Genomic DNA, 111578 nt, shown 5'->3' with positions numbered 1-111578 from the left:
TGCCACCCATGCCGTCCAGGGGCTTGAGGATGATGTCGCGGTGCTCGGCATGGAAGGCGCGGATGGCGTCGGCCGAACGCGTCACCAGCGTGGGGGGAGCGAACTGCCCGAACTCCATGAGCGCGAGTTTTTCGGGGTGGTCGCGCAGCGCGCGCGGGCTGTTGAACACCCGGGCGCCTTCGCGCTCGGCCTGCTCCAGCAGGTGGGTGGCGTAGAAGAACTCGCTGTCGAAGGGCGGGTCCTTGCGCATGAGGATGGCGGCGAAATCGCGCAGTGCCCGGCGGCCGGTGGCCTTGACCTCGAACCAGTCGTCTGCACGACCGGTGAGCGCGATCTCGCGCACCTCGGCGCTCACCACCCCGCCGGTCTGCCACTGCAGGTGCTGCGGCTCGCAGGCCGCCAGGGCAAAGCCCCGGCGCTGGAGCTCGCGCATCATGGCAAAGGTGGTGTCCTTGTAGGTCTTGAAGGATTCGAGCGGGTCGGCAACGACGAGGATGGTCTTCATGCGGTTCAGGCTTTCTTGGGCAGGCCGTACTGTTGCACAAACAGCGCGAGCGCGCCGGCCACCACGCCCCAGAAGGCCGAGCCGATGCCGGCAATCACCACGCCGCTGAGCGTGACCAGAAAGGTGATGAGGGCCGCCTCGCGGTGGCGCTCGTCCTGCAGCGCGGCCTGCAGGCCACCGCCGATGGTGCCCAGCAGGGCCAGCCCGGCAATGGCCAGCACCAGCTCGCGCGGGAAGGCGATCAGCAACCCGGTGACCAGCGCCCCCACCAGGCCGATGGCCAGGTACAGCGCACCACACACCACGGCGGCGGTGTAGCGGCGCTTGGGGTCGGGGTGGGCCTCCGGCCCCATGCAGATGGCCGCCGTGATGGCGCTCAGGTTGAGGGCAAAGGCGCCGAAGGGGGCCAGCACCAGGGTCACCACACCGGTCAGGGTGATGATGCGCGAGAGGGGCATGGCGTAACCGGCGGCGCGGATGGCGGCCACGCCCGGCAGGTTCTGCGAGGCCATGGTGACGATGAACAGCGGCAGCGCCAGGCTGACGAAGGCCTGCAGGGTGAACTCGGGTGCGGTGAACACCGGCCGCGCCCAGTCCAGCGTGACCGCACCGGCCTTGAACTGGCCCTGCCCCACCACCCACACCACGGCCACCAGCAGCGTCAAGGGCACCGCGTAACGCGGCAGCCAGCGACGCCCCAGCAGATACGTGAGCAGCATCAGCACCACCAGCACCAGCGCGGTCTGGGCCGCGGCAAAGGCCTGCAGGCCGAAGCGGGCCAGCACCCCGGCCAGCAGGGCCGAGGCAATGGCCATGGGAATGCGGTTCATGAGCCGCTCGAACAGCCCGGTGGCACCGGCCAGCACGATGAGCACGGCGCACATCATGAAGGCGCCCACCGCCTGGCCCATGGAGAACCCGCCGGCCAGACCGGCCGTGGCCAGCACCGCCGCACCCGGCGTGCTCCAGGCCACCATGACCGGCTGGCGCAGCACCAGCGAGGGCAGGGCCGAACACAGTCCCATGCCCAGCCCGAGGGCCCACATCCACGAGGTGATGACCTCGGGCGTGGCGCCGAAGGCCTGGGCGGCCTGAAAGACGATGGCCACCGAACTGGTGAAGCCCACCAGCACGGCCACGAAGCCGGCGGTGGCGGAAGACAGGCTCAGGTCACGGAAGAAACGCATGCGGCGATTGTCGCCCGCATGGCGTGGCCTGCCGTGTCAGATCTCGACCTTGGAGCCCAGCTCGATCACCGCGTTGGCCGGCAGGTTCAGGAAGGCCGCCGCCGCACCGGCGTTGTGGTGCATCTGGGCAAACAGCTTCTCGCGCCAGGGCGCCATGCCGCTGCCCAGCGTGGGCGTGACCACATCGCGCGAGAGGAAGTAGCTGGTGGTCATGGGCTCCAGGTCGCAGCCGCGGCCGCGCAGGCCCTGCAGCGCCTTGGGGATGTCGGGGTCGTTCTTGAAGCCGTAGTTCACCGTCACGGCCCAGCAGTCGCGGCCCAGCGACTCCACCTGCACCCGCTCGTCCAGACCGATCCAGGGCACCTCGTGGCTGCGCACCGTGACGAACAGGTTCTGCGCATGCAGCACCTTGTTGTGCTTGAGGTTGTGCAGCAAGGCATTGGGCACGATGCCGCTTTCGGCCGACAGGAACACCGCGGTGCCCTCGACCCGTTGCGGGGGGCTCACGAACACGGCCTCCAGGAAGGACGAGAGCTCGATGGCGTCGGCCTCGTGGGCCTTGCGCATGAGCGCGCGGCCCTGCTTCCAGGTCATCATGAGCATGAACACCACACCGCCGATGACCAGCGGGAACCAGCCGCCGTCGAACAGCTTGAGCAGGTTGGAGCTGAAGAAGGCCAGGTCGATGACGAAGAACACGCCGGTGGCGGCCAGGCACAGCCACAGCGGGTACTTCCAGCCGTAGCGGATGACGAAGAAGGTCAGCACCGTGGTGATGAGCATGTCCAGCGTGACCGCGATGCCGTAGGCCGCTGCCAGGTTGGACGAGGACTTGAACATGACCACCGCCAGCGCAATGGCCGCAAACAGCGCCCAGTTGACGAAGGGAATGTAGATCTGCCCGGTGTCGCGCACGCTGGTGTGGCGCAGGTTCAGGCGCGGCAGGAAGCCCAGCTGCACCGCCTGCTTGGTGACGCTGAAGGCGCCCGAGATCAGGGCCTGGGAGGCGATCACCGTGGCCATGGTGGCGAGCATCACCAGCGGCAGCAGCACCCACTCCGGCGCCATGTTGAAGAAAGGGTTCTTCACCGCGGCCGGGTCTTCCAGCAGCAGCGCGCCCTGGCCGAAATAGTTCAGCGTGAGGGCCGGCATGACGATGCTGAACCAGGCCACACGGATCGGCTGCTTGCCGAAGTGGCCCATGTCGGCATACAGCGCCTCGCCGCCGGTCACGCACAGCACCACCGCACCCAGAATGATGAAGGTGGTGCCGGGCTGCTCGATCATGAAGCGCAGCGCATGGTGCGGGCTGATGGCGCCCAGGATTTCGGGGTGGTGCACGATGTGGCTGATGCCCAGCAGGGCAATGGCCGCGAACCACACCAGCGTGATCGGCCCGAAGAACTTGCCGATGCCGCCGGTGCCGCGCTTCTGGACTGCAAACAGCGCAAACAGCACCAGCAGGGTGATGGGCAGCACGTAGCGCTTGAAGTGCGGCGACACCACCTCCAGGCCTTCCACCGCCGACAGCACCGAGATGGCCGGGGTGATGACCCCGTCACCGTAGAACAGCGAGGTGCCGAAGATGCCGATGACCACCAGCGTGGAACGCAGGCGGGGCTTGTCCTTCACCGCCGTGGAGGCCAGCGCCAGCATGGCGATCAGCCCGCCCTCGCCACCGTTGTCGGCCCGCAGCACCAGCACCACGTACTTCAGCGAGACGATGGTGGTGAGCGTCCAGAAGATGATGGACAGCACGCCATAGACGTTGGCGTGGGTGAACGGCACATGGCCGGAACCGAAGATTTCCTTGACGGCATACAGCACACTGGTGCCGATGTCGCCATAGACCACGCCGATGGCGCCCAGGGTGAGCGCGGCCAGGGATGACTGGGAACGGGACACGGACGGGCCCCGCAGCAGGGCGGGGTGTTTGTCGGGAAGCCGCCATTCTGCGCCCGGTTGCTGCATTGCAGCAACCGGGAGGACGGCCTAATCCGGCCGGCGGATCAGTCGTAGTTCTCGGCGTCGGGGTCGGTGGCCTCGAGCTCGTAGCTCGCGGCCAGCATGGCCAGGCGGCCGATCACGCCGTACATGTAGAAGCGGTTGGGCACGCTGGCACCCGGCTTGGCACCGGGTTGCGGCAGCTGGGCGCTCTGCTCGAAGGCCAGCGGCACGAAGCTCGACCCGGGGGCATTGAGGTTCTCGTCCACGCCCCGGTCGGCATGGATGCGGTAGAAACCGCCCACCACATAGCGGTCCATCATGTAGACCACCGGCTCGGCCACGGCGCTGTTGATGCGCTCGTGGGTGAGCACGCCTTCCTGGATGATCACCTCGCTCACCGCCCGGCCGCCCTGCGTGGTGGCCATGCGGGCGCGCGCCTGCGGCGACAGCGAGTCGATGTCCTTGGCGTCGCGCACCGTCATGATGCCCATGCCGCCGGTGCCGTTGTCGGCCTTCACCACCACGAACGGCTTCTCGTTGATGCCGTATTCCTTGTACTTGCGCCGCACCTTGGTCAGCAGCGCGTCGGCATGGCTGCGCACGCATTCCAGGCCCTGGGCCTCGTTGAAGTCGACCTCGCCGCACTGGCTGAACATGGGGTGGATCAGCCAGTGGTCCATGCCCAGCAGCTTGCCGAAGCGCTTGGCCACCTCTTCATAGGCCTTGAAGTGGGTGCTCTTGCGGCGGGTGGCCCAGCCGGCGTGCAGCGGCGGCAGCAGGTACTGCTCGTGCAGGTCTTCGAGGATGCCCGGCACCCCGGCCGACAGGTCGTTGTTGAGCAGGATGGTGCAGGGATCGAAATTCTTCAGGCCCAGGCGGCGCTTGCTGCGCAGCAGCGGCTCCAGCACGATGGTGCCGCCACCGGGCAGCTCCTTGGTGGTGGGCTCGGTGATGTCGTTGGACAGCGACCCCACCCGCACGTTCAGGCCGGCCATGTAGAAGATCTGCTGCAGCGTGGCCAGGTTGCTCAGGTAGAAGCTGTCGGTGGTGTTCTCGGGCACCAGCAGCAGGTTCTTGGCCTCGGGGCAGATCTTCTCGATGGCCGCCATGGCGGCCTGCACCGCCAGCGGAATCATCTCGGGCGTGAGGTGGTTCCAGCCGCCGGGGAACAGGTTGGTGTCCACCGGCGCCAGCTTGAAACCGGCGTTGCGCACGTCCACCGAGGTATAGAACGGTGGCGTGTGCTCCATCCACTCCAGCCGGAACCAGCGCTCGATGACGGGCGTGGATTCGAGGATGCGCTGCTCGAGTTCGTTGATGGGGCCGGTCAGGGCGGTGACGAGGTGAGGGACCATGATCGGTGCTACGTGGGGCCTGCGGCCGTGCTTGCAAGGGCCTGAGCGCGCTCAGGTGCGGATTTCGCCTTCGCCCAGCACCACGTACTTGAGCGAAGTGAGTCCCTCCACACCCACCGGGCCCCGGGCGTGGAACTTGTCGGTGCTGATGCCGATTTCGGCACCCAGGCCGTACTCGAAGCCATCCGCGAACCGGGTGCTGGCGTTGACCATCACGCTGGACGAATCCACCTCGCGCAGGAAACGCTGCGCATGCACATGGTTGGTGGTCAGGATGGACTCGGTGTGGTGGCTGCCGTAACGGTTGATGTGGGCGATGGCCTCGTCCAGACCCTCCACCACCTTGATGCTGATGACCGGCGCCAGGTACTCCTCGCCCCAGTCCTGCTCGGTGGCGGCCGTCAGGCGCGCGCCGGGCACGGCCGAGAGCAGCGCCAGCGACTCGGGACAGCCACGCATCTCCACCCCCTTGGCGGCGTACACCGCGCCGATGCGGGGCAGGAAGGCTGCCGCCACGCCGCGTGCCACCAGCAGGCTCTCGGTGGCGTTGCAGGGGCTGTACTTCTGGGTCTTGGCGTTGTCGGCCACGCGCACCGCCATGTCGAGGTCGCACGGGTCGTCCACATAGGTGTGGCAGTTGCCGTCCAGGTGCTTGATGACCGGCACCTTGGCCTCGGCGCTGATGCGCTCGATCAGGCCCTTGCCACCGCGCGGGATGATCACGTCCACGTACTGCGGCATGGCGATCAGGTGGCCCACGGCCGCGCGGTCGGTGGTGTGCACCAGCTGCACCGCCTCAAGCGGCAGGCCGGCGTCGGTGAGGGCCTGCTGCACCAGGGCGGCGAGCGCCCGGTTGGAATCGATGGCCTCCGAGCCGCCGCGCAGGATGCAGGCGTTGCCGCTCTTGATGGACAGGCTGGCCGCCTCGATGGTCACGTTGGGCCGGCTCTCGTAGATCATGCCGAACACCCCGATGGGCACCCGCATCTGGCCCACGCGGATGCCGCTGGGCATCTGCCGCAGGCCGGAGATCTCGCCAATGATGTCGGGCATGGCGGCCAGCTGCTCGCAGCCCAGGGCGCAGGTCTCGATGACCTTGGGCGTGAGCTTGAGGCGGTCGACCATGGGCTCGGCCAGGCCGGCGGCCCGGGCACGGGTCAGATCGAGTTCGTTGGCGGCCTGCAGGCTGGCGACATTGGCCCGCAGCAGCCGCGCCAGGCCCTGCAGCGCCGCCACCTTGGTGGCCGCACCGGCCCGGGCCATGTGCCGCGAGGCGGCCTGGGCCTGCTGGCCCAGGGTGTGCATGAGTTCGGTGGTGTTGCTGGCGTTCATGCCCTCGATTGTCTCACCGGGGCATCACGGAGCAGACCGGGCCTGGTGGTCGCGCTCCAGGCGTCAGGCATACCCCATGGCGGTAGTGCCGGAGCGATCGCACAAAAATCGTATCCCATGAGATACACTCACTTCGAGCGCGCCGAGCAGACCGTCGAGTTCCGGCAGTGGCCACGGCGCTGGCCCGACAACTCAGGACCTGACCATGCCATCCACACAGCCCCCCAGATCCCGCGCTGCCCGGCCTGCAATGCAGGCCTTCGAGGTGGCCGAGTACCTGGACTCGCCCGAGGCCACGGCCGCCTACCTGGACGCCTGGCTGGCCGATGCACCCGACGATGTGGCCGGGATATCCCGGGCGCTGGGCGACATCGCCCGAGCCAAAGGCATGAGCCAGGTGGCCCGCGACGCCGGGCTCAGCCGCGAGAGCCTCTACAAGGCGCTGAGCCCGACCGGCAACCCCAGCTTTCTGACCGTGCTCAAGGTGGCTCGGGCGCTGGGGGTACGGCTGCACGTGACCGCCGCCCCCTGAAGTCCGTTCAGAACGGGTAGTGCCGTGGCGTGGTCTGGATGGTGATCCAGCGCAGCTCGGTGAACTCGGCCACGCCGGCCTTGCCGCCGAAGCGGCCGAAGCCGCTGCCCTTGACGCCACCGAACGGCATCTGGGCTTCGTCGTGCACGGTGGGGCCGTTGACGTGGCAGATGCCGCTGTCGATCTTGCGGGCCACGTTGTAGGCGCGGGCGATGTCGCGGCCGAACACCGAGGCCGACAGGCCGTACTCGTTGTCGTTGGCGCAGGCGATCGCCTCTTCGGTGTTCTTGACCCGCACGATGCACTTGAGCGGCGCGAAGGTTTCCTCGCGGTAGACACGCATGGCCGGGGTCACGTGGTCGAGCACGGTGGCCGGCATGAGGGTGTCCTGGCTCTTGCCGCCACACACCAGCTTGGCGCCCTTGGCCAGGGCGTCGTCGATGAGTTCGTTGCAGAAGTTGACCGTGGCCATGCCGATGACCGAACCCAGCACCACCGGGTCGGGCTTGCGCGGGTCGCCCACCGGCAGGTTGCGGGCCTTGTCGCCGAACTTCTTCACGAAGTCGTCGGCGATCTTCTGGTCCACGATGATGCGTTCGGTGCTCATGCAGATCTGGCCGCTGTTGGCAAAGCTGCCGAAGGCCGCGCCATTGACGGCGTCGTCCAGGTCGGCGTCGTCCAGCACCACCATGGGCGCCTTGCCGCCCAGCTCCAGCACCACCGGCTTGAGGTAGCGGGCGCAGGTGCCGGCAATGATCTTGCCCACCTTGGTGGAGCCGGTGAAGTTGACGCGGCGCACCGCCGGGTGCGACACCATGGCCTCCACCACGGCACCGGCGTCGGCCGGGGCGTTGGTGATGTAGTTCACCACGCCGGGCGGGAAGCCGGCGTCTTCGAACGATTCGATGATGAGCTGGTGGGTGCGCGGGCAGTTCTCGCTGCCCTTGAGCACCACGGTGTTGCCGCAGGCCAGCGGCACGCAGATGGCGCGCACGCCCAGGATGACCGGGGCGTTCCAGGGCGCGATGCCCAGCACCACGCCGGCCGGCTGGCGCACGGCCATGGCCATGGAGCCGGGCACGTCGGAGGGGATCAGCTCGCCGCTGATCTGGGTGGTCAGGCCGGCGGCCTCTCGGATCATGCCGGCGGCCAGCATGCAGTTGAAACCGGCCCACATGGCGGTGGCACCGGTCTCGGCGGCCATGGCCTCGATGAAGCGCGGGGTCTTGGATTCGAGCGCGTCGGCGGCCTTGAGCAGCAGCGCACGGCGGGTGCCGGGGCCGGTCTCGCTCCAGGTCTTGAAGGCTTCGGCGGCGGCTTCCACCGCCATCACGGCGTCGGCCGCGCTGGCGGCCGGGGCGCGGGTGGCCACCGAGCCGTCGAGCGGGTTGCGGCGCTCGAAGGTGGCGCCTTTCTCGGCCGTCACTTTCAGGCCGTTGATGAGCATGGACAGATCGGACATGTTGTTCTCCTGAGGGATGCGTGTGGGTGTACGGGTGGCGTTCAGGCGGTGGCGGCGGCCGGCTTGGCAGCGGACTTGCTGGCGGGCTCGCTGCCGGCGCCCAGGTAGGCCTCGCGGATGACGCTGGAGCGGGCCAGCAGCCGGGCCGGCCCGCTGGCCACCAGGGTGCCGCGCTCCAGCACATAGCCGCGGTCGGCCACGGCCAGGGCCTTGCGCACGTTCTGCTCGACCATCAGCACCGTGGTGCCCGCATCGGCAATGCGGCGTGCGATGGCCAGCAGCTCGTCCACCATGCGAGGGGCCAGGCCGAGCGAGGGTTCGTCGAGCATGAGCAGGCGCGGGGCGGACATCATGGCGCGGGCCACAGCCACCATCTGCTGCTCACCGCCGCTCATGGTGCCGGCCAGCTGCTGGGCGCGTTCGCGCAGCTTGGGGAAGTCGGCAAAGGCCTGCTCCAGGCGGCGGGCGCGCTCGGCCTTGGGGCAGAGCCAGCCACCCAGCTCCAGGTTCTCGGTGACGGTGAGCTGCGGGAACAGCTGCCGGCCCTCGGGCACCAGGGCCACGCCGGCCTGCACGATCTCGTGGGTCTTCTCGGGCAGGTCGGCGCCGTTCAGGCGCACATCGCCCTGGCGGCGGATCAGGCCGTTCAGCGCCTTGAGCAGCGTGGTCTTGCCGGCGCCATTGGGGCCCAGCACCACGGTCAGGCCGGGGCGGATGTCGAGCTCGATGTCGCGCAGCACCAGGAAGGCGCCATAACCGGCGCTCAGGCCCTGCACTTTCAGGTGGGCACGGTCCGAGCCGCCGAGCTCGAAAGGTTGTTGGCGATACCACATCATGCGGCGGCTCCTGCGGCGGCTTCGGTGGGGTCGGTGGCCATCTCGTCGCCCAGGTAGGCCTCGATGACCTCGGGGTCGCGCACCACGTCGGCGGGTTTGCCGTCGGCGATCTTGCGGCCCTGGTGCAGCACGATGACGCGCTCCACATGGCGCAGCAGCGTGGTCACGGCGTGCTCGATCCAGACCACGGTGAGGTCGAGCTCGTCGCGCAGGCGGCGGATCAGGCGGGCCATGTCCTCCACCTCGCTCTCGGTCAGGCCGGCGGCCACCTCATCGAGCAGCAGCATGCGCGGACGCGTGGCCAGGGCCATGCCGATCTCCAGCAGGCGCTGCTGCGACGGCGTGATGGCGGCAGCCGGCAGATCGGCCTGGGCCGACAGGCCGATGAGGTGGAGGATGCTGTCGGCCGTGCGCAGCGCCCATGGCACCGAGGCCTCCTCGCCCCACAGCCAGTAGCGGCGCGGGCGGCGACCGGCGAACTTCAGGCCGAATTCGATGTTCTCGCGCACCGCCATGTCGGCGAAGGTGCGCGGCGTCTGGAAGGTGCGGGCCAGGCCGTTGGCCGCAAAGCGGTGCGGCCCGCGCCCGCTCAGGTCGCGGCCGGCCACCACCAGGCGGCCGCTGGTGGGCCGGGTGACGCCGGAGATGGCATTGAAGAAGGTGGTCTTGCCGGCGCCGTTGGGCCCGATGATGCCCACCAGCTCGCCGGGCATGAAGGTGGCCGACACGGCGTCGACCGCCGTGAGTCCGCCAAAGCGCACCGTCACCTCGGCCGCCTGCAGCAGGGGTTCAGTAGCCATGGCGACGCTCCCGCAGTTGCTTCTCGCGCGCCTCGCGCCGGCGCCTCTCGCCGCTGAGCTCGTCGCGCAGATCGGCCCAGCCGGACTTGATGTCGCGGCCCCAGGCGCGGAAGGTCTCGGCCCGCACCGAGGCGAGGCCGCCCGGCAGGTACAGCACCGAGAGGATCAGCAGCAGGCCCAGCGACATCATGTAGACCTGCGGCACCTGCAGGCGCAAGGTTTCGGCCAGCACGCTGAACACGATGGCCGCGATCAGCGGGCCCCACAGCGTCATGGCGCCACCGATGAGTGCGATCAGCACCGTCTGGAAACCGATGAAGGGGTTGAACACGGTGTGCGGGTCGATGTAGGTCCAGCGCACGCTCATGGCCGCACCCACCGCGCCGGCCACGGCGGCGGTCAGCGCAAAGCCGGCGATCTTGATCAGGCGGGTGTTCACGCCCAGGGTCTGGGCGCGCTGCTCGTCGGCGCCGATGCCCAGCATGGCCAGGCCGAAGCGGGTGCGGCGGATCACGATGGACAGCGCCACCGCCAGCACCGCCAGCAGCAGCACGGTGTAGTACACGGTGCTGGCCTCGGGCACCACCATCAGCACCCGGCCCACGGTGCCGGTCACGCTCTTCTCGAAATAGCTGATGGCATGGCGGATGAGTTCGGTCATGCCGAAAGTGAGCACCGCGAAGTAGGTGCCGCGCAGGTGCAGCACCGCCGCGCCCATGACGATGGCCACCGCCGCAGCGATGAGTGCACCCAGCATGACCGCCTGCGCCCAGGGCATGTGCTCCAGGGACAGCGCGCTGGTGTACGCACCGATGCCGAAGAAGGCCGAAGTGGCCAGCGACAGGTAGCGGGTGGTGCCGCAGAACAGCGCCCAACTCGACGACAGCGCCACGTACATCAGGCAGGTGAGCGCCATGGAGGTGACGAACTCGCTGGCAAAACCGGGCAGCGCCACGGCCCAGCCGGTCAGGCCGAACAGGACCAGCAGGTCGCGGATGAGGATCTGGCGGGCGTTCATGCTTTGCGGGTCTTTCGGGCGAACAGTCCCTCGGGGCGCAGCAGCAGCACGCCGATGAACACCACGTAGCTCAGCAGGGCCTTGAGCGACGGGTTGGTGAAGTGCATGCCGAGCGCCTCGATCACGCCCAGCAGCAGGCCGCCGGCCAGCGCACCGCCCATGCTGCCGAAGCCGCCCAGGGTGATGACGATGAGCGCGGTCACGGTGTAGGGCTCGCCCATGGACGGGCTGATGGTGTAGGCCATGGACAGCAGGCAGCCGGCCACGCCCGACAGGCCCAGGCCGATGCCGAACATGAGCGGATGCAGACGACGGGTGTCGATGCCCACCAGCTGCGCGCCCACCGGCGACTGCATCAGCGCCCGCACGCCCTTGCCCAGCAGGGTCATGCGCAGCAGCACGATGAGCGCGCCGGCAAACAGCAGGGCCAGCGCAAACACCAGCAGCTTGTTGACCGCGAACTGCGCCTGGCCCCCCGGCAGCGGGATGGCCAGGGGCTGGGTCAGGAAGTCGTATCCGCGCAGATCACCGCCCCAGATCCACGAGATGGCGTTCTGCACCAGGAACATCAGGCCGAAGGCCACCATCAGGCCCCGCGCCTCGAACACGTCGAGGTTGGGCGAGGTGGCGGTGAGCCGGCGGAAGCACAGCCAGTGCACCGCCACGCCGATGCCCATGAGCAGGGCGAACGACACCGGAATCATCCACAGCGGCGACAGTCCGAACGAGGTCTGCACCATCCAGGTGACGAAGGCGCCCACCATCAGGAACTCGCCGTGCGCGATGTTGAGGATGCGCATCAGCCCGTACTGCAGGTTCAGCCCGAGCGCCACCAGGGCATAGATGCCCCCGGTGATGAGCCCGGAGGCGATCAGCTCGATCCACGCGGAGAACGACATCACTTCCAGGCGGGCTTGTTGGGGTTGAGCTTGGCGGTGGCGATCCTGGCCGGCCACACCACCTCGAACTCGCCGTTCTGCCACTGGCCGACGCTGCCCGGGGTGCCCACGTTCTCGCTGCCCTGGAAGCGGATGTCGCCCAGGATGGTCTTGTGCGTGGTGTTGGCCACATAGTCACGGATGGCCTTGCGGTCCAGGCCCTGCGCCTTGACGGCGGCGGTCAGGATCTCCAGGCCGGCCCAGCAGGCGCCGCTGGCCCAGCGATCCGGTTCCTTCTTCTGGCTGGCCACGTGGGCATCGAAGTAGGCCTTGGCACCGGCGCTGGTCTTGCTGTTCCAGCTGCCCATGCCCAGCACGCCCTCGGCGCCGGCGGCGGTGATGACGTTCTTGTACAGCGGGAAGGCGGTGCCCACCGAGGCGTAGAAGAACTTCGGGTTGAAGCCGATCTCCTTGGCCTGGCGGCTGGCCAGGATGGTGTCGGGCGGGTAGGTGAAGCCGATGAAGGCGTCGGGGTTCTTGTCCTTGATGGAGCGCAGCGTGGGCGAGAGGTCCTTCACGCCGCCGGGGTAGCTCTTGTCTTCCACCAGCTGGATGCCGGTGCCCTGCAGTGCCACCTTCAGCGCAGCGTAGTTCTCCAGACCGAACAGGTCGTCCACGTAGATGCAGGCCACGGTCTTCACGCCGTTGGCCTTGAGCATGTCGACCACGGCATCGCACATGGGCTTGGGCTGCTGCAGCAGCGAGAAGAAGAAGGGCAGCTTCATCTCGATGAGGCGGCGCGACAGCGCGGTGGGCGCCAGGAAGGGGTAACCGAAGCGGTTGGCCAGCGGGGCGGTGGCGAAGTTGGCGTTGCTGCCCCAGGGCGGCAGCACCAGGTCGACCTTGTCGCTGCCCATGAGTTTTTCGTAGGTGCGCACCACGGTTTCCACGTCGCTGCGGTCGTCGCTGCTGACCAGCTCGATGCGGCGGCGCACGCCCTTCACGTCCAGACCGCCGGCCGCGTTCTGCTGCTCGGCCCACAGCAGGTAGTTGGGTTCCTGGCTGGTCTGGGCACCCCCGGTCCAGGGACCGGTGCGGGACATGGAGTAGCCCACCCGCACCGGGGCGGACTGGGCCAGCAGCTGCGGTGCGACGGACAGGGCGCCCACCGTGGCGGCGGTGCGCTGGATCATGACTCGGCGGTTCGTGTTCACCATGGTGTTGTCTCCGGTTGTGGGTTGACTGACCTTGTCATGGTAGGTGGCCGACCCGCTTTGCGCTTGGCTGGCGGCGCACTACCTGTTTGATCAATCGTGCATGGGCCTCAGGGTTTACCCGGCATGCCGCCCCCGCGTGCCGCAGGGCGGCGGCGCATCCGGATAATCCGACCGCCATGTCCCACGCACCCGCCATGAACACCGACCAGGTCGCGCCCGCCGAGCGCGCCGCGGTGTGGCGCGACTGGATCTGGACCCACTTCGGCGGGCTCGAATCCGACCTGTACGGCGACGACAGCTTCGACGGCCGCATGGCGGCGTCGAAGGCGGGCGACGTCATCCTCACCCGGCTGGAGGCCAACCGCCACCGTGTCATCAAGAGCCCGCGCATGGCCCAGGCGGCCGACCGGGCCTACCTCAAGATCGTGGCACCCTGGCAGGGCAGCGCCGGCGTGCAGCAGATGGGCCGGCAGGCCTGGGTGCGGCCCGGCGGCTGGGCCATCTACGACACCTCGGGCGACTACGAGGTGGCCAACCCGGAGCGGGTGGAGCACCTGATCGTCATGCTGCCCAAGGACGAGCTGTCCGAACGCGGCCTGCGCCTGGAGCCGCTGATGGCGCGGCACGTGGGCGGGGTCAGCGGCATCGCCCGCGTGGCGCTGGAGACCATGCGCACCACCTACCAGGAGCTGCCGGGCATGAGCGAAGCCGCCGCGCGCGGCGCGGGCGAACTCATCCTGCAGCTGGTGCGGCTGTCGCTGCAGGAGCTGGCCGGCCGGGCCGACGCCACCACCCAGCTGCAGGCCTTCCGCGACCGCATCCGGCTGCACATCGGCCAGCACCTGCGCGACCCGGCGCTCACACTCGACCACATCGCCAGCTCGCTAAACTGCAGCAAGCGGCACCTGCACAACGCCTTCCAGGACGAGGAAGACACGCTGGCCCACTACATCCAGCGCCAGCGCATCCAGGGCTGCATGCGCGAGCTGGCCGACCCCGGCCGGGCGCAGCGCACCATCACCGAGATCGCGATGTCCTGGGGGTTCAACAGCACCGCGCACTTCAGCCGGGTGTTCCGCGAACACACCGGCCGTTCGCCCAGCGAGTGGCGCGCCAGCGCCATGAGCCACCTGGCCTGAACGGCCGGCAGCCAGTCAGCGCAGGGCGCAGCCCTGGGCCACCTTCATGGCCAGCTGGTGCAGCGCCAGCCAGGGGTCGGCCGGCCAGCCCGGCGACTTCAGGCCCTTGGCAATGCCGTCCACCACATGGGCGTCGTCGAGCCAGCGCGCCAGCGTGGCGGGGGGCAGCAGCGGCAGCAGCCGCTCCATGAGCTTTTCGCGCACGCCCCACACGCGGCTCTCGCGCAGGGCCACCGGCAAGGGCCGGCCGTCGTCCATGGCGGCGCGCACCCGGTTGAGGGTGCGGATGTCTTCGGCCAGCGCGTAGTGCACCAGCACCGGCGTCTCGCCCTCGGCCCGCAGGCCGTCCAGCATGCGCTGCACGCGGTGCACCTGCCCGCCCAGCACCGACTCGGCCAGCTTGAAGGCGTCGTACCGGGCCACATTCAGCACCGCCGCTTCCACCTGCGCAAAGCCCAGTTCGCCCGGCGGGTGCAGCAGGGCGAGCTTCTGGATCTCCTGGTGCGCAGCCAGCAGGTTGCCCTCCACCCGGTCGGCAAAGAACTGCAGGGTGCGCTGGCCCTCGTCGCCGGCCACCACCCGCTGGCCCTGGGCCTGCAGGCGCTGCGCAATCCAGGCCGGCAGTGCCTTGCGGTCCACCGGGTCGATCTTCACCGTCACGCCATGGGCATCGAGCGCAGCGAACCAGGCCGATTTCTGGGTGGCCATGTCCAGCCGGGGCAGCAGCACCAGCAGCAGCGTGCTGTCGTTGCCATCGGCCGACTCGGCCAGCTGCTGCAGGGCCTGCGAGCCATCCTTGCCCGGCTTGCCGGAGGGAATGCGCACCTCGATGAGCTGGCGGTCGGCAAACAGGCTGAGCGAGGCGCCGCTGGCCAGCACGCCGCTCCAGTCGAAGTGCGCGCCGGCCACGGTGTGCACCGTGCGTTCGGTATGGCCCTGGGCCCGGGCCGCAGCGCGGATGGCATCGGCCGCTTCCTGCACCAGCAGCGGGTCGTCGCCGTGCAGGGTGTAGAGGCTGCGCAGGCCGCGCTGCAGCTGGGCGGCCAACTGGGGCGCCGCCACCTGCATCAGCGCACCTTCACCGTGGTCAGCCGCCGCACCACCTGCTGCACGATGTCGGTGGTCATGTCCTCGTACAGCCGGGTCTCTTCGGCCGCCTTGGACAAGGCCACGGTCTCGTTGAAGCTGAGTTCGCGCTCGATCAGGATCTCGGTGTCGTCGATCAGGTCACGGCCGTCGGCGCTGCGCAGGCGGAAGCGGAAACGCACCCGCAGCTGAAGCTCGCGGATCTGGCCGGCCGCCGTCTGGCCCACTGCGGCGCGTTCGCGCTGGTCGGTGAGCACGGTGAGCACCACGTCGGGCCCGGGCGCGGGCACGCCATTGACCGGCGGCGGCACCGGGTCGGCCCCGTTGACCGCCGGCAGGCCGTTCAGCCGCAGCTCGCGCCGCAGCTCCAGGGCCACGGTGTTGTTCTCCAGCCCGGCGATGCGCAGCGAGGCGAAGTCGAACTTCGGCGCCTGCCGCAGGCGAAAGCCACAGCCGGCCAGCAGCAGTGCGGGCGCGGCCAGCAGCAGGGAGCGGCGGGAGGACGGCGCGGCCATGTCAGACCACCACGTTGACCAGCCGGCCCGGCACCACCACCACCTTCTTGGGCGCAGCGCCGGCAGCGGCTTTCTGGAACGCCTCGCTGGCCAGGGCGGCGGCCTCGATGGCGGCCTTGTCGGCACCGGCCGGCACGGTCACGCTGCCGCGCAGCTTGCCGTTGACCTGCAGCACCAGCTCCACCTCGTCCTGCACCAGGGCCGCCTCATCCACCACCGGCCACGGCGCATCCAGCAGGTCACCCACGGCGCGGGCGTAGCCCAGCTCGGTCCACAGCGCATGGGTGATGTGGGGGCAGGCCGGGTAGAGCATGCGCACCAGCAGCGACATGCCTTCGCAGCGCACGGCGGCGTCACCGGGGCTGTCGTCGAAGGCAAAGTCGTCCAGGGCATTGAGCAGCTTCATGCAGCCCGACACCACGGTGTTGTATTGCATGCGCTCGTAGTCGTAGCTGACCTGCTTGAGCACCAGGTGCATCTCGCGGCGCAGCTTGCGGGCCTCGGGGCGCAGGGTGGCGCCACTCAGGTCGGCGGCGGTGGCGGCACGCAGCGCATCGGCATGGCGGTGGCCGAAGGCCCAGACGCGGCGCAGGAAGCGGTAGCTGCCCTCCACCGCCGCATCGTTCCACTCCAGCGTGGCCTCGGGCGGCGCGGTGAACATGGTGTAGAGGCGGGCCGTGTCGGCGCCGTACTTCTCGATCAGGTCCTGCGGATCGACGCCGTTGTTCTTGGACTTGGACATGGTGCCCACGCCCTCGTAGTCGATGGGCGTGCCCACCGGCAACGCGCCCACCGGATTCTTGAGCTTCGCGCCGACGATCTTGCCGCCCTCGTCCAGCACATGCTCCACGTCGTGCGGCCAGAAGTACTCCTTGCCGCCCTTCTCGGTGCGGCGGGAGTAGATGTGGTTGAGCACCATGCCCTGGGTGAGCAGGCGGGTGAAGGGTTCGTCCACCTTCACCAGACCGAGGTCACGCATCACCTTGGTCCAGAAGCGCGCATACAGCAGGTGCAGGATGGCGTGCTCGATGCCGCCGATGTACTGGTCCATCGGCATCCAGTAGTCCGCGCCCTCGGCCACCATCTTGTTGCTGTTGGTGGGGTCGCAGTAGCGCATGAAGTACCAGGACGAATCCACGAAGGTGTCCATGGTGTCGGTCTCGCGCCGCGCGGGCTTGCCGCAGCAGGGGCAGTCCACCTTCAGGAAGGCGTCGCACTTGTTGAGCGGGTTGCCGCTGCCGTCCGGCACCAGGTCTTCGGGCAGGCGCACCGGCAGGTCCTTCTCGGGCACCGGCACCGGGCCGCAGGCCTCGCAGTGGATGATGGGGATCGGTGTGCCCCAGTAGCGCTGGCGGCTGATGCCCCAGTCGCGCAGGCGGAAGGTGGTCTTCTTCTCGCCCAGGCCCTGCTCGGCCAGCAGAGCAGCCACCTTGTCCACGGCGGCCTTCTGGTTCAGGCCGTCCAAAAATTCGAATCCGGCGCCGGAGTTCACGCACACGCCGCGCTGCTTGTCGCCGTACCACTCGGCCCAGGCGTCGGTGCTGAAGGTCTCGCCCTCCACCGCCACCACCTGGCGGATGGCGATGCCGTATTTCCTGGCAAAGGCAAAGTCGCGCTCGTCGTGCGCGGGCACGCCCATCACCGCGCCGTCGCCGTAGGTCATGAGCACATAGTTGCCCACCCACACGTCCACCGCAGCGCCGGTGAGCGGGTGCGTGACGGTCAGGCCGGTGGGCATGCCCAGCTTGTCCTGCGTGGCCAGCTCGGCCTCGGTGGTGCCGCCCTTCTTGCATTCCTCGATGAAGGTGGCCAATGCCGGGTTCGTGGCGGCCGCATGCTGGGCCAGCGGATGCTCCGGCGCCACGGCGCAGAAGGTCACGCCCATGATGGTGTCGGCGCGGGTGGTGAAGACGTACAGGCGCCCGTCGTTGATGAGCGCGCCGTCGGCACCACGGATGCCGTGCGGGAAGGCGAAGCGCACGCCCTCGCTCTTGCCGATCCAGTTCTCCTGCATCAGCCGCACCTTGTCGGGCCAGCCATTGAGCGTGGCCTTCTCGTTGCCCAGCTGCACATGGTCGAGCAGCTCGTCGGCGTAGGCGGTGATGTTGAGGTAGTAGCCCGGAATCTCGCGCTTCTCGACCACCGCGCCGGTGCGCCAGCCCTTGCCGTCAATGACCTGTTCGTTGGCCAGCACCGTCTGGTCCACCGGATCCCAGTTCACGATCTGGGTCTTGCGGTAGGCGATGCCCTTCTCCAGCATCTTCAGGAACAGCCACTGGTTCCAGCGGTAGTAGTCGGGCGAGCAGGTGGCCACCTCGCGGCTCCAGTCGATGGCCAGCCCCATCGCCTGCATCTGCTTCTTCATGTAGGCGATGTTCTCGTAGGTCCACTTCGCCGGCGGCACGCCGTTCTTGAGGGCTGCGTTCTCGGCCGGCAGGCCGAAGGCGTCCCAGCCCATGGGCATGAGCACGTTGTAGCCGCTCATGCGCAGGTGGCGCGTGAGCATGTCGTTGATGGTGTAGTTGCGCACATGGCCCATGTGCAGCTTGCCGCTGGGGTAGGGCAGCATGGAGCAGGCATAGAACTTCTTCTTGCCGGCCTCCTCGGTCACGCGGTAGGCGTCGTTGGCGGTCCAGTGCGCGTGCGCCGCACGCTCCACCTCTTGTGGGCTGTATTTGTCTTGCATGGGAACTATGGAGGGGGGTGGCAGTCGCACGACTGCAAGCCTTCGATTTTAGGCGCTCACCCCCACCACACGACCCAAGGACCTCCATCGTTGACACCTGAGCTGCTCCCCACCCTCGACCCCTGGGCCCGAACCGCCCTGGGACTGGCCAGCCTGGCCCTGGCCGCCCTGACCGCACGCGTGCTGGCGCAATGGCTGCTGCAGCGGGGACTCAGCGAGGTGCGCGAACGGCTGCAGACCCGCTGGGCGAAGGTGATGCTGGACACCGTGGTGCTGCGCCGGCTGGCGCAGGTGGTGCCGTCGCTGGTGGTGCAGCTGGGTGTGGGCCTGGTGCCCGATCTGGCCACCGGCGCGGCCACCGTCATCGGCAATGTGGCCGTGGCCCTCACCGTGGTGCACGGCGTGCGGGTGCTCATGGCCCTGCTCGACGCGGTGCAGGCCGGCCACGACGGCGACACCGCGCCTGCCGCCGTGCAGACCCGCTCCATCAAGGGCTATGTGCAGCTGGGCAAGCTGGTGCTGTTCCTGCTGGGCGCCATCGTTGCGGTGGCGGCACTCATCGACCGCTCGCCGCTGATCCTGCTGTCCGGCCTGGGCGCCATGTCGGCGGTGCTGATGCTGGTGTTCAAGGACACCATCCTGTCGTTCACCGCCGGCGTGCAGCTGGCCTCCAACAACATGCTGCGGGTCGGCGACTGGATCGAGATGCCGCAGGTGGGCGCCGACGGGGCGGTCATCGACATCGCACTGCACACGGTGAAGGTGCAGAACTGGGACAAGACCATCACCACCATCCCCACCTGGCGGCTCATGTCGGAGAGCTACCGCAACTGGCGCGGCATGTCGGAGTCGGGGGGGCGGCGCATCAAGCGCACCCTGCGGCTGGACACGCCCTCGGTGCGGTTCCTGGAGCCGCACGAGATCGAACGGCTGGGTCGCATCGCCCTGCTGAGGCCCTACCTGGAAGACAAGCGCCGCGCCATCCAGGCCACCAACGACAGCCTGCGACAACAGCTCGGCGAGGTGGCGGTGCACCCCGCCAACCAGCGGCGGCTGACCAATCTGGGCACCTTCCGCGCCTATGTGGAGGCCTACCTGCGGGCCCACCCCGGCATCCATCCCGGCATGACGCTGATGGTGCGCACGCTGGAGCCCACCTCCGAAGGCGTGCCGGTGGAGCTGTACTGCTTCACCGCCACCACCGTGTGGGCCGAGTACGAACGCATCCAGGGTGATGTGTTCGACCACCTGCTGGCCATGCTGCCGGAGTTCGACCTGGAGCCCTTCCAGGCCCCCACCGGCAAGGACCTGCGCATGGGCCTGCAGGAGCGCCTGCGGCGGGCCTGACCAGGGCAGCAGCCGCTCAACGCGGCTCGGCGGCGGGCTGCCCTACAAAACCGATGCGCGACAGCCCGGCCGCCTGGGCCATGCCGATGAAGGCCGCCACCCGCCCGTAAGGCACGGTGGCGTCGGCCAGCAGCAGCACCTCGGTGTCGGGCCGGCTGGCGCCGGTGGCCTGCAGCTGCTGGCGCAGCTCAAGATCGGTGACCGGCTGGTCGTTGAGCGTGACGGCACCACGGGCGTCCATGGCCACCCGCAGCGCGGTCGCCGGCAGGCCGCTCACCGTGGCCTGGGCCTGCGGCAGCTGCAACGCCAGGCGGCCGGCCATCAGGGGTGCCGCCACGATGAAGATCACCAGCAGCACCAGCATCACGTCCACCAGCGGCGTGACATTGATCTCGCTCATGGGCTCGGCCCTGCGTGCGCCGGAGAGCCGACCGAAGCTCATGCGCGTGGGCCGGCAGGCGCCAGCAGTTCGCGCAGGTCGTGGGCGAAGCCCTCCAGATCGGCCTCCAGGCGGGCGATGCGCCGCCCCATCAGGTTGTAGGCCAGCACCGCCGGCAGGGCCACGGCCAGGCCGGCGGCGGTCATGACCAGGGCCTCGCCCACCGGGCCGGCCACCAGCTCGATGCGCATGGCCCCTTCGGACCCGATGGCAGACAGCGCCTGGTGAATGCCCCACACCGTGCCCAGCAGACCCACGAAGGGCGCGGTCGCCCCCACCGTGGCCAGCCACACCTGACCGGTCTGGAGCCGGCGGACCACGTCGGTCAGCGCGTCGCGCAGCAGGCGGGTGAGCCGGCCGGTGCGCTCGCCGGTGGCCGCCAGGGTGGATCCGGCCTCGGCGTCCAGGCGCAGGGCGGCGTCCACCAGCGGGCGCAGCAGGCCGAGCGAATCCAGCGTGCCCAGACGGCCCGGCGCTGCAGACCAGTCGGGCGACTGCCAGAAGGCCACCAGCGCCAGCGGCAGATCCCGCGACGCCCGCTGCAGCAGCCAGCCCTTGCGCAGGATCAGCACCCAGCTGACCACCGACATGAGCAGCAGCAGCAGGGCCACCGCCCGGCCCACCATGTCGGCTCGGGCGAACAGCTCCAGCATGCGGATCGGGAGGGTTCGGCTCAGCGCAGGCCGAGCACGTCGAACATGTCGTGCAGACCGGCCGTGCGGCCCGCCAGATAACGCACCGCCCGCAGGCTGCCCTGGGCATAGGTGGCCCGGCTGCTGGACTTGTGCGTGATCTCGATGCGCTCGCCGGTGCCGGCAAACAGCACCGTGTGGTCGCCCACGATGTCGCCACCACGGATGGTGGCAAAACCGATGCTGGACGGGTCGCGCTCGCCGGTCACGCCTTCGCGGGCATACACCGCGCAATCCTTGAGGTCGCGCCCCAGGGCATCGGCGATCACCTCGCCCATCTTGAGCGCGGTGCCGCTGGGCGCGTCCACCTTGTGGCGGTGGTGGGCTTCGATGATCTCGATGTCGTAGCCGGTGGCCATGGCCTTGGCCGCCATCTCCAGCAGCTTGAGCGTGACGTTCACGCCCACGCTCATGTTGGGCGCCATGACGATGGCGATGTGCTTCGCCGCATCAGTGATCTCGGCCTTCTGGGCGTCGGTGAAGCCGGTGGTGCCGATCACCAGGTTGACCCGCTGCTTCACGCATTCGCGCAGGTGCTGCAAGGTGCCCTCGGGGCGGGTGAAATCGATCAGGACCTGACTGCCCTGCAGGCCGGCGGCCACGTCGGCCGTGATGGCCACGCCCAGCGGCTGCCCGGCATAGGCACCGGCGTCCTGGCCGATGGCGGGACTGGCCGGGATGTCGAGCGCGCCGGACAGCACGCAGTCGTCGGCGGCGCGCACGGCATCGATCAGCATCTGGCCCATGCGCCCGCTGGCGCCGGCCACACAAATGCGGTGGCTCATCGGGCGGCTCCGGCGTCCAGCGGCGGGAAGCTGGAGGTGGTGGGTGCCGGTTCGGCCGTGGGTGCCGGCGCCGGGTTGCGCGGCTTGTTGGCTTCCTCGAACTTCTTCAGCTGCTCCTCGGTGGCTTCCAGCACCGGGGTCTTGCCGCTGCCTCGCTTGACGTCCAGCGAGGCCACGAATTCCAGCTCGCTGGGCAGCTCGTCGGCCTCGAAGCGCTCCAGCACATCGTTCCTGAAGAACACCGCCACCTTGCGCTGCTGCCGCTCCTGCCCCTGGCGGGAGAAGCTGAACACATAGTCCCAGCGATCGGCATGGAAGACGCTGGCCACCAGGGGCGAGCCCAGGATGCCGCGCACCTGATCACGCGACATGCCGGTGCGCAGCGCCTGGACCTGTTCGCGGGTGACCACGTTGCCCTGCACGATGTCGATGCGGTAGGGCGTGACCAGGCTGGTCACCGAGGGCAGGCGGTCGGTCAGGCTGGAGCAGGCGCTCAGGGCAGCGACCGAAGCCAGCAGCGCCAGACGGGTGCCCGCTCGGGCCACGGCAGACCGGACGCGCGACGATGGGTGGAGCAGGAACACGGGTGGCGATATCATCCAGCCATTGTAGCCATCGGGGTGGTTTCGCCGCCCCGCATCAGCGCCCGCGCACCGACCATGACCAACATCGAAGAACTCAAGAGCACGGGCCTGAAGGCCACGCTGCCGCGCCTGAAGATCCTCGAAGTCTTCCAGTCGGCCAAGCAGCGCCACATGACCGCCGAAGACGTGTTCCGGGTGCTGCTGGAAGAGCGCTCCGACATCGGCCTGGCCACGGTGTACCGGGTGCTCATGCAGTTCGAGCAGGCCGGTCTGCTCACCCGCAGCAATTTCGAGTCGGGCAAGGCGGTCTACGAGCTCAACGAAGGTCAGCACCACGATCACCTGGTGTGCCTGGACTGCGGCCGGGTGGAGGAGTTTTTCGACGCCGAGATCGAGAGCCGGCAGCAGATGGTCGCCCAGACCCGGGGCTTCAAGCTGCAGGAGCATGCGCTCTCGCTCTACGCCAACTGCACCAAGACCGACTGCGAGCACCGCCAGAAAAGCGGGCAACGCTGAGGCGCACGCCGGTCACTCGCCCCGGCTCATGGCGGCCCGGTGACGGGCCACGAACTCCTGGTAGGTGTCGATGCCGCGCAGCTGCAGGATGGTGTTGCGCACCGCCGCCTCCACCAGCACGGCGATGTTGCGACCGGCCACCACCTGGATCACCGCCTTGCGCACCGGCACGCCCAGCACGTCCTGGTACAGCGGCTCGTGCGGCATGCGCTCGTAGTCGCGCTCCATGGTCTCGCGGCGCACCAGGTGCACGATGAGCTGCAGCCGCATCTTGCGGCGCACCGCCGTCTCGCCAAAGATGGCCTTGATGTCCAGCAGGCCGATGCCGCGCACCTCCAGCAGGTTCTGCAGCAGCTCGGGGCAGCGGCCCTCGATGCTGGTCTGGTTGATGCGGTACAGGTCGACCGCATCGTCGGCCACCAGGCCGTGACCGCGCGAGATCAGCTCCAGGCCCAGCTCGCTCTTGCCCAGGCCGGACTCGCCAGTGATCATGACCCCCATGCCCAGGATGTCCATGAACACGCCGTGCATGGTGGAGCGGTCGGCGAAGTGGCGCGACAGGTAGGCGCGCAGCACGTCGATCACGAAAGCCGCCGACTCCTGGGTGGCGAACATGGGAATCTGGGCGCGCTCGCACATGGCCAGCAGCTCGTCGGGCGCGGTCTGGCCGTCGGCCACCACCAGCACCGGGGGCTCCAGCGTCACGATGCGGGCCACGCGGCGGCGGTTGTCGTCGGCGTTCGGGCTGGTGAGGTAGGCCACCTCGCGCTCGCCGATGACCTGCAGCCGGTAGGGATGGATGTAGTTCAGGTAACCCACCAGGTCGGCACCCGACCGGGCGGCACGCACCGCCACCTCGTCGAACCGGCGCTCGGACGCTCCCAGCCCGGCGATCCATTGCCACTTGAGCGGCTCGCGGTGGTCCTCGAACAGGACGTCGGCGCTGACGACGGTGGGCTTCAAGCCGGTGCGCCGGTGGCCGGCATCAGGCGGCCGCGTGGGCCGATTGCCAGCCGGAGATCAGCGCATGCAGGGCGGCTGCATCGCTGGACACCTTCATCTGCTCGCGCAGGGCGCTGTCGCTGAGCAGCTCGGCGATCTCGGACAGGATCTCCAGGTGTTTCTGGGTGGCGGCCTCGGGAACCAGCAGGAAGATCATCAGCTGGACCGGCTGCTCGTCCGGAGCGTCGAAACCGATGGCCTGACCGAGCTGGAACACGGCCGCCAGCGGCTGCTTGAGGCCCTTGATGCGGCCATGCGGAATGGCCACGCCATGACCCAGGCCGGTGGAGCCCAGGCGCTCGCGGGCGAACAGGCTGTCGGTGATGAGGGCGCGGTTGAGGCCATGCAGGCTCTCGAACAGCAGACCGGCTTCTTCGAACGCGCGTTTCTTGCTGGTCGCTTCGACGCTGACCAGCACCTGTGCGGCAGGCAATATGGCGGATAGACGGTTCATGCGGGCCCTTTCGGACCGCGAATTATGCCGAGTTGGTCCCCCATGGCTAGGCATGGGAGACAAAAAAGCCGCTTGACAAAGCGGCTGATTGCTGCGGCGCAACACACGGGGCCGCCGGGGGCGGCTCGCCGTGCGAAGCATCACGAACCGGCATCACATGAGGCGCTTGGCCGCCTCGTGGTGATGGTCCTGCGCCTTGTCCTTGTAGCGCAGCACCTGGCGGTCCAGCTTGTCGGCCAGGTCGTCGACGGCGGCATACAGGTCGGCATGGGCACTTTCGGCGAACAGATCGCGACCCTTGACGTGGATGTTGCACTCGGCGCGCTGGCGCAGGTCCTTTTCCTTGAGGTTGTCCACTGTCAGCAGGACCTTGATGTCGACCACCTGATCGAAATGTCGCGATATCCGTTCGAGCTTGCTGGTGACGTAGCCGCGCAGGGCGGGCGTGACTTCCAGATGGTGACCGCTGATCGTCAGGTTCATGGATGAGCCTCCTATTGCTCCGGGTTGACACAGGCCGCCGGCCCAGGGCTGCGGCCACGGGGATGGCTTGGATTCACTATGCCCCCGATGCCGCCGGCTGGCAAGTCGATCACGCGAATGAAGCCTTTCGGGTTAGCCCGATCCTCCCCATGGCCGCCTCATGCTGCGCACCGGATTGACGACAATGCAGAACACCCTGCGGAGTCCTCGATGTCCCTCGACACACTGATCAGCCACAACCTGGGCCATGCCAGCCGCCCCATCCACGACGGTGGCTGCGCGCTGGTGCTCATGGGCGGCGGGGCGCGCACCGCCTACCAGGCCGGCGTGCTCAAGGCCGTGGCAGCGATGCGCCGGCCCGGCGGCAGCGGCTTCCCGTTCCGCTGGCTGTTCGGCACGTCGGCCGGCGCACTCAATGCCACCTACCTGGCCAGCCAGTCGGCCCGGGGGCTGGACGCCCTGGACGGCATGGCGGCCTTCTGGTCGCAGCTGCGCTCCGAACGGGTGTACCGGCTGGAGGCGCCGTCCTGGGTGCGCGCCAGCCGCCTGTTCGCCGGCTGGACCCTGGCCCGTCAGGTGCGCCGCCATCGGGCCCTGCTCGACACGCTGCCGCTGGTGGACACGCTGCACAAGGCCATCGACCTGCGCCAGCTGGAGTCGGCGCTGGAATCGGGCGTGATCGACGGGCTGGGCGTGACCGCGTCGAGCTACACCACCGGCGAGCACTGGACCTTCTGCCAGACCGCCAGCCGCTGCGAGCTGCGGCCCTGGCGCCGACCCGGCCGGCGCGCCGAGTTCCAGCCCATCACCATCGAACACCTCATGGCCTCCAGCGCCATTCCCTTCCTGTTCCCCTCGGTGCCGCTGTGGGTGGAAGGCCACCTGGAGCATTTCGGCGACGGATCCATGCGGCAGCTATCGCCGCTGTCACCGGCGATCCAGGCCGGCGCCCGGCGGGTGCTGGTCATCGGCGTGGGACAACCCCAGCGCGCCGGCCTGGCGCCGGCCCATGCCGGCGAGCCCACGGCCGGCACCATCGCCGGCCATGCCATGGCCAGCGTGTTCCACGACACGCTGCAGGCCGATGTGGAGCAGACCACCCGGGTCAGCCAGACGCTGGCCCGGCTGCCGGCCGATCTGGCCGCGGCACTGCCCTACCGGCCGGTGGAGGTGCTGGCCATCCAGCCCAGCCTGTCGCTGGACGAGCTGGCCATGAAGCACCTCAACGAGCTGCCGACCTCCACCCGCAACACGCTGGTGGGACTGGGCGCGCTGGACGATGCGCGGGGCGCGGCCGGCAGCGCCGCCGCGCTGGCCAGCTACCTGCTGTTCGAGCCCGGTTTCGTGCAGGCCCTCATCCAGCTGGGTGAACACGATGCCTGGCGACGCAAGGACGAACTGACGGCTTTTCTGGCCGATGACGCGGCGATGGCCCGTCATGGGCCGGTGACATAATCCGCCCATTCCCCCACATGGAGATCCGCATGGACAGCACGCCACCCAGTTGCGTGCTTTCAGCCCGCCCCGCCGCCGTCTGACGTGACCAGCGGCCTCGCTGGCTGAAAGCAGCCCCGAACCGCCCCACCCAGACCGAAAACCCGCCGGGAGCCATCCATGCTCAACGTCTTCACCCTGGCCAACGGCCGCCTCTTCCAGGAAGAGATCGAGTCGCTGGAAGAACTCGCCAGGTTCAAACCCATCTGGGTCGACCTGGAAGACCCCACGCCCGAAGAGCGGCGCTGGGTCAAGCAGCACTTCGGCCTGTCCATCCCCGAGGACGCGATGGACGAGGACATCGAGGAATCCGCCCGCTTCTTCGAGGAAGACAACGGCGAGCTGCATGTGCGCAGCGACTTCCTGATCGACGACGAGGACAACCCCCGCGCCGTGCGGGTGGCCTTCATCCTCAACGAGAACAACGACCAGCTCAAGAGCCGGGGCGTGCTGTTCTCCATCCACGACGAGGACGTGCCGGTGTTCCGCCTGCTGCGCATGCGCGCGCGCCGCATGCCCGGCCTGATCGAGAACGCCAAGGACGTGCTGCTGATGCTGTTCGACGCCGACGCCGAGTACTGCGCCGACACGCTGGAGGACATCTACGACGACCTCGAAAAAGTCAGCCGTCAGGTGCTGGCCGGCGAGGTGACCGACAACAAGGCCGGTGAAGCCCTGGCCGCCATCGCCCGCCACGAGGACATGTCGGGCCGTATCCGCCGCAACGTGATGGACACCCGCCGCGCGGTCAGCTTCATGATGCGCAGCCGGCTGCTGAGCGCCGAGCAGTTCGAGGATGCGCGCCAGATCCTGCGCGACCTGGATTCGCTCGACGGCCACACCGCCTTCCTGTTCGACAAGATCAACTTCCTGATGGACGCCACGGTCGGCTTCATCAACATCAACCAGAACAAGATCATCAAGATCTTCTCGGTGGCCAGCGTGGCGCTGCTGCCGCCCACGCTGATCGCCAGCGTGTACGGCATGAACTTCCAGTACATGCCCGAGCTGGCGCAGGAGTGGGGCTACCCCTACGCGCTGGCGCTCATGGTGCTGTCTGCCCTGGGGCCGATGCTGTACTTCCGCAAGCGGGGCTGGCTGAAGTGAACAGCGCCTCGATGGTGGCCGCGCTGTAACGGCTGGCCACCTCGCGCAGGAAGCGCGGGAAGTCCACATGCGCGCTGTCGTCGGCGCGGTCCGAGATGGTGCGCACCACGGCCAGCGGCACACCCAGGTCGTGGCAGACCTGAGCCATGGCCGCCCCTTCCATTTCCACCGCCAGGGCATCGGGCAGCTCGGCCTGCAGCGCGCGGCTCTCGGCCGTGGTGGCCACGAAGCGGTCGCCGCTGAGCAGCAGGCCCTGGTGCAGGCGCGGGGCCTGCAGGCCGAAGGCCTGCACCGTGGCCGGCGGCAGCTGCGTGGGCAGCACGGACAGCATGCGTTCGCAGGCCAGCTCCAGGCCGTCGGTGAGCAGGGGGTCGGCGTCGAAACGGGAACGCCCGTGCCCGGGCACCTCGTGGCGGGGGAACAGCGGCGAGGCGTCCATGTCGTGCTGCAGGAACTGCCGGGCCAGCACCACATCGCCCACCCGCACGCCCGGCCCCAGGCCGCCGGCCACGCCGGTGAACACGATGCGACCCACCCGGTACCGCTCCACCAGCAGCGCGGCGGTGGTGGCCGCCGCCACCTTGCCGATGCCGCACAGCACCAGCACCACCGGCTGACCGTGCAGTTGGCCGCACCAGAAATCGCGGCCGGCATGGCGCTCGCGCTGCTCGTCGGGCATGCGGTCGATCAGACCGGCGATCTCTTCGTGCAGGGCGGCCACGATGGCCAGCGGCGATTCGATCGTTGAACGGGTACGGGCATGGGTATCCATGCCCCGGATTGGACCAGAAGCGGCCCCGTTCCCCGGAGGCCGCGCGCGATCAACCCCGCAGTTCGCGGCGCAGGATCTTGCCCACCGGCGTCTTGGGCAGCTCGGTGCGGAACTCCACCACCTTGGGCTGCTTGTAGCCGGTGAGGTTGGCGCGGCAGTGGGCCCGCACCTGGTCTTCGGTGAGGCCCTCACCCTTGCGCACGATGACCAGCTTGATGGCCTCGCCGGCCTTCTCGTCGGGCACGCCCACCGCCGCGCACTCCAGCACGCCCGGCAGCTGCGAGACCACGTCTTCGATCTCGTTCGGGTACACGTTGAAGCCGGCGCACAGGATCATGTCCTTCTTGCGGTCGACGATGCGGAAGAAGCCGCGTTCGTCCATGATGCCCACGTCGCCGGTCTTGAAGTAACCGTCGGCGGTCATGACCTTGGCGGTCTCGTCGGGCCGCTGCCAGTAGCCGGCCATGACCTGCGGCCCCTTGATGGCGATCTCGCCGGCCTCGCCGGGCGGCACCGGCTGGCCGTCATCGTCCAGGCAGACCATCCAGGTGCCGGGCAACGGCACGCCGATGGTGCCGGTGAACTCGGTGCTGGTGGTCGGGTTGCAGCTGGCCGACGGGCTGGTCTCGGACAGGCCGTAACCCTCGCAGATGGGGCAGCCGGTCTTCTCCAGCCAGAGTTTGGCGGTGCCGCTCTGCACCGCCATGCCGCCGCCCACCGACACCTTGAGGTTGCTCCAGTTCACGGTGCCGAAGTCGGGGTGATTGGCCAGGCCGCCGAACAGGGTGCTGACCGCCGGGAAGCTGTGGAAGGTGTGCTTCGACAGCTCCTTGAGCACCGCCGGCAGGTCGCGCGGGTTGGGTATCAGGATGGCTTTGCCGCCGGTGCGCATGCCCAGCATCATGTTCACGGTGAACGCGAAGATGTGGTACAGCGGCAGCGCGCACACCGCCGTGGGCTGCTCGCCCGCCGGCACGCGCGACATGACCGGCTGGTTCCAGGCCTCGGACTGCAGCACGTTGGCCAGGATGTTCCGGTGCAGCAGCACGGCACCCTTGCTCACGCCGGTGGTGCCGCCGGTGTACTGCAGCACCGCCATGTCGTCGGGCTGCAGCTCGGGCCGTTTGAGCGTGCCCCGGGTGCCGCGGGCGATCGCCTCGTTGAAACGCACCGCGCCCGGCAGCTGGTAGGGCGGCACCATCTTGCGGGCATGGCGCACCACGTAGTTCACCAGCGCGCCCTTCACCAGCCCCAGCAGGTCGCCCATGGCGGTCAGCACCACATGCTTGACCGGCGTCTGCGCGATGCACTGCTGCAGCGTGGTGGCGAAGTTCTCGATGATGACGATGGCCTTGGCACCGGAATCCTTGAGCTGGTGCTCCAGCTCGCGGGCGGTGTAGAGCGGGTTGACGTTCACCACCACGAAGCCGGCGCGCAGGATGCCGGCCACCGCCACCGGGTACTGGGGCATGTTGGGCATCATGATGGCGACCCGGTCGCCCTTGACCAGACCCAGCCCCTGCAGGTACGCGGCGAAGGCCTGCGACAGGCTGTCGACCTGGGCAAAGCTCACGTCCTTGTCCATGAAGCTGTAGGCCGGCTTCGACGCGTGGCGCTCGAAGCTCTCCTCCATGAGGTGCACCAGGGAGCGGTACTGGCTGACGTCGATATCGGCCGGCACGCCCTGCGGATAGGCGGCCAGCCAAGGCCGGTCGGCGGTGGCTGGGATCATGGCTTCGGTCTCCTCGCGGGCGGGATCACTCGATGGCTTTGGTCATGTCCTCGACCACCTTCTTGGCGTCGCCGAACACCATCATGGTCTTGTCCATGTAGAACAGCTCGTTGTCCAGACCGGCATAACCGGCGGCCATGGAGCGCTTGTTGACGATCACGGTCTTGGCCTTGTAGGCCTCCAGGATGGGCATGCCGTAGATGGGCGAGCCCTTCTGCAGCGCGGCCGGGTTCACCACGTCGTTGGCGCCCAGGATGATGGCCACGTCGGCCTGACCGAACTCGCCGTTGATGTCTTCCATCTCGAACACCTGGTCGTAGGGCACCTCGGCCTCGGCCAGCAGCACGTTCATGTGACCGGGCATGCGGCCGGCCACCGGGTGGATGGCGTACTTGACGGTGATGCCCTTCTCGGTGAGCTTGTGGGCCAGTTCCTTGACTGCGTGCTGGGCACGGGCCACGGCCAGACCGTAGCCGGGCACGATGACCACGGTCTCGGCATTGCCCAGGATGAAGGCGGCGTCGTCGGCACTGCCGCTCTTGGCGGTGCGCTGCACGCCGCCGCCGGCAGCGGCCGTGCCGGCCTCGCCGCCGAAGCCGCCCAGGATCACGCTGATGAACGAGCGGTTCATGGCCTTGCACATGATGTAGCTCAGGATGGCGCCCGAACTGCCCACCAGCGAGCCGGCAATGATCAGCATCGAGTTGTTCAGCGAGAAGCCGATGCCGGCCGCCGCCCAGCCCGAATAGCTGTTGAGCATGGACACCACCACCGGCATGTCGGCACCACCGATGGGGATGATGATGAGCACGCCCAGCACGAAGGACAGGGCCACCATCACGAAGAAGGCGGTCCAGTTCTCGGTGAAGGCGAAGAACACGCCCAGGCCGATGGTCACGATGCCCAGCACCAGGTTGAGCAGGTGCTGGCCACCGAAGGTGACCGGCGCGCCCTGGAACAGGCGGAACTTGTACTTGCCCGAGAGCTTGCCGAAGGCAATGACCGAGCCGCTGAAGGTGATGGCACCGATGGCCGCGCCCAGGAACAGCTCGATCTTGTTGCCGAACGGGATCTGGGTGCCCTTGGCGGCGATGCCGAAGGCCCAGGGTTCGGCCACGGCGGCCACGGCGATGAACACCGCCGCCAGACCGATCATGCTGTGCATGAAGGCCACCAGCTCGGGCATCTTGGTCATTTCCACGCGCTGGGCCATGACGGCACCGGCACCACCACCGATCACCAGGCCCACCAGCACCCAGACCATGCCTTCGGCCTGGCCGCTGGAGAGCTCGACGATGAGCGCGGCCGTGGTCAGGATGGCAATGGCCATGCCGGTCATGCCGAACATGTTGCCGCGGATGGAGGTGGTGGGATGCGACAGCCCCTTGAGCGCCTGGATGAAGAACACCGAGGCAACCAGGTACAGCAGGACAACCAGGTTCATGCTCATGCTTTGTCCCCTGCGGCCGGGGCCTTGCGTTCTTTCTTCTTGAACATCTCGAGCATGCGGCGGGTCACCAGGAAGCCGCCGAACACGTTGACCGCCGCCAGCGCCACCGCCAGCACGCCCATGGTCTTGCCCAGGGGCGTCTCGGTGAGGGCAGCGGCCAGCATGGCGCCGACGATGACGATGGCGGACACCGCGTTGGTCACGGCCATCAGCGGCGTGTGCAATGCGGGCGTGACGTTCCAGACCACGTGGTAGCCCACATAGATGGCCAGCACGAAGATGATGAGGTTGATGAGGGTCGGGGATACGGCGTCCATGTCACTTCCTTTTGAGTTCACCGGCCTGGGTCATGAGACAGGCTGCGACGATGTCGTCGTCCATCGGCACCTGGACCGACGTGGCGTCCTTGGGCAGCACGAGCTTGAGAAAGTCGAGCACGTTGCGGGCGTACAGGGCGGAGGCGTCAGCGCCCACCATGGCCGGCAGGTTGGTCTCGCCGATGATGGACACGCCGTGGCGCACCACCGTCTGGTCGGCCACGGTCAGCGGGCAGTTGCCGCCCACGCCGTCGGCCCCCTTGCCGGCGGCCAGGTCGACGATGACCGAGCCCGGCTTCATGCTGCGCACCATGTCCTCGGTGATGAGGGTGGGCGCGGCGCGGCCGGGGATGAGGGCGGTGGAGATGACCACGTCGGCCTGGGCTACGCGCTTGGCCACCTCGGCCTTCTGGCGGTCGAGCCAGCTCTGCGGCATGGGGCGGGCATAGCCGCCCACGCCTTCGGCGGCTTCCTTCTCTTCGGCGGTCTCGTAGGGCACGTCGATGAACTTGGCGCCCAGCGACTCCACCTGCTCCTTCACCGAGGGGCGCACGTCGCTGGCCTCGATGACGGCGCCCAGGCGCTTGGCCGTGGCAATGGCCTGCAGGCCGGCCACGCCCACGCCCAGGATCACGACGCGGGCCGCCTTCACGGTGCCGGCAGCCGTCATGAGCATGGGGAAGAAGCGCTGGTAGCGGTTGGCCGCCAGCATCACGGCCTTGTAGCCGGCGATGTTGGCCTGGGACGAGAGCACGTCCATGCTCTGGGCCCGCGTGGTGCGCGGCGCGGCCTCCAGCGCAAAGCTGGTCAGGCCGGCGGCGGCCAGCTTCTGCAGGCCGGCACCATCGAACGGGTTGAGCATGCCCACCAGGGTGGCGCCGGACTTCATGTGGGCCAGTTCGGCATCGGACGGGCTGCGCACCTTGAGCACCAGCTCGGCGCCCAGGGCACCGGCCGCATCGGTGATGGTGGCTCCCACGGCCGTGTAGGCCTCGTCGGTGGCGCTGGCGGCCACGCCGGCTCCGGACTGCACCTGCACGGTGTGGCCCTGGGCCACCAGTTTCTTGGCCGTCTCGGGGGTGACGGCAACGCGGGTCTCGCCCACCGCGGTCTCAGTGGGTACGCCTATCAGCATCGGAGGTCTCCTCGCTCTGTGTGATCGATCGCGCGGGAGCTTACCCGAAAGCCAGCTGTCAGCTTCGTCGCCCGGGCGGCAACCGCATCCCGCGTGCTGATAATGCGCCGATGGACACCCGATGGAAACCCAGCGTCACCGTGGCCGCCATCATCGAACGCGATGGCCGCTACCTGCTGGTCGAAGAGCACACGCCCGAAGGCCTGCGGCTGAACAACCCGGCCGGCCACCTGGACCCGGGCGAAAGCCCGCAGCAGGGCGTGGAGCGCGAGGCCGTGGAGGAAACCACCTGCACCTTCCGGGCCGAGGCCCTGGTGGGCATCTACCTCTCGCGCTTCCAGCGCGGGGAACAGGACATCACCTACCTGCGGTTCGCCTACTGCGGCTCGGTCGGCGACCCGGACCCCGGCCGCCAGCTCGACCACGGCATCGTGCGCACCCTGTGGATGACGCCCGAGGAGGTGCGCGCCAGCGCAGACCGCCACCGCAGTCCGCTGGTGCTGCGCTGCATCGAGGACCACCTGGCGGGCCGCCGGTGGCCGCTGGATGCGGTGTTCACCGATGCGTCCGTGCTGCAAGGTCCGGCGCAGCCGCCGGCCTGACCGGCGCCAGCGGCACCCGCAGCCAGAAACACGAACCGCGACCGGGCTGGCTTCGCAGACCCAGGGTGATGCCCAGCAGGGCTGCCGTGTGGCGGACGATGAACAGGCCCAGCCCGACGCCGCTGTCGGTCGCGGTCTCGGGCACGCCCCGGAAGTAGGCGCCGAAGATCGTCTCCAGGTTCTCCGGGGGCACCCCGATGCCGGTGTCCCAGACCTGCAGCAACAGGCCGTCGCGGCGGGGCCGACACGCAATCACCACGCCGCCGCGCAGGGTGTAGCGGACCGCATTGGAGGCCAGATTGCCCAGGATGCGCTCCAGCAGGACCGGATCGCTGCGGACCCGGGTGACGCCCGGGGTCACGGTCCAGCGCAGTCCCTTGGTACGGGCCTGCAGGCCGTGGATGACGTCGATGCGCTCCAGCAGCGGCTGGATCGAGAAGTCCGCCATCTGCGGTCGCAGCGCACCCACCTCCAGGCGGGACATGGTGTGCAGCGAGTCGAGCATGTGATCGGCCGACGCGATGGCCTCGCGCATCTGCATCAGGGTGAGCGCCGAGACCGGTCGGTCGGTCTGCTGCGCCAGGCTCTGCGTGGCCAGCGTGATGGCGTAGACCGGCTGGCGCAGGTCGTGGGTGACGGCAGCGAGCAGCCGCGACTTCTCGGCCGATGTCCGGCGCACCTCCTGCAGGCGCGCGGCCTCGCGGATCTGGAGCGCCTGGGCACGCCGCTTGGCACTGCGCTCGGCGCGGATGCGTTCGCCCAGCGCGAAGGCCATCAACACCATCTCCACCGTGGAGCCGATCACCAGCGGCTGGCTGATGGCGTCCGGCCGGGTCCAGTAGCCCATGCGGATCGCGATCTCGGCCATGGAGCCCACCAGCGAGACCGACCAGGCCATGCAGAAATACTCGGCGCCGATGCGGCGGTACCGGATGGCATGCAGTCCCACGACCGCCAGCACCGCGGTGGTCAGCAGGAAGAGCAGCATCAGGAACGGGATGAACCGGTGCTGCGGCCACAGGCTGGTGAGCAGGAAGATCACCAGCCAGAGGGTGCCCAGCATGCGCAGGACACGGTCCAGCCGTGGCACGTGCTGCCGGGTGTCCAGAAAGCGCCGCGTGAACTGCACCGCCAGCACGCCGGCCAGGGTCAGGCCCACCTGCTGCAGCACCCGGTTCCAGGGCCCTCCATCGGTCCAGACGAACTCGGCCCCCAGACCCGACAGGGCCAGCAGCCCCAGACCGATGGTCGAGCGCACGCCGGCGTACAGCAGATAGACCCGGTCGCGCATGGCGGCGTAGAGCACCAGGGCGTGGCCCATCAGACCGGCCGTGATGCCGAAGTACAGGCCCAGCAGCAGGTAGATGGCGTGATCGCGCCGGATCAGCGACTCGGGCAACCAGAGCTGGATCGGGGCGTCGAGCGAGCTGCTGGACCAGACGCGCAGGTGCAGGTCGATCTCCTCGCCCGGCAGCATGTCGACGGGGAACACATGCTGCCGGTGCGGCACGGCGCGGCGATCGAACGGCAGCAGGTCGCCCCCCTGGGCATGGGCGATGAGCTGCCCCCTGTGCCCGACGAGCAGATCGATCCGGTCGAGGTGCGGATTGCCCACGACCAGCCAGCGGCGCTGGGGCGAGCTTTCGATGTGCCGCAGCCGGATGTGGAACCACTGGGGATGGGTGCTGAAGCCGGGCACGGAAGACGATGCCGGGTCGGACACCGAGGCAAAGACCGGCCCGTCTTCCGGCGGAAGCAGGCGGCACTGCTCGTCGTAGGGCCACCAGCCGTCGGTGGGGTCTTCGGCGTGCTGCAGGAAGGGAACGAGGTCGTAACGCGACCCGCCGTCGATGGCCAGCCCCGACGGCTGCCCGGCAGAGGCCGGGCACGCCAGCACCAGGGCCAGCAGCAGTGTCAGCCAGGTCGTTGGCAGCCGGAACATCCCATGCACCCTTTCTCGTCCCTTCTCCACCCGTTTGCCCGGAGCACCACAGTCCGGGGAGTATCGAAACCGACGCGCCGGCCTGGACATACTGCGATCGCAGTATTCGGGTGCAGCGACCCGGCCGCTTTCGCATACAGTGAGGGGCATACCCCCGCTGCCCCGACCATGTCCGACCCCACTGCCCACGCTGCCGGCGGCCTTCCACCGGACGACCCGCTGCGCCACGAGCTGCACAACGAGGTGCATGCCCGCCCCCCGGCACGCATCCACCTGCCGGCGCTGGTGGTGTTCGTGGCGGTGCTCAACGAAGGCGTCAGCCGCCATGCCGAATGGGAGCACCTGCGACAGCTGCCTGGCCAGCACGATCTGCCCCTGGACGAACTGGCCGGCAACTTCGTGCGGCTGCAACTGGGCAGCAGCACCCTGAAATGGGAGCGACACACCGAATTCACCCGCTATTCCGTCGTGCTGCCGCTGCCGCCGGGTACCAGCCTGGCCGACACCGGCGCGTTGCACCTCGATCCGGCCGAGGTGCCGGCCGACTGGTTGCAGCATATCCCGGGTCGCACGGTGGCCGCCATACGGCTGGCCATGGTGCAGGCCCCCCTGCCGGATGGCACCCCGGCAGCGCAGGCCGCCCTGATGGAGCCGGCCAGCCGCTGGTTCGAGGGCCGCACCGTGGTGGCCTCGCAGCTCGGCGGGGGCCACTCGTGGGCAGTGACCGATTTCCACCTGCGGCCCTCCGGCTTCGAACACATGCTGGTGATCGCCCCGCCCGGCACCACGGCCACCCGGGCCGGCCGCATCTCGCAGCGCCTGCTCGAGCTGGAGACCTACCGGCTGATGGCGCTGCGCGGCCTGCCGGTGGCCAAGGCGCTCGGACCCACCCTGGCCCAGGCCGAGCAGCAGCTCTCGGTCATCACCGCGCAGCTCGAGGGCAAGGCCACGTCGGAGCAGGCGCTGCTGGATGCGCTGGTGGCGCTGGCCGCCAGCGTGGAGCGGGCCACGGCCGAGAACGTGTACCGCTTTGCGGCCACCCGGGCCTACGACGCGCTGGTGTCGCAGCGCATCCACGAACTGCGCGAGAAGCCGATTCCCGGCACCCAGACCATCGGCGAGTTCATGCAGCGCCGGCTCTCGCCGGCCATGGCCACGGTGGCGGCGTCGGAGCGGCGGCTGACCTCGTTGTCGGAGCGCATCTCGCGCACCAGCGCCCTGCTGCGCACCCGGGTCGACATCGTCACCGAAGCGCAGAACCAGCAGCTGCTGGCCAAGCTCACGCGCGGCCAGGAACTGCAGCTGCAGCTGCAGACCACGGTGGAAGGCCTGTCGATTGCGGCCATCTCGTACTACGTGATCAGCCTGCTGCTGTATGTGGGCAAGGGCGCCAAGGCGGCCGGCCTGCCGATCCAGCCGGAGATCGCGGCCGGGGCCCTGGTGCCGCTGGTGCTGTGGAGCGTGTGGCGCACCACGCGCCGCATCCACGAACGGCTCAACCGGACAACGCCGGACTGAGCATCAGGCCGGTCAGGCCGTCTCGGCCGAGGTGGTGATCACGCCCCCGCCCAGGCACACCTCGCCGTCGTAGAGCACGGCGCTCTGCCCCGGCGTCACGGCCCACTGCGGCGCATCGAATTCGAGCGTGAAGCCGCCCTGCGCATCGGCCTGCACCGCGCAGGCGGCATCGCTCTGGCGGTAGCGGGTCTTGGCGCCCAGACGGCCTGCGGCGGGTGGCTCACCCGCCACCCAGCTGGCGTCCTGCGCGGCCAGCCGTGGCGACAGCAGCCAGGGATGGTCGTGACCCTGCACCACCCACAGCGTGTTGGCCGCCATGTCCTTGCGCGCCACGAACCAAGGCTCGTGCTCGCTGCCGCCCTTCTGCGCGCCCTTGGCCTTCACGCCGCCGATGCCCAGGCCCTGGCGCTGACCCAGCGTGTAGAAGCTCAGGCCCACGTGCTGGCCGATGGTGCGGCCGCGCTCGTCCTTGATGGGTCCGGGCTCCTTGGCGATGTAGCGGTTGAGGAAGTCGCGGAACGGGCGTTCGCCGATGAAGCAGATGCCGGTGCTGTCCTTCTTGCGGGCATTGGGCAGACCGATCTCGGCCGCGATGCGGCGCACCTCGGTCTTGGGCAGTTCGCCCACCGGGAACAGCGTGCGGGCCAGTTGCGCCTGGGTCAGGCGGTGCAGGAAGTAGCTCTGGTCCTTCAGCGGGTCCAGGCCCTTGAGCAGCTGCACCCGGCCGCCCTGCTCGCGCACGCGGGCGTAGTGCCCGGTGGCGATCTTCTCGGCGCCCAGCCGCATGGCATGGTCGAGGAAGGCCTTGAACTTGATCTCGGCGTTGCACAGGATGTCCGGGTTGGGCGTGCGCCCGGCCTGGTACTCGCGCAGGAATTCGGCGAACACGCGGTCCTTGTACTCGGCCGCGAAGTTGACGTGCTCCACGTCGATGCCGATCACGTCGGCCACGCTGGCCGCGTCGATCCAGTCCTGCCGGCTGGTGCAGTGCTCGCTGTCATCGTCATCTTCCCAGTTCTTCATGAAGATGCCGACCACCTCATGCCCCTGCTGCTTGAGCAGCCAGGCGCTGACGGCGGAATCCACACCGCCGCTGAGGCCGACCACCACACGCTGGCGGACATGCTGTTTGTTACTCATGTCGCAATTATCCGCAGTGCGGGTTAAGGCTCGGATCACGCGAGGACTTTGCAATACGGGTACCGGTTCACAGAAACCGGCCTTGCAATCCCTCACCCACGAAAGACCCGCTCATGAAACACATCATCACCGCCGCCGCCCTGGCCCTGACCGCCGTCGCCGCCTCCGCCGGCCCGACCTGCACCGCACCCAAGGACAGCTGGAAGCCCGAAGCCCAGTTCCAGCAGGAGCTCAAGGACCAGGGTTACAGCATCCGCAACTTCAAGGTCACCAAGGGACAGTGCTACGAGATCTACGGCACCGACAAGACCGGCAAGAAAGTGGAGATCTACTTCGACCCGGCCACCGGCCGCGCGATCGAGAGCAAATGAACACCACAGCCGCCTCGCGCCCACCTGATCGGGTGCGGGTCTGGGACCCGCTGGTGCGGGTTTTCCACTGGTCACTGGTGAGCTGTGTGGTGCTCAACAGCTGGGTGGTGGAAGAAGGCGAAACCATCCACCAGTGGCTGGGCTATGCCGCAGCCGCCCTGGTGGGCCTGCGCCTGATCTGGGCCCTGATCGGCAGCCGGCATGCCCGTTTCACTGACTGGTTTCCCACCCCCCGCCGCGTGCATGACCATGTGACCGCGCTGCTGCACGGCGAGGTGCCGACCCACACCGGACACAACCCGCTGGGCGCGCTGATGATGCTCACCCTGATGGCCCTGGTGCTGGGCCTGGGCCTGACCGGCTGGCTGCAGGGGACCGATGCCTTCTGGGGCGTGGACTGGGTGCAGGAACTGCACGAAGGCCTGGCCGCCATGCTGGTGTGGCTGGCCGCGCTGCACGCGGCGGCGGCGCTGGTCATGGGGCGCATCGAACGCACCCGCCTCATCAAGGCCATGGTCACCGGCGTCAAGGAACGCTACTGAGCCACCGGCCGGGGCTGGCACACTGCGGCCATGCGCCCGGTCATCCAGCCCCACGAGGTCGAGTTCACCGCCATCCGCGCCCAGGGCGCGGGCGGGCAGAACGTCAACAAGGTCTCGAATGCGGTGCACCTGCGGTTCGCGGTGCACGGCTCCTCCTTGCCCGAAGCGGTGCAGCACCGGCTGCTGGCCCTGAGCGACACCCGCATCACGCAGGACGGTGTCATCGTCATCAAGGCCCAGGGCAGCCGCAGCCTGGAACAGAACAAGGCCGATGCGCTGGCCCGTCTGCAGGCGCTGGTGGACAGCGTGGCCGTGCCGCCGCGGGAACGCAAGGCGACCCGCCCCACCCGGGCCTCGCAGCAGCGCCGGCTGCAGGGCAAGGCGCTGCGCAGCGCCACCAAGCAGGGGCGCTCGAGGGTGATCGACTGAACCGGCAGCTCAGCGCGACACGTCGCCGGGCGCCCGGCTGTGCGCGTTGTTGGTGTCCACCAGTTGCTGCAGCAGGCGCAGGAAGGTCTGCCGGTCGGCCTCGTCGAGCGGCGCCAGGATCTGGGCCTGGGCCCGCTGCACCGCCGGCACGGCCTGGGCCAGCACCGCCCGCCCGGCCTCGGTGAGCCAGAGCTGGCGCACGCGGCGGTCGTCCGGTGCGGTGCGGCGCTCCAGCCAGCCGCGCTGCTCCAGCCGGTCGATCACGCCACCGGTGGTGGAGGTGTCCAGCGCGATGCTGCCGGCCAGCGTGCGCTGGTCGAGTCCGGGCGACTGGGCCACCGTCTGCAGGGCGGCGTACTGCACCGGCGTGAGGCCGATGTCGCCCAGCTCCTGCAGGAAGATGCCCACCGAGATCTGGTGCAGCCGCCGGATGCGGTGCCCCGGCATGTCGTCGATGCGCACGGCGGGATCGGCGGGCTTGTTCATGGCGCGGCAGGGCACGTGGGGCGGGATCAGCCCCGGGCGCGTCGGGCCAGCACCTCGAAGGCCGGCAGGGTCTTGCCTTCCAGCACTTCCAGGAAGGCGCCGCCGCCGGTGGAGATGTAGCCCACGTCCTTCTCGATGCCGTACTTGGCGATCGCCGCCAGGGTATCGCCACCGCCGGCAATGCTGAAGGCCGGGCTGGCCGCAATGGCACGCGCGATGGTCTCGGTGCCCTGGGCAAAGGCGTCGAACTCGAACACGCCCACAGGGCCGTTCCAGACGATGGTGCCGGCCGCCTTGAGCTGGGCGGCCAGCACGGCGGCCGTCTCGGGGCCGATGTCCAGGATCAGGTCGTCGTCGGCCACCTCGGTGGCCTTCTTCACCGTGGCCGGTGCATCGGCGGCAAAGGTCTTGGCGGTGACCACGTCGGTGGGGATGGGCACGGCCGCGCCACGGGCCTTCATGGCCTCGATCACGGCCTTGGCCTCACCCAGCAGGTCCGGCTCGGCCAGGCTCTTGCCGATTTTCAGGCCGGCGGCCAGCATGAAGGTGTTGGCAATGCCGCCACCGACGATGAGGTTGTCCACGTTCTTGGCCAGGCTCTGCAGGATGGTCAGCTTCGTGCTGACCTTGCTGCCGGCCACGATGGCCACCAGCGGGCGCTTCGGGTTGGCCAGGGCCTTTGCAATGGCGTCCATCTCGGCGGCCAGCAGCGGGCCGGCGCAGGCCACGGGCGCGGTCTCGGCGATGCCGTAGGTGGTGCCCTCGGCCCGGTGGGCGGTGCCGAAGGCGTCGTGCACGAAGATGTCGCACAGGGCGCCGAGCTTCTTCGCGAGTTCGGGGGTGTTCTTCTTCTCGCCCACATTCAGGCGGCAGTTCTCCAGCACCACCACCTCGCCCGGGGCCACGCTGAAGTCGCCATCGATCCACTCGGCCACCAGCCGCACCGGGCGGTCCAGCAGCTGCCCGAGGCGGGCCGCCACCGGGGCCAGGCTGTCCTCGGGCTTGAAGGCGCCCTCGGTGGGGCGGCCCAGGTGGCTGGTCACCATCACGGCCGCGCCGGCATCCAGCGCCATGCGGATGGCCGGCACGCTGGCGCGGATGCGGGTGTCTTCGGTGATGCGGCCACTGTCGTCCTGCGGCACGTTCAGGTCGGCACGGATGAAGACACGGCGGCCCTGGGCCTGGCCGCTGGCGCACAGGTCGGAGAAACGGATGAAGGAGGACATGGCGGAGTGGATGAAGCGGTTTCGGTGAATCGGGGAGTCAGCCGCCGATTGTAGGAAACCGCCGTCCGCCGGCACCCCGCCCCGGGTTCAGGTGCCGCAGGGCCTGAACAGGTTCAGGGCGTCGTCGCGGGCCTGCGTCTGCACGCCCATGAGCCCCAGCACGCTGTGGAACAGGTGGTCGTGCGAGACCGGGCGTACGGCGCGGCCGCGCAGGCATTCAGGGCCCACGCCGGTGATGTCCTGCAAGGCGGGCGAGAGCCAGGTCACCAGGGGCACGCGCTTCTGCTCGGCCGGAGCAAAGGCATAGGGCAGGCCGTGCAGGTAGACATTGCCCTCGCCCAGCGATTCGCCGTGGTCGGACATGTAGATCAGCCCCGGTGCCGCCGCACCGCTGCGGGCCTGGGCATCCAGCCAGTCCAGGGTGCGTGCCAGCACATGGTCGGTGTAGGCGATGCTGTTGTCGTAGCTGTTGCGCAGCGCCTGCGGCGGGCAGTCGGCCAGGGTGATGCTGGTGCACTCGGGCTGGAAGGGCTTGCGGTCGTTCGGTGCGCGCTTGAAGTACGCCGGCCCGTGGCTGCCCATCATGTGCAGCACCACGACCGTACCCCGCTCGCGGCGCCGGGCATCCAGCGCAGCGAGCTGCTGGTCCAGGCTGCGCACCAGGGCTTCGTCCAGGCATTCGTCGCCTTCGCACAGGGCCGGGTCCGGCATGGGTCGGGCCGTGGGCACACGGGCGCACACGCCCTTGCAGCCCGACTGGTTGTCCAGCCACAGCACGGCCAGGCCGGCGCGCTGCAGCACGTCGAGCAGGTTCTCGTGGCGGGCGGGCTGATCGCCACCCTGCTCGCGGGACAGCGGCGAGAACATGCAGGGCACCGACACCTGGGTGTTGGTGCCGCAGGAGGTGGCGTCGGGGAAGTTGACCAGGCCCCGTTCGGCCACCCAGCGGGCCAGTTGGGGCGTGGTGGGGCGGTTGTAGCCATTGAGGCCCCAGTTGGCCGCCCGCGCGGTTTCGCCGACCACCAGCACCAGCAACGGGGGCGGCGAGCCGGCAGCGGCCGGCCGGGACAGCACCGCATCCTCGCCCACCGGGATGAGGGGCTGGACCTGCTGCGGAATCTGATCGGCCGCCAGACGTGCCGATGCATACACCGTGTTGAGCGGGTTGATCATGTAGCGCACCGGCTTGTGGTTGCGCGCCAGGGAAGCCAGGTGCGAATAGCCCGGCAGGGCCACGGCCAGGGCCAGCACCAGACCGATGCCGGCACCGGCGAGGTTGCGCGCGGTCTGGGCCACCGGACGCCGCCAGACCACGGGCCGGCGCCAGATCCACCACAGCGGCGGGCCGGCCATCAGCAGCACGCTCAAGGGCAGCGACCACGACAGCAGGTCGCGCACCTCGCGGGCGTCGGTGTGCATCACGTTGGCCATCATGGTGGGGTCGATCACCGCGCCGTACTGCCACATGAAGTGGCTGTTGAAGGCCGACACCAGCACCAGCAGACTGGCCAGCGGCCGCAGCAGGCGGGGCCAGGCCAGCAGCGACAACAGGGCGGCCAACACCCCCAGCACCGGCACCAGCAGGGCCGGCACCGCAGCCGCAGACCCCACCCCCAGGACACGTTGCCACAAGGGCAGGTTGCCCACCGTGGCCAGCCACAGGGCGACCGGCCAGACCACCGAAGCCGGGGTCCCGGACGACAGGAAAGACCGGGCAGCCAGACGCAGGGATGACGGGGTGGGCAATCGCATCCCGCCAGTCTGGTCCGGCGACGTTAACGCAACCTTTAGGCGTTTCCCGGCCCTTCACCGACCGGCCAGCGAAGCATGAAGCGGGTCGTGGCCGGCGGCTCGCCGGTGTCCCGGGTCAGGCTGCCGCCATGCTGCTCGGCCATGCGCTGCACCAGCCGCAGGCCCAGCCCCAGCCCGGGGCTGGCGGCGGTGTGGGGGGCCGCGCCGGGCCGCTGGCCGTCGTCGCTGACCGACACGCAGGCCCAGGCCCCGTCACGAAACAGCTCGACCACGATCTGGGTGCCGGCCGGCGTGTGGCGCACCGCGTTGGCCAGCAGGTTGCGCAAGGCCAGCTCCACCAGCATGGGCGGGGCGGCGACCCACAACGGCGCATCGGCCCCGGCCAGCGACACCTCCTGCCCTGCCGCATAGGCCGCCGGCGCCGACTCGGCCACCAGGGCGGACGCCACCGCCGACAGATCGGTGCGGGCCACCAGATCCCGCTGGGCGCGGGCCAGGTCCAGCAGCTGCTGCAGGATGCGGCCGGCGCGCAGGGCCTCCTGTTCGAGCCGGTGCAGCCGCTCGGCACTCGGGTCCTGGCTGGCGGCCGCCGACTGCAGGGCCAGCGAAGCCAGGGGCGTGCGGAGTTCGTGGGCCACGTCGCTGGCGAATTCGCGCTCCCGGCGCGCCTGCGCCTGCAATCGGTCGACCAGGCCATTGATGGCCTGCACCGTGCTGGTGAATTCGCGGTAGCGGTGCTCGGCACCCAGCCGTTCGCCGGCCTGTGCGTCCAGGGCGGCCACGTCCTCGGACAGGTGGGTGAGCGGCCGCAAGCCTCGGTGGATGGCCCAGCCCAGCAGCAGCGCCACCAGGGGCAGCACCAGCACCGCCGGACGGGCCAGCTGCAGCGTGATGTCGCGCCCCAGGTCGATGCGGTGCTCGATGTCCATGAGCACCGACACCGCCCGCCCGTCATCGCTGCCGCTGCGCGCCGTGAACACCCGCCAGTGCACCGGGTGTCCCTGCAGTTCGCCCCGGACCGACAGGTAACCGTTGGCCGGGGGCACCGACGACAGGCCCAGCGACCCGGCCAGACCATGGGTGTCGGTGACCAGCTGCCCGCGCTGCCATTCGATGACGGCCACTTCCTGCACATAGGCACGGGGCCGCTCCGACTCCCACCGGGCCTGGGCGCCCGAAGGACGCCCGGGAGACGCGTCCAGCCACAGATGCGCCACCGCCTCCAGCTGTCCGTCGGTCACTTCCTCGGCTTCGTGGTGCCCGATCACCCAGGCCGCCACCAGCAGGGTCGCCCAGACCAGCAGCAGGGCGGCACAGGTCCAGCCCCACAGGGTGAACCACAGCCGGGGCTGCACCGGGGTGACCGACGGGGTGACGGTCGAAGGGGGGGTCATGGCGGCGGCACGAAATAGCCCACGCCCCGCACGGTGCGGATCAGGCCCTCGCCCAGCTTGCGACGCAGGTGGTGCACATGCACCTCGATGGCATTGCTCTCCAGCGCCTCGCCAAAACCGTACAGGGCTGCCTCCAGGCGCGACTTGGACAGCACCTGCGGACTGGCCTGCAGCAGCACCAGCAGGAGACCGAACTCGCGCGCGCCCAGCACCACCGGCTCGCCGGCCCTGACCACCGTGTGCGCCGCCGGATCGATGACCAGATCACCGTGCTCGATGGTGGGCTGGCTGCGGCCATGGGCGCGCCGCTGCATGGCCCGCAGCCGGGCCATCATCTCGTTGGCATCGAAGGGCTTGACGATGTAGTCGTCGGCGCCGCCATCCAGGCCGGTGATGCGGTCGTCCACACCGTCGCGGGCGGTCATGATGAGCACCGGCAGATCGTTGCGGGGCAGCGCATCGCGGCCGGCCTGCGGGGGCGGCTGGCGGCGGATGCGGGCGAGCAGCTCGAGGCCGTCCCCGTCGGGCAGGCCGAGGTCCAGCAGCACCGCATCGAAGGGTTCGACCGCCAGCGCACCCCAGGCCGACGCCACGGTGGTGCACACATCGCAGGCGTGGCCGCCCTGGCGCAGCGAAGCCTGCAGGCCGGCGGCAATGCCGGGATCGTCTTCAACGACAAGGATCCGCATGGGAGACAGAAGTGGGCCTGTGGGGGGGTTCATGGGACCGATGGTCACCGCTGCCGATTATGAGAGCCTGAGCACCGGGTTGAACCTCATGCCCGCATAAGCCTGGGAGCGCATGCTGCGCGGATGCTGTCCCTCTCCGCCCTCCGACCGACCGGCCTGCGGCGGCCGATCTCACCCGCCGACCGCACCTGGCGACACCTGCTCACCGGCTGGCTGACCGTGCTGGCGCTCACGCTGCTGTGGGACTTCAGTGGTCTGGATGTGGCCGTCATGGGTCTGATCGGCACGCCGTCCGGATTTCCCCTGCAGCACCAGCCGGTGCTGGAACACCTGCTGCACGACCGGCTGCGCCAGGCTGCCAGCGCCGGGCTGGTGATCGCGTGGCTGTGGGCGCTGCTGCCGGCGCGGTTCAGTGCCATCCCGGCGGCCGAGCGGCGGCTGGCCGTGCTGCTGGCCACGGTCGGCCTGATCGCGGTCAACCTGGTCAAGAACCAGAGCAGCACCAGCTGCCCATGGGACTGGCGCATGTTCGGCGGCACGGTCGACGTGGTGTCGCACTGGTCATGGGGCTTGCGCGACGGCGGCCCCGGGCGCTGCTTTCCGGGGGGTCACGCCTCGTCGGGCATGACCTTCCTGGCGCTGGCCCTGCCCTGGTTGATGCCCCGCCGGGCCGGCCTGCAGACCGAGGCCCAGACGCATGCATTCCAGCGCCGGGGCTGGCGCTGGCTGCTGGCGGCGCTGGCAGTGGGCCTGCTGAGCGGGGTGGTGCAGAGCCTGCGGGGCGCGCACCCGCCCAGTCACACGCTGTGGACCCTGATCATCTGCGGCGGGGTGGCGCTGACGGGATGGCGGCTGTGGCCGGTCAAGGCCGGTGCGGCGGCTGCGTCACCAGCCCAGGCCGAGGCGCAGCGGCAGGTACACCAGCATGCCGACCACGATGGTGCCCAGCACGCCCTTGCGCCAGAAGAACCAGGCCGCGCCGGCCGCGGCTGAGAACAGGCGGGCGTCCTGCCAGGTGGTCACCAGCGCTCCCTGACTGACCACGATCTCGGGCACCACCACCGCCGCCAGGGCGGCGATGGGTGCGTACTGCAGACCGCGCTGGGCCCAGCCCGGCAGCGTCCAGGGCTTGCTGCTGATGAAGAAGAACGAGCGGGTGACCACGGTGATCACACCCAGCAGCACGATGGTCAGCAGCGTCCAGGGATCGATGTCAGCCATGGTGCTCTCCAGGGGGCGGACGCAGGCGGTCCAGCACCAGGCACAAGGCCACCGCACTGGCAATCGCCACCAGGATGTTGAGCTTGAGCGGCAAGGCATAGGCCGCCACTGCTGCCGTGCCCGAGATGGCCAGCGACACCACCCGCAGTTTCGACGTGGCCAGCGAACACAGCACCCCCAGCAGCGCCAGGATGCCGGCGAACCCCAGCCCCCAGGACACCGGCACCACATGGGCCAGCGCGATGCCGGCCAGGCTGGCGCCCATCCAGGCCACATAGTTCACGCCGCAGTTGCCCATCAGGTAGGCCTGCTGCGCGGCCAGCTCCTGCGCGTCCGCTCCCGGCTTGGGGTAGCGCCGTGCAAAGAAGACGTAGCTCAGGTCGGCGGTGACATACCCGCTGACCAGCCGCTGCCAGCGTGGCAGGTGCATCAGGTAAGGACGCAGGTGGGCCGAGAACACCACGAAGCGCAGGTTGACGCAGAAGGCCGCCGCCAGGATCACCCACAAGGGCGCGCCGGCCACGATCATGGGCGTGGCGGCCAGCTGGGCGCTGCCGGCATAGACGATCAGGGTCATGAGCAGCGCCTCCAGGGGCGAGAGCCCGCTCTGCACCATGGAAACGCCGGTCATGAGTCCCCAGGCAGCGATGCCCACCGCGGCCGTGGCCTGGTCCCGCACCCCTTCCCGGAAAGCCGGGTGCGCCCGGTGGGCGCGCAGAAAGAACATGGCAGCCCCTTCAGCCAGCCGCCGCGGCGCCCAGGCGTTGTCCCGGCTGCAGCGGAAAACCGCGGAGCACATCGGTGGCCGGCAGGCGGCGACCGCCCGGCCGCTGCAGCTCGGTCAGCGTCAGCACGCCCTGGCCGGTGGCCACGTGCACGCCGCCGGCATCCACCGCCTGCACCGTGCCGGGTGGCTGCGTGACCGTGGCATCGGCCACCCGGGCCGCCCACACCTTGAGCAGCTCGTCACCCGCCGACGTGCTGGCACCCGGAAAGGGATCGAACGCACGCACCTGGCGGTGCAGCTCGGCGGCCGGCCGGGTCCAGTCGATGGTGGCCTCGGCCTTCTCGATCTTGTGCGCGTAGGTCACGCCCTCGGCCGGCTGGGGCTGCGGGCGCAGACCGCCACAGGCGGCCAGCTCCAGGGCCTCCACGATCAGGCGTCCGCCCAGGGCGGCCAGCCGGTCGTGCAGCAGGGCGGTGGTGTCCTGGGGGTCGATGGGCAGGGTCTCGACCAGCAGCATGTCACCGGTGTCCAGACCCTCGTCCATCTGCATGATGGTCACGCCGGTGTGCTCGTCGCCGGCCTCGATGGCGCGGTGGATGGGCGCCGCGCCGCGCCAGCGCGGCAGGACGGACGCATGGATGTTCAGGCAGCCCAGGCGCGGGGTGGTCAGGACCCAGGCCGGCAGGATGAGCCCGTAGGCGGCGACCACCATGGCATCGGCACGGGCCGCCAGCAAGGCCTCGCGGGCCGCAGCCGCATCGTCCGGGTACTTGCCGTCCAGGCGCAGGCTGCGCGGTTGTGCCACCGCAATGCCATGCGCCAGCGCCGCCTGCTTGACGGCCGATGCCTGCAGCTTCATGCCGCGCCCGGCGGGCCGGTCCGGCTGGGTCAGCACCAGCGGCACCTCGAAGCCGGCGGCCAGCAGCCGCTCCAGGGCCACGCGGGCGAAATCGGGGGTGCCGGCAAAGACGACGCGCATCGCCGGGCTCAACCGCGTTCCGCCTCGCGCTGCGCCTTGATCAGCCGGGTCTTGATGCGGTTGCGCTTGAGCGGCGACAGATACTCCACGAACACCTTGCCCATGAGGTGGTCCATCTCGTGCTGGATGCACACCGCCAGCAGGCCCTCGGCATCGATGGTGCGCTCCGCACCGTGCTCGTCCTGGGCCCGCACCCGCACCGCGATCGGACGCTCCACGCCGTCGTAGATGCCGGGCACCGACAGGCAGCCTTCCTCGCCCTTGCGGGTTTCCGGGCTGGCCCACTCCACCACCGGGTTGATCAGCACCATGGGCTGGTTGCGCTCCTCGCTCACGTCGATCACGATGAGCCGCTCGTGCACATCCACCTGGGTGGCCGCCAGCCCGACGCCGTGGGCGTCGTACATGGTGGCGAACATGCGCGCCACCAGCGCCCGGATTCGGTCGTCCACCGCCGCCACCGGCTTCGCCACGGTGTGCAGCCGGGGATCGGGGTAACGCAGGATGGGAAGCAGCTCGGGGGTGGTCATGATCGGTGGGGAAAGAAGCGGTATGCGGGCGCCGCCAGCGACGACAGGCGGATGCCCGGCGACCAGCGGATCGAATGTCGGTATTTTCGCCACTTTTGCGACGGCACACCCGACCCCCTTCCCACAAACATTGCCTAATCAAGGGCTTGGGCGCAAAATCAAAAGCGACTTGTCAAGACACGAGCGCTGCCGCGCGCCGCTCCAGGGGCCCTACATGCCATCGAAATTCCCGCTGAAGTCCGCTTCCCTCATCGCCCTGGCCGGTCTGGCCGCGCTGGCGACCTCGACGGCTTCGGCACAGAACTTCCCGATCACCAACGCCCAGAAGGCCACCGCCAACCAGGTGGCGCAGGCGGGCGTACCGTTGTCGGAGCTCTCGCCCACCGCGCCCGACAGCTACACCGTCAAGCGCGGCGACACGCTGTGGGCCATCTCGGGCGTGTTCCTCAAGACCCCCTGGCGCTGGCCCGAGCTGTGGGGCATGAACCTCAACGACATCCGCAACCCGCACCTGATCTATCCAGGCCAGGTGCTCTACTTGGACAAGACCGGCGGACGGGCCCGGCTCACCACGCGAGGTCCGGGCAGCGACAACACCGTCAAGGTCACGCCCCGCGTGCGCTCGGAAAGCCTCTCGGCCAACGCCATCCCGACGGTGAACATGTCGGTGATCGAGTCCTTCCTGTCCGAGCCGCTGATCGTCGACGAGGCCACTTTCGCCAAGGCCCCGCGCATCGTGGCCACCCAGGAGAACCGGGTCCTGCTCAGCCGGGGCGACCGCGCTTACGCCCGTGCCCGCTCGGCCGACGCCCCCGACGCCGCGCCGCTGGCCCTGGTCAACGGCAAGACCGGCAGCTACCGCGTGTTCCGCAACGCGGTGCCGCTGCGCGACCCGACCACCAACGACATCATTGCCTACGAGGCCCAGTACGTGGGCAAGGTGTCGGTGGTCGGTAGCGAAACCACCAGCGAGACCACCGGTGCCGACGGCAAGAAGACCACCGAGATCATCCCGGCCAGCCTGGATGTGGTGTCGGCCAAGGAAGAAATGCAGGTGGGCGACCGCCTGCTGCCCGAGCCGGAGCGGGAGTTCACCAACTTCGTGCCCCGCGCGCCGCAGTCTGCCCAGTCCGGCCAGGTGGTGTCCGTGTATGGCAACGCCGTGCGGTTTGCGGCCCAGAACCAGGTGGTGGCCATCAACCGGGGCCGCGAGCACGGCCTCGAACGGGGTCATGTGCTGGCGGTGCTGCGCGAGAGCAGCGTGCTCACCGACACCACCGACAGCGGTCGGCCGCAGGTGCGCCTGCCGGGCGAGCGCAACGGCCTGATCATGGTGTTCCGCACCTTCGACAAGATCTCCTACGCCATCGTTCTGGACATCCAGGACGGCGTGCAGGTGGGCCATCGCTTCGTCAATCCCTGACGACCGGATGGGTCCGTCCGAGCGGGCCGCCTGGCTGCGGTTGCTGCTGACGCCCGGCATCGGCCGGACGTCTGCGCGCCAGCTGCTGGCGTGCTTTGGCTCTGCGGAATCGGTCTGGCAGGTCGACCGGACCGCATGGGCCGACTGCATCGGCCCGGCCAAGGCTGCGGCCCTGGCGGCACCCATACCCGACTGGGACACGGAGCTGTCCCGACTGGAAACCTGGCTGTCCCAGTCGACCGACCGTCACATGGTGGCACTCGGCGACGGCCGCTACCCGAACTCGCTGCTCGAAACCCCGGATCCACCGCTGGTGCTGTTCGTGCAGGGCCGTGTCGAGTCCCTGGGGCAGACGCTCGCCCTGGCGGTGGTGGGCAGCCGCAACCCGACCCCGCAGGGGGCTGAACATGCCCGGCGGTTCGCCCATGCACTGGCCGAAGCCGGCGTGAGCGTGGTCTCCGGCCTGGCGCTGGGGGTGGACGGAGAGGCCCACGCCGGCGCGCTGGACGGCCAGGGCACCACCCTGGCGTGTGTGGGCACCGGGCTGGATCGGGTCTATCCGGCGCGGCATCGGGACCTGGCCCACCGCATCGCCGCCCAAGGCGCCATCGTGAGCGAGTACCCGCTCGGCACCCCCCCGCTGGCGGCCCATTTCCCGCAGCGCAACCGGATCATCGCCGGGCTCAGCCAGGGCACCCTGGTAGTCGAAGCGGCCTTGCAGTCCGGCTCGCTCATCACGGCCCGACTGGCCGCCGACATGGGGCGCGAGGTGTTCGCCATTCCGGGTTCCATCCATTCGCCGCAGTCCCGGGGCTGCCATGCCCTGATCCGGCAGGGCGCCAAGCTGGTGGAGTCGGTCGAGGACATCCTGGAAGAACTGCCAGGCGCACAGGCACGGACGCCCAAGGCCACCAGCCCGGCACCTGTCGCTGCGGCAGGCGATGACACCGACGATGCGCTGTTGCGGGCCATGGGACACGAAACCATCGGTCTGGAAGCCCTGCAGGACCGCACCGGCATGCCCACCGCGCAGCTGATGGCGCGCCTGCTGGAGCTGGAACTGGCGGGGTGTGTGGGTCGGCTGCCGGGCGGGCGGGTGCAGCGCCTGGTCAGGGCCTGAGTCGAGGGCCGATCGACGGGCCGTCAGGCCAGCAGACGACCCGGGTTGGCGTCCAGCCGCTCCAGGGCGTCGCGGGTGGCACGCACCGTGAGGGCTTCTTCCTCGGTCGGCACCAGCAGACCGGCCTGCAGGTACGCGGCCAGGCGCTGCGCCTGAATCAGGTAGCAGCGGCCGGAATGGGTCACGAACATGCAGATCTGGCCGCGCTCGCTGCGCCAGGCCAGCTGCACATTGAGCAGCTTGCCGCCATGGTCCAGACCGAACCAGGCACCGATCTGCAGCTCCTGCGCCCATTGGCGCATGGCCTCGGAGGGCTTGCTGCCGCCGGCGTTGATGACTTCGATGTTGCTCGCATCGACACCGGTGATCATCTCGATGCTCTCGGCGTCCAGGTCCAGATCGCCCACACCGTCCTGGGGCAGGTAGTCCTCCAGGTTGGCCAGGCGCTGGGAGAGCCGGTCGAGCTGGTCCTGCGCGATGGGCTCGGTGCGGGACATGAAGGCATCGGCCAGGGTGTCGCTGATGGCCTTGATGTGCTGGTCCTGCAGACCCTGGGGATAGCCCAGCAGACCCATGCCCTGGCGCAGGCGCTGCAGGATGCCCGGCAACTGCTGGATGACCCGGGCGCGGTCGTTGCGGCTGGGCTTGGCGCCGGCCGCCCACAGCAGGTCGGAGGCCACCTGCTTGAGTGCCTGGGTTTCTTCCGATTTGAGGCCGTGCTTGACGCTGGCCACCGCCAGCACATCGACCCAGACCTTGAAGAAGAAGGTGCGGATCTCTTCCCGCACCGGCACATCGTCGAGCAGCTTGCGCAGCTCGATGGTGTATTGCACCGACAGCGTTTCCTTCTGCTCGACCTGCTGGGCCACGCTCACCACCTTGCTGGCGTTGCCCTGGCCGCGCAGATGCGATGCGAGGAATTTCTCGAATTCGTCGAACACCAGCTGGAAGACTCGGCGACCGGTCTCCGGGTACTGCTCGATCACCTGCACCACCCGCTTGATCTCGGCCTCCAGGGCCGACGAGCCGACGTCCGAATCGAAGCCCATCACGCAGGAGCCCATGCGGTCGATCAGCTTGCGGGCCGGGTGCTGCAGCGCACTGAAGAACTCGGGTTCGGCCAGGGCCACCCGCAGCACCGGAATCTGGAGGCGGGCAAACCAGACCCGCACGCTGGCGGGCAGGCGCTCTTCGGCCAGGATGCTCTGGAACATGAGCGCCACCACTTCGACGGTGGCCTTTTCGGTGGGGGTGCTGGCGGCCTGCTTGAGTTCGGCGGCGCGCTGGCGCAGGGCGGTGGCGGTGCGTTCGATGTCCACCGCATCCACCGGGGCCACGGCACCGCCGCTGCGGTACAGGCCGATGCCCATGCTGGGCGACGCAGCCGACCGGGCCATGGCCTACTGCAGCTGCGGAGAAGGCGGCAACACCTGCGTGGCCTCGAAGTCGCCGCTCACATGGTCCATCAGCAGCCGCTTGAGGCGGCCCACCACACCCTGGGCCCGCATGCGGGCGCGTGCCAGGGGCGAGGTCCCGGTCATCATGCGGGTCTCGTCCGACACCGAAGAGCCCATGCCGCTGGAGCGGCCACCGGTGCTCTCGTCGAACGACGGCGCCCGGGCCTCGACCTTGGCATTGGGCGCACGGCGCACCAAGGCCTGCAGGTCGATCTCTTTCATGACGCCGCTGGCCACCAGGAACTGGTTGGTGGCCTCGTAGGCCTCCAGCAGGGTCTGGGGCAGCTGCGCGGCCACCGCATCCTGCACCATGACCCAGGCGTCGCGGCTCATGCCGCAGGCCATCCATTGCTCGACGAAGACCCGGCTCACCACCTCGGGCAGCAGGATGTCGTTGCGCGACATTTCCTGACGTCGCTCCAGGTGCTGGATGCGCAGGCGAAGTTCGTTGATCTCGCGCGAGGCCTTGTCCAGGATGCGCATGGCCAGCCGGGAGGCGACGATCTGGTCGTTGACGGTGCTGTCGTCCACCAGTTCGAGCTTGCCGGGCACGCTGGCCGGGCCGGCCGTGTTCGCCGAGAAGTTGCGATAGGCATCCTGCAGGGCCTGGCGGGTACGGTCGGCCCACTGGTTCTGGACGCGCTGGAAGGTCATCCAGGCCTCACGCCGCTGGGTGGCCTCCAGCGGAGAACACATCTGGTCGCGCAGGTCGGTCAGACGCCCCTGGACCGCGGTGATCAACTCGGGCATGACACGTCCCACGCGAATCACGAAGAGTTCGCGCGCCTGACGGGCCAGCGGGGATGTGTTCTGTTGGGGCAGGGACACGGTCTCGCCAGTATGACATGAACACCGATACCCCCCACCGCCACTTCAGGGCAGTCGAGGGGCGCCTGTTGCGTCTTACACCACGGCGCCGCCGTTGGGGTCGTCCGGGTCGCCCGCCGTCTTGGCCGGCTTGATCAGATCCTCACGGCGGATGCCCAGCCACATGGCGATGGCGGCGGCCACGAAGACCGAGGAATAGATGCCGAAGCAGATGCCGATGGTCAGGGCCATGGCGAAGTAATGCAGCGTAGGGCCACCGAACAGCAGCATGGACAGCACCATGATCTGGGTCGATCCGTGGGTGATGATGGTGCGGCTGATGGTGGAGGTGATGGCATGGTCGATCACCTGTTCGGGGGACATCTTGCGCTGCTTGCGGAAGCTCTCGCGGATGCGGTCGAAGATCACCACCGACTCGTTCACCGAATAGCCCAGCACCGCCAGCACGGCCGCCAGCACGGCCAGCGAGAACTCCCACTGGAAGAACGCGAAGAAGCCCAGGATGATCACCACGTCGTGCAGGTTGGCGATGATGGCCGAGACCGCGTACTTCCACTCGAAGCGGATGGCGAGGTAGATCATGATGCCCGCGATCACCAGCCCCAGGGCCAGCAGACCGTTCTGCACCAGTTCCTGGCCCACCTGCGGCCCGACGAACTCGGTGCGTTGCAGCTGCACCGCCGGGTTCTGCGCCTTGAGGGCCGCGAACAGCTCCTCGCTCTGCTGGCCCGACGTCTTGCCGGCCTGGGCGGGCAGGCGCAGCAGCACGTCGCGCGACGAGCCGAAGTTCTGCACCGGGACTTCCAGATAACCGAGCGACTCCACCACCTTGCGCACCGACTCCAGATCGGCCGGCTGCTCGTAAGCCACCTCCATCACGGTGCCGCCGGTGAACTCCACCGACAGGTGCAGGCCACGGGTGACCAGGAAGAACACGGCGAGGACGAAGGTGATGGCCGACACCGCATTGAGCACGATGGCGTGCTTCATGAACGGGATGTCGCGGCGGATGCGGAAGAATTCCATCGTGAGGGCCTTGTACGGTTCGGTCGGCGGTCGGGTCGAGGGGCGATCAGTCGGCCTTGGGGGCCGGGGCCTGGCCGTCGGCTCGCCAGACGGTGCCGATGGAAACGGTCTTGAGTTTTTTCTGGCGGCCGTACCAGAGGTTGACCAGCCCGCGCGAGAAGAACACCGACGAGAACATGCTGGTGACGATGCCCAGGCAGTGCACCACGGCAAAGCCGCGCACCGGGCCGGAACCGAAGATCAGCAGCGCCAGGCCGGCGATCAGCGAGGTGACGTTGGAGTCCAGGATGGTGGCCCAGGCATGCTCGTAGCCGGCATTGATGGCCATCTGCGGCGAGGCACCCCGTCGCAGTTCCTCGCGCACACGCTCGTTGATCAGCACGTTGGAGTCGATGGCCATGCCCAGCGCCAGGGCCATGGCCGCGATGCCGGGCAGGGTGAGCGTGGCCTGCAGCATGGACAGCACCGACACCAGCAGCAGCAGGTTGAAGCCCAGGGCGATGCTGGAGAAGGCGCCGAACACCATGTAGTAGATGCACATGAAGGCGACGATCACCACGAAGCCCCAGATCACGCTGTTGAAGCCCTTCTCGATGTTCTCGGCGCCCAGGCTGGGGCCGATGGTGCGCTCCTCGACGATCTCCATGGGCGCAGCCAGCGAACCGGCGCGCAGCAGCAGGGCGGTGTCATTGGCCTCGGTGGTGGACATGGCGCCCGAAATCTGGACCCGGCCGCCGCCGATCTCCGACCGGATCACCGGCGCCGTGACCACCTCGCCCTTGCCCTTCTCGAACAGGATGATGGCCATGCGCTTGCCGATGTTGTCGCGGGTCACGTCGCGGAAGATGCGCGAACCCTTGGCATCCAGCGTGAGGTGCACGGCCGGCTGCTGGGTGTCGTCGAAGCCGGCCTGGGCATCGGTGAGGTTTTCGCCGGTCAGCAGCACTTCGCGCTTGACGATGACGGCCTGTCCCGAACGCTCCGGGTACCGCTCCGAACCGAACGGCACCGGGCCGTTGCCCTGCTCGGCCGCACGGCCTTCGGTGCTTTCGTCGACCAGCCGCACCTCCAGGGTGGCGGTGCGACCCAGGATGTCCTTGGCCTTGGCGGTGTCCTGCACGCCCGGCAACTGCACCACGATGCGGTCGGCGCCCTGCTGCTGGATCACCGGCTCGGCCACGCCGAGCTCGTTGATGCGGTTGTGCAGGGTGGTGATGTTCTGCTTGAGGGCCTGGTCCTGCACCGCGCGGGCGGCCTCGGGACGGATGGTGGCCGTGATGCGGGTGTCGGTGCCGTCGGGGGTGGCGACCACCTGCAGGTCGGTGAACTGGGCACGGATCAGGTCGGTGGCGGCGTTCAGGGTGGCGGTGTCGCGCACCCGCAGCTCGATGGCCTGGCCGTTGCGGCTGATGCCGCCATGGCGGATGTTCTTTTCCCGCAGCGCATTGCGCAGGTCGGTGGTGAGCACATCGATGCGGCGCTGCAGCGCGGCGGCCATGTCCACCTGCAACATGAAGTGCACACCACCCCGCAGGTCCAGACCCAGGTACATGGGCGAGGCGTGCAGGGCCGCCAGCCAGCCCGGGGTGCGCGGCACCAGGTTCAGGGCGACGATGTGGTCCGGCGCGGCCGGATCGGGGTTGAGCGCCTTGTCCAGGGCATCCCGGGCCTTGAGCTGGTCGTCGGTGGTGGCGAAGCGGGCCCGCACCGAGGTGCCTTCCAGCTGGATGACGTCCGGCTGCAGGGCCTGCTCCGCCAGCGCCCGCTCCACCCGGCTGACCGTGGCCGAATCCACCTTGACGGTGGCCCGCGCCGGCGACACCTGCACCGCCGGCGCCTCGCCGAACAGGTTGGGCAGGGCGTAGATGGCGCTGATCACCAGCACCACGACGATGATGGCGTACTTCCAGAGCGGGTAACGGTTCATGGCGCGGGCGGCGTGGGCAGCAGGGTCGGGGAATTACTTGATCGTGCCTTTGGGCAGCACCTGCACCACGGCGGAACGTTGCATCTGGACTTCCAGGCCGTCGGCAAGTTCCACGCCGATGTAGGTTTCACCGATCTTGGAGACCTTGCCCAGGAAGCCACCGGCGGTGACGACTTCATCGCCCTTGGCCAGGGCCTCGACCATGGCCTTGTGCTCCTTCTGGCGCTTGAGCTGGGGGCGGATCATGACGAAATACAGCACCACGAACATCAGCACCAGGGGCAGCATGCCCAGCAGGGTGGACTCGGTGCCGCCGGCGGCGGCTTGGGCGTAGGCGGGAGAAATCAGCACGGGAGACTCCGGTTGCGTTGTCGACGGGCGCCCGCCGACCCGCACCCGGCTGGGTGCCGGTCAGCCGGCAGACAGCCGACGATTGTATGCGGGGGGTCGCCCCCGCCCGGGGTGTCAGGCTGCTTGCGCCTGAGGGACGGGATCGGCCTGCGTCCGGCCGTCCCAGCGCGCCAGCAGCTCGGCGCGGCGCTGCCGGGCCACCGCCAGGTGGCGGGCCTTGACGTGTCCGAAGCCCTTGATCTGCTCCGGAATGCGCGCCAGATCGACCGCCAGCGCATGGCGTTCGGCACTTGGCTCGGCATTCAGGCCGGCGCACAGACGCTCGATGTCGGCGCTGTATTCCACGATCAGGGCGCGCTCGGTGCGGCGCTCTTCGGTGCGGCCGAACACGTCCAGCCAGGTGCCGCGCAGGCCACGCAGCTTCGCCAGCCAGCGGAAGGCGGTGAACATGCCCGGGCCGAACTTCCGCTTGACCAGCTCGCCGCGCTCGTTGGTGCGGGAGAGCAGCGGCGGTGCCAGGTGCACATGCAGCGTGTAGTGGCCTTCGAACTGGCTGGCCAGTCGGGCGTGGAAGGCGGGGTCGCTGTGCAGGCGGGCCACCTCGTATTCGTCCTTGTAGGCCATGAGCTTGAAGAGGTGGCGGGCCACGGTTTCGGCCAGCAGGGTCTTGCCCAGCGGCGCCTCGGCCTGGCGCACCCGCTCCACCTGCTGGCGGTAGCGCTCGGCATAGGCCGCGTTCTGGTAGCCGGTGAGGAACTCCACCCGGCGGGCGATCAGGTCGTCCAGCGTCTCCCGGCGGCGGATCTGCACCACCTGGGCCGTGGCCGGCCGCACCAGCGCCATGACGGCCTGCGCGTCGTGGGCCGCGCGACGGCCCCATTCAAAGGCGGCCTTGTTGCGGTCCACCGCCACCGCGTTGAGCTCGATGGCGCGCATGAGCGAAGCCAGCTGCAGCGGCACCCAGCCCTTCTGCCAGGCAAAGCCCAGCATCATGGGGTTGGCGTACAGGCTGTCGCCCATGAGGCGGGTGGCGGCCGCTTCGGCATCGAAGGTGCCCACGGCCTCGGTGCCCAGCGATGACACCAGCGTATCCACACAGGCCTGGGCCGGGTTCTGCCAGTCGGGGTTGCGCACGAAGGCGGCCGTGGGCGTGGCGGTGGCGTTCAGGGCCACGTGGGTGCGACCGGCGCGCAGGCGCTGCCAGGTTTCCTTGTGGGCGGCCACGATGGGGTCGCAGCCCAGCACCAGGTCGGCCGAAGCGGCCGACACGCGGGTGGTGCGGATGACGTCCTGGTCGGCGCCGATGAGCACATGGCTCCAGGTGGCGCCGCCCTTCTGGGCCAGACCGGCCGCGTCCTGCGTGACGATGCCCTTGCCCTCGATGTGCGCCGCCATGCCCAGCAGCTGGCCGATGGTGATCACGCCCGTGCCACCCACGCCGGCCACGATCACGCCCCAGGCCTCGCCGCCCAGCACCGGCAGCGCCGGATGGGGCAGCTCGCCGCCGGTCCATTCGGCTCCGCTGCCCTGCTTGTCCTTCTTGCGCAGCTGCCCGCCTTCCACCGTGACGAAGCTCGGGCAGAAGCCCTGGGTGCACGAGAAGTCCTTGTTGCAGGTGCTCTGGTTGATCTGGCGCTTGCGGCCGAACTCGGTCTCCAGCGGCTCCACGCTCAGGCAGTTGGACTGCACGCCGCAGTCGCCGCAGCCCTCGCACACCGCCTCGTTGATGACCACCCGCTTCGCCGGGTCCACCAGCGTGCCGCGCTTGCGGCGGCGGCGCTTTTCGGTGGCGCAGGTCTGGTCGTAAATGATGACCGTGGTGCCTTCGATCTCGCGGAATTCGCGCTGCACCGCGTCCAGCGTGTCGCGGTGCTGGATGGCAATGCCCTCGGGCAGGCCGGTCACGCCGTCGTACTTCTCGGGTTCGTCGGTGACGATGGTGATGCGCTTTGCCCCCTCGGCCCGCATGCTCTGCGCGATCTGCACCACGCTGTGGCCCTCGGGCCGCTCGCCCACCTGCTGGCCGCCGGTCATGGCCACCGCGTCGTTGTAGAGCAGCTTGTAGGTGATGTTCACACCCGCCGCGATGCTCTGGCGGATGGCCAGGATGCCGCTGTGGAAGTAGGTGCCGTCGCCCAGGTTGGCAAACATGTGACGGTCGTGGCTGAACGGCTGCTGGCCGACCCAGGGCACGCCCTCGCCACCCATCTGGGTGAAGCCCACGGTGGCGCGGTCCATCCAGATGCTCATGAAGTGGCAGCCGATGCCGGCCATGGCGCGCGAACCTTCAGGGACCTTGGTGCTGGTGTTGTGCGGGCAGCCCGAGCAGAACCAGGGCTGGCGCTCGGCGCCCTGCACGCCTTGGGTGAGCAGGGTCTGCATCGAGCGTTCCTGCGCATCCAGGATGGCCAGGTGGGCGTCGATGCGGGCCATCACGTCGTCCGGGATCTGGCCCAGCTTCTTCAGGCGCCGCGCCAGGGCGCGGGCAATGATGGCCGGAGTGAGGTCGGCCTTGGCGCGCAGCAGGGTGTTGGCACTGGGGTTGGGACGCGACCATTCGCCACCGCTGAAGTCGCCCTCGTCCTCGTCGAACTTGCCCAGCACGTTGGGGCGCACGTCGGTGCGCCAGTTGTAGAGCTCTTCCTTGAGCTGGTACTCGATGACCTGGCGCTTTTCCTCCACCACCAGGATCTCGCGCAAGCCGGTGGCGAACTCGCGGGTGATCTGCGCCTCCAGCGGCCACACCACCGCCACCTTGTGCAGGCGCAGGCCGATGCGGCGACAGGTGGCATCGTCCAGCCCCAGATCGATGAGCGCCTGGCGGGTGTCGTTGAAGGCCTTGCCGCTGGCGATCACGCCGAAGCGGTCGTTCGGGCCGGCGATCACGTTGTGGTTGAGGCGGTTGGCGCGCACATAGGCCAGCGCGGCGTACCACTTGTGGTCGAACAGGCGGGCTTCCTGCTCCAGCGCGTGGTCGGGCCAGCGGATGTGCAGGCCACCGGGCGGCATGTCGAACTCGGGCAGCACGATCTGCACCCGGTGCGGGTCGATGATGGCGGTGGCGCTGCTCTCCACGATCTCCTGGATGGTCTTCATGCCGGCCCACACGCCGGCAAAGCGGCTCATGGCGAAGGCATGCAGCCCCAGATCGAGGATGTCCTGCACGCTGGCCGGAAAGAACACCGGCAGGCCGCAGGCCTTGAAGATGTGGTCGCTCTGGTGCGCGGCCGTGCTGCTCTTGGCCACGTGGTCGTCACCGGCCACTGCGATCACGCCGCCCCAGGGCGTGGTGCCGGCCATGTTGGCGTGCTTGAAGACGTCCGAGCAGCGGTCCACCCCCGGGCCCTTGCCGTACCAGATGCCGAACACGCCATCGAACCGATTGGTGCCGGGCGGCGCGAAACCCAGCTGCTGGGTGCCCCACAGCGCGGTGGCGGCCAGCTCCTCGTTCACGCCGGGCTGGAACACGATGTTCTGGCCCTTGAGGTGCGGCGCGGCCTTCTGCAGGGCCTGGTCGTACCCCCCCAGGGGCGAGCCGCGGTAGCCGCTGATGAAGCCCGCCGTGTTCCTGCCCAGCAGCGCGTCCCGCTGGCGCTGCAGCATGGGCAGGCGGACCAGGGCCTGCACCCCGCTCATGAAGGCCCGCCCGTGATCGAGCGTGTACTTGTCGTCCAGGGTGACCGATTCGAGTGCCTGGCGGATGTGCTCGGGCAGGGGCGCGTTCATGGCGTGTCTCCGTTGGCCCCGTCGGGGCTGTCAGCCGCTGAGTGTAGGGGGACGCTACCGAGAGGTGTTTGCGTTTCATGCCTGATTCCGGCCGAATATCGGATGAACCTTTCTTGATTTCTGTTGAAATCAAAAGATTCATTCCGCCATTGATCCGCTGGAGCACGCCATGGACACCCTGGACAAGTTCGACATCGCCATCCTGCAGGAGCTGCAGGCCGACGGGCGCCTGACCAACGCCGAGCTGGCCCAGCGGGTCGGCCTGTCGGCCGCGCCCTGCTGGCGCCGGGTGCGGGCGCTGGAAGAAGCGGGCTACATCCGGGGCTACCGGGCCGAGATCGACCGCGAGAAGGTGGGTCTGGGCGTGCTGGCCTTCGTGCGGCTGGACGCCGACCGCAACAGCGGCGACGTGACCCGCAGCCTGGAAGCCGCCATCCGCCAGGTGCCCGAGGTGGTGTCCTGCCATTACATCAGCGGCTCGGGCACCTTCGAGCTGCAGGTGGTCAGCCGCGACCTCAACCACTTCAGCCGGCTGGCCCGCGAAGTGCTGATCAACCTGCCGAATGTGAAAGACCTGCACACCAGCTTCTCGCTGGGCGAGGTCAAGGCCGCCGCCGCCCTGCCGCTGTCGCACCTGCTGGAACGCCCCGCGGGGCGCAACCCCTAGCACCGGTTTCCCACGGTTCCGTGACGTTCCTCACCGCTGGTCGCGCCAGCGGTCAAACAGGCCGAGCGGGCGGCGTTGTCGGGACAGATCGTGGTCGATAGAGTACCAATCACTTACTTTCCATCACAGGTAAGTATCTTTTCAGTACTTTTACAGGACTCGATCATGAAATCCTCCCTCTCCCGCATCCTCGTTGGTCTGCTGGCGGCCGCCGGCCTGGTGGGCGCTTCGGTGAATGCCCAAGCGGCCACGGCCACTGGCAATTTCAACGTCAACGTCACCCTCACGTCCAAGTGCGAAATCAACGGCACCGCTGCAGCCACGGGTGCGGTGATCACCGACATCGCCCTGGCCTACACCTCCTTTCAGACCAGCGCAGCCACCGGCAGCACCAGCTTCAACGTGCGCTGCACCAACAGCCTGCCGTACACCCTGGCTCTGGACCTGACCACGGTCACCGATCAGGCACTCAACCTGGACTACTCGCTGAGTCTCTCTTCTGCCAGCGGTACCGGCAACGGCACCAACCAGGCCTACACGGTGGACGCCTCGATCGCAGCAAACCAGGCCGGAACATGCGCCACCACCACCTGCACCAACGCGGCATCCACCAACAAGCAGCGCACGCTGACCATCACCTACTGATGGTTTGAGCCACAGAGGACCCCCATGCGGCTCAGGGATGCCGGGCTCTGCTTGCTTGTATTGGGAGCGTGCTCGCCGGCATGCGCTCAAGTGCAGACCGCCACGGGCACGCTGCAGATACGGATCCAGCTGTCTGCCCCTGGCACCCCCGCCGCCGAACCCACCGCCCGCTGCGAAACGCAAACCCTCACCTCGGCGCCCAACGCCCTGGTGCGGGTGGTCTGCGACAACGGCCGCTTCGTCAGCATCGCCCCGGACCCGCGCAAGCCTTTTGTGGGCAGCCACGGCGGGGCCTACCGCTTCCACCTGCAGCCCGGTGCCGTGGTCAGCGGTCTGCTGGACGACGGCATCGACCCGTACTGGTGGGGCCGGGGCACCGTGACCGCCATGCGCATCTACGGCTCACCCCGCGACCCGACCGACCCCCTGGAAATGATGGTGAGCTTCTGAGGCTTGCCTCGACACCATGACCCACGCCCTCCGCTCCCTTGTCCCTCTGTGCCCGGGCCGTCTGGCCCGGCATGCATTTCTGGCCCTGCTGCTGGTCGGCCAGACCACCATCGGCTGGGCCGGCTCCTTCTCGGTGTCGCCGGTGCGCATCTACATGAAGCCCCGCGACCGCGCCGTGGCCATCACGCTCACCAACGAGGGCGACACCGCCGTGGCCTTGCAGGCCGATGTCTTCGCCTGGTCCCAGACAGCCGACGGCACCGACCAGCTCGTGCTCTCGGAAGACCTGATCCTGTCCCCTCCCATCATCAGGCTGGAGGCCGGTGCCAGGCAGGTGGTGCGCCTGGCCCTGCTGCGCCCGGCCGACATGAGCCAGCAGCTCACCTACCGTCTGATCGTGCGTGAGGTGCCGGAAATCACCCAGCCCAAGCAGCAGGGGATCCAGTTGCCGATCGCCCTGGCTTTGTCCATGCCGGTGTTCATCACCCCGCCACCGGCCCGACGGGAAGTGGCCTGCGAGCTGGTGCGGGGCGAAGCCGGCGCACCCGGCGTGAGCTGCGCCAACACCGGCACCGCGTATGCCCAGATACGTGAAGTGCGCCTGCACCGCAACGACCAGACGCTGGCCCGCTCCGAAGGCGGCGCCTACCTGCTCCCCGGTGCGCGCCGCACCGTCATGCCCAAACCGGAGGGGGCCGGCGTGACCGGCATCGCCCCCCTGACGGTGGAGGTGCAGTTTGACGATGGACAGACCAGCCGCTTCACCGCCCAACTGCCCTGATGCAGGAGTGACCGGTGAAGGTTCGCGATCTCCCCACCCCAGGTCGGTCATGCCGGCTGGCTGCATGGGTGGCCTTGTGCATGGTCGCCGCATGGCAGGACGGCGCGTGGGCCGGGTCGACCGGCCTCACTGCACAGCCCATGGATGTGGTGGTGAACGGCACGCCGGTGGGTCGGTGGCCGATCATGGACCGTGAAGGCGTGATCCTGGTGCCGGAAAACGCCTGGGCCCGCTGGGCCCTGAGGCGCCCCGCCGTCATCCATGCGCAACAGCACGAGGGCCAGTCGTGGTGGCCCTTGCTGAGCCTGCGCGGCGCCGAGGTCCGCTTCTACCCGGCGGAACACCGCATGGAGCTGTCGGTGGCCCCAGGGCTGATGGACGGCACGCCGGCACCCGTCATGAAGGCGGCCGATGCTGTCGCCACGCCCGCCCCTGCCGTCGTCAACGCCCAGCGGCCGGTTCTGGTGGCGGCAGCACCCTCCGGCGCCACGCCGCCCCTGGGCACCGCCCTGGGCTCCCCCACACCGCCGCCGGGCAGCCTGCGCTGGCGCCCTCTGGACGTGACCATCAACACCGTGTCGGTGGGCAACTGGCTGCTGCTGGAGGTGGAGGGCAAGTTCTATGCACCGGCCGATGCGTTTCCGGAATGGCGCATGGCACGGCCACCGGAGCAGGGCAGCATCCGGGCCCGCCAGCAGACCTGGTATCCGCTGGACGCCATCCAGGGCTTCACGGCCCGCTTCAACGCCGCCGAGCAGAGCCTGGCCATCGACTTTTCTGCCAACGCCTTTGCCGCCACCCGCATCGGTCAGGCCATGGGCCAGCGTCCGGTGGTGAGCCCGTCGGAGTTCGCCACCTTTCTGAACTACGACCTCAACTACAACGCCAGCCAGTTCAAGGGCAGCGGCCGGTATCAGGATGCGGGTGCCCTGATGGAGCTGGGCATGACCGGTCCGCTGGGGGTGCTCACGTCCAGCCACATCGGCAACAACCTGCTGGCCGACACGGTGGAGGCACCAGCGCGCTGGCGTCGGCTGGAAACCACCTTCACCCGCGACTTCCCGGACCACAACCTCACGCTGCGGCTGGGCGACAGCGTCAGCCGCAGCGGCCTGACAGGCCGGGGGGTGTACTTCGGCGGCATCCAGATCGGACGCAACTACATGATGTCGCCCGGCCTCATCACCCAGCCGGTGCCGGTGATCAGCGGCACCTCCACCGCGCCCAGCACGGTGGAGCTGTATGTGAACGATGTGCTGCGCCAGACCTCCAAGGTCCCCACCGGCCCGTTCACCATCGACAACCTTCAATTCCTGGGCGGCGCAGGGCAGGCCCGCGTGGTGGTACGCGACCTGCTGGGCCGCGAGACGGTGCTGGTGCAACCCTTCCTCAGCGGCGGCAACATGCTCGACGAGGGGCTGACCGACTGGAGTGCAGAAACCGGGTTGCTGCGCCAGCGGCTGGGTGAGGCCAGTGCCGACTACGGGCAGGCCTTTGTGTCGGGCCTGTGGCGAAGCGGCATCAGCAAGACGCTGACCCTGGAAGTCACGGGCGCCTGGAGCCGGTCCGTCAGCAACGCCGGCACCGCCGCCACGGTGGCCCTGTTCGACCGCTGGCTGGGTGAAGCGGGTCTGGGCCTGAGCCGCAGCGACCTGGACGGCACGGGCCGGCAATGGGCGATCGGCCTCAACTACCCCGGCACGGACCAGCAGCTGGGGCTGCGTCTGGAGCGCAGCGACGACCGCTACCGGGCGCTGGGCAGCGACCCGGCCTTCTCGTTCGGCACGGCGCGGCAGCAGTGGTCGCTCAACCACAACTTCAACCTGGGCGAGCGGCACAGCGTGGGGTGGGCCGTGGCCCGCATCCTCTACGCCGGACAGGCAGCCATCACCACCAGCAGCCTGAACTACGGCGTGCGCATCGGCAAGAACAGCAACCTGGCCTTCAGCCTGAGCCGGGCCAGCGGGGCCAGTTCGGGCACCTCCATCGGGGTGTCGCTGTCGTTCCCGCTGGGGGGCACCTACGTCAACAACCATGTCACCCGCAGCGGCGGCGAGCTCAGCGCCTATGCCTCGGCGTCGGACACCACGCAGGGCGAGCAGCCGGTGTCGTGGCGGGTGCTGTCGGGCTACCGCAACGGTGGCGCGCTGGCCGAAGGCGGCCTGTACTGGCGGGGCGCCCGCAGCCAGTTCTCCAGCGACGTCAGCGTCTCGGCCGGGCAGCAGGCGCTGCGCCTGGGCATGCAGGGCGGGCTGGTGGTCATGGGCGGCCAGGTGTTCGCCACCCACACGGTGCGCGACAGCTTTGCCCTGGTGGAGGTGCCGGGTCATGCCGACATCCGGGTGGGCCGGTACGGCAATGCCGACGGCGTGACCAATGCCGATGGCATGGCGCTGATCTCCAACCTGATGGCCTACAACACCAACCCGGTGCGGCTGGACGCGTCCGACCTGCCGGTGACCGCCGAGATCGATGCCATCGAGATGAACGCGGTCCCGGCCTGGCGCAGCGCGGTGCGCCTGAAGTTCCCGGTGCGCAGTGGTCGCGCCGCGCTGCTGCGCATCATCCTGGACGACGGTGAACCCGCGCCGGCAGGAGCCGAGATCGACCTGCAGGGCGATGCCCAGGTGTTCTATGTGGCCCGTCGCGGCGAGGCCTACCTGACCGGGCTACAGCCCCACAACAGGCTGCGCCTGCGGCACGGCGATGCGGCCTGCGACATGACTGTGGCCTTGCCGGAGGGCAAGGCCGACGAGATCGTGCGGCTCGGGCCGTTGAAATGCGAAGGGGTGAAACGATGAAGACACCGAGGCTGCTGTGGCTGTTCCTGTGCATGCTTTCGGGAGCGGTGGCAGGCCCGTCGGAGGCCCTTGCCCAGAACGTGCTCCGCTGTCTGCCGTCCATCTCGCCACCCACGGTGACGGTCGGGACCTCTGGCACGGGAACGACAGGACAGACGATCAACATGACGGCTCGCTTCGCTTGCCAGTCGACCGCTGCCGGCACGAAGACAGGCAGGCTGACGGCCACCGTCGCATTCCTGGACAACGCCAATGCCGGGATCGGCACCTACCTGAAACTGACGACAGGTACTGCATTGATTGCGTACACCTTCAATCGAACCACGGGCTCACCCGTGGCCAACACGGCGTCCGGCACCTTTCCGTCCTGCGCCGGGGCAGCACCCAGTCAGGCCACCAGCGGTGCCATCACCCTGTTTTCCAACTTCAGCGTGACCGGACCGGGTTCGTTCGGCATTCAGAATTACTTCCTGAACCTGTGCGTGCGGATCCCGGCCACTGCTGCGGGAGTGGGGACCTACGTGGGCAAGCTGCAGCTCGTCACGTCCGGCACCATCGTCAGTGGCGGTGGCAGTTTTCAGACCACGACCAACAACGATGCCTCGGTCATGACGGCCACGGTTCCCACCACCTGCACGATCGGGGCCCTGACGAACCCGACCTTCAACTACACCTCGTTCGCCAGCACCGACAGCACCTTTTCCCAGCAGTTGACGACGGTCTCGTGCAACTCGGGTTCGTGGACGATCGACATCCGCGACCAGGGCGCCCCGTCGGTGACGACGCCACTGAACGGGACCGTCAGAGGTGTCGGGTATGTGCTGGGTCTGTCCAACAGCCCCACGGTGCCCACCTCGGGGTTGAGTGCCCTGTACCCCACTGCAGGCACATTGAACGGCAACCAGACGATCTACCTGCAAGGGCGTGCAGCGGCAGGGCAGGCCGGCAACGCCAGCTGCGTGAGCCCTTGTGTCACCTCCAGGCCCTACACGGTCACCATCACCTACAACTGACCGGGCAGATCAGGGCGGCAGCGCTCCGCCGCGAGGCCACAGCACCCACATCTGCAAGGGTTGCTTGAGGGCAGCGGCCAGTGTGTAGGCATCGCCCTGGCTGTCGCCCCAGCCGGTGAACAGGTCGGCCCGCACAGCACCGACGATGGCACCTCCGGTGTCCTGGGCCATGACGAGCCGGGCGGTGTTGAGCGTGGGGCCCTGGGTGGCCAGCCACACCGGTGTGCCGTAGGGGATGCTCTGCGGGTCGACCGCGATCGAGCGGCCCGGTGTGAGCGGCACACCCTGCGCGCCGCGCGGCCCGAAGCGGCCATCCAGATCGCTCAGGGCCTCCTCGCGGAAGAACACGGTGCGCGGGTTGGCCCACAGCATCTCGTTGAGCCGGCCCGGGTTCTGCGCCACCCAGGCCTTGATGGATTCCCACGAGGCTTCGCGGATGGCGCCCTGGTCGAGCAGCCAGCGACCCACGCTCTGGTAGGGCTGTCCGTTGTGGGCGGCAAACGCCAGGCGCACGGTGCGCTCGGTGCCGTCCACCTCGCGCACCAGCAACCGGCCGGAGCCCTGGATCTGCAGGATGAGCGCATCGATCGGGTCGGCCAGCCACGCAATGGCCCGGCCGGCCAGGGCCGCCTGCGCGGCGGGCAGGGTGTCGATCTGCTGGCGGCTGTACCAGACCTGGCCGCTCTGCAGGCCGGCCGGCGGCGCATGCAGCGGCACCCGGAACACCGGTGTGGCCACGCGGCTGGCGCGCAGGATGGGTTCGTAGTAACCGGTGAGCAGGCCGTCGGGCAGGCGACCGTCGGCCTCGGTCACGCGGTAGGGCTGGAAGCGGCTCATCACCCAGGCGGCCTGCTCGGCCGGGGTCGCGATGCTGCGCTGGCGCACCTCGGCGCACAGGCCGGCATGGCCCTGCACCGGGCGTTCACAACCACGCACCCAGGCGTTCCACACCTCGTGCAGGCCATCGTTGCCCCAGCCGGGCAGTTCGGACCAGCGCACCGGCACCCAGCGGCTCTTGTTGCGCTGCACCGGCGGCGGCAAGGGGGCGGTGTCGGACGGTACGGCCACCGGCGCCGGGGTCTGGGCCGGCGGGCCGGCGGGGGCCGGGGCGGTGGTCACGCCCGGCGAGAAGGCACACGAGGCCAGCAGGAAGCACAGGCTTCCTAGAATGCCGGTCATGACCCTGCTGTTGCTCGAAGCGCTCGGCGCGCTGCTGTTGCTCATCTTCATTGTGTGGTGGACCATGTTCTCGGGCCGCCGCAAGGGCGAATTGCCGGAATCGGTGGAGGCTGAAAAACGGGCCGGCCAGCAGGGCGACGACCCCCAGGATGGATCGGCGCCACGCTGATCACGTTCCCCGCAGGATGTTGGCCAGCTCCACGGCCGACTTCACACCCATCTTGTCGAACACCCGTGAGCGGTGCACTTCCACCGTGCGCACGCTGATCTGCAGCTGGTCGGCCACCAGCTTGTTGGGCAGGCCGGCCACCACCAGGTCCATCACGTCGCGTTCGCGGTCGGTCAGGCTGTCCAGCCGCTGCTGCAGGTCGCGCTGCACCCGGCGCTGGGCAATCACCTCGGCCGAGCGGGCCAGGGCCTGCTCCACGCGGTCCACCAGCGCGTTGTCGGAAAACGGTTTCTCGCAGAAATCGAAGGCGCCGCGCTTGACCGCCGCCACCGCCGTGGGCACGTCGGCGTGGCCCGAGAGAAAGATCACCGGCAGCGCCGGCTGCCACGGCAGGGTCAGCAGCTGTTCGAACAGGGCCAGACCGCTCATGCCGGGCATGCGCACGTCCAGCAGCAGGCAGCTGGGCACCTGGGGTTCCTGGCGGGCGGCGGGGCTGGCCAGGAAGGCTTCGGCGCTGTCGTAGGCATCGCTCACCAGCCGCCGTGTGCGCAGCAGCCAGGCCAGCGCCTCGCGGACGCCGGCATCGTCGTCGACGAGGTGGATGCGGGCGTCGGGGAAGGGCGTCATGGCGCGATGATAGGTGAGCCCTGCGCGCTGGGCAGCGTGGCAGCCACCGGCAACCGGAAACGGAAACAGGTACCGCGCGGGGCCACCGGCTCGAAGCTCAGGCCGCTGCCGTGCTGCTCGATGACGGTGCGGCACAGGCTCAGGCCCAGGCCCATGCCTTCGGCCTTGGTGGTGAAGAACGGGGTGCCCAGGTGCTCCCGCACCTCGTCGCTCAGACCCTGGCCGTGGTCGGTGACTTCAAAGGCCACCCAGGCCGGATCGGCGTCGCGTGCAGCGGCGATCCGCAGGCGGCGCAGACCGCTGTCCATGGGCGGATCGCCCGGGGGCATGGCCTGGATGCCGTTGCGCGCCAGGTTGAGCAGCACCTGCTCGATCATGGTGCGGTCGCACTGCACGGCCGGCAGGTCGTCGTCGACCGCCAGCTGCAGGCGGATGCCGTCCTTCTTGGCCTGCAGCACCAGCAGCGGCTGGATGCTGGTGAGCAGGCTGGCGGGGTTGACCGCTTCGCGCACCTGGTCGCGCCGCCGCACGAAGTCGGCCACGCTCTTGATGACGCGTCCGGCCCGGTCGGCCTGCTCGGCAATGCGTTCGATGACGCGGCGCAGATCGGCCGGTGGCAAGGGCGGGGCGGTCTCGTCGCGCAGCATGTTGAGCGTGCCGTTGGCATAGCTGGCAATCGCCGCCAGCGGCTGGTTGAGCTCGTGGCTGATGAGGGACGCCATCTCGCCCACCGTGGCCAGGCGGGCCGTGGCCTGCAGGCGCTCCTGGGAGGCGCGGTTGAGCTCCTCGACCCGGCGCTGCTCGGTGAGGTCGAGCACCGCACTCATGTAGCCGGTCTGCTGGCCCTGGGCGTCGATCAGCGGGGCTTCGATGATGAGCACCGGCACGCGGGTGCCGTCGGTGCGCTGGAAGACCGACTCGAAGCCCTCGCGCGGCAGCGTCTTGCCGGCCAGCCGCACGGCCTGGCGCTGCTGGTATTCGTCCACCAGGTCGGGCGGCCACCAGGGCGCCGGCAGACCGGTGCCCACCAGCTCGTCCGAGGTGCGCCCCACCAGCTGGCAGAAGGCCGGGTTCACGTAGGTGATGCGGCCGTTCATGTCGCGCGCACGCAGGCCGGTGACCAGCGAATCCTCCATGGCCTTGCGGAAGGCCAGCGCCTCGGCCAGGTTCTGCTCGGCACGCTGGCGGCGGCGGATGTCTCGCCCCAGCAGGGCCAGCACCGCCAGCAGGGCCAGACACAGGGCACCGACCACGGCGGTCAGCACATTGGGGAAGAGGCCCAGGGCGCGGCGCTGGGCCTCGAGCTGCAGGATCAGGGTATGCCCCGGCAGGTCGAGCACCGAGACCGAACGCAGGTTGCGGCGCCCGCCCTGCAGGCTGCTGTGCACCGCCAGCCGGGTGCCGTCGGCATCGTTGAAGGCCAGGCCCCGGTTGCGCAGCAGGTCGCGGTTGGTCAGCTCCGACAGCAGACCGCCGAGCGAATAGGTGGCCACCAGCGCGCCGGCCTGCTCGCCGGCCTGGAACAACGGCAGGCACATCTCGATGAGCTCCATGCCGGTGCCCTCCCGCATGGGCCAGAAGTAGCTGCGGGAATACGCCGGACCCGACAGGCGCTGGGCGTTGTCGCAGGCCAGCCGCACCTCGGGCTGGGTCTGGGCGCGCGGCATGAAGCCGAACACCGGCCGCAGGTAGGGCGTGTCGGCCTGGGCCAGGATGCGGCCGTCGCGACCGGCTGCGCGCCACTCGATGCGCACCATCTCCCGGTGCAGCGACAGCACGCCGGCCGACCGGGCGGTCCAGGCTTCCGGGGTGAGCGCGGTCACGTGCAGGGACTGCAGCGTCTGCACATTGCGCAGCAGGGCGCTGCGGATGTCGCTGGCCAGCGCGGCGGCGTCCTGGTCGAGCTCGGCCTGGTCGCTGGCCTCTTCGTATTCGGCGGCCAGGAACACCAGCACCGTGAGCAGCATGCCCACCAGCAGCAGCAGCACGGCCCACAGGAGCCAGCGCGGTGACTTGACCTGAAACGCCACGCCAGGCCCGAAGGGTCAGAGCCGGCGGTGCTGCAACGACGGCAGCTGGGTGCGCACCGACTGCAGGAAGCCGCGGTCGATGTCGGCCAGCACCACGCCCGGCCCCTCGGCCTGCATCGCCATGACCTGACCCCAGGGGTCGATCACCATGCTGTGGCCCCAGGTGCGCCGGCCGTTCTCGTGCACGCCGCCCTGGGCGCTGGCGATCACGTAGGCCTGGTTCTCGATGGCGCGCGCCCGCAGCAGCACTTCCCAGTGGGCCTGGCCGGTGGTGTGGGTGAAGGCCGCCGGCATCAGCAGCACGTCGGCCGCCAGGGTGCGGTAGAGCTCGGCAAAGCGCATGTCGTAGCAGATGCTCTGACCCACGCGCCAGACCTCGCCGGTCTGGCTGGTGCAGTCGAAGCTGGTGGGCGTGTCGCCGGCCTTGAGCACGGCGGCCTCGTCGTAACGCTCGCGGCCGTTGTCGTAACGGAACAGGTGGATCTTGTCGTAGCGGCTGACCTGCTTGCCGCGTGGGTCGTAGACCATGGAGGCATTGGCCGCGTGCGCCGGGTCGTCGGTGGCCATGGGCAGGGTGCCGCCCACCAGCCACAGCTTGAGGTCGCGCGCAGTGTCGCTGAGAAAGTCCTGCACCTTGCCCAGGCCGGGGGTTTCGGCGAGCACCAGCTTGTCCTCGTCGCGGGCGCCCATGAAGCAGAAGTACTCGGGCAGCACGGCCAGCTCGGCACCGGCGGCAGCGGCCTGGCGCAGCAGGCGCAGGGCTTCGCTGAGGTTGTGGTCCAGGCCGATGCCCGAGACCATCTGGATGGCGGCGACTCTCATGGTGGTTCTCCCTCTGAATGCAAATCGGGGCCTGACGGCGCCGAGGGTCTCGCTGGAGCTTACTGCAGCGGGGTGGCGGGCTCGGTGGCCGGTGCGGCCGCCGAACGCTCCACCTTCTGCACCTGCGGATCGGCCCAGCTGCCGGTGACGCGGAATTCCTGCGTGGTGACCGAGCGCAGCGGCTGGCGCAGCACCAGCTGGGCCAGCAAGGTGCCGATGCCCACCACCGGGTTGACCGTGGCCGCCAGCAGCGAGGCCGCGCCGGCATTGATCTCGGGCACCACGAAGACCTGCAGGTCCTGGGTCTCGCGCACCAGATCGGCCGAGCCCTCCATGAGCACCGCCGCGTTCACGCCCTTCATCTGCAGGTTGCGGGTGGACAGAACGCCCTGCTCGATCTGGCCCTGGCCGCGGAAGAAGTCGAAGGCAAAGCCCTGCGAGAACACGTCGCGGAAATCCAGCACCAGGCGGCGCGGCAGCGACTGCAGGCTGAGCACGCCCAGCAGGCGACCGGCACCGGGCTCGATCTGCAGGAACTGCCCGCGCTCGATGTCCACCGAGACCTGACCGGACAGCGTGGCAATGTCGGGCGACAGCGGCGAGCCGATCCAGCCCACGTTGCCCTCCAGCCGGCCCTGCCCGCCGCGCACCGTGCCTTCACGGCCCAGGCGGTCGAGCAGGCGGCCGGCGTCGTCCACCGCCAGCTGAAAGCCGATGGCGGTGCGGCGCTGGGCACCCGCGCCGGGACCGGTCAGCTGGGTGCCTCCCAGCGGCACCCAGTTGCCGCTGGCGGTCAGTCGCGCCTCGGGCACGGTGGCGCTCAGCCGGGTCAGGCGCCACTCGGGCTGGCGCAGCGGTGCGCCCCGGTTGACCGCCTGCAGCTCGATCTTGCCCAGCGTTCGGCCACCCCAGCGCAGCTCGTCGATGCTGAGGTCCAGCGCCGGCACGCTGTGGGGCTGGTCCAGCAGGCGCTCCACATCGCTGCGGGCCTCCCGCGCCAGCACCAGCCGGCTCAGGCGGGCCGTGACCTGACCCGGGTTGCGCGGCGTGCCGGGCCGGTACTCCACCCGCCCGGCCACTTCGTCGGCCTGCACCTGGGCCCGCCACAGGGCGCTGTCGCGGCTGGCATCGATCTGCACCCGCTGCAGCTCGCGGCCACCGGCCCGCAGGCGGTCGGTGCGCAGCTCCAGCCGGTCGGGCAACCATGGCGGCGGGGCATCGGCACCGGTGGCTGAGGCCTCTGCAGCCTCGCCGGTCGGCCACACGCCGCCCAGCGCCGCCTGCCAGGCATCCACATCGATCTGCGGCAGGCTCAGGCGGGCCAGCACGCCCTGTTCGGGCAGCGCACCGGGGTCGCCGGCCAGGGACCCGGCGGCCACCACGCCGCGCCGCACGGCCCAGCGGTCGGCCTCGCGATGGCGCTCCAGCCGGGCATCGAGCAGCACACCGGCGGGCGACTGCCAGCGCAGCGCCAGCCGGTCGGCCAGCGCCCGGCCGATCACCGGCGCGGTGGGGCCGGCCACTTCGGTCACCGCCAGGTCCATCCGCAGCGGCCAGCTGGCCTCGGCCGGCTTGGCCAGCGGTGCCGGCAGGGACAGGGCCATGCCCTGCAGGTTGCTGCTGAACTGCAGCTCGGGCGCGCCGCCGCGCCAGCCGACCTGCGCGGTGTAGGCGGCCGTGCCGCTGGCCGACTGCGCCAGCTTCGACCACGGCCCCAGCCCGGCGCTGCGCAGGGCCTCGGCGCTCAGGCTGCCCTGGCCGCGCAGGGCCAGCCGCGAGCCGCCCTGGGGATCGGGACGCAGGCCGCCGCTGAACGACACGTCGCCCCCCAGCAGCCGGGCCTGGGCGGTGGGCACATTGAAGCCGGTCTCGCTGAACTCCAGCTGGCCCCGCAGGCGGCCCAGCGACGGCAGGTGGGGCGCGATCACCAGATCGTTGCCGGCCAGCTTGACCACACCCTGCACCCGGGTGGCGGCGGCATTCTCCAGCGGCACGGTCAGCGCAAAGCGGGTCTGGGCGGTGCCGCTCAGGCGGGCGGCATCGAGGGCACCCTGCAGCAGGCCGCCCAGCGGCGAGCGCACCACAAAGCCCAGCTGCGCCGGGGCCGGGCCTTGCACATCGGCCTCGGCGGTGAGCACGCCGTTGCGGCCCAGGTGATCGATGGCCAGGCGGCCGCGCTGGATCTGCACCCCGGCGGCGTCCTGCAGCCCGCCCGCGAGCTGGTCGATGCGCAGCGAGAGGCGGTCCAGCACCAGGTCGCCGCTCATGCGGCGCAGCCCCGGCCAGGGGCGGGCACCGGCGTCCTGCAGGAACGGCGGCAGGTAATCCATGTCCAGACCCTGCAGGCGGGCGCTGATGCGGAAGGTGCCGTCGCCGGCATCGAAGGGCACCCGGGCCACGTCGCCCTGCACCCGGAAGTTCACCGCCGTACCGGTGCCACCCCGCACCGCCTCGCGCACATAACGGCGCGCCTCGGTGCCCACCGACAGCGGCAGGTAGCGGTGCACCCGGGTGAGCTCGGCCTGCTCCAGGGTGGCGCTCAGATCGAGCACGCCAGGGAAACGCGCCGCGCCTTGCGCGCCAAGGGTGGTGTTCCAGCGCGCCTGCAGCGTGCCGCGCGCATCCGGATTGGCCAGCTTGGCGTCGCTCAGCTCGACCTCGATGCGCTCGCCATCGAGCCGCCAGCGCGCCTGGGCGTCCAGCCGCGTCAAGGGCAGGCGGGCTTCCTCGAACACACCGGGCAACCACAGCGCGCCGTCCTGCACCGTCAGGCGGGCCGTGCCCCGGTCGCGCTGCAGGTCGAACTGCACGGTGGCGCCTTCGATGCCCGGACGGCCGATGCGGGGAGCCGGGGTCTCGCCGTCGACCGAAGCCGGCACCGCATCCCCAGCCAGGGCCAGACCCTGCACCAGACCGCTGGCCTCGAGGCCGGTCAGATCGGGGCCGTCCCAGCGGGCCAGCAGGTTCTGCACCCGGCCGGTCGGCTGCAGGGTCTGCACCCAGCGGTGCACCGGCGCGGGCAGCGGAAGGCGTTCGGCCAGCGCGGCCACCGCCGCCAGCTCGATGCCGTCGGCCGAGAGTTCCAGGTGGCCGGCCGGCGTTGCGCCGCGGGCCAGCGGACCGGCCGGCAACTGCGCCAGGCTGAAGCGCCCACCCTCCCAGGCCACGCCTTCGCGGGTGAGGAAACGCAGGTCCTCGCTGCCCAGCCGCCACGACGCATCCGACCAGGACGCCTGCAGCCGGCCCGCGATGTGGGTGAAGGCCAGCGGCGGCAGATCGGCGCCCAGCTGCACGTCCACCGACTGCAGGTCGACATCGGCCTGCACGCCGCTGAAGCGCCCGGCCTCCACATCGGCCCACAGCTGCAGCCGGCCCTGGCCGCCCCGCACCAGCAGCCCCGGCAGGGCGGGCAGGTGGGCCGGCAGGTAGGCCTGCAGCCGCTGCACGTCGGCTTGCGGCAGCGCGGCATGCAGCTCGCCGCTCCAGCGGTCCCAGGGGCGGCTTCCCGCCGGGTGGCCCACCGACAGCAGCGGTTCCCGAAAACGGCCCTGCAGCGTGAAACGGCCGCCCCAGTCAACGGGCGGCGTGGCATCGATCCGCCAGCGGTGGTCGCGTGCGCCGTTGCGCACCACCAGGTCCACCGCCGACAAGGCCAGGGGCGGGGCTCCGCGCTGCTCGTCGGTCCAGCGCAGGGTGCCACCGCGCACCGCGAATTCGGTCTGGTCGAAGAACCAGTCGGCGCCGCTGCCGGCGTCGGTCGATCCCGACAGCGCCAGACCCGCCACCTCCAGCCGGCCATCCCGGGTGCGGCGCACATCCAGTTCGGGGCGGTCGATGACGATCTGCTCGAAACCCAGCCGCCAGAGCGATCGCACCGACACCGAGGTCTGGATGCGCGGCAGCACCAGCGCGGCGCGGCCCTGCGCATCGAGCAGGCGCACATCGGAGAACTCGAAGGCCGGCATGAACGGCGGCAGGCTGAAGGGGGTGTCGGGCCGGTTGGTGGCCCGGATGCTGCCGATGGTGACCGGCACCCCCAGCGCATCGCTGGCCCACCGCTGCAGCTCGGGACGCCAGCCGTCGATTCGCGGCACAATGGCCGCGTGAAGGGCCACCCAGGTCAGCAGACCGAATCCCCAGACCGCCACCACCAGCCACAGCAGCCAGCGGGTCGCACGGGCCCACAGCCGCAGGCCCCGGGAGGCGGGTGCATGCGAAGAGAAGACCGCACCGGGCGCCTGGCTACTGTGATTCATGTCCACTGCAAATTATGACGGCCCGTCATCTCCCCGGTTCCCCTCTTGACACCACCGCGCTGTCAGCGGCTGTAACACCCGTTCCCACCGGCTGCGACGCCGCGCACAGCCGCTTCGTGCAGCGGGTGCGCCGCCGCTACGAGGCCGAGCTGGCCTGCCTGCCACCGGGCATGCCGCGCCGCGCCTCCATGGAAGCCGCGCTGCAGGCGCTGGTGCAGCGTGGCCACCCGCGCACCGCTGCGCTGCGGGTGCTGCGCCAGCTGGTGCTGGAGCGGCTGGCGGTGCTGGACTGCGAGCTCTCGGCCCCGCTGGGCGAAGTGACCCTGGCCGTGACCGAACTGGCCGAGCTCGCCCTGGACGAAGCCTGTGCGCTGGCCTTTGCCGACCTCGATGCCCTGCACGGCGCTCCGCTCCTGCCCGACGGCCGTCGGGCCGCGCTGTGGGTCATCGGCATGGGCAAGCTGGGCGCGCGCGAGCTCAATGTCTCCAGCGACATCGACCTGATCTACGTCTACGAGCAGGACGGCGAGACCGCCGGCAACGCCGAGGGCCGAAACCGCATCAGCCACCACGAGTACTTCGGCAAGGCGGTGCGCCACATCTTCAACACGGTGGGCGAGACCACCGAACACGGCCAGGTGTTCCGGGTCGACCTGGCCCTGCGGCCCAACGGCAACTCCGGGCCGAGCGCGGTGTCGCTGGGGGCGCTGGAGGAGTACTTCATGGTCCAGGGGCGCGAGTGGGAGCGCTTCGCCTGGCTCAAGAGCCGGGTGATCGCCCCCCGCGCCACCATCGACGGCGGCAGCGCCCAGGCCCTGCGCGGCGTGGTGCTGCCCTTCGTGTTCCGCCGCTACCTCGACTACGGTGTGTTCGAGGCGCTGCGCGCCCTGCACCGGCAGATCCGCGACCACGCCGCCAAGCGCGCCGCCGGCCATCCCGGCCGCTCCAACGACGTCAAGCTCTCGCGCGGCGGCATCCGCGAGATCGAGTTCACCGTGCAGCTGCTGCAGGTGGTGCGCGGCGGGCAGTTCCCCGAGCTGCGCACCCGTCCCACACTGGACGCGCTGCAGCGCGTGGCCAAGGCCGGGCTGATGCCGGCCACCACCGCCCAGGCACTGGCCGAGGCCTACAGCTTCCTGCGCCGGGTGGAGCACCGCATCCAGTACCTGGACGACCAGCAGACCCATGTGCTGCCCACGCGCGACGACGATCTGGCGTGGCTGGCCACCAGCATGGGTTACCCCGGCCTGACCGGCTTCCTGCACGCCCTGGACGCCCACCGCGAGGTGGTGGCCGAAGAATTCGACATCCTGCTGGGCGGTCCGGCCAAGGGCCAGTGCAGCGGCAAGGGCTGCGCCGGCAACCGCCCCGATGGCGCGGGTGCCGGCGCCGGCACCGACCTGCAGGCCGTGCTGCCCTCGCTGCCCCGCGAGCTGGCCGAGCGCGTGGCGCAGTGGAGCAGCCACCCCCGCGTGCTGGCCCTGCGCGAGGACACCCGCAGCCGGCTGGTGCGGCTGGTGCAGCGCACCGGCGCCTGGATCGACGAAGGCCGGGTCACCGAACAGGCCGCCCTGCGCATGGCCGACTGGATCGAGCCGCTGTTGCGCCGCGAGAGCTACCTGGCCCTGCTGCAGGAACGGCCCTCGGTGCACGAGCGCCTGCTGCGCCTGCTGGGTGCCGCCCGCTGGCCGGCGCGCTACCTGTTGCAGCACCCGGGCGTGATCGACGAGCTGGCCAGCCAGCAACTGCTGGCCGAGCGCTTCGATGCGAAACAGTTCGAGGCCGATCTGGAAGACCGCCGCGCCTCGTTGCGCCGTACCGGCGAGGACGACGAGGAAGCCCTGCTCAACCTGCTGCGCCGCGCCCACCATGCCGAGGTGTTCCGCACCCTGGCCCGCGACGTGGAAGGCGTGCTCACGGTCGAGCAGGTGGCCGACGACCTGTCCGCGCTGGCCGACACCATGCTGGCGCTCACCGCCCGCTGGTGCTGGCAACGGCTGAAGAACCGCCACCGCGAGGACCCGTCGATGGCCGTCATCGGCTACGGCAAGCTGGGCGGCAAGGAACTGGGTTACGGCAGCGACCTGGACATCGTCTTCGTGTACGACGACCCGCACGAGAACGCGGCCGAGATCTACGCCGGCTTCGTGCGCAAGCTGATCAACTGGATGACGGTGAAGACCGGTGAGGGCGACCTCTACGAGATCGACACCGCGCTGCGCCCCAACGGCAACTCCGGCCTGCTGGTGACCAGCCTGGACGCCTATGCCCAGTACCAGCAGCAGCGCGGCAGCAACGCCGCCTGGACCTGGGAACACCAGGCCATGACCCGCGCCCGCTGCGTGCTCGGCGACCCGGCCATGCACCAGCGCTTCGACCGGATCCGCGAGTCGGTCATCACCGCACCGCGCCAGGCCGACGACCTGGCGCGCGAGATCGTGAGCATGCGCGGCAAGGTGCGGCAGGCCCATCCGGTGCGCGGCGAGGGCTTCGATGTGAAGCACAGCCCGGGCGGCATGGTGGATGTGGAGTTCGTGGTGCAGTACCTGGTGCTGCTGCACGCCGCCACCCACACCGAGCTGCGGCTGAACACCGGCAACATCCACCTGCTGCGCCGCGCCGAAGCGGCCGGCCTGCTGCCCGCCGGCATGGGCAGTGCGGCCGCCGACGCCTACCGCGAGCTGCGGCAGATCCAGCACCGCGCCCGGCTGGACGAGACCACCACGCAGGTCGATCCCGCCAGTGCCGAGCACGCGGCCGCTGCCGTGCGTGCCCTGTGGCAACAGGTGCTGGGGCACGTGGGCCCATGAAGGCCTCGCGCGGCTGGCTGCTGCTGTGCGCCGTGCACGGGGTGGCCAGCATGCTGCTGTGGTGGGCCCGGGAGCCGGCGCTGGCCGCGCTCACCTGGCAGGCCGAGAGCTGGAACCGCCAGCCCTGGACGCTGTGGACCAGCGCCTGGGTGCATGCGTCGACCCCCGAGCTGATCACCCATCAGATCGGGCTGGGCATGCTCACCTTGCTGGCCTGGGTGCTGCGCCCGCCCCGCGAAGCCACCGCCGCGTGGCTGCTGTGCTGGCCGCTGGTGCCGCTGTGCCTGCCACTGTGGCCCCACATCGACCATGCCAGCGGCCTCTCGGGCGTGCTGCATGCCGGCGCGCTGGTGCTGGCGGTGATGCTGCTGACCCGGCGCATCGCGGTGCCCAAGGCCCGGCGCTGGGGTGGTCTGCTGCTGGTGGCCATGCTGATCAAGCTGGCGCTGGAGCGGCCCTGGCTCTACCCGGTGGTGTGGGACCCGGGCAACGAGACGTCGGTGGTGCAGGCCGCCCACCTGGTGGGTGCGGCCTGGGGCCTGCTGCTGGGAATGGTGGCCAGCGTCAGCTGGCGGTGGCTGCCGTCGGCGCGGCCAGCGACTTCCGGAACCGGTTGAGCTCCTGCACCGTCTTGAAGCTGCTGTCCATCAGCAGGCTCATGTTGTGCAGGATGCGCTCGACCACCTTGTTCTCCCAGACCGCATCGAAGTGGATCTGGCTGTCCAGCCAGCGCTCCAGCCACTCGGGGTCGGGCAGGCGGCTCTGGATGGTGTCGTTGGGGAACAGCGCCTTGTTGACGTGCAGGTTGGTCGGGTGCAGTGCCTGCGCGGTGCGGCGGGCGCTGGCCATGAGCACGCCCACCTTGGCAAAGGCCGAGCGGGCCTCGTCACCGAACTTGGCAATGGCGCGCTTCATGTAGCGCAGGTAGGCGCCGCCGTGGCGGGCCTCGTCCTGGCTCAGCGTCTGGTAGATGTGCTTGATGACCGGCTCGGTGTGCCATTCGCTGGCACGGCGGTACCAGTGGTTCAGGCGGATCTCGCCGCAGAAGTGCAGCATCAGCGTCTCCAGCGCCGGGGCGGGATCGAACTCGAACCGGATCTGGTGCAGCTCTTCTTCGGTGGGCACCAGCTCGGGCCGGAAGCGGCGCAGGTACTCCATGAGCACCAGGGAGTGCTTCTGCTCTTCGAAGAACCAGATGGACATGAAGGCCGAGAAGTCGGAGTCGTCCCGGTTGTCGCGCAGGAACATCTCGGTGGCCGGCAGGGCCGCCCACTCGGTGATGGCGTTCATCTTGATGGTCTGGGCCTGCTCGTCGGTGAGCAGGCTGGCGTCGAAACGGTCCCAGGGGATGTCCTTGTCCATGTCCCAGCGGACCGATTCGAGTTGTTTGAAGAGTTCGGGGTACAGCATGTTCATCCTTCGAAAACCGCCGCAATTTTAGGCGGTTGCCTGTGTCAACGGTCTTAAATCGAGTCCAGACGGTCCAGCAAGTACGCAGCATGGGCACGGATGGATGCACGGGCGTCGTCGTCGAGCTTCTGCAGGTTCTTCACCATGAGCGCCGTGCGCGGGCTGGCGGCCAGTTCGGTTTCGTGCCGGTCCAGAAAGTTCCAGTACAGGGTGGTGACCGGGCAGGCCCCTTCACCGCTGCGCTGCGCCGGTGAGTAGGCGCAGCCCTTGCAGTAGTTGCTCATGCGGTCGATGTACTGACCACTGGCCACATAGGGCTTGCTGGTGAAGCGACCGCCATTGGCGAACAGCGCCATGCCGGCCACGTTGGGCAGCTCCACCCATTCGATGGCGTCCACATAGACCGCGAGGTACCAGTCGGCCACCTGCTGCGGGGCCACCTCGGCCAGCAGGGCGAACTGGCCGGTGACCATGAGCCGCTGGATGTGGTGCGCATAGCCATGCTTCAGGGTCTGGCCGATGGTGTCGCGCATGCAGGCCATGCGGGTGTGGCCGGTCCAGTACCAGGCCGGCAGCGGTCGGGCGTGGCCGTAGTGATTGGCCTCGCACAGGCCGGGCATGTCCAGCCAGTACACGCCGCGGATGAACTCGCGCCAGCCCAGGATCTGGCGGATGAAGCCTTCCACCGCGGCCAGCGGCAGGTTGTTCTCGCGCCAGGCGCGTTCGGCTTCGGCGATCACCTCGCGCGGGTCGATCAGATGCAGGTTGAGCGCCACCGACAACAGCGAATGCCAGCCGAAGGGCGTGTCGGTCCACATGGCGTCCTGGTAGGCGCCGAAGGCGACCAGGCGTTCGTCGATGAAGCGCTGCAGCGCCTGGCGCGCCTGGGCCGGCGTGACCGGCCAGCCGAATTCGGCCAGCGATCCGGGGTGGTCGGGGAAGTGGCGCTGCACCAGGTCCAGCACCTCGCGGGTGATGGCGTCGGGCTCGAAACGGGCCGGCTCGGGTATCCAGCCCGGGCCGGCCTTGGGAAAGCTCTTGCGGTTGTCGGCGTCGAAGTTCCACTGGCCGCCCACCGGCTCCTTCCCCTCCATCAGCACGCCGTGTTCGCGGCGCATCTCGCGGTAGAAGAACTCCATGCGCCATTCCTTGCGGCCCTTCGCCCAGCGGGCAAAGCGCGCGCGGCTGCACAGGAAATGGGTGTCCTCGTGCCAGTGCAGCGGCACGCCGGCGTTGCTCGCCGTGGCCACTACGCCCTGCTGCAGCCGCCACTCGCCAGCCTCGCAGACCTGCAGGGTCTGCGGACGCAGATCGGCCAGCACGGCCTGCAGCCGGTCGGTGAGGCCGGGGCGGTCGACGTGGGCCGGGTCGTCGAGCTCGATGTAGGTCAGCGGCCAGCCCAGGGCCTGCAGCTCGGCGCGGAAGTGCCGCATGGCCGACAGGAACAGCGCGATGCGGGCCGGATGGCTCCAGACCGCCGTGGCCTCGCCGGGCGCCTCGATCATGAGCACGCGGTCCTGTGCCGGATCGAAATCCGCCAGGGCCGGGTTGCCCCGCCAGAGCTGGTCGCCCAGCACCAGCACCAGATGACGCACCGGGCGGGTCATGGGGCAGGGCGGCGCGCCGCGTCGGCCCGGCAACGGTCGCTGCAGTACTTCACCTGCTCCCAGGTGCGTTCCCACTTCTTGCGCCAGGTCATGGGCCGGCCGCAGGCCTGGCAGGGCTTGCTGGGCAGGCTGGCCTTGTTGCCGCGAAAGCCGCTGTCCCGGCTCATGCGGGCTGCCCGGCTTCGGCCCGCCAGCGCGAGACGGCCAGCGGGATGTCCTGCAGGCGTCCCAGCGGCCAGAAGGCGCGCCCCCGGCCCGGCGCCATGGTGCGGCTGCGCACCGGCTTGTACAGCGCCGGACAGGCCCCGCCGGCCCAGACCTCCACGCCCGGTGGCAGCAGTTCGCGCAGCTGGTCCAGCGCTGCGCGCACCTCGCGCGGGTTCTGCGCGGCGGTGAAGCTCAGCGCCACCACATCGGCCTGCGCGGCCGCCACCGCCTTCACCAGATCGGGGATGGGGGTCTGCACGCCCAGGGGGATGGTGTGGCAGCCCTCCAGCACCATGAAGCACTCGGCCATCAGCAGCCCCAGGGCATGCTGCTCGCCGGGCAGGGTGGTCAGCAGCACCCGGGGCGGGCGGGCCGGCGGCTGCAGGGCCACCATGGCATGGCGCAGCGTGCCCTGCACCACCTCGGTGTAGAGGTGTTCCTCGTGCACCGCCAGCCGGCCTTCGAGCCACGACTGGCCCACCAGCACGTTCATGGGGGCCACGCCCTCGATGAGCGATCGCGCCAGACCCTTTTCGTTGATCATGCGCACCAGGGCCTGGCGCAGCCCGGCGGCGTCCTGGCGGCGCAGCAGGTCCAGCCAGGGGTGCACCTCGGACGTGTCGGCCGGGCCGTCGCCCACCGACTGCATCCGCCCGGCCGCCGACGGCGTAGTACCGGCAGACAAGGCCAGCAGCCGTTCCAGCGACAGCGGAACGATCTGACCGGGCCGGTGTCCGGCATCGATGAGGCGGCGGATGTGGCGCAGCCGGGTGAGGTCGTCGTCGGTGTAACGGCGCTCGCCCAGACTGTCCCGCTGCGGCTGCGGAAAACCGTAGCGCCGCTCCCAGACCCGCAGGGTGTCCTTGCCCAGGCCGGTGTCGCGCTCGACATCGGCAATGGTGTGGGGGGCCAAGGGCGGCGGGCTGGTGTTTGTCATGGACAACGGATCACAATCGCTTCGCATTATGGAGGTCAGCCGATGAAATCACTGTATGAACCGGGCCAATCCCGAGCAGCACGCCACCGGATCGCCCGCCTGGGCAGCGCCCTGGCGATCGCCTTGACGGCCCTGGCGAGCATGCCCGCCAGCGCCCAGAACGCACCGGCCCGCACGGCCGCGCCCGCCCAGCCAGCGCAGGGAGCGAACTGTCCGGCGGTGCTGCAGCACCGGTTCGACCGGCTGCAGGACGAGAAGCCCCAGAACCTGTGCCAGTACGCCGGCCAGGTGGTGCTGGTGGTCAACACCGCCAGCTTCTGCGGCTTCACCCAGCAGTACGGCGCGCTGGAGTCGCTCTACAGCCAGTACAAGGACCGGGGCCTGGTGGTGCTGGGTTTTCCCACCAACGATTTCGGCCGCCAGGAGCCGGGCAGCAATGCCTCGATTGCCGACTTCTGCGAGAACACCTTCGGCGTGAAATTCCCGATGTTCACCAAGACCACGGTGGTGGGCTCCGGCACCAACCCGCTGTACCAGCAGCTCGCGCAGCGCACCGGGCAACGGCCGCAGTGGAACTTCCACAAGTACCTCATCGACCGCTCCGGGCAGGTGGTCAAGAGCTACGCCAGCTCGGTGGACCCCAAAGACCCCTCGATCCGGAAGGACATTGAGAAAATGTTGTCGGAGAAATCGTGACCGATCAGTCACAATCAGACCGAACAGTTCAAATACACCCACGGCCCGCTGCGGTTTGCCCCGCGTCCGCGGGACAGCACCCAGGAGCCTTTCGCATGGTCTTGAACATCTGGCGGAACTTCCTCCACCGCGCGGCACTCCATGCCGTCATGGGTGGCAAGCCAGTGGGCAGCCATCCCCTGTTTTCCGAACTGCGAAGTCTGACGGCCCACCCCGGCCGGTCTGCAATCCCGAGGCGTTTCTCCTCCTCCTCCCTCCCTCCCTTGTTCGTTTCGGGGCGCTTCGCAGTTCTTTCTTCTTCCGGGCTCCTCGCTGTGGCAGCCCCTGGGGTCCGGTGGTGACAGCCATGTACCGCGATCCCCAATCCCCTCCCTCGGCCATTTCAGGCGGCTCGCCCGCCCGCCCCATGCCGCGCGTGGCCATCGTCGGCTCCGGCATCTCGGGCCTGGCCGCGGCGCACACGCTGCACGGCCTGGCCGACATCACCCTGTTCGAGGCCAACGATTACTTCGGCGGCCACACCCACACGGTGGACATGACGCTGCCGGATGCGCAGGGCGTGCCCACCACCTTCGGGGTGGACACCGGCTTCCTGGTGCTCAACGAGCGTACCTACCCCAACCTGCTGGCGCTGTTCGCGCAGCTGGGCGTGGAGATTGCGCCGTCGGACATGTCGTTCTCGGTGCAGGCACCCGGTGCAGCCCCGGGCGGCGGCACGCTGGAGTGGAGCGGCTCGAGCCTGTCCACCGTGTTCTCGCAGCGCCGCAACCTCACCAACCTGCGCTTCTGGCGCATGCTGGCCGACATCCTGCGCTTCAACCGCATCACCACCCGGCTGGCCGAGCGCGGTGACGATCTGGGCGAGAACAGCCCGCTGCTGCAGCCCCTGGGCGATTTCCTGCGCGACCAGGGCTTCTCGGCCGAATTCCGCGACTGGTACTTCCTGCCCATGATGGGCTGCATCTGGAGCTGCCCGACCGACCAGATGCTGGCCTTCCCGGTGGCCACCATGGTCCGCTTCTGCCACAACCACGGCCTCATCCAGGTGAGCAACCGGCCGCAGTGGTACACGGTGCGCGGCGGTGCCCGCCATTACGTGGACAAGATCGTGGCCGAGGTGCCGGATGCGCGCCTGTCCACGCCGGTGCGCCAGGTGCTGCGCGACAGCCAGGGCGTGCGCATCGTCACCGACCGGGGCGTGGACCGCTTCGATGCGGTGGTGATGGCCTGCCACACCGACCAGGCCCTGCGCCTGCTGGGCGGCGAGGCCTCGGCCAACGAGCGCGAGGTGCTGGGTGCCATCCGCTACCAGGCCAACCGCGCCGTGCTGCACACCGACGCCAGCGTGCTGCCCGACAGCCGACGCGCCTGGGCGGCCTGGAACTATGAGCGATCGGCCAGCGCCAGCCGCGAGTCGGCCCAGGTCTGCCTGCACTACCTGCTCAACATGCTGCAGCCGCTGCCGGTGCAGCAGCCGGTGGTGGTGTCGCTGAATCCGCAGCGCGAGATCGACGAGCGCTTCGTGGTCGGCGCCTGGGACTACGACCACCCGGTGTTCGACCTGGCCGCCATCCGCGCCCAGGCCAAAGTGCCTGCGCTGCAGGGCCAGCTCGGTACCTTCTACGCGGGTGCCTGGTGCGGCTACGGCTTCCACGAGGACGGCCTGAAGGCCGGCATGCACGCGGCCCGTGCCCTGATCGAACAGTTCGGTCTGGTGCCCCACACCGACGACCAGGCCGCGCGGCGCGCCGCCCTGCCCGGGGTGTTTGCATGACACCGGTGGCGCAGATCGGCTTCGGCCAGGTGCGCCACACGCGGCACCGCCCGCGCTGCAACGCGTTTGCCTACCCGACCTACTTCCTGATGCTGCCCATGCGCAGCCTGCGCCAGCACGGCCCGGGCGCGCTGGCCCGCAACCGCCGCGCCGCCCTGGCCTTCCACGACCGCGACCACGGCGACGGCCGCGACGACGCGCTGGCCTGGCTGGAGTCGGTGCTGGCCGAACACGGCATCCTCGATGCCGATGGCGAGGTCTGGCTGCACACCTACCCGCGCGTGCTGGGCTACACCTTCAAGCCGGTGAGCTTCTGGTACTGCCACCGGGCCGACGGCTCCTTGCGTGCGGTGCTGGCCGAGGTGAACAACACCTTCGGCGAGCGCCACTGCTACCTGCTGGATGCGCCCCGCTACGGGGTGCCGTGCGAGGCCGCCAAGGTGTTCCATGTGTCGCCGTTCTGTCCGGTGCAGGGCCGCTACCGCTTCGTGTTCATGCGCACGCAGCAGGGCGGGCGCGACCGCACCGTGGTGCGCATCGACTACCACGACGACGAACGCGCCGGCTCGCCGGTGCTGCTCAACACCAGCGTCTGCGGCGACCTGCTGCCGCTGGACGCCGCCACCCGCCACCGCGCTCTGTGGAGCCACCCGGCCATGACCCTGGGCGTGATCGCCCGCATCCACTGGCAGGCGCTGCGCCTGTGGTGGCGCAAGGCCCCGTTTTTCCGCCAGCCGCCCGCACCGGGCGACTTCGTGACCACTGCCCCGGCCCAGAGGCCGGATGCCGAACCCCGTCCCACATGAACAGCACCACCGCCACCCGACAGCCTGCCGGCTTCGCGCTGCCGCGCAATGCACCCGCCGCCGCCCGCACCACGCTGCAACTGCTGCAGCGCCTGGTGCACGGCAGCCTCACGCTGACCCTGCCCGACGGATCGGTGCAGCGCTTCGGCAGCACCGACGGCCCGCACGCCAGCATGAAGCTGCACAACTGGAACGTGTGCAGCGCGGCGCTCAAGTCGGGCGACATCGGGTTTGCCGAGAGCTTCATCGCCGGCGACTGGACCACGCCCAACCTGACCACCCTGCTGGAACTGATGATCGCCAACCGCCGCGAGGTGGAAGACGTGATCTACGGATCCTGGTTCGGTCGTCTGGCCTACCGCATCCGCCACCTGCTCAACCGCAACAGCAAGGCCAACAGCCGCAAGAACATCCATGCCCACTACGACCTGGGCAACCCGTTCTACCGCCTGTGGCTGGACGAGACCATGAACTACTCGTCGGCCTGGTTCGAGACCCCGGGCCAGGACATGGCCGAGGCCCAGCATGCCAAGGTGCGCCGCGCCCTGCGCATGGCCGGCGTGAAGCCGGGTGACCGTGTGCTGGAGATCGGCTGCGGCTGGGGCGCCCTGGCCGAGAAGGCCATCCTGGAGTTCGATGCCGGCATCACCGGCGTGACCCTGTCCACCGAGCAGCTGGAATTTGCGCAGGAGCGCATGCAGCGCATCGGCGGCGCCGACCGAGCCGACCTGCGCCTGCAGGACTACCGCGACATCCGCGACGAGCCCTTCGACGCCATCTGCTCTATCGAGATGATCGAAGCCGTGGGCCGCGAGTACTGGCCGACCTACTTCCAGAGCGTCGCGCGCCTGCTCAAGGCCGGCGGCCAGGCCTGCATCCAGAGCATCGTGATCGACGACGCCCTGTTCGACCGCTACATCAAGGGCACCGACTTCATCCAGCAGTACATCTTCCCCGGTGGCTGCCTGCCTTGCCCGTCCGAGTTCCGGGCCCAGGCCCGCGCGGCCGGTCTGGAGGTGGTGGACGAATTCGCCTTCGGCCTCGATTACGCCGAGACGCTGGCCCGCTGGCGCGACCGTTTCCTGCACGAGCAGGACCGGGTGCTGGCCCTGGGCTTCGACCAGCGCTTCATGCGCATCTGGGAGTTCTACCTGGCGTACTGCGAGGCGGGCTTCCGGGGCGGGAACATCGACGTGGTGCAGTACACGCTGCGCAAGCCCGCCTGAACCCACCACGGAGGACCGGCATGACCCACCGCCTTGCACCGCTGCTCTGCGCCCTGGCCCTGCTGCCCGGCCTGCCGGCCCTGGCCAACCCGCCGGAACCCACGCTGACCGCCGCCCTGCAGGACAAGGCCAGCGTGGGCCAGGCCCGGCTGAAGGTGTGGGGCTTCGACGTGTACGACGCCACGCTGTACGCGCGCCCGGGTTTCGACGCCGCGCGCTACGGCGACCAGCGCTTCGCCCTGGAGCTGGCCTACCTGCGCAACTTCGATGGCGCCGACATCGCCGAACGCTCCATCGACGAGATGCGCCGCGTGGCACCGCTGGACGACACCCGCGCAGCCGCCTGGCTCAAGGCCATGACCGACCTGTTCCCCAACGTGAAGAAGGGCGACCGCATCACCGGCGTGCATGTGCCGGGCAGCGGTGCGCGCTTCTACCTCAACGGCCGACTGCTCGGCGAAGTGGCCGACGACGCCTTCTCGCGCCAGTTCTTCGGCATCTGGCTCTCGCCCCGCACCTCGCAGCCCCGCATGCGCGAGACCCTGCTGCAGTCGGTGGCGGGCGCCACGCCGCGCACCCCATGAACACCCCGCAGGACCCGGCCGCGCGCTTCATCGGCCCGGGCGCCTGGCGCCACGGGCTGGGCTACGGCCTGCTGGGCCTGCCGCTGGCCTTTGTGGCCCTGCCGCTGTACGTGGTGCTGCCCAACCACTACGCCCGCGAGTTCGGTGCGCCCCTGGCGGCACTCGGTGCCGTGCTGCTGGCCGCGCGTCTGGTGGATGCGGTGCTCGACCCCATCATCGGCCGCTGGTGCGACCGGCTGGCTGCGCGCTCGCCGGGCGCCGTTCTGGGCGTGAGCGGGATCGCCGCCGTGCTGCTGGCCCTCGGCCTGTGGGCCCTGTTCTTTCCACCGGCCGCCGTGCGCGACGGCGGCACCCTGCTGCTGGGCTGGGCCGGGCTGGTGATGGCCCTGAGCTACACCGTCTTCAGCGTGATGAGCGTGGCCCACCAGGCCTGGGGCGCCCGGCTGGGCGGCACCGAGGCCCAGCGCAGCCGCGTGGTGGCCTGGCGCGAGGCCCTGGGCCTGTGCGGCGTGCTCATTGCCGCGGTGCTGCCGGGCACGCTGGGCCTGGGCGCCATGGTGGGCAGTTTTGCGCTGCTGCTGGCCCTGGGCTGGTGGGCCTGGAGCCGCAGCCTGCGGCCAAGCGCATCGCTGCAACCGTTGCACGGCACTGCGGTGCAAGGCCCCTCGCCGCTGCGCCAAGGCGCCTTCGTGCGCCTGCTGGCGGTGTTCGTCATCAACGGCACGGCCAGCGCGGTACCGGCCACCCTGGTGCTGTTCTTCGTGCAGGACCGGCTGCAGGCGCCCACGTCCATCGAGCCGGCCTTCCTGGGCACCTACTTCCTGTGCGCGGCGCTGTCCATGCCGCTGTGGGTGCGCGCGGTGGCCCGCTTCGGCCTGGCGCGCAGCTGGCTGCTGGGCATGGGCCTGTCGGTGCTGGTGTTCGTGTGGGCGGCCACGCTGGGCACCGGTGACATCGTGCCCTTCATCGTGGTGTGCGCACTCTCCGGCATGGCCCTGGGCGCCGACCTCACCGTGCCGGGCGCGCTGCTGGCCGGCCTGATCGGCGATCTGGGCGAACGCGGCCGGCGCGAAGGCGCGTACTTCGGCTGGTGGAACTTCGCCGCCAAACTCAACCTGGCACTGGCCGCCGGCATGGCCCTGCCGGTGCTGGCCTGGCTGGGCTACGAGCCCGGCTCGCGCGACCCGCAGGCCCTCATGACGCTGACCGCCGCCTACTGCCTGCTGCCCTGCGTGCTCAAGCTGCTGGCCGGTGCGGCCCTGTACGGGCTGGTGATCCGCCGAACCACCGCGCACACGCCCCAACCTGTCTGAAACCCTTGCTGAAACGGAACCCCACCATGCAACGACGTCTCCTGCTGGCAGCCGGTCTGGCCGGTGCCGCCACCCTGGCCGGCTGCGCCGGTCCCCAGATCGGCCAGTACGCCGCCGAGAAACCGGTGCTGGACCTGCGCCAGTACTTCAACGGCACGCTGGACGCCTACGGCATCTTCACCGACCGCTCCGGCGCGGTGGTCAAGCGCTTCACCGTGGTGATGCGCTGCACCTGGAACGGCGACGAAGGCGTGCTCGACGAAGACTTCATCTACTCCGACGGCACCACCCAGAAACGCATCTGGCGCCTCAAGCACCTGGGCAACGGCCGGTATGTCGGCCGCGCCGACGACGTGGTGGGCGAGGCCATCGGCGAAACGAAGGGCAATGCCTTCCGCTGGGGCTATACCCTGGCCCTGCCGGTGGACGGCAAGGTCTGGGAGGTGCAGTTCGACGACTGGATGTACCTGATGGACGACCGCGTCATGCTCAACAAGGCCGAGATGAGCAAGTTCGGCATCCGCCTGGGCGAGGTCACCCTGAGCTTCGTGAAGCGCGCACCATGAACCGCACCGCCACCGACACCCGGGGCACCGTGGTGCCCCGCCAGAGCCCGCAAGCCACCCGCCCCTCGCGCGGCTTCTGGGCCGCCATGAACCCGCCGCTCACCGACTGGACCGGCCGGCGCGTGTGGCTGGTGGGCGCCTCCAGCGGCATCGGCGAAGCGTGCGCCCAGGCCCTGCACGAACGCGGCGCCCAGGTGCTGGTGTCGGCCCGTGGTGCCGAGGCGCTGGAGGCCTTTGCCGCCCGCCACGGCGGTCCCCACCCCGCACAGGCCTGGCCGCTGGACGTGACCGACGCCAAAGCGGTGAGCGCCACCGCGCGCGCCATCCTGGCCGAAGGCCCGCTGGACCTGGTGGTCTACTGCGCCGGCCACTACCGCGAGATGCGGGCCACCGCCATGGACATGGCCGACCTCAACCGCCACTGGGTCATCAACTACCAGGGCGCGCTGCATGTGCTCGATGCCGTGGTGCCGGCCATGCTGGCGCGCGGTGCGGGCCACATCAGCCTCATCAGCAGCGTGGCCGGGTTCCGGGGCCTGCCCAAGAGCCTGGCCTACGGCCCGACCAAGGCCGCGCTGACCAACCTGGCCGAGAACCTCTACCTCGACCTCTCGCCCCACGGCGTGGGCGTGAGCGTGGTGCACCCCGGCTTCGTGCAGACGCCGCTCACCGCGCAGAACCAGTTTCAGATGCCGGCCCTCATCACGCCGGCCCAGGCCGCGCAGGCCATGGTGGCCGACTGGGGCAAGGGCGTGTTCGAGATCCACTACCCCAAGCGCTTCACCCACTTCATGAAGCTGCTGCGGCTGTTGCCCTATCGGCTGTTCTTCCCGCTGGTGCGGCGCTTCACCGGGCTCTGAACGATGCTGGACACCGAAGCCGCCCGCGCCGCCACCGAGCGCATCTGCCACTACTTCGAGCACCTGTCGCCGGCCTCGCTGGGCGAGATCGACCGGCTCTACACACCCGACGCCCGCTTCAAGGACCCGTTCAACGAGGTGCGCGGCACGGCCGCCGTGCGCGGCATCTTCGAGCACATGTATGCCTCGCTGCACGAACCGCGCTTCGTGGTCACGCAACGGGTGGTCGATGGTGCGCAGGTGTTCCTGGCCTGGGAGTTCCGCTTCCGGTTCCGGCGCTTCGACACGCAGCGTGAACAGGTCATCCTGGGTGGCTCGCACCTGCGGCTCGCCGACGACGGCCGCATCGCTGACCACCGCGACTACTGGGACGCGGCCGAGGAGCTGTACGAGAAGCTGCCCCTGGTCGGCGGCCTGATGCGCTGGCTCAAGCGCCGCGCCAGCGAATGATCAGACCGGTCGGGTGTCGATGAAGCTCTGGCGCTGGTTGAGCTTCTCGGCCAGGCGGGCCAGATTGGGATAGGGATCGCGCCAGTTGATGACCGGGAACCGGAAATCCAGGTAACCCAGGGCGCAGCCCACGGCCAGGTCGGACAGGGTGAGGTGGTTGCCGGAGCAGAAGGGCTTGTCGCCCAGGCCCTGGCTCATGGACTTCAGGCTGGCCTCGATCTTGGCGATCTGCCGGTCGATCCAGGCCTTGCTGCGCTGCTGGTCGGTGCGGCCGGCCCAGGTGGCCTCCAGGCGGGCCATCACGGCGGCATCGAGCACGCCGTCGGCCAGGGCCTCCCAGGTCTTGACCTCGGCGCGCTCGCGGCCGCTGGGCGGGATCAGCTTGCCCACGGGCGACAGGGTGTCGAGGTACTCCACGATCACGCGGGAATCGAAGACGGCTTCGCCGCCCTCCATGACCAGGCAGGGCACCTTGCCCAGCGGGTTGGAGGCCATGATGGTGGTGTCCGGCGACCAGACGTCTTCCTGCACGAACTGGTAGTCGAGCTTCTTCTCGGCCATGACGATGCGGACCTTGCGCACGTAAGGGCTGGTGATGGCTCCGATGAGTTTCATGTTGGACGGTGGGGGGTATTGCTCGGACGATCGATTCTAGCGACGCACCCCCTGACGACGCTGACAGCCGGCCTCCTACAATCCCGGGATGCGCCCGACCCCTGCCTCCCCCGCCTCTGCCCCTGGCTCTTCGGCCAGCCTGTCCCCCATCTCGGCCCTGTCGCCGCTGGACGGCCGCTACGCCGGCCGACTGGCCAGCCTGCGCCCGCTCATGAGCGAGCTGGGCTACATGCACCGCCGGGTGCAGGTGGAGATCGCCTGGTTCATCGCCCTGTCGGATGCCGGTTTCGAGGAGTTCAAGCCGCTGTCGCCCGGCGCCCGCACCTACCTGCTGGGCCTGGTGAAGAACTTCAGCGAAGCCGACGGCGAAGCCATCAAGGCCATCGAGAAGACCACCAACCATGATGTGAAGGCGGTGGAGTACTGGATCAAGTCCAAGTTCGAGGCCCGGCCCGAGCTGGAGCGCGCCGCCGAGTTCGTGCACTTTGCCTGCACCAGCGAGGACATCAACAACACCAGCCATGCCCTGCAGCTCAAGGGCGCGCGCGAGCTGGTGCTGCTGCCGGCGCTGGATGGCGTGATCGACAAACTGCGCGACATGGCCCAGGCCTTTGCCGCCGTTCCCATGCTCAGCCGCACCCACGGCCAGACCGCCAGCCCCACCACCGTGGGCAAGGAACTGGCCAACGTGGTGGTGCGCCTGCAGACCGCCCGCGAACGCATCGCCGGCGTGCGCCTGATGGGCAAGATGAACGGCGCCGTGGGCAACTACAACGCCCACCTCAGCGCCTGGCCCGACTTCGACTGGGAAGCCTTCAGCCGCCGCGTGGTGGAAACCGCCGAGCCCCTGGGCCTGGGCCTGACCTTCCAGCCCTACAGCATCCAGATCGAGCCGCACGACTACATGGCCGAGCTGTTCGATGCGGTGGCCCGCACCAACACCATCCTGATCGACCTCTCGCGCGACATCTGGGGTTATGTGAGCCTGGGCTACTTCAAGCAGAAGCTCAAGCCGGGCGAGATCGGTTCGTCGACCATGCCGCACAAGGTCAACCCGATCGACTTCGAGAACGCCGAAGGCAACCTGGGCCTGGCCAACGCGCTGCTGCGCCACCTCTCGGAAAAGCTGCCCATCAGCCGCTGGCAGCGCGACCTGACCGACTCCACCGTGCTGCGCAACATGGGCGTGGCCCTGGGCTACGCGGTGCTGGCCTACCACGCGCTCGGCGTGGGCCTGGCCAAGCTGGAGCTCAACGAGGAAGCGCTGGCCGCCGACCTCGACGCCTCGTGGGAAGTGCTGGCCGAACCCATCCAGACCGTCATGCGCCGCTACGGCGTGCAGGGCGCCTACGAGAAGCTCAAGGAAGTCACGCGCGGCAAGACGGTCACGGCCGAGGCGCTGCACGGCCTGATCCGCAGCCTGGAGATTCCCCAGGCAGAGAAGGACCGCCTGCTGGCCATGACCCCGGCCACCTACGTGGGCAAGGCGGCCGAACTGGCCCGCCGGGTCTGAAGCCCGCCCGCCACGGTCAGCCACTCAGTTGCCGAGCACCCGCTCGGCGTAGCGGTTGAAGCGCCAGGCATCGCCCTCCAGGGTGATGCGGCGCCAGGTGGCCCGTTTCTCGCCGGGCGTCATCTCGGTCCAGCGCTGCACCTCGTCGAACGACCGGCCGCAGCCCTTGCAGACCTCGTCCCCCTGGCTGGTGGAGCAGATGGCGATGCAGGGCGTGTCGGGCGTGCTGGCGTACCAGGCCAGCCAGGCCTCGCGGGCCGCAGCCGGCAAGGTGCGCTCGTCGGCCTCGCTCTCGTGGAAGTACACCAACAACGCATACACCTCGGCCAGCGCGCGCAGCGGCGCGGCCAGCGACACGCCGTCCGGGGACGGCGAACGTTCGCGCCAGTAGTTGATCGCGGCTTCGATGTCGGAGATGTGGATGCCGGCCATGGGGGGTATGCCAAAGGGAGGCCGATGATAGCCATCCGGACATCTCCGAGGCGACTGCAGGCCCAAGGACTTGCGGCAAATGCGTACACCCGCCGCAGGCGCCCCCGATAAAATGGCGGACTTTGCCGAGGGGGGGGGAGTCCGTGCGTGACGGGCAGGACCTTCGGCCGCAACCCCTGGAGAAACCGCATGGAATTCATGTCCGCCGCCTGGTGGTCAGCACTGCTGGCCATCATCCTCATCGACCTGGTGCTCGCCGGCGACAACGCCATCGTGATCGCCCTGGCCGCCCGCAACCTGCCCAAGGAGCACCAGAAGAAGGCCATCATCTGGGGCACGGTGGGTGCCATCATCGTCCGCTCGGCCATGACGCTGGCCGTGGTGTGGCTGCTCAAGATCCCCTACCTCATGCTGGTCGGCGGCCTGGCCCTGATCTGGATCGCCTACAAGCTGATCGCCGAGGACGAGGGCGATGGCGACGAGCACGGACCGGCCGCCACCACCTTCTGGGGCGCCATGAAGACCATCATCATTGCCGATGCCGTCATGGGCATCGACAACGTGCTAGGTGTGGCCGGCGCCGCCCAGGGCTCGTTCGACCTGGTGGTCATCGGCCTGCTGGTGAGCATTCCCATCGTGGTCTTCGGCAGCACCGTGGTGCTCAAGCTGGTGGAGCGCTTCCCCGCCATCATGTACGTGGGCGCGGGCGTGCTGGCCTTCACCGCCGGCAAGATGATGGTCAACGAGCAGATGCTCAAGGACATCTTCAAGCCCGAGGGCTCTGCCAACGCCCTGTACTGGGCTGTGGTGGCGGTGGTGATCGTGGGCGTGCTGGCCGCCGGCTGGCTGCACAACCGCCGCGCCGCCAGCAACGCGGCCTCCACCTGATCGCCGCGCCATGGGCCGCCTGATCGTCCGCTGGCTGCTGGCCGCCTGCGCGCTGCTGGCGGTCACCTACCTCTACAGCGGGGTGGAGGTGCGCAGCTTCCCCTCGGCCCTGCTGGCCGCCGCCGTGATCGGACTGTTCAACGTCACGCTGCGGCCGGTGCTGGTGATCCTGACCCTGCCGGTGACGGTGGTCACCCTGGGGCTGTTCCTGTTCGTCATCAATGCCCTGCTGTTCTGGGCCGCCGCCAGCGTGCTCGACGGCTTCTTTGTGGCGGGTTTCGGCGCCGCCCTGCTGGGCTCACTGATCTATTCCGTGCTCTCGCTCCTGATCGACCAGGCCATGCGGGCCATCTTCGGCCGCTGAGTCTGGCGGCAGGCGCGGGGCTCAGTCCTCGCGCATCGATTCCTTCAACAGCAGTTCCACGTCGCGCCGGCGGCTGTCCACGATGGCCAGCTCGATCGGATCGGCGTTGCGCTGCGCCGGTGGCAAGGCCTGCGCCGCCTTGAGCCGCTCCAGCGCGCCGCTGAAGTCCCGCTGGGCCGCGCGGGCCTCCGCGTCGGCCCGCACCGAGCGCAGCACCTGGCCCTGGGCCTGGTGCGCCCGAGAGAGCAATTGCCAGGCCTGTGCATCGCGCGGTCGCGACACCACCCACTCCTGCAGTCGGCCGGCCGCCTTGCCCGGCTCGCCCGTGGCCAGCGCCGCCTGGGCGCCCAGCAGCACGGCGCTGCGCGAGCCGCCGGCCAGGGCCGCATCGCGCAGCTCGGCCAGACGGGGCGTGTGGTTGGGCGAGAGCTGGCCCGGCGCCAGCAGGATCTCCAGCAACAGGGCATCCGCCCAGGGCCGGCCATCGGCCGGTACCTGGCGGCGCAGCTGCTCCGCCAGCTCGATGGCCCGGTCGCGCTGCCCCAGCCGCAAGGCCGACAAGGCAGCGGCATAGCGCGGGCCGATGCCGGCGTCGGCGGCCTGGCCGTTGGCCAGCAGGGCCCGCCAGCGGTCCGGACTTTTCTCCGACATCACCTTGGCCCGGGCCGACACCTGGGCATGGAACGCCATCGACGGTTGTCCCGGCCGCGGCGCGGCCGACGCCAGCGGCCCGACCGGCAGGCGCAGGCGCATGTCGGCAATGCGCTCGCCGGTGAGCGGGTGGCTGCGCAGGTAGGGGAAGGCGCCGTCGTCGTTCAGCCGCGAGGCCTGCTGCAGCTTGTCGAACATGGTCACGAAGCCCTGGCCATCAAAACCCGCCTCGGTGAGCACGCCGAAGCCGATGCGATCGGCCTCGCGTTCCATGTCGCGCGAGAAATTCAGCGCGTTCTGGGCCGCCACCGCCGAGCCGCCGATGATGGCCGCGCCGGCCGCCTGCGGGTTGGAGCCCGCCGCCAGGGCACCCAGGATCATGGCGCCCAGCATCCACGGGGCCATGCGCTCGTCGTTCTCGATCAGCCGCGAGATGTGCCGCTGCGACACATGGCTGAGTTCGTGCGCCAGCACCGAGGCCACTTCTTCGGGTCGCTCGGTCAGGGCCAGCAGCCCCAGGTTCACGCCCAGGTAGCCCCCGGGCAGGGCGAATGCGTTGACGGCGCGCTCCCGGGAAATCATCAGCTCCCAGGCCAGCCGCTCGGACTGCTCCGGTGTGATCTCGCCACGCTGCCTGGCCGCCGTCATCAGGGGGCGCCACAGGGCTTCCAGATAGTCCCCCACCACCGGGTCGTCCAGGTAGTCCGGGTCGCGGTAGATGCGGGTGGCGATGCGGTCACCCAGCCGGCGCTCGGCCGACAGGGACATGCCGGTGCCCTCGCCCAGACTGGGCAGGGCCTGCGCCCGGGGCCCGTCCCGCACCACCTGGGCCGACAAGGGAAGGGTGGTGCACAGGGCCAGAACCAGACCCAGGGAGGCCAGCGGACGGATCTTCATGCCCGTATGATGCCGCGTCCGATGACCGGTTCAACGAACCCCGCGTAAAAGCCGCCCCATGTCTGTCACAGAATCTTCCGCTCAACCCCTGACCCATTTCGACGCCCAGGGCCAGGCCCACATGGTCGACGTGGCGGCCAAGGCCAGTACACACCGCGTGGCCGTCGCGCAGGGCCGCATCACCATGCTGCCGGCCACCCTGGCGCTGATCGAGGGCGGCACCGCCAAAAAGGGCGATGTGCTGGGCGTGGCCCGGCTGGCCGGCATCATGGCCGCCAAGAAGACCAGCGACCTCATCCCCCTGTGCCACCCGATTGCGCTGACGCGCGTGGCGGTGGAGTTCGAGATCCAGCCCGAGGGCCACAGCGTGTTGTGCACCGCCCGTGCCGAATGCACCGGGCAGACCGGCGTGGAAATGGAAGCCCTGACCGCCGCCAGCGTGGCCCTGCTCACCATCTACGACATGTGCAAGGCCGTGGACCGCGGCATGACCATCGACGGCGTGCGCCTGATAGAAAAACTGGGCGGCAAGAGCGGCCACTTTGTGGCCACCTGACCTGCGTGGTCAGTACGGATCGACCGGCAGGTAATCCAGCGGCATGCCCGATGCGGCGTCGATGAGCGCGGTCCAGAACAGGTTGCGGCCCGCCACCGGCAGGTACAGCAGACCATCCAACGGACGCCCCAGATCCCGCGCCATGGCCTCGGCCGCTGCGCGCGCCTCGGGCTTGCGCTGCAGCAGCTCGGCCAGCGGCTTTGCCTCGGCCTTGACGGCGGATACGGCGTCGGCGTAGGGCATCCAGAAGTCGGGGCGGGCGCCGAGCGTGAGGCCGCCCAGTTCGGCGAACATGGCGTCGGACTGCTCCTGCGCCGACCGGAAAGGACGCACGGCCACCAGCTGGGGGCGGCCCATCGGGAGATGGCGCCACTCTGCTGGGGCTTGAGCCAGCAGCTGCGGATCGACGTCCACCGCATGAATCACGCGAAAGCGTGAAACCTCGAAAGCCATGTACACCGGCCGCGCCTGCACCATGGTCCACAGGCCGTAGGCCAGCGCTGCAATCTGCAACAGGCTGATGAAGGCCACGTCCAGCCGCAGCTCCTTCAACGACTTTTTCGGATTCGCCACGATCAATGTGGCTGCCGGTCCCAGGATCACGTCGACCGTGACGATGATCAGGAACAACTTGACGCCGCCCGCCAGCTCGCGGAACGGGTGGGGGAACCAGACCAGAAAGACCAGGGCGGCCACCATTGACGTGATGAGCAGGCTGGCAGCAAGGTGGGCTCCGGCCCACTGGATTCGTCGTGACATGGATAACGGTGAGGGGCTTGTTGCGCGGCGGCCGGATTATCGCGCCGACAACGGCTCGGGTTCGAAGCGGAATGTCGAGCGGCGGCCCTGGTAGGGTGGCCAGTCGACCGCGGCCAGCTCCGGATGCTTGCGCCGATCCCGAGCCCAGATCAACTGGGTTTGTTGAACAAGTTCCGGCGGCGTGATGGCGTTGTACCGGCTCATCCAGAGCCGGGCCTCGTCGGTTCGACCGGCCACGGTCAGAGCCAGAGCTGTCCTGTAAATGGCTGGCGCCGTTGTGACAGCGCGCGACGTTTCCTGCATCCACTCAAGTTGTTTTGGATCCAGTGGCCGATCCAGGTCCATGCGGTAGATGACCAGTTCATCGTGCAGCTGGTTCAGTACCAGTGGCGACTTGATCGGATTGTTCAACCGATAGCCGATATTGACGTTGTCGAACCGCCATTCGTTGAACCGCTCCTGATACGGGAAGTAGTCCCATGCGGTCGCTGCGGCCGTGGCAAATACGGCCGCAGCGACCAGCGAGTTCATCCTGCGGGATGTCTGAAACCACTCCCGGGCACCCGTCGATGCGCACACCAGACCGATACAGATGCCGGCAGGCACCAGCAAATAGAGGTACTGATGCGGCAGCTCCAGCATGGCGTGCAGCGTCAATGTCAGGAGGATCAGCAGTGGAATCCACAAAGCGGGCGTAACCACAGCGTCCTTGACCCGACGCCAGCCCCACACCATCGCCGAAACTGTCAGCAGCAGGGCCAGCGGCATCCCAACCCACAGCATCAGATCAAGGATCACGTTATGGGCATGACCAAACCGCTGACCGATGTAGAGCAGGGGCTCGACATCTGCGCGCAGGAAATAGGCATAACCCACATCGGTGACGCCATAACCCCACCAAGGGCTGGCCAGCACCGCCTTACCAAATGCGAGCCAGGCATCGATGCGAGCGCCATCCACAGCCGACAGGCGCCCTTCGGTGGAACCTGGCACACCCAGCGCGTCGGCCACCGCTTGAAAGTTCAGGGACCATACCACCAGGAGTGCCAGCATCACGCCCCAGGTGACACATACCGCCGAGCCCGCCCAGCGGCGGGCCAGGGTGGCCAGGACCACCGTGCACAGGGCCATCTCCAGCAAGCCGGCACGAGACTGCGTCAAGCCCAGACCTACTACCATGAGCACAAAGGCCAGCAGGAACACCACCGGATGCAGCCGCCGCTCGACGTGCCACCAGGTCAGCCCGAGCAGGGCCCAGACCTGCAGCGTCGCCAGCAGGTTGGGTTGAAGAATCGAGCCCGAGGGCCGGCTTTCGCGAGCGATCGGCGTGACCAGCATCGACGCAATCGACGTCATGTCATCCGGGTAGAGCTGAAACCACTGGATCAACTGGATAGGCAGGTTGAGCAGGGCGGCCAGTACCAGTGCCAGCAACAGGATTCCTGTGGTACGAACGGCGGCCGAGCCCCGTGCACTGAATCCCAGCACCACCGCAAGCGCCAAGCATGCGATATAGACGCTGGAGACAAACGCAGTGCCGGACTTTGGCAGCAACCCTGCCACCCATTGCAGCCAGGGCACCACCGCCAGCGCCATGAGCACCAGAGCAAACAGGGGCCATCTCAGTCCCTGCCGCGCCTGCCCTCCAAGCAGCAAGAACATGACACCCAGGGCCAGGGCCACCAGCAGCTCATGGTGAAACGCGGTCCAGGGCAGCTGGTGGTTGGGGACCAGCCACACCAGCGATAGCAGGAATGCGGCCAATGCATCCTCGATCTGCTTCAGGCGGGTTGCGGCCGAGGTTTGCATCATGAACAGGGCTTATTGAAAGTACAAAAAAAACGGGCCGCTCGCGCGGCCCATTTTTGCTAGATCAGGCTTAGTTGCCGCGGCACGAGCCCGGCAGGAAACGCGGATCAACGCCGTTGGTGGCAGAAGGGCCGCAAGCCCAGCGAGCAATGACCTGCCCAGCAGTGGGGGTGGCGTTTGCAGACGTGAAGGGCCGGAGGGTGATGGAATGCGCTGCGGTATCCGTCACGGTACCGCCAACTTGGGAAGTGGCTTGCACAGTGATCGCGGCAGTCGTGGTGTCCACGGTTGCGCCTGAGACAAAGCGGGTGGGTGCCACGTTGCAAGTGCCGTTCACCATGGATGCCATGGTGGTGTTTGCGGGTGCCGATTGGATGGCTTCGGTAATGGAAGTCCGGCACGAAGAAGCCGCCAGCACGACTTCCGACATCCGTGCACGCACGGTGTAGTCCTGGTAAGCGGGCAGGGCGACGGCAGCCAGAATACCGATGATGGCCACCACGATCATCAATTCGATCAGGGTGAAACCTTTTTGCAGGGTACGCTTCATGAAGACTCCTAAAGGGGTTCGGGTTGAGGACGCGAGTGTTTCAGCAGGTTGCGTGCCAGCCCGTACCGCCCCGTTGAGTGCCAAAAACATCACACACAGCGACCCAGGTGACAAAAATTGACCACCTTCGGAACCGGCGGCCGTAACAATTTTTGTCATTCGCCGCAGGGCGTCAGTTTCTGCAGGACCCTGGCAGGTACTTGGCATCGATCGGGTTGCTGCCGGTGGCTGGGCCGCAGCGCCACTCGCTGATGACCTGACCGGCATGGTTGGCCGCGTTGAACTGACCGCTGGATACGTATGGGCTCAGGCGAATCGACGTGCCGGCACCGGTGCCCAGGTTGGCGGCATTGCCCACCACCGTGATGGCAGCATTGGTCGCGTCCACACTGACCGAAGACACCATCTTGGTGGGTGACACGGAACAGGAGCCGGGCAGTGCGGTGGCCAGTGCCGAGGCCGTGGTGGCATTGAGGATGGTTTCGGTGACCGACCCCCGGCAGGACGACGCCGCCAGGATCAGTTCCGACACCCGCGCCCGCACGGTGTAGTCCTGATAGGCCGGCAGGGCCACGGCGGCCAGGATGCCGATGATGGCCACCACGATCATCAGTTCGATCAGGGTGAAACCGCGCTGGATGAGGCCAGGTTTCGCAGACAGACTCATGCTGACTCCTTGGGAGAGGAAGGACGACCCGGGGGTCGCGCCACCGAAGGATTCGGTGGCTCAGCTGAGTGACGGGGTTCTGTACGCCCATCCTGATGGGCGATGGAGCGGCGAGTGGGCGGGACAGCCGGTCAGGAGACTCAGAACTCGAACGTCTCGCCCGCCTGAAGCCAGCGGATGTCGTGGCGCGATGCGGCGTCCAGGCGCAGGATCTCGGCCATGATCAGTTCCGTCTCGGCCGGCTTGGTGTGGGTGATGCAGACGGGATACCGGGCACCGGGCGGGATGGACGCCAGTTCTTCCGACAGCGTGCCGGGCGCCAGGTGCTGGCTGCGGCGCGCCAGGTCGGCCTCACGGTCGCTGAAGGCGGTCTCGATGACCAGCTGTGCGACGGGCAGCTGGTTCACGCGCGCCCAGAACGCGGGGTTGCGGCCGGTGTCGCCGCTGAACACCCAGGCGCCGCCCTGCCCCCAGGCCGCATACCCCACCGCCGGCACGCTGTGCACCGCCGGCAGGGCTTCCACCGTCTTGCGGCCGTCGGTCCAGGTGTCGCCCACCTGAAGGGGCTCGAACACCAGCAGAGGGTTCCCGGTGCTGGGGATGCCGGTGAAATCGGGCCAGATCAGCCCGTTGAACAGGTGCGTGCGCAGGGCCTGGATGGTCTCGGGCAGGGCATGCACATGGATGGCGCCGGCGCCACGGGCCAGCCGGCCGGACGCCACGGCGTCCAGCATCAATGGCAGTGCCGCGACATGGTCCAAGTGCGCATGGGTGATGAACACATGGTCGATGCCGGCCATGAGGTCGAGCGGCAGGTCGCCCACACCGGTACCGGCGTCGACGAGGACGTCGTCATCCAGCAGGAAGGCGGTGGTCCGGCAGCCATGCGCAATGGCACCGGAACAACCCAGGACCTGGACTTTCATGTTGGGGCGGAACTCGGGTCGGATCGGGAAACGCGATCCGCCAGACTAACCGCTGCGATCCGCGCCGAACAGGACTTATTTGGCAAAAACCCGGTTCCCGAACGCCACAGACGTTCCGGGATGGGCGTCCGGGTCAGAGCAGCACGAACTGCATCTGGGTGCCGGCCAGCTCCAGCAGGTCGCCGTCGCGCAGCTCGACCGCTTCCTCGCCCAGGGCCTGGCCGTTCACCGAAGGGCGAACCACGCCTTCCACCACGGCCATCACATAGGCGCTCTGGCGGCGGGTGATGGCCGCCACGGCCACACCGGGCTTGCCGATGGTGGTGACCACCTTGACCAGGGGCACTTCGCGGCCGGCGGCCGAGCCCGACATCACCCGTATCGCGGCATTGCCCACCGGGGCGGCGCTGGCGCCCACCACGCTGCCGGCGTTGATGACCATGGTCTTCTCGTAGGACTCAACGGGCGCCTCGGCGCCGTCCTGGATGAAGCGGATCTTGTACTTGCCGATCTCGACCGTGTCGTTGTTGGCCAGCGACTGCTTCTTGACCGCCTTGCCGTTGACGTAGGTGCCGTTGGTGCTGTTGAGGTCTTCGATGGTGACTGCGCTGCCGGCCATCTGAAGCACGGCATGCTCGCCGCTGACGGCCAAGTTGTCGATGACGATGTCGTTGTACGGACGGCGACCCAGCGTGGTGCGGTCTTTGGTCAGCTGCACTTCCTTGATGACGACGCCGTCGATGGAAACGATCATTTTCGGCATGGCCGACTCCTGTGTCCTGTCCGTTTTTGAGGTGTTTATCGTCCGAGCATGCGTGAAAGCAGGCCTTTGCGAGCCTGACGGTCACTTGCGTGCGTCAGTATCACAGAAATATTGTCCCGTCCGCCCGCGTCGTTGGCCGCATCCACGAGAGCGTGGCATTTTTCCTCCAGCGTCCCGGCGGTGACGAGCAGAGTGGCCATGCGCTCGTCGCTGACCATGTCGCTCAGGCCGTCGGAGCAGAAGAGGAAAAGATCGTCGTCCTCGACGCGGAATTCGTTGACCTCCAGCTGCACGCTGTCCTCCACGCCCAGAGCGCGGGTGACCAGGTTCTTGTGGGTGGCGAACTGGGCCTGCTCCAGGGAGATCAGGCCGGCGTCGATCTGCTCCTGCAGCAGCGAGTGATCGCGGGTGATCTGCACGAACTCGCCCTTGCGCAGGCGGTAGCAACGCGAATCGCCCACGTGGCCGATCATGGCCCGGCCGGCCAGGAAGACGCCCATCACCAGGGTGGTGCCCATGCCGGCGTAGCCCGCGTGGGCGTTGGCGGCATTGAAGATGGAGCGGTTGGCGTTGTCGACGCAGACCTCCATGGCCCGGCGCAGCTCCCGCGGGCTGGATTCGAAACCGCCCTCGGTGATCCACCGGCCCAGCTCGGTCTTGATGAATCCGGTGGCCATGGCGCTGGCCACCTCGCCCGCGTTGTAGCCGCCCATGCCGTCGGCCAGGACGGCGATGTGGGACTCGGTGTCCAGGGCCACCGAGTCCTCGTTGTTGTCTCGCACCAGTCCGGTGTCGGTGAGACAGAAATACTCAAAGTTCATGATTGGTCGGCTTTATAACCGTATATCCGGTTGTTCCGGGACGGAATCGGACCGGGCGGTCGATACGGTCGAGGGTAGGGTGATCTGGGTGGTGGGAAAGCCGGTCGCCGGCTCGGCATCGGGCAACCGGGCCGCCAGCCGCCGCAGCTCGGCGGCCATCTGCGCGCCGGTCTGGAAACGCTCGGCCGGGTGCTTGGCCATGGACGTGGCCAGGCAGGCGCCCAGCGCCAGCGGCAGGTCGGGCCGCAGGCTGGTCAGTGCGGCCGGTGGTTCGTTGGCAATGCGGAACATGAGCGCCGCCAGGGAGTCGGCCTGGAACGGCAACCGTCCGGTCAGCAGCTGAAAGAGCGTCACGCCCAGTGAATAGAGATCGGCACGCCCGTCCACCCGCTGGCCGGCCAGTTGCTCGGGCGCCATGAAGCTGGGGGTGCCCAGCACCACGCCGGTCCTGGTCCGGCTGCTGTCGGTCACACGGGCGATGCCGAAGTCGGTGACCTTCACCGAACCGGTGGCCGGGTCGACCATGATGTTGGCCGGCTTGATGTCACGGTGCACCACGCCCAGGGCATGCGCATGGTCCAGCGCCAGCGCCACCTGCTCGCCGATCTCCAGCACCTGCTGCGGGGGCAGCAGATCGCCCGGGCGGGTGTGCCGCGTGAGGTCGTGGCCGGACAGCAGCTCCATGGCGATGAAGGCCAGATCGTGCTCTTCGCCAGCATCGAAGATGGTCACGATGTTCGGATGCTGCAGCCGGCCGGCGGTCTCGGCCTCGCGGAAGAAGCGGTCGCGCGCATCCTGCAGTTCCTGCCCCTCGAATTCGGCGGAAAGGGCCAGGGTCTTGATCGCCACCGCCCGCCCGATCTTCGGATCCCGGCCCAGGTAGACCACGCCCATCGCGCCCTTGCCCAGCGTCTTCTCCACCCGGTAGCGGCCGAGCATGGGCTGTTCGACAGCGCCGTCACCCAGCACCAGCGTGCCGCCGGGATGGGTGTTGCCGCTGCCCAGCACGACGGTGGCGGCGAGCTGTCGGGCACGCTCCACGCGGGCCCGGGTATCGGTGTCGGTCGGGTCCAGGCGCAACAGGTGCTCGTACACCGCCAGCGTCTTGTTGAACTGGCGCTTGCGCTCGAAGTCCTGGGCCAGCAGGCGCAGGTTGTCGGCCACCGCCTCGCTCAGCGGCACGCGCTGCAGGCGATCAAATGCCTGGTCGAGCTGCCCCTGGCTCTGCAGCTGCAGGGCCATGAGGCGGTTGGTCTCGGCGGATTCCTGGTCGGAGCGCCGCTTGAGGGTTTCGGTGACCAGGAAACGGCGGGTGGTGAGGGCCAAGTGCCCCACCAGCAGCAGCACCAGCGGCAGCATGAACTGCAGCCACCAGCCAGCGCGGGTCAATGCCAGCCAGCTGGCCGAAGCCAGCAGGGCGCAGGCAGCGGCCGTGACACCCGCCGCCACCCCGGCCCGCAGGCGGGGCAGCAGCAGCACCAGGTACAGGCCCACCAGGACCACCACACCGGTCTCGGCCATGGCAGCCCAGTGCGGGCGGGCAAAGTGATGTCCCTGCAGCAGGCTGGAAACGCTGTGCGCCACCAGGGTCACCGGCGCCGTGGCGCTGGAGGCCGGCGTCGGGAACGAGGTGCCCACCCCGGCGGCCGTGGCGCCGATGATCACGATCTTGCCGGCGTACTTGGCGGCATTGATGCGCCCGGTCACCACGTCGTAGAACGAGTCGGCCGCGAACGGTGTGCGCCCGGCCACCGGGGAATAGAACTGCGGCAGCATGCGCCCGGCGCTGTCGGTGGGCACCACGCCATTGCCCAGGCGCAGACCGACGCCGGGCAGCTGCGCCCAGTCCTGCGGACCCAGGTTCAGGCTGTGTGCAGCCACCGCCAACGCCAGCGACGGCACGGCAAAACCGTCGTAGTCCACCAGCAAGGGCTCGCGGCGCACCGCGCCGTCCGGATCGGGCTGCTGATTGAGGTGCCCGATGCCGGCCGCCGGCTCTCCGAAGATGGGCAGGGGCTGCAGGGTGCCGCTGGCGGGCAGGCCCATGCCGGCGGTCTCGCCCAGGGTTCGCCGCTGGGCAAACGCCGGCAGCGGCGCATCGAGGCGGCCTCGGGGAACGCCCAGCTCGAACACCGAACCCAGCACCACATTGCCCGCCTCGCGGATGCTGCGGGCCAGGCGGGCGTCCGAGTCGAGCCGGGCTTCGGTCTGGCCGATGAAGGCGAGCAGCTGTTCGCGGGACACCGGACCCAGGTCGTTGTAGGCGCCCGGCATGCTGGAGCGCCCCTCCAGCTGTTCGCGCAGATCGCGCAAGGGCGCCAGGGCGCGTTCGCTCTGGGGTTCGACGAAGAAGGCCGTGTGGGCGATGGTCTTGGCACCGCCCGCCACCAGCTGGTCGATCAGATCGGCATGCACCTCGCGGGGCCATGGCCAGCGACCGATGTTGGCAATGCTCAGGTCGTCGATGGCGATCACCGCCACCTTGTCGCTGGGTTCACGGCCACTGGCGGTGCTGGCCAGGTCGTAGAACCGCCGCTCCAGCACCTGCACCCCATCGGTACCCAGGTACAGCAGCATGACCACCAGCAGCACCAGCGCCCCCACGAGCATGTCGGGGTGACGTAGGCGCCGGCGAGGCTTGCGCGAGGGGTCGGAACGAGAAGGCACGGATCAGGGCGAGCGTGGGTCAGCAACCCGGAAGCAGGGAAGGTCCGGCGCACCCGACCACGCACGACGAACCATCCGTCGGCGCCGTTGCATTTTGTTGCAGCCCCCGGGCGCGGGCAATCCTGACAAGCGGCATCGTCGTGCAAAACGGCACGGAGGGGGCCGCCGATCGGCGCTGCCCAGCAAAAAGGGCAACGTTTCCGTTGCCCTTTTCCGACTGTCGAGCCCTGACGGGCCTGTGCCCGATCAGAGCAGCGCCTTGAGCAGGCGGCCCATTTCGGACGGGTTGCGGGTGACCTTGAAGCCGCACTCTTCCATGATGGCGAGCTTGGCGTCGGCCGTGTCGGCACCGCCCGAGATCAGCGCGCCGGCGTGGCCCATGCGCTTGCCGGGAGGGGCGGTGACGCCGGCGATGAAGCCGACGATGGGCTTCTTCATGTTCGCCTTGCACCACATGGCGGCTTCGGCTTCGTCGGGGCCGCCGATCTCGCCGATCATGATCACGGCGTCGGTGTCCGGATCGTCGTTGAAGGCCTTCATCACGTCGATGTGCTTCAGGCCGTTGATGGGATCGCCGCCGATGCCCACGGCACTCGACTGGCCCAGGCCGATCTCGGTCAGCTGCGCCACGGCTTCATAGGTCAGTGTGCCCGAGCGGGACACCACGCCGATGCGGCCCTTGCGGTGGATGTGGCCGGGCATGATGCCGATCTTGATCTCGTCGGGCGTGATCAGGCCGGGGCAGTTGGGGCCCAGCAGCAGGGTCTTCTTGCCACCGGCGGCTTCCTTGGCCTTCATCTTGTTGCGCACTTCCAGCATGTCGCGCACGGGGATGCCTTCGGTGATGCAGATGGCCAGGTCCAGGTCGGCCTCGACGGCTTCCCAGATGGCGGCGGCGGCGCCGGCGGGCGGCACGTAGATCACCGAGACGGTGGCGCCGGTCTGCTGGGCGGCTTCCTTGACGGTGGAGTAGATCGGGATGTTGAAGATCGACTCGCCGGCCTTCTTGGGGTTCACGCCGGCCACGAAGCAGTTCTTGCCGTTCGCGTATTCCTGGCACTTCTCGGTGTGGAACTGGCCCGTCTTGCCGGTGATGCCCTGGGTGATGACCTTGGTGTCTTTGTTGATGTAGATCGACATGTTGCTTCTCCGGGGCTTAGGCTTTGACGGCGGCAACCACTTTTTGAGCGGCTTCGGCCATGGTGTCGGCGCTGATGATGGGCAGACCCGACTCGGCCAGCATCTTCTTGCCCAGCTCTTCGTTGGTGCCCTTCATGCGGACCACCAGCGGGACGTTCAGGTTGACGGCGCGGCAGGCGGTGATCACGCCGGTGGCGATGGTGTCGCACTTCATGATGCCGCCGAAGATGTTGACCAGGATCGCTTTGACCTTGTCGTTCTTGAGCATGATCTTGAAGGCCTCGGTCACCTTCTCGGGGGTGGCACCGCCGCCCACGTCCAGGAAGTTGGCCGGCTCGGCGCCGAACAGCTTGATGGTGTCCATGGTGGCCATGGCCAGACCGGCGCCGTTGACCAGGCAGCCGATGTTGCCGTCCAGGCTGATGTAGGCCAGGTCGAACTTGGAGGCCTCGATCTCGGCGGGGTCTTCCTCGTCCAGATCGCGCAGGGCCACGATCTCGGGGTGGCGGAACAGGGCGTTGGAGTCGAAGTTGAACTTGGCGTCCAGGGCGATCACGTTGCCCTTGCCGTCACGGTTGAGCGGGTTGATCTCGACCAGGGACGCGTCGGTGTCCATGTAGCACTTGTAGAGCTTCTGGCAGATGTCGATGAACTGCGCCTGCGAGTCGGCCGGCATGCCGATGCCACGTGCCAGCTCCTCGCCCTGGGCCTGGGTCAGGCCGACCAGCGGGTCCACGAACAGGGTGATGATCTTCTCGGGCGTGGAGTGGGCCACTTCCTCGATGTCCATGCCGCCTTCGCTGGAGGCGATGAAGGCCACCTTCTGGGTCGCGCGGTCGGTCACCACGGACAGGTAGTACTCCTTCTGGATGTCGGCGCCGTCCTCGATGTAGAGGCGGCGGACCTTCTGACCCTCGGGGCCGGTCTGGTGGGTCTTGAGCTGCATGCCCAGGATCTGGCCGGCCAGTTCCTTGACCTGCTCGATGCTCTTGGCCACCTTGACGCCGCCACCCTTGCCACGGCCGCCGGCGTGGATCTGGGCCTTGACCACCCAGACCGGGCCGCCGAGTTTCTGGGCGGCTTCCACCGCTTCCTGCACCGTGAAGGCCGGGATGCCGCGCGGCACCGGCACACCGAACTGGCGCAGGATGTCCTTGCCCTGGTATTCGTGAATCTTCATGAGTTCTCTCTCAAGGATGGGTCAGATGTCCGGCGCGGCGAGGGTGGCCGGGGACGAGGCTCGGGTGAGCAACCGGGGACTGTATCATGGTGCGATGCACCAATCCGGGTCGCGATCCCGGCCGTAATTATGGCCACGCGGCCTGAAACCCAACTGACACGGAGCGCGACATGGCCCTGGTTTTCATCGACGGCGAAGCCGGCACCACCGGACTGCAGATCCGCGAACGGCTGCAGGGCATGGCCGGGGTGGAGCTGGTGAGCATCGACCCGGCCCGCCGCAAGGATCCGGCCGCCAAGCGCGAACTCATGGCCGGTGTCGATCTGGTGATCCTGTGCCTGCACGACGATGCCGCCATCGAATCGGTCGCCATGATCGACAGCCTGCCGGGCCGCAAGCCGCGCATCATCGACGCCTCCACCGCCCACCGCTGTGCACCCGGCTGGGTGTATGGCTTTCCAGAACTGGCCGCTGGCCAGCGCGAAGCCGTGCAGGCAGCGGACCGCGTGGCCAACCCCGGCTGCTACGCCACCGGGGCGATTGCGCTGCTGCGCCCGCTGGTGCAGGCCGGCCTGATCCCGGCCGACTTCCCGCTGGCCCTGCCCTCGGTCAGCGGCTACTCGGGCGGCGGCCGCACCATGATCGAGGCCTACGAGGCCGGCGAGGCCCCGCTGTTCGAAGCCTACGCCCTGGGCCTGTCGCACAAGCACCTGCCCGAGATCCTGCGCTACACCGGGCTGAGCCGCCGGCCCATCTTCATTCCGGCGGTGGGCAACTTCCGCCAGGGCATGCTGGTGCAGCTGCCGCTGCACCTGGACGACCTGCCGGGCCGTCCGAAGGCCGCCGACCTGCACGACGCCCTGACCCGCCACTACGCCGACAGCGCTGCAGCCGGTGGCTGGGTGCAGGTGATGCCGGCCACCGAGAACGGCAAGCTCGACGCCACGGCGCTGAACGACACCAACCGGCTGGAGCTGCGGGTGTTTGCCAACGAGGCGCACCGCCATGCGGTGCTGATCGCCCGGCTCGACAACCTGGGCAAGGGCGCCAGCGGCGCGGCGGTGCAGAACCTGCAGCTGATGCTGGGGCTGTGATCAGTCGTCGTCCCCGCCGCTGACCACGCGGCGGATGGCCTCGGCGGCGAAACCGCGCGAGGCCAGGAAACGCATCTGCTTCGCCCGGCCGGCTGCGTCCACCGCCGGCTCACCAAACTTCCTGCGCCAGACTTCGCGAGCCCGCTGCACTTCGGTGCGGCGCAGGGCGTCCACGGCGTCGGCCACGGCCTGCGGGCTCACGCCCTTGGCCTGCAGCTCCTGCTTGAGGCGGCCGGTGCCCAGCCGGGCAGCGCGCCGGTGCACCACCGACTCCACCACCCGCTGCTCGCTGATGAAGCCCTTGGCCTGCAGCTCGTCCAGCACGCGGGCCAGTTCACCCGGCTCGGTCTCGTGCTCGGCGAGCTTGCGTTCCAGCTCGGCGCGCGAATGCTCGCGGCCGGCCAGCAGCCGCAGGGCGCGGCCCTTGAGGGAGAGCGTCTGGAAACCCACCAGGCAGGGACGGGGCCGCAGCCCCGCTTACTCGGCGACTTCGGCGTCGGCCTTGTCGGCCTTGGCCTTGGACTTGCGGGCAGCCGGGGCGGCCGGCTCCTCGGCACCGCCGTCCACCGGCAGCAGCGGAACACCCAGTTCGGTGCGGACCTTGTTCTCGATCTCGACGCGCAGCTCGGGGTTCTCGCGCAGGAATTCGCGGGCGTTGTCGCGACCCTGGCCGATCTTCTCGCCGTTGTAGGCGTACCAGGCGCCGGACTTCTCGATCACGCGGTTGAGCACGCCCAGGTCGAGGATTTCGCCCTCGCGACTGATGCCTTCACCGAACAGGATGTCGAACTCGGCCGTCTTGAAGGGCGGGCTGACCTTGTTCTTGACCACCTTGACCTTGGTCTCGTTGCCGATGGCCTCTTCGCCCTTCTTGATGGTGCCGGTGCGGCGGATGTCCAGGCGCACCGAGGCGTAGAACTTGAGCGCGTTGCCGCCGGTGGTGGTTTCGGGGCTGCCGAACATCACGCCGATCTTCATGCGGATCTGGTTGATGAAGATCACCGTGCAGTTGGTCTTCTTGATGGTGGCGGTGAGCTTGCGCAGCGCCTGGCTCATGAGACGGGCCTGCAGGCCGGGCAGCTGGTCGCCCATTTCGCCTTCGATCTCGGCCTTGGGCGTGAGCGCGGCCACCGAGTCCACGACCACCAGATCGACCGCGCCGGAACGCACCAGCGAGTCGACGATTTCCAGCGCCTGTTCACCGGTGTCGGGCTGGGAAATGAGCAGGTCGGGCAGGTTGACGCCGAGCTTCTGGGCGTACTGCACGTCCAGCGCGTGTTCGGCGTCCACGAAGGCGCAGGTGCCGGCGAGCTTCTGCATTTCGGCAATCACCTGCAGGGTGAGCGTGGTCTTGCCGGACGATTCCGGGCCGTAGATCTCGATCACGCGGCCGCGCGGCAGGCCGCCGACGCCCAGGGCAATGTCCAGGCCCAGCGAGCCGGTGGACACCACCTGGATGTCCTCGATGGCCTCGCCTTCGCCCAGCTTCATGATGGTGCCCTTGCCGAACTGCTTCTCGATCTGGGCCAGGGCGGCCTGCAGGGCTTTGGCCTTTTCGGCGTTGACGGGGTTGTTGGCTTTCATTCCGGTGTCCATGCGAGGCTCCTGGTGGGTGGGGTTGCATCCAGCACTGGATGGGTGAACAGCAGTGTAGCGGCGAATACTTTTCCAAATCATGATTTTTTGGTCAGTTTGCCTTACCATCCGCCGCCATGGACATCCCCAGCCCTGCCGCCCCGACCGATGACCGCTGGCGCGGCGGCCACCTGGGCCGCCTGCTGGGCGAGGCCATGCGCCGCTTCGACGCCCGCGTGCTGCAGCTCATGGCCAGCGACGGCGAGGTGCCGCTGGCCCTGGCCCACCTGGCCGAACGCGATCAGGTGGGCGCAGCGCATGTGCACATCACCCGCCACCTCTCGCTGCGCGGCTCGCGCCTGACCGAACTCGCCCACCACGCCGGCATGACCAAGCAGGCCATGGGCGATCTGGTCACCCAGTGCGAGGCCTGGGGCCTGGTGCAGCGCGAACCCGACCCGCTGGACCGGCGGGCGCGGCGCATCGTGTTCACGCCGGCCGGGCTGCTCTGGCTGGACGCCTTCCGGCGGGCGGTGGCCCAGGCCGAGCAGGAATTCCACCACCAGGTCGGGGCGGAAGTGGCTACCGTGGTGAGCCTGGGGCTGGAGGCCTATGCCCGTTCCTGACACCCCCGGGGGCACCCTAGAATCGGTTCAAAAGCTGAGGAGACAGGCATGCGGATCCTGATTGCGGAAGACGACCAGGTGCTGGCGGACGGGCTGCTGCGCAGCCTGCGTGCGGCCGGGGCGGCGGTGGACCACGTGGCCAGCGGCGCCGAGGCCGATGCCGCGCTGATGACCAACAACGAGTTCGAT

At 69.0% G+C, this 111578-nt stretch carries 104 protein-coding genes and 1 pseudogene (2 of these 105 only partly in view); 39 read left to right on the top strand and 66 right to left on the bottom strand.

Annotated elements, in window-relative coordinates; translation table 11 throughout:
* From gshB to WD026_RS13135, 5 genes are all read right to left on the bottom strand, one after another.
* Positions 1 to 505 carry the 5' portion of a glutathione synthase gene (gene gshB / locus WD026_RS13155; protein ID WP_425724109.1) on the bottom strand. 452 nt of this gene lie to the left of the window's left edge, so 505 of the gene's 957 nt are visible here — the first part of the coding sequence; the start codon lies at positions 503 to 505; its stop codon lies beyond the left edge, outside the window.
* A 5-nt stretch (positions 506 to 510) separates the two neighbouring features.
* Positions 511 to 1692: a benzoate/H(+) symporter BenE family transporter gene (locus WD026_RS13150; protein ID WP_425724108.1), complete on the bottom strand. Its 1182-nt coding sequence runs from the start codon at positions 1690 to 1692 to the stop codon at positions 511 to 513.
* A gap of 36 nt (positions 1693 to 1728) precedes the next feature.
* Complete coding sequence (locus tag WD026_RS13145; protein ID WP_425724107.1) at positions 1729 to 3597, bottom strand: potassium transporter Kup; 1869 nt, start codon at positions 3595 to 3597, stop codon at positions 1729 to 1731.
* A gap of 104 nt (positions 3598 to 3701) precedes the next feature.
* On the bottom strand, positions 3702 to 4994 hold the full coding sequence (gshA, locus tag WD026_RS13140; protein ID WP_425724106.1) for a glutamate--cysteine ligase: 1293 nt from the start codon (positions 4992 to 4994) through the stop codon (positions 3702 to 3704).
* 51 nt (positions 4995 to 5045) lie between these two features.
* Complete coding sequence (locus tag WD026_RS13135; protein ID WP_425724105.1) at positions 5046 to 6326, bottom strand: glutamate-5-semialdehyde dehydrogenase; 1281 nt, start codon at positions 6324 to 6326, stop codon at positions 5046 to 5048.
* A 205-nt stretch (positions 6327 to 6531) separates the two neighbouring features.
* Between WD026_RS13135 and WD026_RS13130 the strand changes: the two genes are divergently transcribed.
* Positions 6532 to 6858, top strand: a complete 327-nt coding sequence (locus tag WD026_RS13130; RefSeq protein WP_425724104.1) for an addiction module antidote protein — start codon at positions 6532 to 6534, stop codon at positions 6856 to 6858.
* A gap of 7 nt (positions 6859 to 6865) precedes the next feature.
* On the opposite strand, the gene WD026_RS13125 is transcribed toward WD026_RS13130, so the two are convergent.
* From WD026_RS13125 to WD026_RS13100, 6 genes are read right to left on the bottom strand one after another with little or no spacing between them, the layout of a single operon-like run.
* Positions 6866 to 8320 (bottom strand): aldehyde dehydrogenase, encoded by a 1455-nt coding sequence (locus WD026_RS13125; protein WP_425724103.1) that lies wholly within the window; start codon positions 8318 to 8320, stop codon positions 6866 to 6868.
* A 41-nt stretch (positions 8321 to 8361) separates the two neighbouring features.
* Positions 8362 to 9156, bottom strand: coding sequence for an ABC transporter ATP-binding protein (locus tag WD026_RS13120; protein WP_425724102.1), 795 nt, complete (start codon positions 9154 to 9156; stop codon positions 8362 to 8364).
* Positions 9153 to 9956: an ABC transporter ATP-binding protein gene (locus WD026_RS13115; protein ID WP_425724101.1), complete on the bottom strand. Its 804-nt coding sequence runs from the start codon at positions 9954 to 9956 to the stop codon at positions 9153 to 9155. Before WD026_RS13115 ends, WD026_RS13120 begins: the two co-directional genes overlap by 4 nt.
* The gene (locus WD026_RS13110) at positions 9946 to 10974 is read right to left on the bottom strand and encodes a branched-chain amino acid ABC transporter permease (RefSeq protein ID WP_425724100.1); all 1029 of its coding nucleotides are present in this window, start codon (positions 10972 to 10974) and stop codon (positions 9946 to 9948) included. Before WD026_RS13110 ends, WD026_RS13115 begins: the two co-directional genes overlap by 11 nt.
* Positions 10971 to 11873, bottom strand: coding sequence for a branched-chain amino acid ABC transporter permease (locus WD026_RS13105; protein WP_425724099.1), 903 nt, complete (start codon positions 11871 to 11873; stop codon positions 10971 to 10973). Before WD026_RS13105 ends, WD026_RS13110 begins: the two co-directional genes overlap by 4 nt.
* Positions 11873 to 13045: an amino acid ABC transporter substrate-binding protein gene (locus tag WD026_RS13100; RefSeq protein ID WP_425724098.1), complete on the bottom strand. Its 1173-nt coding sequence runs from the start codon at positions 13043 to 13045 to the stop codon at positions 11873 to 11875. The genes WD026_RS13105 and WD026_RS13100 overlap by 1 nt, the downstream gene beginning before the upstream one ends.
* Before the next feature lie 200 nt (positions 13046 to 13245).
* Between WD026_RS13100 and WD026_RS13095 the strand changes: the two genes are divergently transcribed.
* Entirely contained in the window at positions 13246 to 14208 is a 963-nt protein-coding gene (locus tag WD026_RS13095) for a helix-turn-helix domain-containing protein (RefSeq protein WP_425724097.1), read from the top strand.
* A 15-nt stretch (positions 14209 to 14223) separates the two neighbouring features.
* On the opposite strand, the gene holA is transcribed toward WD026_RS13095, so the two are convergent.
* From holA to leuS, 3 genes are read right to left on the bottom strand one after another with little or no spacing between them, the layout of a single operon-like run.
* Positions 14224 to 15276, bottom strand: a complete 1053-nt coding sequence (holA, locus tag WD026_RS13090) for a DNA polymerase III subunit delta (RefSeq protein WP_425724096.1) — start codon at positions 15274 to 15276, stop codon at positions 14224 to 14226.
* A complete protein-coding gene (gene lptE, locus WD026_RS13085; RefSeq protein WP_425724095.1) occupies positions 15276 to 15809 on the bottom strand; it encodes an LPS assembly lipoprotein LptE in 534 nt (177 codons plus the stop codon). The genes holA and lptE overlap by 1 nt, the downstream gene beginning before the upstream one ends.
* 1 nt (position 15810) lies before the next feature.
* Positions 15811 to 18495, bottom strand: coding sequence for a leucine--tRNA ligase (leuS, locus tag WD026_RS13080; protein WP_425724094.1), 2685 nt, complete (start codon positions 18493 to 18495; stop codon positions 15811 to 15813).
* Between the two features lie 90 nt (positions 18496 to 18585).
* Here leuS and WD026_RS13075 point away from each other — a divergent pair, with 90 nt between their 5' ends.
* Entirely contained in the window at positions 18586 to 19842 is a 1257-nt protein-coding gene (locus WD026_RS13075; RefSeq protein ID WP_425724093.1) for a mechanosensitive ion channel family protein, read from the top strand.
* Between the two features lie 16 nt (positions 19843 to 19858).
* On the opposite strand, the gene WD026_RS13070 is transcribed toward WD026_RS13075, so the two are convergent.
* The 4 genes from WD026_RS13070 to WD026_RS13055 are packed head-to-tail and all read right to left on the bottom strand — an operon-like array spanning position 19859 to position 22357.
* A complete protein-coding gene (locus WD026_RS13070) occupies positions 19859 to 20242 on the bottom strand; it encodes an ExbD/TolR family protein (protein WP_425724092.1) in 384 nt (127 codons plus the stop codon).
* 38 nt (positions 20243 to 20280) lie between these two features.
* Complete coding sequence (locus tag WD026_RS13065) at positions 20281 to 20934, bottom strand: MotA/TolQ/ExbB proton channel family protein (RefSeq protein WP_425724091.1); 654 nt, start codon at positions 20932 to 20934, stop codon at positions 20281 to 20283.
* A gap of 20 nt (positions 20935 to 20954) precedes the next feature.
* The gene (dapB, locus tag WD026_RS13060) at positions 20955 to 21758 is read right to left on the bottom strand and encodes a 4-hydroxy-tetrahydrodipicolinate reductase (RefSeq protein WP_425724090.1); all 804 of its coding nucleotides are present in this window, start codon (positions 21756 to 21758) and stop codon (positions 20955 to 20957) included.
* Entirely contained in the window at positions 21755 to 22357 is a 603-nt protein-coding gene (locus tag WD026_RS13055) for an outer membrane protein assembly factor BamE (protein WP_425724089.1), read from the bottom strand. The genes dapB and WD026_RS13055 overlap by 4 nt, the downstream gene beginning before the upstream one ends.
* Before the next feature lie 60 nt (positions 22358 to 22417).
* Between WD026_RS13055 and fur the strand changes: the two genes are divergently transcribed.
* Positions 22418 to 22858, top strand: coding sequence for a ferric iron uptake transcriptional regulator (gene fur / locus WD026_RS13050; protein WP_425724088.1), 441 nt, complete (start codon positions 22418 to 22420; stop codon positions 22856 to 22858).
* 12 nt (positions 22859 to 22870) lie between these two features.
* Here the strand turns inward: fur and hprK are convergent, their stop codons facing one another.
* From hprK to hpf, 3 genes are all read right to left on the bottom strand, one after another.
* Positions 22871 to 23821 (bottom strand): HPr(Ser) kinase/phosphatase, encoded by a 951-nt coding sequence (gene hprK / locus WD026_RS13045; protein ID WP_425724087.1) that lies wholly within the window; start codon positions 23819 to 23821, stop codon positions 22871 to 22873.
* A gap of 22 nt (positions 23822 to 23843) precedes the next feature.
* Positions 23844 to 24314 (bottom strand): PTS sugar transporter subunit IIA, encoded by a 471-nt coding sequence (locus WD026_RS13040; RefSeq protein WP_425724086.1) that lies wholly within the window; start codon positions 24312 to 24314, stop codon positions 23844 to 23846.
* 153 nt (positions 24315 to 24467) lie between these two features.
* Complete coding sequence (hpf, locus tag WD026_RS13035; protein ID WP_086121607.1) at positions 24468 to 24797, bottom strand: ribosome hibernation-promoting factor, HPF/YfiA family; 330 nt, start codon at positions 24795 to 24797, stop codon at positions 24468 to 24470.
* 210 nt (positions 24798 to 25007) lie between these two features.
* Here hpf and WD026_RS13030 point away from each other — a divergent pair, with 210 nt between their 5' ends.
* The gene (locus WD026_RS13030) at positions 25008 to 26252 is read left to right on the top strand and encodes a patatin-like phospholipase family protein (RefSeq protein WP_425724085.1); all 1245 of its coding nucleotides are present in this window, start codon (positions 25008 to 25010) and stop codon (positions 26250 to 26252) included.
* A gap of 159 nt (positions 26253 to 26411) precedes the next feature.
* Positions 26412 to 27398 (top strand): magnesium/cobalt transporter CorA, encoded by a 987-nt coding sequence (corA, locus tag WD026_RS13025; protein WP_425724084.1) that lies wholly within the window; start codon positions 26412 to 26414, stop codon positions 27396 to 27398.
* Here the strand turns inward: corA and WD026_RS13020 are convergent.
* The 5 genes from WD026_RS13020 to WD026_RS13000 are packed head-to-tail and all read right to left on the bottom strand — an operon-like array spanning position 27337 to position 32804.
* Positions 27337 to 28170 carry a 5'-methylthioadenosine/adenosylhomocysteine nucleosidase gene (locus tag WD026_RS13020; RefSeq protein WP_425724083.1) on the bottom strand — a complete coding sequence of 278 codons (834 nt, stop codon included), beginning with the start codon at positions 28168 to 28170 and terminating at the stop codon, positions 27337 to 27339. The genes corA and WD026_RS13020 overlap by 62 nt on opposite strands.
* A gap of 49 nt (positions 28171 to 28219) precedes the next feature.
* Positions 28220 to 29902: a long-chain-fatty-acid--CoA ligase gene (locus WD026_RS13015; RefSeq protein WP_425724082.1), complete on the bottom strand. Its 1683-nt coding sequence runs from the start codon at positions 29900 to 29902 to the stop codon at positions 28220 to 28222.
* Positions 29903 to 29927: 25 nt separating this feature from the next.
* Entirely contained in the window at positions 29928 to 31352 is a 1425-nt protein-coding gene (locus tag WD026_RS13010; protein WP_425724081.1) for an NAD(P)(+) transhydrogenase (Re/Si-specific) subunit beta, read from the bottom strand.
* Positions 31349 to 31669, bottom strand: coding sequence for an NAD(P) transhydrogenase subunit alpha (locus WD026_RS13005; protein ID WP_302174720.1), 321 nt, complete (start codon positions 31667 to 31669; stop codon positions 31349 to 31351). The genes WD026_RS13010 and WD026_RS13005 overlap by 4 nt, the downstream gene beginning before the upstream one ends.
* Position 31670: 1 nt before the next feature.
* Positions 31671 to 32804 (bottom strand): Re/Si-specific NAD(P)(+) transhydrogenase subunit alpha, encoded by a 1134-nt coding sequence (locus WD026_RS13000; protein WP_425724080.1) that lies wholly within the window; start codon positions 32802 to 32804, stop codon positions 31671 to 31673.
* A 110-nt stretch (positions 32805 to 32914) separates the two neighbouring features.
* Here WD026_RS13000 and WD026_RS12995 point away from each other — a divergent pair, with 110 nt between their 5' ends.
* Positions 32915 to 33406, top strand: coding sequence for an NUDIX hydrolase (locus WD026_RS12995; RefSeq protein WP_425724079.1), 492 nt, complete (start codon positions 32915 to 32917; stop codon positions 33404 to 33406).
* Here the strand turns inward: WD026_RS12995 and WD026_RS12990 are convergent.
* Positions 33360 to 35348: a sensor histidine kinase gene (locus tag WD026_RS12990; RefSeq protein WP_425724078.1), complete on the bottom strand. Its 1989-nt coding sequence runs from the start codon at positions 35346 to 35348 to the stop codon at positions 33360 to 33362. The genes WD026_RS12995 and WD026_RS12990 overlap by 47 nt on opposite strands.
* Positions 35349 to 35516: 168 nt before the next feature.
* Between WD026_RS12990 and WD026_RS12985 the strand changes: the two genes are divergently transcribed.
* A complete protein-coding gene (locus tag WD026_RS12985; protein WP_425724077.1) occupies positions 35517 to 36866 on the top strand; it encodes a DUF3422 family protein in 1350 nt (449 codons plus the stop codon).
* Between the two features lie 12 nt (positions 36867 to 36878).
* Here the strand turns inward: WD026_RS12985 and mnmA are convergent, their stop codons facing one another.
* Positions 36879 to 38006 carry a tRNA 2-thiouridine(34) synthase MnmA gene (gene mnmA, locus WD026_RS12980; RefSeq protein WP_425724076.1) on the bottom strand — a complete coding sequence of 376 codons (1128 nt, stop codon included), beginning with the start codon at positions 38004 to 38006 and terminating at the stop codon, positions 36879 to 36881.
* Between the two features lie 113 nt (positions 38007 to 38119).
* Here mnmA and WD026_RS12975 point away from each other — a divergent pair, with 113 nt between their 5' ends.
* The 3 genes from WD026_RS12975 to arfB are packed head-to-tail and all read left to right on the top strand — an operon-like array spanning position 38120 to position 39348.
* The gene (locus tag WD026_RS12975) at positions 38120 to 38377 is read left to right on the top strand and encodes a PepSY domain-containing protein (RefSeq protein WP_425724075.1); all 258 of its coding nucleotides are present in this window, start codon (positions 38120 to 38122) and stop codon (positions 38375 to 38377) included.
* A complete protein-coding gene (locus tag WD026_RS12970; RefSeq protein ID WP_425724074.1) occupies positions 38374 to 38919 on the top strand; it encodes a cytochrome b/b6 domain-containing protein in 546 nt (181 codons plus the stop codon). The genes WD026_RS12975 and WD026_RS12970 overlap by 4 nt, the downstream gene beginning before the upstream one ends.
* Before the next feature lie 30 nt (positions 38920 to 38949).
* A complete protein-coding gene (gene arfB, locus WD026_RS12965; protein ID WP_425724073.1) occupies positions 38950 to 39348 on the top strand; it encodes an alternative ribosome rescue aminoacyl-tRNA hydrolase ArfB in 399 nt (132 codons plus the stop codon).
* Between the two features lie 9 nt (positions 39349 to 39357).
* Here the strand turns inward: arfB and WD026_RS12960 are convergent, their stop codons facing one another.
* The 5 genes from WD026_RS12960 to WD026_RS12940 form a co-directional block, all read right to left on the bottom strand.
* The gene (locus WD026_RS12960; protein ID WP_425724072.1) at positions 39358 to 39834 is read right to left on the bottom strand and encodes a MarR family winged helix-turn-helix transcriptional regulator; all 477 of its coding nucleotides are present in this window, start codon (positions 39832 to 39834) and stop codon (positions 39358 to 39360) included.
* 26 nt (positions 39835 to 39860) lie between these two features.
* Positions 39861 to 41060 carry a phosphoglycerate kinase gene (locus WD026_RS12955; protein ID WP_425724071.1) on the bottom strand — a complete coding sequence of 400 codons (1200 nt, stop codon included), beginning with the start codon at positions 41058 to 41060 and terminating at the stop codon, positions 39861 to 39863.
* An 87-nt stretch (positions 41061 to 41147) separates the two neighbouring features.
* On the bottom strand, positions 41148 to 42812 hold the full coding sequence (locus WD026_RS12950; protein ID WP_425724070.1) for a phosphoethanolamine transferase: 1665 nt from the start codon (positions 42810 to 42812) through the stop codon (positions 41148 to 41150).
* A gap of 35 nt (positions 42813 to 42847) precedes the next feature.
* Positions 42848 to 44206, bottom strand: coding sequence for an ATP-binding protein (locus WD026_RS12945; protein ID WP_425724069.1), 1359 nt, complete (start codon positions 44204 to 44206; stop codon positions 42848 to 42850).
* On the bottom strand, positions 44203 to 44895 hold the full coding sequence (locus WD026_RS12940) for a response regulator (protein ID WP_425724068.1): 693 nt from the start codon (positions 44893 to 44895) through the stop codon (positions 44203 to 44205). The genes WD026_RS12945 and WD026_RS12940 overlap by 4 nt, the downstream gene beginning before the upstream one ends.
* Positions 44896 to 45018: 123 nt before the next feature.
* Here WD026_RS12940 and WD026_RS12935 point away from each other — a divergent pair, with 123 nt between their 5' ends.
* Positions 45019 to 45888 carry a phosphatase PAP2 family protein gene (locus WD026_RS12935; protein WP_425724067.1) on the top strand — a complete coding sequence of 290 codons (870 nt, stop codon included), beginning with the start codon at positions 45019 to 45021 and terminating at the stop codon, positions 45886 to 45888.
* Here the strand turns inward: WD026_RS12935 and WD026_RS12930 are convergent.
* The 4 genes from WD026_RS12930 to def are packed head-to-tail and all read right to left on the bottom strand — an operon-like array spanning position 45781 to position 48352.
* Positions 45781 to 46116: an AzlD domain-containing protein gene (locus WD026_RS12930; RefSeq protein WP_425724066.1), complete on the bottom strand. Its 336-nt coding sequence runs from the start codon at positions 46114 to 46116 to the stop codon at positions 45781 to 45783. The two genes, WD026_RS12935 and WD026_RS12930, sit on opposite strands and share 108 nt — an antisense overlap.
* Positions 46109 to 46843 carry an AzlC family ABC transporter permease gene (locus WD026_RS12925; RefSeq protein WP_425724065.1) on the bottom strand — a complete coding sequence of 245 codons (735 nt, stop codon included), beginning with the start codon at positions 46841 to 46843 and terminating at the stop codon, positions 46109 to 46111. Before WD026_RS12925 ends, WD026_RS12930 begins: the two co-directional genes overlap by 8 nt.
* Positions 46844 to 46853: 10 nt before the next feature.
* The gene (gene fmt / locus WD026_RS12920) at positions 46854 to 47822 is read right to left on the bottom strand and encodes a methionyl-tRNA formyltransferase (protein WP_425724064.1); all 969 of its coding nucleotides are present in this window, start codon (positions 47820 to 47822) and stop codon (positions 46854 to 46856) included.
* A gap of 8 nt (positions 47823 to 47830) precedes the next feature.
* Positions 47831 to 48352, bottom strand: a complete 522-nt coding sequence (gene def / locus WD026_RS12915) for a peptide deformylase (RefSeq protein ID WP_425724063.1) — start codon at positions 48350 to 48352, stop codon at positions 47831 to 47833.
* Positions 48353 to 48566: 214 nt separating this feature from the next.
* Here def and WD026_RS12910 point away from each other — a divergent pair, with 214 nt between their 5' ends.
* Both WD026_RS12910 and dprA read left to right on the top strand, forming a co-directional pair.
* Positions 48567 to 49775, top strand: coding sequence for a LysM peptidoglycan-binding domain-containing protein (locus WD026_RS12910; RefSeq protein ID WP_425724062.1), 1209 nt, complete (start codon positions 48567 to 48569; stop codon positions 49773 to 49775).
* A gap of 7 nt (positions 49776 to 49782) precedes the next feature.
* Positions 49783 to 50895, top strand: a complete 1113-nt coding sequence (gene dprA, locus WD026_RS12905; RefSeq protein ID WP_425724061.1) for a DNA-processing protein DprA — start codon at positions 49783 to 49785, stop codon at positions 50893 to 50895.
* A gap of 23 nt (positions 50896 to 50918) precedes the next feature.
* On the opposite strand, the pseudogene WD026_RS12900 reads toward dprA, so the two are convergent.
* The 5 genes and pseudogenes from WD026_RS12900 to WD026_RS12880 form a co-directional block, all read right to left on the bottom strand.
* Positions 50919 to 53180, bottom strand: a pseudogene (locus WD026_RS12900) (DUF1631 family protein).
* 75 nt (positions 53181 to 53255) lie between these two features.
* Positions 53256 to 54206 (bottom strand): protein translocase subunit SecF, encoded by a 951-nt coding sequence (gene secF, locus WD026_RS12895; RefSeq protein ID WP_425724060.1) that lies wholly within the window; start codon positions 54204 to 54206, stop codon positions 53256 to 53258.
* Between the two features lie 46 nt (positions 54207 to 54252).
* Positions 54253 to 56133, bottom strand: coding sequence for a protein translocase subunit SecD (gene secD, locus WD026_RS12890; protein ID WP_425724059.1), 1881 nt, complete (start codon positions 56131 to 56133; stop codon positions 54253 to 54255).
* A gap of 33 nt (positions 56134 to 56166) precedes the next feature.
* A complete protein-coding gene (gene yajC, locus WD026_RS12885; protein ID WP_425724058.1) occupies positions 56167 to 56484 on the bottom strand; it encodes a preprotein translocase subunit YajC in 318 nt (105 codons plus the stop codon).
* Between the two features lie 114 nt (positions 56485 to 56598).
* The gene (locus WD026_RS12880; RefSeq protein ID WP_425724057.1) at positions 56599 to 60210 is read right to left on the bottom strand and encodes an indolepyruvate ferredoxin oxidoreductase family protein; all 3612 of its coding nucleotides are present in this window, start codon (positions 60208 to 60210) and stop codon (positions 56599 to 56601) included.
* Positions 60211 to 60379: 169 nt separating this feature from the next.
* Here WD026_RS12880 and WD026_RS12875 point away from each other — a divergent pair, with 169 nt between their 5' ends.
* The 6 genes from WD026_RS12875 to WD026_RS12850 all read left to right on the top strand — a co-directional run bounded on the left by WD026_RS12875 (position 60380) and on the right by WD026_RS12850 (position 66567).
* Positions 60380 to 60877, top strand: a complete 498-nt coding sequence (locus WD026_RS12875) for an Lrp/AsnC family transcriptional regulator (protein ID WP_425724056.1) — start codon at positions 60380 to 60382, stop codon at positions 60875 to 60877.
* A gap of 165 nt (positions 60878 to 61042) precedes the next feature.
* The gene (locus WD026_RS12870) at positions 61043 to 61522 is read left to right on the top strand and encodes a spore coat protein U domain-containing protein (protein ID WP_425724055.1); all 480 of its coding nucleotides are present in this window, start codon (positions 61043 to 61045) and stop codon (positions 61520 to 61522) included.
* Between the two features lie 90 nt (positions 61523 to 61612).
* Complete coding sequence (locus WD026_RS12865; protein ID WP_425724054.1) at positions 61613 to 61972, top strand: hypothetical protein; 360 nt, start codon at positions 61613 to 61615, stop codon at positions 61970 to 61972.
* 16 nt (positions 61973 to 61988) lie between these two features.
* Complete coding sequence (locus tag WD026_RS12860) at positions 61989 to 62753, top strand: fimbrial biogenesis chaperone (RefSeq protein ID WP_425724053.1); 765 nt, start codon at positions 61989 to 61991, stop codon at positions 62751 to 62753.
* Positions 62754 to 62833: 80 nt separating this feature from the next.
* Entirely contained in the window at positions 62834 to 65554 is a 2721-nt protein-coding gene (locus WD026_RS12855) for a fimbria/pilus outer membrane usher protein (RefSeq protein ID WP_425724052.1), read from the top strand.
* Positions 65551 to 66567 carry a hypothetical protein gene (locus WD026_RS12850; protein WP_425724051.1) on the top strand — a complete coding sequence of 339 codons (1017 nt, stop codon included), beginning with the start codon at positions 65551 to 65553 and terminating at the stop codon, positions 66565 to 66567. The genes WD026_RS12855 and WD026_RS12850 overlap by 4 nt, the downstream gene beginning before the upstream one ends.
* A 9-nt stretch (positions 66568 to 66576) precedes the next feature.
* On the opposite strand, the gene mltA is transcribed toward WD026_RS12850, so the two are convergent.
* A complete protein-coding gene (mltA, locus tag WD026_RS12845) occupies positions 66577 to 67812 on the bottom strand; it encodes a murein transglycosylase A (protein ID WP_425724050.1) in 1236 nt (411 codons plus the stop codon).
* Between mltA and WD026_RS12840 the strand changes: the two genes are divergently transcribed.
* Entirely contained in the window at positions 67745 to 67915 is a 171-nt protein-coding gene (locus WD026_RS12840) for a hypothetical protein (RefSeq protein ID WP_425724049.1), read from the top strand. The two genes, mltA and WD026_RS12840, sit on opposite strands and share 68 nt — an antisense overlap.
* Here the strand turns inward: WD026_RS12840 and WD026_RS12835 are convergent, their stop codons facing one another.
* Genes WD026_RS12835 through WD026_RS12820 form a run of 4 tightly spaced genes read right to left on the bottom strand, consistent with a single transcriptional unit; the run spans position 67916 to position 75650 of the window.
* A complete protein-coding gene (locus WD026_RS12835; protein WP_425724048.1) occupies positions 67916 to 68542 on the bottom strand; it encodes a response regulator transcription factor in 627 nt (208 codons plus the stop codon).
* Positions 68539 to 70572, bottom strand: coding sequence for a two-component system sensor histidine kinase NtrB (locus WD026_RS12830; protein WP_425724047.1), 2034 nt, complete (start codon positions 70570 to 70572; stop codon positions 68539 to 68541). Before WD026_RS12830 ends, WD026_RS12835 begins: the two co-directional genes overlap by 4 nt.
* A gap of 15 nt (positions 70573 to 70587) precedes the next feature.
* Positions 70588 to 71394 carry a carbon-nitrogen hydrolase family protein gene (locus WD026_RS12825; RefSeq protein ID WP_425724046.1) on the bottom strand — a complete coding sequence of 269 codons (807 nt, stop codon included), beginning with the start codon at positions 71392 to 71394 and terminating at the stop codon, positions 70588 to 70590.
* Between the two features lie 59 nt (positions 71395 to 71453).
* Entirely contained in the window at positions 71454 to 75650 is a 4197-nt protein-coding gene (locus WD026_RS12820; RefSeq protein WP_425724045.1) for a YhdP family protein, read from the bottom strand.
* 14 nt (positions 75651 to 75664) lie between these two features.
* On the opposite strand from WD026_RS12820, the gene glnE reads away from it, so the two are divergent.
* Positions 75665 to 78460 carry a bifunctional [glutamate--ammonia ligase]-adenylyl-L-tyrosine phosphorylase/[glutamate--ammonia-ligase] adenylyltransferase gene (gene glnE, locus WD026_RS12815; RefSeq protein WP_425724044.1) on the top strand — a complete coding sequence of 932 codons (2796 nt, stop codon included), beginning with the start codon at positions 75665 to 75667 and terminating at the stop codon, positions 78458 to 78460.
* Entirely contained in the window at positions 78457 to 79077 is a 621-nt protein-coding gene (locus tag WD026_RS12810) for a hypothetical protein (protein WP_425724043.1), read from the top strand. Before glnE ends, WD026_RS12810 begins: the two co-directional genes overlap by 4 nt.
* Here the strand turns inward: WD026_RS12810 and WD026_RS12805 are convergent.
* The 4 genes from WD026_RS12805 to WD026_RS12790 are packed head-to-tail and all read right to left on the bottom strand — an operon-like array spanning position 79025 to position 82621.
* Positions 79025 to 79870 carry a ferritin-like domain-containing protein gene (locus tag WD026_RS12805; RefSeq protein WP_425724042.1) on the bottom strand — a complete coding sequence of 282 codons (846 nt, stop codon included), beginning with the start codon at positions 79868 to 79870 and terminating at the stop codon, positions 79025 to 79027. The genes WD026_RS12810 and WD026_RS12805 overlap by 53 nt on opposite strands.
* A 53-nt stretch (positions 79871 to 79923) precedes the next feature.
* Positions 79924 to 81477 (bottom strand): cryptochrome/photolyase family protein, encoded by a 1554-nt coding sequence (locus WD026_RS12800; RefSeq protein WP_425724041.1) that lies wholly within the window; start codon positions 81475 to 81477, stop codon positions 79924 to 79926.
* Complete coding sequence (locus WD026_RS12795) at positions 81474 to 81644, bottom strand: DUF2256 domain-containing protein (RefSeq protein WP_425724040.1); 171 nt, start codon at positions 81642 to 81644, stop codon at positions 81474 to 81476. The genes WD026_RS12800 and WD026_RS12795 overlap by 4 nt, the downstream gene beginning before the upstream one ends.
* Complete coding sequence (locus WD026_RS12790; protein WP_425724039.1) at positions 81641 to 82621, bottom strand: MerR family transcriptional regulator; 981 nt, start codon at positions 82619 to 82621, stop codon at positions 81641 to 81643. The genes WD026_RS12795 and WD026_RS12790 overlap by 4 nt, the downstream gene beginning before the upstream one ends.
* Positions 82622 to 82663: 42 nt before the next feature.
* On the opposite strand from WD026_RS12790, the gene WD026_RS12785 reads away from it, so the two are divergent.
* From WD026_RS12785 to WD026_RS12745, 9 genes are all read left to right on the top strand, one after another.
* Entirely contained in the window at positions 82664 to 83317 is a 654-nt protein-coding gene (locus tag WD026_RS12785) for a glutathione peroxidase (protein WP_425724038.1), read from the top strand.
* A 406-nt stretch (positions 83318 to 83723) separates the two neighbouring features.
* A complete protein-coding gene (locus tag WD026_RS12780; RefSeq protein ID WP_425724173.1) occupies positions 83724 to 85091 on the top strand; it encodes an NAD(P)/FAD-dependent oxidoreductase in 1368 nt (455 codons plus the stop codon).
* Complete coding sequence (locus WD026_RS12775; RefSeq protein WP_425724037.1) at positions 85088 to 85897, top strand: DUF1365 domain-containing protein; 810 nt, start codon at positions 85088 to 85090, stop codon at positions 85895 to 85897. Before WD026_RS12780 ends, WD026_RS12775 begins: the two co-directional genes overlap by 4 nt.
* Entirely contained in the window at positions 85894 to 87123 is a 1230-nt protein-coding gene (locus WD026_RS12770) for a class I SAM-dependent methyltransferase (protein WP_425724036.1), read from the top strand. Before WD026_RS12775 ends, WD026_RS12770 begins: the two co-directional genes overlap by 4 nt.
* Before the next feature lie 20 nt (positions 87124 to 87143).
* The gene (locus WD026_RS12765; protein ID WP_425724035.1) at positions 87144 to 87707 is read left to right on the top strand and encodes a chalcone isomerase family protein; all 564 of its coding nucleotides are present in this window, start codon (positions 87144 to 87146) and stop codon (positions 87705 to 87707) included.
* Positions 87704 to 89020, top strand: a complete 1317-nt coding sequence (locus WD026_RS12760) for an MFS transporter (RefSeq protein WP_425724034.1) — start codon at positions 87704 to 87706, stop codon at positions 89018 to 89020. Before WD026_RS12765 ends, WD026_RS12760 begins: the two co-directional genes overlap by 4 nt.
* Positions 89021 to 89046: 26 nt before the next feature.
* Positions 89047 to 89586, top strand: coding sequence for a DUF3833 domain-containing protein (locus tag WD026_RS12755; RefSeq protein WP_425724033.1), 540 nt, complete (start codon positions 89047 to 89049; stop codon positions 89584 to 89586).
* 86 nt (positions 89587 to 89672) lie between these two features.
* Positions 89673 to 90446, top strand: a complete 774-nt coding sequence (locus WD026_RS12750; protein WP_425724172.1) for an SDR family NAD(P)-dependent oxidoreductase — start codon at positions 89673 to 89675, stop codon at positions 90444 to 90446.
* Between the two features lie 3 nt (positions 90447 to 90449).
* Complete coding sequence (locus tag WD026_RS12745) at positions 90450 to 90896, top strand: nuclear transport factor 2 family protein (protein ID WP_425724032.1); 447 nt, start codon at positions 90450 to 90452, stop codon at positions 90894 to 90896.
* Here the strand turns inward: WD026_RS12745 and WD026_RS12740 are convergent, their stop codons facing one another.
* Positions 90897 to 91511 (bottom strand): glutathione S-transferase N-terminal domain-containing protein, encoded by a 615-nt coding sequence (locus WD026_RS12740; protein WP_425724031.1) that lies wholly within the window; start codon positions 91509 to 91511, stop codon positions 90897 to 90899. It abuts the gene before it with no gap.
* An 88-nt stretch (positions 91512 to 91599) separates the two neighbouring features.
* Between WD026_RS12740 and purB the strand changes: the two genes are divergently transcribed.
* Positions 91600 to 93024: an adenylosuccinate lyase gene (purB, locus tag WD026_RS12735; protein WP_425724030.1), complete on the top strand. Its 1425-nt coding sequence runs from the start codon at positions 91600 to 91602 to the stop codon at positions 93022 to 93024.
* A gap of 24 nt (positions 93025 to 93048) precedes the next feature.
* On the opposite strand, the gene WD026_RS12730 is transcribed toward purB, so the two are convergent.
* The gene (locus WD026_RS12730; protein ID WP_425724029.1) at positions 93049 to 93456 is read right to left on the bottom strand and encodes a DUF3717 domain-containing protein; all 408 of its coding nucleotides are present in this window, start codon (positions 93454 to 93456) and stop codon (positions 93049 to 93051) included.
* Positions 93457 to 93645: 189 nt separating this feature from the next.
* Between WD026_RS12730 and WD026_RS12725 the strand changes: the two genes are divergently transcribed.
* Positions 93646 to 94344 (top strand): TerC family protein, encoded by a 699-nt coding sequence (locus WD026_RS12725; RefSeq protein ID WP_425724028.1) that lies wholly within the window; start codon positions 93646 to 93648, stop codon positions 94342 to 94344.
* Positions 94345 to 94354: 10 nt separating this feature from the next.
* Positions 94355 to 94708 (top strand): phage holin family protein, encoded by a 354-nt coding sequence (locus WD026_RS12720; protein WP_425724027.1) that lies wholly within the window; start codon positions 94355 to 94357, stop codon positions 94706 to 94708.
* Between the two features lie 21 nt (positions 94709 to 94729).
* Here the strand turns inward: WD026_RS12720 and WD026_RS12715 are convergent, their stop codons facing one another.
* On the bottom strand, positions 94730 to 96256 hold the full coding sequence (locus tag WD026_RS12715) for a M48 family metalloprotease (RefSeq protein WP_425724026.1): 1527 nt from the start codon (positions 96254 to 96256) through the stop codon (positions 94730 to 94732).
* 58 nt (positions 96257 to 96314) lie between these two features.
* On the opposite strand from WD026_RS12715, the gene moaC reads away from it, so the two are divergent.
* A complete protein-coding gene (moaC, locus tag WD026_RS12710) occupies positions 96315 to 96812 on the top strand; it encodes a cyclic pyranopterin monophosphate synthase MoaC (protein WP_425724025.1) in 498 nt (165 codons plus the stop codon).
* 9 nt (positions 96813 to 96821) lie between these two features.
* On the opposite strand, the gene tfpZ is transcribed toward moaC, so the two are convergent.
* The 10 genes from tfpZ to sucC all read right to left on the bottom strand — a co-directional run bounded on the left by tfpZ (position 96822) and on the right by sucC (position 108094).
* Positions 96822 to 97571, bottom strand: coding sequence for a TfpX/TfpZ family type IV pilin accessory protein (gene tfpZ, locus WD026_RS12705; RefSeq protein ID WP_425724024.1), 750 nt, complete (start codon positions 97569 to 97571; stop codon positions 96822 to 96824).
* Between the two features lie 36 nt (positions 97572 to 97607).
* Positions 97608 to 99380: a Wzy polymerase domain-containing protein gene (locus WD026_RS12700; RefSeq protein WP_425724023.1), complete on the bottom strand. Its 1773-nt coding sequence runs from the start codon at positions 99378 to 99380 to the stop codon at positions 97608 to 97610.
* A 70-nt stretch (positions 99381 to 99450) separates the two neighbouring features.
* Positions 99451 to 99930, bottom strand: coding sequence for a pilin (locus tag WD026_RS12695; RefSeq protein ID WP_425724022.1), 480 nt, complete (start codon positions 99928 to 99930; stop codon positions 99451 to 99453).
* Positions 99931 to 100102: 172 nt separating this feature from the next.
* A complete protein-coding gene (locus tag WD026_RS12690; protein WP_425724021.1) occupies positions 100103 to 100597 on the bottom strand; it encodes a pilin in 495 nt (164 codons plus the stop codon).
* 140 nt (positions 100598 to 100737) lie between these two features.
* A complete protein-coding gene (locus WD026_RS12685; RefSeq protein WP_425724020.1) occupies positions 100738 to 101523 on the bottom strand; it encodes an MBL fold metallo-hydrolase in 786 nt (261 codons plus the stop codon).
* Between the two features lie 133 nt (positions 101524 to 101656).
* Positions 101657 to 102286: an FHA domain-containing protein gene (locus WD026_RS12680; protein ID WP_425724019.1), complete on the bottom strand. Its 630-nt coding sequence runs from the start codon at positions 102284 to 102286 to the stop codon at positions 101657 to 101659.
* Between the two features lie 35 nt (positions 102287 to 102321).
* Positions 102322 to 103107 (bottom strand): Stp1/IreP family PP2C-type Ser/Thr phosphatase, encoded by a 786-nt coding sequence (locus WD026_RS12675; RefSeq protein WP_425724018.1) that lies wholly within the window; start codon positions 103105 to 103107, stop codon positions 102322 to 102324.
* Between the two features lie 12 nt (positions 103108 to 103119).
* Positions 103120 to 105717, bottom strand: a complete 2598-nt coding sequence (locus WD026_RS12670; protein WP_425724017.1) for a CHASE2 domain-containing serine/threonine-protein kinase — start codon at positions 105715 to 105717, stop codon at positions 103120 to 103122.
* A 303-nt stretch (positions 105718 to 106020) separates the two neighbouring features.
* Positions 106021 to 106914 carry a succinate--CoA ligase subunit alpha gene (sucD, locus tag WD026_RS12665; protein ID WP_425724016.1) on the bottom strand — a complete coding sequence of 298 codons (894 nt, stop codon included), beginning with the start codon at positions 106912 to 106914 and terminating at the stop codon, positions 106021 to 106023.
* Positions 106915 to 106930: 16 nt separating this feature from the next.
* Entirely contained in the window at positions 106931 to 108094 is a 1164-nt protein-coding gene (gene sucC / locus WD026_RS12660) for an ADP-forming succinate--CoA ligase subunit beta (RefSeq protein WP_425724015.1), read from the bottom strand.
* Positions 108095 to 108264: 170 nt separating this feature from the next.
* Here sucC and argC point away from each other — a divergent pair, with 170 nt between their 5' ends.
* The gene (gene argC, locus WD026_RS12655) at positions 108265 to 109188 is read left to right on the top strand and encodes an N-acetyl-gamma-glutamyl-phosphate reductase (protein WP_425724014.1); all 924 of its coding nucleotides are present in this window, start codon (positions 108265 to 108267) and stop codon (positions 109186 to 109188) included.
* On the opposite strand, the gene recX is transcribed toward argC, so the two are convergent.
* Both recX and recA read right to left on the bottom strand, forming a co-directional pair.
* Positions 109189 to 109638 (bottom strand): recombination regulator RecX, encoded by a 450-nt coding sequence (gene recX / locus WD026_RS12650; protein ID WP_425724013.1) that lies wholly within the window; start codon positions 109636 to 109638, stop codon positions 109189 to 109191.
* A 27-nt stretch (positions 109639 to 109665) separates the two neighbouring features.
* On the bottom strand, positions 109666 to 110784 hold the full coding sequence (gene recA / locus WD026_RS12645; protein WP_425724012.1) for a recombinase RecA: 1119 nt from the start codon (positions 110782 to 110784) through the stop codon (positions 109666 to 109668).
* A gap of 116 nt (positions 110785 to 110900) precedes the next feature.
* Between recA and WD026_RS12640 the strand changes: the two genes are divergently transcribed.
* Together WD026_RS12640 and WD026_RS12635 are read left to right on the top strand one after the other, a co-directional pair.
* Positions 110901 to 111389: a MarR family winged helix-turn-helix transcriptional regulator gene (locus WD026_RS12640; protein WP_425724011.1), complete on the top strand. Its 489-nt coding sequence runs from the start codon at positions 110901 to 110903 to the stop codon at positions 111387 to 111389.
* Positions 111390 to 111437: 48 nt separating this feature from the next.
* A protein-coding gene (locus WD026_RS12635) for a response regulator (protein WP_086121680.1) crosses the window boundary here: on the top strand, positions 111438 to 111578 show its beginning. The gene runs 534 nt beyond the window's last position; only the first 141 of its 675 coding nucleotides appear in the window; it begins with the start codon at positions 111438 to 111440; its stop codon lies beyond the right edge, outside the window.

This window comes from Hydrogenophaga sp. R2, assembly GCF_049843595.1.
GTDB lineage: Bacteria > Pseudomonadota > Gammaproteobacteria > Burkholderiales > Burkholderiaceae_C > Hydrogenophaga.
The sequence above is the reverse complement of the archived record's forward strand: the minus strand, read 5'-3'. Positions and strand labels throughout refer to the sequence as shown.

Coding starts and splice junctions, on each gene's coding strand:
- WD026_RS13150 (WP_425724108.1), bottom strand. CDS start 1,692: ATGCGTTTCTTCCGTGACCTGAGCCTGTCTTCCGCCACCGCCGGCTTC.
- gshA (WP_425724106.1), bottom strand. CDS start 4,994: ATGGTCCCTCACCTCGTCACCGCCCTGACCGGCCCCATCAACGAACTC.
- WD026_RS13135 (WP_425724105.1), bottom strand. CDS start 6,326: ATGAACGCCAGCAACACCACCGAACTCATGCACACCCTGGGCCAGCAG.
- WD026_RS13130 (WP_425724104.1), top strand. CDS start 6,532: ATGCCATCCACACAGCCCCCCAGATCCCGCGCTGCCCGGCCTGCAATG.
- WD026_RS13125 (WP_425724103.1), bottom strand. CDS start 8,320: ATGTCCGATCTGTCCATGCTCATCAACGGCCTGAAAGTGACGGCCGAG.
- WD026_RS13120 (WP_425724102.1), bottom strand. CDS start 9,156: ATGATGTGGTATCGCCAACAACCTTTCGAGCTCGGCGGCTCGGACCGT.
- WD026_RS13115 (WP_425724101.1), bottom strand. CDS start 9,956: ATGGCTACTGAACCCCTGCTGCAGGCGGCCGAGGTGACGGTGCGCTTT.
- WD026_RS13110 (WP_425724100.1), bottom strand. CDS start 10,974: ATGAACGCCCGCCAGATCCTCATCCGCGACCTGCTGGTCCTGTTCGGC.
- WD026_RS13105 (WP_425724099.1), bottom strand. CDS start 11,873: ATGTCGTTCTCCGCGTGGATCGAGCTGATCGCCTCCGGGCTCATCACC.
- WD026_RS13100 (WP_425724098.1), bottom strand. CDS start 13,045: ATGATCCAGCGCACCGCCGCCACGGTGGGCGCCCTGTCCGTCGCACCG.
- WD026_RS13095 (WP_425724097.1), top strand. CDS start 13,246: ATGTCCCACGCACCCGCCATGAACACCGACCAGGTCGCGCCCGCCGAG.
- holA (WP_425724096.1), bottom strand. CDS start 15,276: ATGCAGGTGGCGGCGCCCCAGTTGGCCGCCCAGCTGCAGCGCGGCCTG.
- lptE (WP_425724095.1), bottom strand. CDS start 15,809: ATGGCCGCGCCGTCCTCCCGCCGCTCCCTGCTGCTGGCCGCGCCCGCA.
- leuS (WP_425724094.1), bottom strand. CDS start 18,495: ATGCAAGACAAATACAGCCCACAAGAGGTGGAGCGTGCGGCGCACGCG.
- WD026_RS13070 (WP_425724092.1), bottom strand. CDS start 20,242: ATGAGCGAGATCAATGTCACGCCGCTGGTGGACGTGATGCTGGTGCTG.
- WD026_RS13065 (WP_425724091.1), bottom strand. CDS start 20,934: ATGCTGGAGCTGTTCGCCCGAGCCGACATGGTGGGCCGGGCGGTGGCC.
- dapB (WP_425724090.1), bottom strand. CDS start 21,758: ATGAGCCACCGCATTTGTGTGGCCGGCGCCAGCGGGCGCATGGGCCAG.
- WD026_RS13055 (WP_425724089.1), bottom strand. CDS start 22,357: ATGATATCGCCACCCGTGTTCCTGCTCCACCCATCGTCGCGCGTCCGG.
- fur (WP_425724088.1), top strand. CDS start 22,418: ATGACCAACATCGAAGAACTCAAGAGCACGGGCCTGAAGGCCACGCTG.
- WD026_RS13040 (WP_425724086.1), bottom strand. CDS start 24,314: ATGAACCGTCTATCCGCCATATTGCCTGCCGCACAGGTGCTGGTCAGC.
- hpf (WP_086121607.1), bottom strand. CDS start 24,797: ATGAACCTGACGATCAGCGGTCACCATCTGGAAGTCACGCCCGCCCTG.
- WD026_RS13030 (WP_425724085.1), top strand. CDS start 25,008: ATGTCCCTCGACACACTGATCAGCCACAACCTGGGCCATGCCAGCCGC.
- corA (WP_425724084.1), top strand. CDS start 26,412: ATGCTCAACGTCTTCACCCTGGCCAACGGCCGCCTCTTCCAGGAAGAG.
- WD026_RS13020 (WP_425724083.1), bottom strand. CDS start 28,170: ATGGATACCCATGCCCGTACCCGTTCAACGATCGAATCGCCGCTGGCC.
- WD026_RS13015 (WP_425724082.1), bottom strand. CDS start 29,902: ATGATCCCAGCCACCGCCGACCGGCCTTGGCTGGCCGCCTATCCGCAG.
- WD026_RS13010 (WP_425724081.1), bottom strand. CDS start 31,352: ATGAGCATGAACCTGGTTGTCCTGCTGTACCTGGTTGCCTCGGTGTTC.
- WD026_RS13005 (WP_302174720.1), bottom strand. CDS start 31,669: ATGGACGCCGTATCCCCGACCCTCATCAACCTCATCATCTTCGTGCTG.
- WD026_RS13000 (WP_425724080.1), bottom strand. CDS start 32,804: ATGCTGATAGGCGTACCCACTGAGACCGCGGTGGGCGAGACCCGCGTT.
- WD026_RS12995 (WP_425724079.1), top strand. CDS start 32,915: ATGGACACCCGATGGAAACCCAGCGTCACCGTGGCCGCCATCATCGAA.
- WD026_RS12990 (WP_425724078.1), bottom strand. CDS start 35,348: ATGTTCCGGCTGCCAACGACCTGGCTGACACTGCTGCTGGCCCTGGTG.
- WD026_RS12985 (WP_425724077.1), top strand. CDS start 35,517: ATGTCCGACCCCACTGCCCACGCTGCCGGCGGCCTTCCACCGGACGAC.
- mnmA (WP_425724076.1), bottom strand. CDS start 38,006: ATGAGTAACAAACAGCATGTCCGCCAGCGTGTGGTGGTCGGCCTCAGC.
- WD026_RS12975 (WP_425724075.1), top strand. CDS start 38,120: ATGAAACACATCATCACCGCCGCCGCCCTGGCCCTGACCGCCGTCGCC.
- WD026_RS12970 (WP_425724074.1), top strand. CDS start 38,374: ATGAACACCACAGCCGCCTCGCGCCCACCTGATCGGGTGCGGGTCTGG.
- arfB (WP_425724073.1), top strand. CDS start 38,950: ATGCGCCCGGTCATCCAGCCCCACGAGGTCGAGTTCACCGCCATCCGC.
- WD026_RS12960 (WP_425724072.1), bottom strand. CDS start 39,834: ATGAACAAGCCCGCCGATCCCGCCGTGCGCATCGACGACATGCCGGGG.
- WD026_RS12955 (WP_425724071.1), bottom strand. CDS start 41,060: ATGTCCTCCTTCATCCGTTTCTCCGACCTGTGCGCCAGCGGCCAGGCC.
- WD026_RS12950 (WP_425724070.1), bottom strand. CDS start 42,812: ATGCGATTGCCCACCCCGTCATCCCTGCGTCTGGCTGCCCGGTCTTTC.
- WD026_RS12945 (WP_425724069.1), bottom strand. CDS start 44,206: ATGACCCCCCCTTCGACCGTCACCCCGTCGGTCACCCCGGTGCAGCCC.
- WD026_RS12940 (WP_425724068.1), bottom strand. CDS start 44,895: ATGCGGATCCTTGTCGTTGAAGACGATCCCGGCATTGCCGCCGGCCTG.
- WD026_RS12935 (WP_425724067.1), top strand. CDS start 45,019: ATGCTGTCCCTCTCCGCCCTCCGACCGACCGGCCTGCGGCGGCCGATC.
- WD026_RS12930 (WP_425724066.1), bottom strand. CDS start 46,116: ATGGCTGACATCGATCCCTGGACGCTGCTGACCATCGTGCTGCTGGGT.
- WD026_RS12925 (WP_425724065.1), bottom strand. CDS start 46,843: ATGTTCTTTCTGCGCGCCCACCGGGCGCACCCGGCTTTCCGGGAAGGG.
- fmt (WP_425724064.1), bottom strand. CDS start 47,822: ATGCGCGTCGTCTTTGCCGGCACCCCCGATTTCGCCCGCGTGGCCCTG.
- def (WP_425724063.1), bottom strand. CDS start 48,352: ATGACCACCCCCGAGCTGCTTCCCATCCTGCGTTACCCCGATCCCCGG.
- WD026_RS12910 (WP_425724062.1), top strand. CDS start 48,567: ATGCCATCGAAATTCCCGCTGAAGTCCGCTTCCCTCATCGCCCTGGCC.
- dprA (WP_425724061.1), top strand. CDS start 49,783: ATGGGTCCGTCCGAGCGGGCCGCCTGGCTGCGGTTGCTGCTGACGCCC.
- secF (WP_425724060.1), bottom strand. CDS start 54,206: ATGGAATTCTTCCGCATCCGCCGCGACATCCCGTTCATGAAGCACGCC.
- secD (WP_425724059.1), bottom strand. CDS start 56,133: ATGAACCGTTACCCGCTCTGGAAGTACGCCATCATCGTCGTGGTGCTG.
- WD026_RS12880 (WP_425724057.1), bottom strand. CDS start 60,210: ATGAACGCGCCCCTGCCCGAGCACATCCGCCAGGCACTCGAATCGGTC.
- WD026_RS12875 (WP_425724056.1), top strand. CDS start 60,380: ATGGACACCCTGGACAAGTTCGACATCGCCATCCTGCAGGAGCTGCAG.
- WD026_RS12870 (WP_425724055.1), top strand. CDS start 61,043: ATGAAATCCTCCCTCTCCCGCATCCTCGTTGGTCTGCTGGCGGCCGCC.
- WD026_RS12860 (WP_425724053.1), top strand. CDS start 61,989: ATGACCCACGCCCTCCGCTCCCTTGTCCCTCTGTGCCCGGGCCGTCTG.
- WD026_RS12855 (WP_425724052.1), top strand. CDS start 62,834: ATGGTCGCCGCATGGCAGGACGGCGCGTGGGCCGGGTCGACCGGCCTC.
- WD026_RS12850 (WP_425724051.1), top strand. CDS start 65,551: ATGAAGACACCGAGGCTGCTGTGGCTGTTCCTGTGCATGCTTTCGGGA.
- WD026_RS12840 (WP_425724049.1), top strand. CDS start 67,745: ATGACCCTGCTGTTGCTCGAAGCGCTCGGCGCGCTGCTGTTGCTCATC.
- mltA (WP_425724050.1), bottom strand. CDS start 67,812: ATGGTCCACCACACAATGAAGATGAGCAACAGCAGCGCGCCGAGCGCT.
- WD026_RS12835 (WP_425724048.1), bottom strand. CDS start 68,542: ATGACGCCCTTCCCCGACGCCCGCATCCACCTCGTCGACGACGATGCC.
- WD026_RS12825 (WP_425724046.1), bottom strand. CDS start 71,394: ATGAGAGTCGCCGCCATCCAGATGGTCTCGGGCATCGGCCTGGACCAC.
- WD026_RS12820 (WP_425724045.1), bottom strand. CDS start 75,650: ATGAATCACAGTAGCCAGGCGCCCGGTGCGGTCTTCTCTTCGCATGCA.
- glnE (WP_425724044.1), top strand. CDS start 75,665: ATGACGGCCCGTCATCTCCCCGGTTCCCCTCTTGACACCACCGCGCTG.
- WD026_RS12810 (WP_425724043.1), top strand. CDS start 78,457: ATGAAGGCCTCGCGCGGCTGGCTGCTGCTGTGCGCCGTGCACGGGGTG.
- WD026_RS12805 (WP_425724042.1), bottom strand. CDS start 79,870: ATGCTGTACCCCGAACTCTTCAAACAACTCGAATCGGTCCGCTGGGAC.
- WD026_RS12800 (WP_425724041.1), bottom strand. CDS start 81,477: ATGACCCGCCCGGTGCGTCATCTGGTGCTGGTGCTGGGCGACCAGCTC.
- WD026_RS12795 (WP_425724040.1), bottom strand. CDS start 81,644: ATGAGCCGGGACAGCGGCTTTCGCGGCAACAAGGCCAGCCTGCCCAGC.
- WD026_RS12790 (WP_425724039.1), bottom strand. CDS start 82,621: ATGACAAACACCAGCCCGCCGCCCTTGGCCCCCCACACCATTGCCGAT.
- WD026_RS12785 (WP_425724038.1), top strand. CDS start 82,664: ATGAAATCACTGTATGAACCGGGCCAATCCCGAGCAGCACGCCACCGG.
- WD026_RS12780 (WP_425724173.1), top strand. CDS start 83,724: ATGCCGCGCGTGGCCATCGTCGGCTCCGGCATCTCGGGCCTGGCCGCG.
- WD026_RS12775 (WP_425724037.1), top strand. CDS start 85,088: ATGACACCGGTGGCGCAGATCGGCTTCGGCCAGGTGCGCCACACGCGG.
- WD026_RS12770 (WP_425724036.1), top strand. CDS start 85,894: ATGAACAGCACCACCGCCACCCGACAGCCTGCCGGCTTCGCGCTGCCG.
- WD026_RS12765 (WP_425724035.1), top strand. CDS start 87,144: ATGACCCACCGCCTTGCACCGCTGCTCTGCGCCCTGGCCCTGCTGCCC.
- WD026_RS12760 (WP_425724034.1), top strand. CDS start 87,704: ATGAACACCCCGCAGGACCCGGCCGCGCGCTTCATCGGCCCGGGCGCC.
- WD026_RS12755 (WP_425724033.1), top strand. CDS start 89,047: ATGCAACGACGTCTCCTGCTGGCAGCCGGTCTGGCCGGTGCCGCCACC.
- WD026_RS12750 (WP_425724172.1), top strand. CDS start 89,673: ATGAACCCGCCGCTCACCGACTGGACCGGCCGGCGCGTGTGGCTGGTG.
- WD026_RS12745 (WP_425724032.1), top strand. CDS start 90,450: ATGCTGGACACCGAAGCCGCCCGCGCCGCCACCGAGCGCATCTGCCAC.
- WD026_RS12740 (WP_425724031.1), bottom strand. CDS start 91,511: ATGAAACTCATCGGAGCCATCACCAGCCCTTACGTGCGCAAGGTCCGC.
- purB (WP_425724030.1), top strand. CDS start 91,600: ATGCGCCCGACCCCTGCCTCCCCCGCCTCTGCCCCTGGCTCTTCGGCC.
- WD026_RS12730 (WP_425724029.1), bottom strand. CDS start 93,456: ATGGCCGGCATCCACATCTCCGACATCGAAGCCGCGATCAACTACTGG.
- WD026_RS12725 (WP_425724028.1), top strand. CDS start 93,646: ATGGAATTCATGTCCGCCGCCTGGTGGTCAGCACTGCTGGCCATCATC.
- WD026_RS12720 (WP_425724027.1), top strand. CDS start 94,355: ATGGGCCGCCTGATCGTCCGCTGGCTGCTGGCCGCCTGCGCGCTGCTG.
- WD026_RS12715 (WP_425724026.1), bottom strand. CDS start 96,256: ATGAAGATCCGTCCGCTGGCCTCCCTGGGTCTGGTTCTGGCCCTGTGC.
- moaC (WP_425724025.1), top strand. CDS start 96,315: ATGTCTGTCACAGAATCTTCCGCTCAACCCCTGACCCATTTCGACGCC.
- tfpZ (WP_425724024.1), bottom strand. CDS start 97,571: ATGTCACGACGAATCCAGTGGGCCGGAGCCCACCTTGCTGCCAGCCTG.
- WD026_RS12700 (WP_425724023.1), bottom strand. CDS start 99,380: ATGCAAACCTCGGCCGCAACCCGCCTGAAGCAGATCGAGGATGCATTG.
- WD026_RS12695 (WP_425724022.1), bottom strand. CDS start 99,930: ATGAAGCGTACCCTGCAAAAAGGTTTCACCCTGATCGAATTGATGATC.
- WD026_RS12690 (WP_425724021.1), bottom strand. CDS start 100,597: ATGAGTCTGTCTGCGAAACCTGGCCTCATCCAGCGCGGTTTCACCCTG.
- WD026_RS12685 (WP_425724020.1), bottom strand. CDS start 101,523: ATGAAAGTCCAGGTCCTGGGTTGTTCCGGTGCCATTGCGCATGGCTGC.
- WD026_RS12680 (WP_425724019.1), bottom strand. CDS start 102,286: ATGCCGAAAATGATCGTTTCCATCGACGGCGTCGTCATCAAGGAAGTG.
- WD026_RS12675 (WP_425724018.1), bottom strand. CDS start 103,107: ATGAACTTTGAGTATTTCTGTCTCACCGACACCGGACTGGTGCGAGAC.
- WD026_RS12670 (WP_425724017.1), bottom strand. CDS start 105,717: ATGCTCGTGGGGGCGCTGGTGCTGCTGGTGGTCATGCTGCTGTACCTG.
- sucD (WP_425724016.1), bottom strand. CDS start 106,914: ATGTCGATCTACATCAACAAAGACACCAAGGTCATCACCCAGGGCATC.
- sucC (WP_425724015.1), bottom strand. CDS start 108,094: ATGAAGATTCACGAATACCAGGGCAAGGACATCCTGCGCCAGTTCGGT.
- argC (WP_425724014.1), top strand. CDS start 108,265: ATGGCCCTGGTTTTCATCGACGGCGAAGCCGGCACCACCGGACTGCAG.
- recA (WP_425724012.1), bottom strand. CDS start 110,784: ATGGACACCGGAATGAAAGCCAACAACCCCGTCAACGCCGAAAAGGCC.
- WD026_RS12640 (WP_425724011.1), top strand. CDS start 110,901: ATGGACATCCCCAGCCCTGCCGCCCCGACCGATGACCGCTGGCGCGGC.